The following is a 110480-nucleotide window of genomic DNA, read 5'->3' on the forward strand; positions in this document are numbered from 1 at the left end:
GCCGACGACATCGCCCGCTCGATGAGCGCGGTGTCGGCCCGCGTCGCCGTCGTGCCGGGCCGCAACGCGATCGGCATCGAGCTGCCCAACCACAAGCGCGAGACCGTCTTCCTGCGCGAGCTGCTGGCCTCCGAGGATTTCGAGAAGTCCAAGTTCAAGCTCGCCTTGTGCCTGGGCAAGACGATCGGGGGCGAGCCGGTGATCGCCGAGCTGGCCCGCATGCCGCATCTGCTCGTCGCCGGCACCACCGGCTCGGGCAAGTCGGTGGCCATCAACACCATGATCCTGTCGCTGCTCTACAGGCTCCAGCCCGAGCAGTGCCGCCTGATCATGGTGGATCCCAAGATGCTCGAGCTGTCGGTCTATGACGGCATTCCCCACCTCCTCACCCCCGTGGTGACGGACCCCAAGAAGGCGGTCGTCGCCCTCAAATGGGCCGTCCGGGAGATGGAGGAGCGCTACAAGAAGATGTCGAAGCTCGCGGTGCGCAACATCGACGGCTTCAACGCGCGCGTCTCGGAGGCCAAGCAGAAGGGCGAGATCATCACCCGCACGGTGCAGACCGGCTTCGACCGCGAGACCGGCGAGGCGGTGTACGAAGACGAGATCATGGATCTCGAGCCGCTCCCCTACATCGTGGTGATCGTCGACGAGATGGCCGACCTCATGATGGTGGCCGGCAAGGAGATCGAAGGCACCATCCAGCGCCTCGCCCAGATGGCCCGCGCGGCCGGCATCCATGTGGTGCTCGCCACGCAGCGCCCTTCGGTGGACGTCATCACCGGCACCATCAAGGCCAACTTCCCGACCCGCATCTCCTTCCAGGTCACCTCGAAGATCGACAGCCGCACGATCCTGGGCGAGATGGGCGCCGAACAGCTGCTGGGCCAGGGCGACATGCTGCACATGGCGGGCGGCGGCCGCATCTCGCGCGTGCACGGCCCCTTCGTGTCGGACGACGAGGTCGAGAAGGTCGTCGCCCACCTGAAGTCGCAGGGCAGGCCGCAATATCTCGACGCCGTCACGCAGGACGAGGAGGAGGTCGGGGCGACCGGCGAGGAGGCCGAGGACGGCGCCGTGTTCGACAAGGGCGATTTCGGCGCGCCGACGGGCGACCTCTACGACCAGGCGGTCGCTGTGGTGCTGCGCGACAAGAAGGCCTCCACGTCCTATATCCAGCGCCGGCTCCAGATCGGCTACAATCGCGCGGCCTCCTTGATGGAACGCATGGAAAAGGAAGGCATTGTTGGACCAGCGAATCATGCGGGCAAGCGCGAGATCCTGATCGAGCAGCCCGCCGGCCGGGGCGACGCCCCGTTCGACGACGACTGACCGCGCGGCCGGACCGCGACTCGGGCGTCGCGAAACGGCCACAACGCAAAGGTAGTCGGGACGGATGATGAAGTCGGCATCTTGGCAACTGCTCTGCGCTGGCGCCGCTCTGGCGCTCTCCGTCGCGGCCGCGTCGGGCCAGACGCCTGAGGCCGAGCCCGACGCCGCCCCCGCCCTCGCGGCGCCCCCTGCGGCCGCCAAGCCCGCGCCCAAGCCCGCCGCGACGCGCCGCATCCCGCTGCCCCCGCCCCGCCCCGCCTCGCTGGCGTCGGCCGAGGCGGCGCCCGGCGCCGAGACGAAGGTCGCGGCGGCGGGCCCGATCACGCTGCCCTCCGCCCGGGCGCAGGCCCAGCCGGCAGCCGCCGACACGTCGCCGCGCGCCATCGTCGAGCGGGCCAACGCGTCCCTCAACGCCATGAACTCGCTCAGCGCGGAGTTCGTCCAGGTCGGCCAGAACGGGCGCAGGCTGGAGGGCAACCTGTTCGTCCAGAAGCCCGGAAAGATGCGCTTCGAGTACAAGTCCAACCCGGTCGAGATCGTGGCCGACGGATCATCCGTCGCCATCCGCGACCGCAAGCTGAACACCCAGGACGTCTACTCGATCGGCCAGACGCCCCTGAAGTTCCTGCTGAAGGAGCATGTCGACCTCGCCCGCGACACCAAGCTCGTCAGCGCCGACGCGTCGCCCGATCTGGTCAGCGTCTCGCTGGAGGACAAGTCCACCTTCGGCGGCACCTCGCGCGTGACGCTGTTCTTCGACCCGCGCAGCTACGCCCTGAAGCAGTGGCTCGTGGTCGACCCGCAGGGCTACGAGACCAACGTCTCGCTGCGCAACGTCGATCTCCAGGCCAAGCTCGACCAGCGTCTCTTCAACATCAATTTCACCCGCATCCTGAACTAGGCGGGCGACGCCCTGCGGCGCGCAGCCGCTTGCAGGTCCCTCGGCGAACCGGTACGCCTCCACGCGCCGGCCGCCATCGAGGGAACACGCCTTGGGACTGAAAGTCGCCACCTGGAACATCAACTCCGTCCGCCTGCGCTCGGGGCTCGTGACGCAGTTCCTGCAGGATCACGCCCCTGACGTGCTGTGCCTGCAGGAGACCAAGTGTCCCGACGACCGCTTCCCGCTCGGCGAGTTCCGGAAGCTCGGCTATAACCACATCGCGATCCACGGCCAGAAGGGCTACCACGGGGTGGCCATCGTCTCGCGCCTTCCCTTCGAGGAGCGGGGCTCCAAGGTCTTCTGCGGCAAGAACGACGCGCGCCACATCGCCGTGACCGTCAAGGACGCCAAGGACGCGACCGGCGTCACGATCCACAACTTCTATGTTCCCGCCGGCGGCGACATCCCCGACCCCGAGGTGAACGAGAAATTCGCCCACAAGCTCTCGTTCCTCGACGAGATGCGCGACTGGTGCCGCCAGGACCGTCCCGGCGCCGAGCGCGCCATCGTGGTGGGAGACCTCAACGTCGCCCCGCTGGAGAATGACGTCTGGAGCCACAAGCAGATGCGCGACGTCGTGTCGCACACGGCGGTCGAGTGCGAGAAGCTCCTTGGCGTCCAGGACTGCGGGGACTGGGTGGACGCGATCCGCACGCTCACGCCCGAGCCCGAGCGCGTCTACACCTGGTGGAGCTACCGCGCCAAGGAGTGGGAGCTCTCCAACCGCGGCCGCCGGCTCGACCACATGTGGGTTTCGAAGGGGCTCGCCGGCTCCCTCAAGAGCAGCGCGATCCTGCGCGAGGCCCGCAGCTGGGAGCGGCCGTCGGACCACGTCCCGGTGATGATCGACCTGGAGTTCTGAGTCAGACCAGGCCGCCGTCGATGGCGGCGAGTTGGCGCCGGATCCCCTCCAGCCGGTGGGCCGTCTGCTGCGACCGTTCCACGATCGCATCGTGGAGCCGTGCCGCCGAGCCCGGAAACTCCTCCATGACGCGCCGGAAGACGTTGCGGGTGACGCGCAGCACGCTGGCGCTTTCCCGCACGACGGCGGTGGCGGGGCGCTCCGTCTCCACGATCAGCGCCAGTTCGCCCAGAAGCGTGCCCGGCCCGACCACGACGGCCTCGCGCCCGTCGCCGGCGTCCAGCGCGATCCGGCCGCTCGTCACCACATAGCCGCAGTCGGCGGCCTCTCCGGCCCGGAACAGGAGATCCCCGGGCGCGTAGATGCGCGCCTCCGCCGCGAAGGCGATGAGCCGCAGGGCCTCGTCCTCGAGAAGGCCGAACAGGGGCAGGCCGTGCAGCACGGCGATGTCGCGTTTCAGGGCCAAGGAGCGGTCCGGATCTGGCGGATGAAGGGCGGCGCGGCGATCACGGCAGCAGCTTATAGCCGCCGGCTTCGGTGACCAGAATCTGCGCGTTGGAGGGATCGCGCTCGATCTTCTGCCGCAGCCTGTAGATGTGGGTCTCCAGCGTGTGCGTCGTGACGTTCGAGTTGTAGCCCCAGACCTCGGCCAGCAGCACGTCGCGCGTCACCACCTTGCCGTCGGCCCGGTACAGGAAGCGCAGGATGGCGGTCTCCTTCTCGGTCAGCTTCAGCTTCGAGCCGCTCTGCGAAACGAGAAGCTTGGCGCTGGGCCGGAACGTATAGGGGCCGATGGTGAAGACGGCGTCCTCGCTCGCCTCGTGCTGGCGCAGATGGGCGCGGATGCGCGCCAGCAGGACCGAAAACCGGAAGGGCTTGGCGACATAGTCGTTCGCGCCCGACTCCAGCCCCAGCACGGTGTCGGATTCCGTATCGTGGCCGGTCAGCATGATGATGGGCGACCGGAAGCCGTTCCGCCGCATGAGCTTGACGGCCTCGCGGCCATCCATGTCCGGCAGGCCGACATCCATCAGGGCGAGGTCCACGCGGTCGTCCCTCACCATGGCGAGCGCCTTGGCGGCGGTGTCGACGGTGCGGGGTTCGAATTCCTCGTGAAGGGCGAGCTGCTCGGCGAGCGCCGCGGCGAGTTCGGTGTCGTCGTCGACGACCAGGATGCTGCGGACGTTCGACATGGCGTTCCGCTGGTTGGGCGCCCGTGAGACGCCAGGTTGGCGCCCATCGCGCAAAGATGCTTCAAGTAGCGCAGCCGCGGCATGCGCCGCAACCCGCCGCCGCCGCGCAGCCTGCGCGCCGCCCTGGGGATCGAGAGTGACACGGCCGAGCATGCTGCGCCACATCCGCGTCTTGCGGCGTCCGGGCGATCCCAGGCGAGGGCTGTTGATAACGGACGGACGCGCCGTCCCGTGCGCGCTGGGCCGCGGCGGGGTCACCCGCCGCAAGCGCGAAGGCGACGGCGCCACGCCGGCCGGCGCCCTGCGGCCGGTGCAGGCCTTCTACAGGGCCGATCACGGCCAAAGGCCCCGCTGCATGCTGCCGCTGCGCCCGATCCGAGCCCGGGACGGCTGGTGCGACGACATGCGCGACCGCAACTACAATCGGGCGGTCACGTTGCCTTACCCGGCCGGCTGCGAAACCATGCGCCGCCCCGATGCGCTCTACGACATCGTCGTGGAGCTCGACTGGAACCGGAAGCCGGCCGTTCGCGGGCGGGGAAGCGCCATCTTCCTGCACGTGGCGCGAGACGGTTTCCGGCCCACGGAGGGGTGCGTCGCGATCAGGATCGCCGATCTGCGCAGACTGCTGCCCCGCCTGTCCGGCCAGACCCGCTTCATCATCTCCTGATCCGAGGACGCCTTGACCTCCGCCCAACCCGGTCTTCTTTTCGATCTCGACGGAACCCTGGTCCATACGGACCCGGTCCACATGAAGGCGTTCAACCAGATGCTGGAGCCGTTCGGCCGGCAGGTGGACGAGACGTTCTACAAGGCCCACGTCATGGGCCGGCAGAACGCGGCGATCATGCGCGACATCTTCCCCGACATGCCAGAGGCGGAGCGGACGCGCCTCGCGGACGCCAAGGAAGCGGGATTTCGATCCATGGCCGGCCTGCTCGAGCCCTTGGAGGGCCTGGTGCGGCTGCTCGCGGCCGCCGAGCGGGCGGAGGTTCCCTGCTGCATCGTGACCAACGCCCCGCGGGCCAATGCGCGGCTGATGCTGGACGCCCTCGGCCTCGCACGACGCTTCGACGTCATCGTGATCGGCGACGAGATGGAGCAGGCCAAGCCGCATCCCATGCCCTATCTGACGGGCCTCTCGCGACTGGGGGCGGACCCGGCGCGCTCGGTCGCTTTCGAGGACTCCCGCTCGGGCGTGGCCGCGGCCGCAGCCGCCGGGCTGGCGGTGGTGGGGCTCACGACGTCGCTGGACGAGGGCGAGCTGGTCGCCGCCGGGGCGACGCTGGCGGTCCCGAACTTCGCCGACGCCCGCCTCCTGGACCTGGTGCGCGAGCGGACGGGACTGCGCGTGGACGCCTGAGCGCCCGCGCCGGATCGTTTCAGCCGCGATGGCCGAAGATGGCGCTTCCGACCCGCACATGGGTGGCGCCGACCTGGATGGCCGCCTCGAAGTCGGCGCTCATGCCCATCGAGAGCGTCCGCAGCCCGTTCCGCTCGGCGATCACGCGCAGGAGCGCGAAATGCGGCGAGGGAGGCTGGTCGGCCGGCGGGATGCACATCAGTCCCTCGATGGCGAGGCCCCACCGTTCGCGGCAGGCCGTCAGGAAGGCGTCGGCCTCGCCCGGCGGAACGCCGGCTTTCTGGGGCTCCTCGCCCGTGTTGATCTGCGCCAGCAGCCTCGGAGCGCGACCCTGCCTAGCGATCTCCTTGCCGAGTTCGGCCGCCAGGCTCGCCCGGTCGACGGTCTCGATCACGTCGAAGAGCTGCACCGCCTCCCGCGCCTTGTTCGACTGGAGCGGCCCGATCAGGTGCAGTTCGACCCCGCCGAACTCCTCCCGCAGCCCCGGCCACTTGGCGCGGGCTTCCTGGACGCGGTTCTCGCCGAAAACGCGTTGGCCGGCCTGAAGCGTCGGCCGGATCTCGTCGGCGTCGAAGGTCTTGGACACGGCCACCAGCGTGACGTCGGACGGGCGGCGCCCCGCCTCCTCGGCCGCCCTGTCGATGGCGGCCCTGACGAGCTTCAGCCGATCCACGGCGTTGGGGTGATCCATCTCGTCGTCTCCCGCGGGGTTCTGGGCGCGCCCGCCAAACCGTTGACCGATCGCCGCAATCGTGTCCTAGTCCGCCCGAGGCGCACCGTGCAAGCGGGGCGACGCAATGCTTTTGTCCGCGTCTTCCGACTGGAGCCCGATCTGGTCCGGAGGCGGACGACAACCGGGGCCCAAGACCATCGATGACGTCCGAGCGATATAACGCCCGCGAAGCCGAGCCCAAGTGGCAGCGTATCTGGGAAGAGCGGGAGCTGTTCCGGACCCGTAACGACGATCCGCGGCCTCATTACTACGTCCTCGAGATGTTCCCCTATCCGTCGGGCCGGATCCACATGGGTCACGTGCGCAACTACGCGATGGGGGACGTGGTCGCCCGCTACAAGCGCGCCCGGGGCTTCAACGTCCTGCATCCCATGGGATGGGACGCGTTCGGCATGCCGGCGGAGAACGCCGCGATGGCCAACAAGGTCCATCCGGCGACCTGGACCTACGCCAATATCGCGGCGATGCGCTCGCAGCTGAAGTCCATGGGCCTGTCGCTCGACTGGCACCGCGAGATCGCGACCTGCGACCCCAGCTACTACAAGCACCAGCAGCGCATGTTCCTGGATTTCCTGTCGGCCGGCCTGGTCGACCGGAAAACCGCGAAGGTGAACTGGGACCCGGTCGACCACACCGTCCTGGCCAACGAGCAGGTCATCGACGGCCGCGGCTGGCGTTCGGGCGCTCTCGTCGAGCAGCGCGAGCTGACGCAATGGTTCTTCCGGATCACCCAGTTCGCGCAGGAGCTTCACGACGCCCTGGACGGCCTGGAGCGTTGGCCCGAGAAAGTCCGGCTGATGCAGCGGAACTGGATCGGGCGCTCCGAGGGCCTGATGGTGCGTTTCGCACTCGATTCGAACACCGCGCCCGCAGGGCACGGCGAGGTCGAAGTGTATACGACGCGGCCTGACACGCTGTTTGGCGCGAAATTCCTGGCCGTCGCTCCCGATCACCCGCTGGCGCGCGCCTGCGCCGAGGGTTCGCCCGATCTGGCCGCCTTCATCGAGGACTGCAAGCGCACCGGCACGGCGCAGGAAGCGATCGACAAGGCCGAGAAGAAGGGGTTCGACACCGGCGTGAGGGCGCGCCATCCGTTCGACCCGTCCTGGGAGCTGCCGGTCTACGTCGCCAACTTCATCCTGATGGAATACGGCACGGGCGCGATCTTCGGCTGCCCCGCGCATGACCAGCGCGACCTGGACTTCGTCAACCGCTACGGGCTGGGCGCCACCCCGGTCGTCTGCCCGCCCGACGTCGATCCGGCCTCCTTCGTGATCACCGACGTCGCCTATGACGGCGACGGGCGGATGATCAATTCCCGGTTCCTCGACGGCATGAGCACGGCCGAGGCCCGTGAGGAGGTCGCCCGCCGGCTGGAGCGCGCCACCCTGGGCGGCCGCCCCGTGGCGGCCCGCAAGGTTAACTTTCGGCTGCGCGACTGGGGCGTCTCCCGCCAGCGCTATTGGGGCTGCCCGATCCCGGTCATCCACTGCGACGACTGCGGCGTCGTGCCGGTTCCGATCGCGGACCTGCCGGTCAAGCTGCCGGACGACGTCTCCTTCGACGAGCCGGGCAACCCGCTGGACCGCCACCCGACCTGGAGGCATGTCGACTGCCCGCAATGCGGCAAGCCGGCCAGGCGCGAGACGGACACGATGGACACCTTCGTGGATTCGTCCTGGTACTATTCCCGTTTCACGGATCCCTGGCTCGACCAGGCTCCCACGGATCGCGCCGTCGTCGACCGCTGGCTGCCGGTGGACCAGTATATCGGCGGGATCGAGCACGCGATCCTTCACCTGCTCTATTCGCGGTTCTTCACCCGCGCCATGAAGCAGACCGGCCATGTCGGGCACGACGAGCCCTTCGCCGGCCTGTTCACGCAGGGCATGGTCGTGCACGAGACCTACCGGACGCAGGACGGCGCCTGGGCGAGCCCCGCCGAGATCAGGATCGAGGCCGAGGGAGCCAGCCGCCGCGCGACGCTCCTGTCGAGCGGCGAGCCGGTCGAGATCGGCTCGATCGAGAAGATGTCGAAGTCGAAGCGCAACACGGTCGACCCCGACGACATCATTGGGACCTATGGGGCCGACACGGCGCGCTGGTTCATGCTGTCGGACTCGCCTCCCGAGCGCGACGTGATCTGGACCGAGGAGGGCGTCCAGGGCGCCGCCCGCTTCGTGCAGCGGCTCTGGCGCCTCACGGGCGAGATCGCCCGCATGGCGGCTCCCCTCGACGCTCCCATGCCGTCGGCCTTCTCGGACGAGGCCCTGGCGATCCGCAAGGCGGCTCACCGGGCGCTGATCAGCACCGAGGAGGACGTGGAACGGCTCCGATTCAATCGGTGCGTCGCGCACGCCTATGAACTCGCCAACGCGCTCTCGTCCGCCATCGGCGCGGTCGACAGCGCCGAGCGGCCGGCCGATCTGGCCTGGGCCTTCCGCGAGGCCGGCCAGTTCCTGATCCAGATCGTCGCCCCGATGATGCCGCATCTGGCTGAGGAATGCTGGGCCGCGCTGGGCCATGGACGGATGGTCGCCGACCAGCCCTGGCCGACGGCGGACCGCGACCTGGTCGTGGAGGACGAGATCACCCTTCCGGTCCAGATCAACGGCAAGAAGCGCGCCGACGTCACGGTGGCCCGGACGGCGACGCCGGCGGAAGTCGAAGGCGCGGTGTTGCGTCTCGACGCCGTGCTGCGCGCCCTGGAAGGGCGGCCGGTTCGCAAGGTCGTGGTTGTTCCCCAGAGGATCGTCAATGTCGTCGCCTGATCGCCTCCTGCGCGCCTGCCGCTCGGTCCTCGTCCTGGGCGCGCTGGCGCTGCCGCTCGGCGGCTGCCTGCGGCCGCTCTACGGCGAGGCGAAGATCGGCGGAGGGTCGGTCGACGCGGGCCTGAAATCCATCGTCGTCGATCAGGTTCAGGACCGGCTCGGCCATTACCTCGTGGAGGAGCTCGGGTTCGAGCTGAACGGATCCGGCGAGCAGGTTCCGCACCGCTACCGGCTGACCATGAACGTCCGCGAGAACGTCCAGGCCGCGATCGTCAACACGGCCACGGGCCGGGCCGACTCCGCCACCATCATGGCGACGGTCGATTTCGCGCTGGTCGAGATCAATGGCGGCCGCGAGATCATGCGCGCCAAGGCCTTCGCGTCGGCGTCCTATGATCGGTCGCCGCAGCGATTCGCGGCGGTCCGGGCGGCCCGCGACGCCGAGATTCGCATCGCCAAGACCCTGGCGGACCAGCTCCGCACCCGCATCGCCGCGAAGCTCGCGACCGGGACCTGATATGGCGACGCGCAAGGGCGGGGCCGAAGTCGACGCCTTCGTGCGCCGCCCCGATCCGGCCTATGCGGTCATCCTGGTCTATGGCCCCAATGCGGGCCTGGTTCACGAGCGCGCCCGGGCGCTCGCCAGGGGCTATGTCGAGAACCCGGACGACGCCTTCCAGCTGGTCCGCTTCGACGGGGACGACATCGGCGCCGATCCGTCGCGCATCGCCGACGAGGCCAACACCATCGGCCTGTTCGGCGGCCGCAGGTCCATCTGGGTCAGGGCGGGGTCGCGCAACCTCGCGCCGTCGCTGGCGCCCCTGATCGCCCACCCTCCCACGGACGCGAGGATCGTCGTCGAAGCCGGGGATCTGCAGGGCCGCAATCCTGTCCGGGCCCTTGTCGAGGGCGCCCGCACGGCGATGGCGCTGGCCTGCTACGCCGATGAAGGCAAGGACTTCGCGGGCGTCATCGACATGCTGCTGAACGAGTACGGCCTCCACGCCGATCGCGACGCCAAGGAACTCCTGCGCGAGATGCTCGCGCCCGACCGGCTGCTCATCCGCCGGGAGCTGGAGAAGCTGGCCGCCTATGCGCACGGATCGAAGGTCGTCACCGCAGCCGACGTCGAGGCCGTCCTGGCCGATATCGGCGGTTCGGTCCTGGACAGCGTCGTCGACGCTGTCTTCTCGGGCGAGCCGGACACGATGGACCGGGCCCTCGTTCGGCTGTTCCAGGAGGGCGACGACGCCAGCATGGTCATCGGCGCGGCCTTGCGGCACGCGATGACGCTGCACAAGACCCGCGTGGCGATCGACCTCGGCGCCTCTCCCGAACGGGCCGCCGACGCGGCGCGCATCTTCTTCAAGCGCAAGGACGCCTTTAGCCGTCAGCTCGCCAAATGGCGGGCGGGAGCGCTGGAAAGCGTGATCGCGACGCTGCGGGACGCTCAGGCGCAGGCGCGCCGGAACGGCGGCCTTGGCGAGGTCGTGGCCTCGCGCGCCTTCCTTACGATCGCGACGCGCGCCGCCAGGGCCTGACGTCAGCCCTCAGTGGCGCAGGCGGCGGCAGAGCGCGTCGAGCTGGTCCAGCGTCTTGTATTTGATCCGCACGTCTCCGCCGCGGGCGCCGTGCTGGATCGTGACCACCATTCCCAGAACGTCCTCGAGCGCCTTCTCCAGGGCGCGGGTGTCCGGGTCCTTCTCGGCCCGGGCGCGCCTGCCGGCGGCCTCGTCCGGCGCGGCGTGAGCCTCCTGCGACATCTTCTCGACGTCACGGACATTCAGGCCCTTCTCGACGATGCGCCTCGCGGCCGCCTCGGGGTCCGGCATCGTCAGGAGGGCGCGCGCATGGCCCGCCGTCAGCTCGCCCTTGGAAACCATCGCCTTGACGGGCTCCGGCAGCTTCAGCAGCCGAAGGGTGTTGGCGACATGGCTGCGGCTCTTGCCGATGATGCGGGCGAGATCCTGCTGCGAGTAGTCGAACTCGGCGACGAGCTGGTCGTAGCCGAGCGCCTCTTCGAGCACGTTGAGATCGGCGCGCTGGACGTTCTCGACGATGGCGAGCTCCAGCGCCTCCCGGTCGGTCGCCTCCACCAGCAGGATCGGCACGTCGTGCAGTCCCGCCCTCTGCGAAGCGCGCCAGCGCCGCTCGCCGGCGATGATCTCGTAGACATCGACAAGGCCCGGCAAGGTCCGGACCAGGATCGGCTGGATGACCCCTTTTTCACGGATCGACGCCGCCAGCTCATCGAGGTCGGCCTCGTCGAACTGCTTGCGCGGGTTGCGCGGATTCGGCCGCAGGAACTCGACCGGCACGCGACGCTGTCCGCGGGCGCGGTCCACCGCCGCGACCTCGTCTCCGACGTCGCCGATCAGGGCGGCCAGGCCGCGACCCAGGCGCGAACGCGCTTCCTCAGCCATCAAGAGACTCCTACAAGTTCATGGACGAAACGAGTCAGGCGGCCTGGAGCGCCCGCTCCCGCTGAATGATTTCCGACGCGAGCTTCAAATAGGCCTGCGACCCCGTGCATTTCAGGTCGTAGAGCAGCACGGGCTTGCCGTAGGACGGCGCCTCGGACACCCTGACATTGCGCGGGATCACCGTGTCATAGACCTTGTCGCCCATGAACTGCCTGACGTCCTGGACCACCTGGTTCGACAGATTGTTTCGGGGGTCGAACATCGTGAGCACGACGCCGTGGATCGAGAGGGTGGGATTCAGCGCCGCCCGGACCTGCTCCACGGTCTTGAGCAGCTGGCTCAATCCCTCGAGCGCGAAGAACTCGCATTGGAGCGGGACCAGCACCGCTCCGGCCGCCACCATGGCGTTGATGGTGAGCAGGTTCAACGACGGCGGGCAATCCACCAGCACATAGGTGAAGCCTTCCTCCCCGTCCGCCAGCTGCTGCGCGTGAAGCGCCGCGATGGCGCCGTGGAGGCGGTGCGCCCGGTCCTTCTCGCCGGAGATCTCCAGCTCCACGCCGAGGAGGTCCAGGGTCGACGGCGCCACGCAGAGCCGCGGCACGGCCGTTTCGAGCACGGCCTGACGCAGCGTCGCTTCGCCGACGAGGACATTGTAGGTCGACAGCCGACGGCTCTTGCGGTCGATCCCGAGGCCCGTGGAGGCGTTGCCCTGGGGGTCGAGATCCACGATCAGCACGCGCTCGCCGATCGCCGCCAAGGCGGTCCCGAGATTGATGGCCGTGGTCGTCTTGCCCACGCCGCCTTTTTGGTTGGCGAGGGCCAGGACCCTGGGGCGAGCGCCCGAGCGGCTAAGCCGGATGGTGTCGGTCGTCATGATCCGCCTTATCTTCAGGACGCAGTCAGCGACTTCCGGCGAACCTCCCGAACGAGCACGATCCTGGCCTTCGAATCTGTGCGGCTCGCCACTGTCGACGCGTCGAATGTCCAGTATTTAGCGGCTTCGGTCAATTCGTCCGCTACATCTTGACCCTTGGGGAACACTCCCGTGACCGGCCCTTTCAACAGCTCATTCGTGAGCTCGAGCAAGTCGGTCAGGCTCGCGAGCGCCCTTGCGGTCACGACGTCGACTTTTCCGGCGAGGGTAGGAAGAACGGACGCGATTCGCGCGTTATACACCGACGCCTGGAGGCCGAGCGTCCTGATCATCTCCCGCAGAAAGGCGCATTTCCGGCCATTGCTCTCGACGAGGCTGACATGGGAGCCCGGGACGCCCTTCCTCAAAATGGCGAGAACCAGGCCGGGGAACCCGGCGCCTGAACCCAGATCGACGACCCGGCTCGATGGCGGAACATGGTCGGCAAGCTGCGCCGAATCCAGAATATGGCGCGTCCAGACCTCATCGAGTGTTCGGGGTCCGACCAGATTCTTCGCCGTCTGCCACCTCACGAGGGACGCGACGAGGCTGTCGAGCAGGGCCTCCGTTTCACGTGAAACACGAAGGGCGGCCAGCACCGCCGCACGGTCATGCATGGCGCGTCGTTTCTGACGCGAATCGACTGGCGCGACGGGCATGAGCGGCGACGATCGCGAGGGCGGCCGGCGTCATGCCTTCGAGCCGGCCCGCCTGGCCGAGGCTGGCGGGACGGACGGTCTGGAGCCGCATGGTCAGCTCGGACGACAATCCAGGCAGCCCCTCATAGGTCAGGTCGGCCGGCAAAGCCATCGCCTCCTCCCGCCGGAAGCTTGCGATGTCCTTGTCCTGACGGTCGAGATAGACCGAGTAAGTCGCATCGACGGCGAGCCGCTCCGCCACGGGAGGAGCGATCGTGTGAAGCTCCGGCCAGATCGCGCACAGGCGCTCAAAGCTGATGTCCGGATAGGAGAGCAACTCGTAGGCCGAGCGGGTCGATCCGTCCTGGTTCAGGCGCAGGCCCCATCGGGCGCCCTGGGCCGACGTCAGCGTCAATCCGTCCAGCAACGCCCTGCCGCGCTGCAGTTCGGCTTGCCGCGCCTCGAAGCGCCGGCGACGGTCGGGCCCGACGAGTCCGGCGGCCGCGCCCAGCGCATGCAGCCGATCCTCTGCATTGTCGCACCGGAGCGAAAGGCGGTACTCCGCACGCGACGTGAACATGCGATAGGGCTCGCTCACCCCCTTGGTGACCAGATCGTCGATAAGCACGCCCATATAGGCCTGGGTGCGGTCGATCACGAGGCCATCCTGCCCGCCGGCGCGCCGCGCGGCGTTCAGTCCCGCCACGACGCCCTGCGCGGCCGCCTCCTCGTAGCCGGTCGTCCCATTGATCTGCCCGGCCAGGAACAGCCCCTGCGCAGCCTTCACCTCGAGTGTCGGCCAAAGCGCCGTGGGATCGACATAGTCGTATTCGATCGCGTATCCGGGCCGAAGAATGCGGGCTCTCTCCAGGCCGGGAATCGTGGCGATGAGCGCCGCCTGGACGTCTTCGTGGAGGGACGTCGAGATGCCGTTCGGATAGACGGTGTCGTCGTCCAGTCCCTCCGGCTCCAGGAAGATCTGGTGCATCGTTCTGTCGGCGAATCGAACGACCTTGTCCTCGATCGACGGGCAGTAGCGCGGGCCCCTGCCCTGGATGGCGCCGGTGAAGACGGGGGCACGGTCCAGATTGGCCCGGATCACCGCATGCGTGCGCTCATTGGTGTAGGTGATCCCACACCGGACCTGCTCCCGGGTGATGGCCGATGTCAGGGACGAGAACGGCTCAGGCGGGTCGTCGCCATCCTGATGGTCAAGGCCGGCCCAATCGATCGTGCGGCCGTCCAGCCGGGCGGGGGTGCCGGTCTTGAGCCGGCCCAGCGGCAGGTTCAGCGCCTGCAGCGACCGGCTGAGCTGAATGGACGGTTCCTCCCCCATCCGCCCTGCCGGGCGCGTCGCGCCGCCGATGTGAATGAGGCCGTTGAGGAACGTCCCGGTGGTGAGCACCACCGCTCCGCATGCGATGACGCGGCCATCCGCAAGGGCCAGGCCCTGTACGATCATGTCGTCGAGGAGAAGGCTGCTCGCCTCGCCCCCGATCACGTCGAGACCCGGCGTTCCCCGCACCATCTCCTGCACGGCGTTGCGATAGAGCTTGCGGTCCGCCTGGGCCCGCGGCCCCCGGACGGCCGGGCCCTTTCGCCGGTTCAGAACCCGGAACTGGATGCCGCCCGCATCCGCGGCTCGCGCCATCACGCCGTCGAGCGCGTCGATCTCTCGGACCAGGTGGCCCTTCCCGAGTCCCCCGATCGCCGGATTGCACGACATCTCGCCAACGGTCGCAAAGCGATGCGTCACCAGCGCCGTCCGGGCGCCGGTCCGCGCAGCGGCGGTCGCCGCCTCGACGCCGGCGTGACCGCCGCCGACCACGACTACATCGAAGGAGAGAGCGTTCATGGCCGCCTCATACCGAATTCCGGCTCTCTGCGCCAGCGGGAGCTTGGTTCGGAGTCGAATCGATGTTTCACGTGAAACTATTTGCCAATGCAGAAGGAGGAGAACACCTCGTCGAGGATGGTCTCGGACGTCAACGATCCGGTGAGTTCGGCGAGCGATCCTGACGCAATGCGGAGTTCCTCGGCGACGAGTTCCAGCCCGCCACCGGCCTCCGTCAAGGCGACGGCTCGATCGAGATGAGAAACTGCCGCCGACATGGCGGCGCGGTGGCGCGCACGCGTGACGAGGGATGCATCTCTGCCCGACATGGGTAAGGCGACCTCCAGCAGCGCGCGCCTGAGGTCACCGAGACCTGCCTCAGTCACGACCGAGATGGAGAAGTCCGCCCATGAACGTCGTTCCGGACGTGAATCGATCTTGGTTCGGACTGTCCTTTGCACCACGCCGGGCGATGGCCTGCCGGACGGCGCAGCGTCTAATTCATCCCGATCGCTGAGTCGAAGCACGATGTCCGCTTCGGCTGCGCGACGCAGCGCCTTGTCGATCCCGATGGATTCGACGGGGTCGACCGTCTCGCGGATCCCGGCCGTATCCACGAACCGGAACAGGACGCCATCGAGATCGACGTCCACTTCGATCAGGTCGCGCGTGGTGCCCGGGACGTCGGTCACGATCGCGGCGTCCCGCCCGGCGAACCAGTTCAGAAGCGACGACTTGCCGACATTGGGCGGCCCAGTCACCACCACGGTGACGCCGTCCCGCACCCGCTCGGCGCGGCGGTCGGCGATCTGGTCGAGGAGCGCCGCCCTGACCCAGTCCAAGAGACGGACCAGTTCGGCCAAGGGGACGTCGTCCCCGACGTCGTGCTCGTCCGAAAAGTCCAGGTCGGCTGCGATCATCGCCTGCGCGGCCAGGAGGTGGGCGCGCCATTCCTGGACGGCCGCGCTGAGCCCGCCCCCATATTGGCGGATGGCCTGCGCGCGCTGAAGATCCGTCTCCGAATCGATCAGATCGGCCAGTCCCTCGGCCTGGGCCAGATCCATCTTCCCGTTGTGGAGCGCCCGACGGGTGAACTCGCCCGGTTCCGCGGGGCGGACGCCCACGATGCGCGAGAGCGCGTGGAGCACCGCTGACGTCACGGCCCGTCCGCCATGCAGGTGCAGTTCAACGACGTCCTCGCCCGTGAAGCTGGCCGGGCCCTCAAAGAAAAGGACGAGCGCCTCGTCGAGCGCAACGCCCTCGGCGCTCCGCAAGGTGCGAACGGTCGCCCGCCGCGGCGGGGGCATGGCGCCGGCGAGCCTAGTCAGCACGCGCCCCGAGAGGGGTCCGCTGATGCGGACGACCGCGAGGGCCGAGCGCCCGGGCGCGGTGGCCAGGGCGTAGATGGTGTCGGAAGGGAGGATCTGTCCGCCCATGCGGCGTCATCCTCGGATGGGACCGGATCCGAATCGATCCGGATCTCCGCCCTCAGGTGTTCATCGAATCGAAGAAGTCGCCGTTGGTCTTCGTCTGCCGCAGCTTGTCGAGGAGGAACTCGATCGCGTCGACGGTGCCCATCGGGTTCAGGATGCGGCGCAGCACGTACATCTTCTTGAGGACGTCGGCCGGGACCAGCAGCTCTTCCTTGCGGGTGCCCGAGCGCGTGATGTCGAGCGACGGGAACACGCGCTTGTCCGAGACCTTGCGGTCCAGGATGATCTCCGAGTTGCCGGTGCCCTTGAACTCCTCGAAGATCACCTCGTCCATGCGGCTGCCCGTATCGATCAGCGCGGTCGCGATGATGGTCAGCGATCCGCCCTCCTCGATGTTGCGGGCGGCGCCGAAGAAGCGCTTCGGGCGCTGCAGGGCGTTGGCGTCCACGCCGCCGGTCAGCACCTTGCCGGAGGACGGCACCACGGTGTTGTAGGCGCGGCCGAGCCGGGTGATCGAGTCCAGCAGGATGACCACGTCGCGGCCGTGCTCGACCAGGCGCTTGGCCTTTTCGATCACCATTTCGGCCACCTGCACGTGCCGGGAGGCAGGCTCGTCGAAGGTCGACGACACGACCTCGCCGCGCACGGAGCGCTGCATGTCGGTCACCTCCTCGGGCCGCTCGTCGATGAGCAGCACGATCAGGTAGCACTCGGGATGGTTCGTCGTGATGGACTGCGCCACGTTCTGCAGCAGCACCGTCTTGCCGGTGCGCGGCGGCGCGACGATGAGGCCGCGCTGTCCCTTCCCGATCGGCGACACGATATCGATGACGCGGGCCGAGAAGTCCTTGCGGGTCGGGTCCTCGATCTCGAGCTTCAGGCGCTCGTTCGGGTAGAGCGGCGTCAGATTGTCGAAATTGACCTTGTGGCGCGCCTTGTCGGGGTCCTCGAAATTGATCGTATTGACCTTGAGCAGGGCGAAATAGCGCTCGCCCTCCTTGGGGCTGCGGATCTGGCCCTCGACCGTGTCGCCGGTGCGCAGGCCGAAGCGCCGGATCTGCGACGGCGAGACGTAGATGTCGTCCGGGCCGGCCAGGTAGTTGGAATCCGGCGATCGCAGGAAGCCGAAGCCGTCAGGCAGCACTTCGACGACTCCCTCGCCGATGATCTCCACCTCGTTGGAGGCGAGCTGCTTGAGGATCGCGAACATCAGCTCCTGCTTGCGCATGGTGCCGGCGTTCTCGACCTGCAGTTCCTCCGCAAAGGCGAGCATCTCCGTCGGGGACTTCGCCTTGAGGTCCTGGAGCTTGATTTCCCGCATGGGTATGTCCTGGGAGTCGCGGCCCGTCTAAGCCGGGCGTCTGCGATAGGTGGGTGAGAAAAACGTGGGACCGATCCTGTCGGTTCCTGTCGTGACGCCGGCTGTGGCGACGGCGAAACCGAAGCGACAGCCCGAGCACCGACCACGACTGAGGGAGGCTCGCGACGGATACCCGTTTTTGACGCAGGGCACAAGCCCCGTGGCGCCCGGCGTCAGAACGGCTTCACGATGACCAGGATGACGATCCCGACCATCAGCAGCGTCGGAACCTCGTTCACGACCCTAAAGAACCGTGGGCTCCGAACATTGGCGTCCGCCGCGAAATCCTTCACGGCCTTGCTCAGGAAGCCGTGGGCGCCGGACAGGACCAGCACGAGGGCGAACTTGCCGTGGAACCAACCCGCCTTCCACCATCCGCCCTGCCAGACCAGCCAGAGCCCGGCGAGCCAGCTGACGATCATGGCCGGGTTCATGATGCCCTTGAGCAGCCGCCGCTCCATGAGCTTCAGAGTCTCGGACTTGTCGGAGCCCTTCACGGCGTCGGCGTGGTAGACGAAGAGCCTCGGGAGATAGAGGAGCCCGGCCATCCAGGAGATGATGGCGAGCACATGCAGGGCCTTCACCCAGTCGTAGCTCAACCCTGGTCCCCCCGCACGAGCCTGACCAGCCGCTCGACGTTCTCCACCGGCGTCTCGGGCACGATCCCGTGGCCGAGATTGAAGATGTGCGGCCCGCCCGAGAAGGCGTCCAGCACGGCGCGCACTCCGTTGTCGAGCGCCGCCCCGCCGGCGACCACCGTCAGGGGATCGAGGTTGCCCTGCACGGGCTTCAGCGTCTGGACCTGCTCGGCCGCCCAGCGCCCGTCCACCGCCCAGTCCAGCGCGACCGCGTCCGCTCCGGTGCGCTCGGCCGCCAGGCGGTGTCCGAGCCCGGAGGCGCGCAGGAACACGATGATCCGCGCATGCGGGACCTCGGCCCGGACACCGTCGACGATGCGCCGGATGGGCCCGATCGACCAGCGCTCCAGGCCCTCGCGGGTGAGCGCCCCGGCGAAGCTCTCGAAGATCTGGACGGCGTCCACCCCGGAACGGAACTGCCGGACGAGGTAGCGGATGGAGGCGGCGACCAGCCGGTCGATGAGCGCCTGCAGGAAGTCCGGGTCCCGATAGGCGAGGAGCCTGGAGGGGGCGAGCTCCGGCGTGCCCTTGCCGGCGATCATGTAGCTCGCCACGGTCCAGGGAGCCCCGCAGAAGCCCAGGAGGGCGGTTTCGGGCCCGAGGGCGCCCCGCACCCGCTCGATGGTCTCGAAGACCGCTCCAAGCCGCTCCAGGTCGATCTCGTCGGAGAGCCTCTTCAGACCGCCGTCGAGGGTGATGGGATGCAGCCTCGGGCCCTCGCCTTCCGCGAAGGTGACTTTCTGGCCGAGGGCGTCCGGCACGACGAGAATGTCGGAGAAGATGATGGCCGCGTCGAAGCCGAAGCGCCTGATGGGCTGTAGGGTGGCCTCGGCCGCCTTGGCGGGCGCGTAGCAGAAGTCCATGAAGGAGGGAGCCGTGGCGCGAAGCTCCCGGTACTCGGGGAGATAGCGGCCCGCCTGGCGCATGATCCAGAGAGGCGGTCGGCTCAGCGTCTCGCCGGCCAGCACGCGCAGGAGCGGCTTGCCGCCCGGAGGGTGATCCGATCCCACTTCAAATATCCTTTTTCTTTCTAAGATTCTTTTGTCCTTTCTTTTAGACCGCCCGCCTGCGGAACGCCAAGCGCTCCACAGGACGCCCACAGGTTCTCGGGCGACAGGCTTGGCGGCCTCGCGCCCGACGGCCCGACGGGAGGCTCGGGGGCCGTTAACGATTCATTAAGGGTTTTGCGGGGCTTTGATGCTTAACGCCTCGCCTGCGTCGCGGCGCCTCGCGCGGTTGTCCCCGCCTGTGCGCAAAAGCCGGCCGATTCCGTCCCCGTCGGGATCGTCTGTTGATCGCTGTCCCTGCGCTTGCGACAGTGTTCACGCCCGCCGACCGGTCGGGCCGATTTGTGCCCGCCATCCACAGCGCTCCACAGCCCTGTGAATCGCGCCGAAGGACCCGGACCTCCGGGCTTCGAACCTGGGACCGCTCGCTTTGGGACGGAGCTACTTTCACCTGCATCTCGTGTCCGACGCCACGGGCGAGACCCTGATCGCGGTCAGCCGCGCCGCGGCCGCCCAGTACCAGGGCATCTCGGCCATCGAGCACGTCTATCCGCTCGTGCGCACCTCCACCCAGCTCGACCGCGTCCTGGGCGAGCTGGAGGCCGCGCCCGGGATGGTGCTCTACACCCTCGTGGAGCCGGAGCTCGCGGGCCGCCTCGAGGAAGCCTGCCGCGAATTCAGCTGCCCGTGCCTGTCGGTGCTCGATCCGGTGCTCGGGCTTTTCCAGTCCTATCTGGGAACCGTGTCGACGCACCGCCCGGGCGCCCAGCACGTCCTGAACGTCGACTATTTCAAGCGCATCGACGCGCTCAATTACACCATGATGCATGACGACGGCGCGCTGCCGCCGGACCTGGAGACGGCCGACATCATCCTGGTCGGCATCAGCCGCACGTCGAAGACCCCGACCAGCATCTACCTGGCCAATCGCGGCATCAAGACCGCCAACATCCCGCTCGTGCCCGGCATCCCGCTGCCGCCCGGACTGGAGCACGTCAAGCGGCCCCTCGTGGTCGGGCTGGTGGCGAGCCCCGACCGCATCGTGCAGATCCGCCAGAACCGGCTGCTCACGCTCAACGCCTCCGACGACACGCCCTATGTCGACAAGACGGCCGTGACCGAGGAGGTCGCCCACTCCCGCAAGCTGTGCGCCCGCTACGGGTGGCCCATCATCGACGTGACCCGACGCTCCATCGAGGAGACGGCCGCCGCGATCCTGGACCTCTTGAAGCAGCACCGCATGCGCTTCATCGTGGAGTGAGGATGTCGGCTTCCCCGCTCTGGACCAGCCAGCAGCCGCTCGTCCTCGCGTCGCGCAGCGCCGCCAGGATTCATCTGCTGGCGTCCGCCGGCATCCCGCTGGAGGCCATGCCGGCCGACATCGACGAGCGCGCCGAGGAGGCCGCCGCCCGACGGCGCGGCGCCGACCCGGAAGGGGTCGCGCTGGCTCTCGCCGGCGCCAAGGCGTCGGCGGTCTCGCGCCTGCGGCCCGGCCGCCTCGTGCTCGGCTCCGATCAGACGCTGGCCTGCGGCGCGGAGGCCTTCCACAAGCCGGCCGACGCCGCCGAAGGGGCGGAGCAGCTGCGCCGGCTCTCGGGCAGGCGCCATGCCCTGCACTCGGCGGCCGTGGTCATGCGCGACGGCGAGGCGCTCTTTTCCACCGTGGCGACCGCCAGCCTGACCATGCGGGCGTTGTCGGAGGCCATGATCGCGCGGTATCTGGACGCGGCCGGCGGCGCCGCCTTGGGCAGCGTCGGCGCCTACCAGCTCGAAGGGCTGGGCATTCATCTCTTCGAGGCGATCGAAGGCGATCACTTCACCATCCTGGGGCTCCCGCTGATGCCGCTGCTCGCCTTCTTCCGCCAGATCGGGGCCGCCGCCCAATGAGCGTGGCCGCCCCCGGACCCGCGCCGCGCGCCTGCATCGTCGGCTGGCCGGTCAAGCATTCGCGCTCGCCCCTGATCCATGGGCATTGGCTGGAGACGCTGGGCCTCCCCGGATCCTATGGGCGCGAGGAGGTCTCGCCCGAGGCTTTTCCGTCCTTCCTGAAGACTCTTCAGGCCCGCGGCTATGCGGGGTGCAACGTCACGGTGCCGCACAAGGAAGCGGCCTACCGGACCGTGGAGGTCGCGACCGATCGCGCCCGCGCCCTGGAGGTCGTCAACACGGTCTGGTTCGAGAACGGCGTGCTCTACGGCGACAACACCGACATCGTGGGTTTCGTGTCCTCGCTCGACGCCGACGCGCCGGGCTGGGCGGACGCCGCCGGCCATGCGCTCGTGCTGGGGGCGGGCGGCGCGGCGCGGGCCATCGTGGCGGGCCTGCTCGACCGCAAGGTCGGGCTCGTGACGATCCTGAACCGGACCCCGGACCGCGCCGAGACGCTGGCGCGGTTCTTCGGCGAGCGCGTCCGGGCGGCCCGCTGGGAGGACCTTTCCGAGCTCCTGCCCAGCGTCGACCTTCTGGTCAACGCCACCTCGCTGGGGATGACCGGCCAGCCTGCGCTCGACGTGTCGCTCGAGGGCCTCAGGCCCGGCGCGGTCGTCACCGACGCGGTCTATGTGCCGCTCGAGACGCCTCTCCTCAGGGAGGCGCGCGCCCGCGGCGCCCGCACGGTCGACGGCCTCGGCATGCTGCTGCATCAGGCGGCGTCCGGCTTCGAGCACTGGTTCGGCCGTCTCCCCGAGGTGACGCCGGAATTGCGCGCCCTGGTCGTCGCCGACATCGAGAAGAGCCGTCCCGCATGACCTTCGTCCTGGGCCTCACGGGATCGATCGGCATGGGCAAGTCGGCCACGGCCGGGTTCTTCCGGGAGGCGGGCGTGCCGGTGCACGACGCCGACGCCTCGGTCCATGCGCTCTATCGCGGCCAGGCGGCCCCACTCGTCGAACAGGCCTTTCCGGGCTCCACCCGCGACGGCGCCGTGGACCGGGCCGCGCTGGGCGGGATGGTGCTGGCCGACCCGGAGGCGCTCAAGCGGCTTGAGGCCATCGTCCATCCTCTGGTCCGCGCCGCCGAGATCGAGTTCCTGAGAGCCTGCGTCGCCGCGTCGGCGCCGCTCGCCGTCCTCGACATCCCGCTGCTGTTCGAGACGGGCGGGAACCGGCGCTGCGACGCCGTGCTGGTCGTCACCGCGCCGGCTCCTGTGCAAAAGCAGCGCGTGCTGGAGCGACCGGGCATGACCCTGGAGAAGTTTGAGGCCATCCTGGCGAAGCAGACGCCCGATTCGGCGAAGCGGTCGCAAGCCCACTGGCTCATCGACACCAGCCGGGGCTTCGAGGCCGCCCGGCGGCAGGTTCGCGACGTCATCCGAGCCTGCGCGGGCCGGCAGGGACGGGCGGCGCGCCTGGTTGCGTCGGCGGGCTGATCAAGGGAAGTCGATGTCCATCCGCGAAATCGTGTTCGACACCGAGACCACCGGCCTCAGCCCGCTGGGCGGGGACCGCGTCGTCGAGATCGGCTGCGTGGAGATGTTCAACCACATCCCGACGGGACAGAGCTTCCACGTCTACATCAATCCCGAGAGGGACATGCCGGAAGCCGCCTTCGCGGTGCATGGCCTCTCCAGCGCGTTCCTGGCCGACAAGCCCGTCTTCGCCGCGGTGGCCGACGCCTTCGTGGAGTTCATCGGCGACGCCAAGATGGTGGCGCACAACGCCGCCTTCGACGTCAGCTTCCTCAACGCCGAGCTGGACCGGCTCGGCAAGCCGCCGATCGAGCAGGCCCGGATCGTCGACACCCTGGCGCTGGCCAGGCGCAAGTTTCCCTTCGCGCCCGCCAGCCTCGACGCGCTGTGCAACCGCTTCGGCATCGACAACTCCCGCCGCACCAAGCATGGAGCGCTGCTCGACGCCGAGATCCTGGCGGAGGTCTATGTCGAGCTTCTGGGCGGCCGCCAGGCCGATCTCGGCCTCATGGTGGCGGGGGTGCGCAGCGCCGTGGAGCGCGCCACCGGCCAGAGGCGGACGCTGGTGCGTCCCGAGCCGCTGCCGCCAAGGCTCACCCGCGCCGAGCTGGACGCCCACGACGCCTTCATCCGCACGCTCGGCGGCGAGGTGATCTGGCGCGACTACCTGCCCGAGCCGGAGGCCGCCAAGGCGGCGTCCTGAACGCGTCCAAACGCAAGAAGCCGGCCCAGGGGCCGGCTTCCATGCTTGCGATTCTCTGCGCCGCGATCAAGCGTTCGCGGGCTGGCCCTGAACTTCGGAGATGCGCTGGCGGAACAGCGCCGCGAAGTCGATCGGGTCGATGAAGAGCGGCGGGAAACCGCCATTGCGGACCGCGTCGGCGACGATCTGGCGCGCGAACGGGAACAGCAGGCGCGGGCACTCGATCATCACGACCGGATGGACGTTCTCCTGCGGGATGTTCTGGATCCGGAAGATGCCCGAATAGAGCAGCTCGAAGCTGAACAGCAGCTCGGGCGCCTCGCCGGCCTTGCCCTCCAGCGTCAGCTCGACCTCGAAATCGGTGTCCGACAGCTGCTTGGCGTTGACGTTCACCGAGATCGAGATCTGCGGCGGATTGGCCTGAGGGGTCAGCGAACGCGGCGCGTTCGGGTTCTCGAACGAGAAATCCTTGATGTACTGGGCGAGCGCGTTGAGCGCCGGCGCCATATCCTGCTCGGGTGCGCCGCCGGCGCCGTTTCCGTTGGCCATGGGTCGTCTCCTGCTGGCGGCCCCCTGGCCGACCGTAAGCTGTGTGGGCGTGCGGACCGGCGTTCCGGTCCTTCGCGGGGCGGGCTATCACGGAACCCGGTGGGCCACAAGGACGGCGGCGCGCCATGATTCCTTCCGGACGCGACTTCCAGCGGGACCGCGGGTGGATGTTGACGCCGTGAAGGTCCATATAAGGCGTGCACGAGTTTCGGCGCGGGGCCGATGCAGGACGAGACGACCGAGCGATGCAGGATTCCTTCGACATCACCACGATCATTTTTCTGGCTCTGGCCGTGTTCGTGATTTGGCGTCTCCGGTCGGTTCTCGGGACACGGACCGGCAATGAAAGGCCCCCCATGATGCGCCGGGCGGAGCCGCAGGCGCCCGCCGCCGCCAATGATTCCAACGTGGTCCGCCTCGACCGCGCGCCCGAGAGCCCCGCTCCCGAACTGGGGCAGCGCGACCCCGACCGGTGGAAAGGCGTGGCCGAGCCCGGCACCCCGCTGGCCGCGTCGCTCGACGCCATCGCGGCCGCCGAAAACGGCTTCGACGCCCGCGGCTTCCGCGAAGGGGCCAAGAGCGCCTATGAGATGATCGTCACGGCCTTCGCCGCCGGCGACCGGCGGGCGCTGAAGGAGCTCCTCTCCAAGGACGTGTATGACGGGTTCGTGGCCGCCATCGGCGAGCGCGAGAAGCGCGGCGAGAAGGTGGAGACCACGTTCGTGTCGATCGACAAGGCCGAGCTGGTGGACGCCCAGCTGCGCGGCCGCTCGGCCCAGATCACGGTGCGCTTCCTGTCGAAGCTGATCACCGCCACGCGCGACCGGACCGGCGCCGTGGTCGACGGCGCGCCCGACAAGGTCGTGGACGTCACGGATGTCTGGACCTTCGCCCGCGACGCAGGCTCCCGCGATCCCAACTGGAAGCTCGTGGCGACCGAAGCCGGTCACTGAGGGCGCGATGGCGCGCTGGCGGCCGCTCCGGGCTATCGTCGCCATCGGCGGCTGCGCCTGGGCCATGGCGCTCGCTTTCGCCGCTCCCGCTCCGCTTCCTTCCGCCGAGACCGCCCCGATGTCCTCGCCTTCCCCACAGAGCCGCGAAGGCCCCGGCGGGTCGACGCTTCGCCCCGTCGACTTCGGAGCGCTGGCCGGCTGGGCGCGCGACGATCATGCGGCCGCCTTCGCGACCTTCCTGCGCACCTGCCGGACGTTGACCGACGCGACCCCGGCGCTGCGGCCGGGCCTCGCCCCGGCGCCGGCCTTGCTGGACGTCTGCCAGGCGGCCCTCGCGATGCGCGACGTCGGCCCGGAGCAGGCCAGGCTGTTCTTCGAAACGCGGTTCCAGCCGTTGGAGATCGCGCCCCGCGAAGGCCAGGGCTTCCTGACCGGCTACTACGAGCCTGAGGTGGAAGGCTCGCTCACGCCAAGCCCCGATTTCCCCACGCCGGTTCTGGGCCGGCCGGACGACCTCGTCACGATCCCGTCCGGGGGCGACCGCGGCGGGCTGGATCCCGCGCTGGCGGCCGCCCGCCGGACGCCCGCCGGGCTGGAGCCCTACGCGGACCGCGCCGCCATCCAGGACGGCGCCCTGGCGGGCCGAGGGCTGGAGCTTCTGTATCTGCGGGACGACGTCGAGCTCTTCCTCGCCCAGGTGCAGGGATCGGCCCGCGTGCGCCTTCCGGACGGCTCGGTCCTGCGCATGGTCTATGCCGGCCGCAACGGCCACCCCTACGCCTCCATCGGACGCATCATCGTCTCGGAGGGGCGCATGACCCTGGAGGAGATGTCGCTGGAGCGGCTGAAGGCCTGGCTGCGTCAAAATCCGGCCGAGGCCCGCCGCATCATGCGGATGAACCGCTCCTATGTCTTCTTCGCCATCGGCCAGGGCATGGACCCGGCGGCCGGTCCGATCGGCGCCGCCTCGGTTCCGCTGACCCCGGGCCGCTCCATCGCGGTAGACCGCGGGCTGTGGAGCTACGGCCTGCCGTTCTGGATCGACGCCGACCTGACCTCCGCGGCTGCCTCGGCGTGGTCGCGCCTGATGATCGCGCAGGACACCGGATCGGCGATCCTGGGCCCGGCCCGGGCCGACATCTTCTTCGGCTCGGGCGCCGAGGCCGGAACCCAGGCCGGGCTGGTCCGGCATCCTGGCCGCTTCGTGGTGCTGGAGCCCCGGTCGTGAGCCGTCCGGGATGACCCGCCGCCGCCGCACCCTGACGGGCGACGAGGTCGCGCTGTGGGCGCATGTCACGCGCCATGTCGCCCCCATGCCGGGGCAGGTCCGTCCGGACCCTCCCCCCGCTCCCGCCCCCGCTCCCGAACCGGCGAGCGCGGCCAAGCCGCCTCCGCCCGCGCCGCCCGCGTTCCGAAAGGCCAGGCCGGCGCCGGCGCCCGTCACTCCGCTCGCGCCGCTGGAGCGGCGCCTGCGCCAGCGGCTGTCGCGCGGCTCCCATCCGATCGACGCCTCCATCGACCTGCACGGCATGCGTCAGGCCGAGGCGCATGACGCGCTGCGGGGGTTCCTGCACGGCGCGCAGGCCCAGGGCTTCCTGGTGGTGCTCGTCGTGACCGGCAAGGGCGGCGGCGCGCAGGACCGCGGCGGCCTCTTCGACGAGCGCGGCGTGCTGCGCCGGACGGTCCCGCACTGGCTGCGGCTGCCGGACCTGAGGCCTCTCGTGGTCGGCTTCGAGGAAGCCGCCCAGCACCACGGCGGCGCGGGCGCGCTCTATGTGAGGATCCGGCGGCGGCGAGCCCCGGGCGAAGCATGACGCCCTTCGGCGAGCGGCTGCGCGCGCTGCGCGCCGAGCGGGGACTGGCCCTCAAGGACATGGCCGAGGCCCTCGGCGTGACGCCGACCTATCTGTCGGCGCTCGAACACGGCCGCCGCGGGCGTCCCAATTGGGGCTTCGTCCAGCGCGTGATCCAGTATTTCAACATCATCTGGGACGACGCCGAGGATCTCCTGCGGCTGGCGGACCTGTCCCACCCCCGCATCACGGTGGACACGGCCGGGCTCGCGCCCGCCGCCACCCGTTTGGCCAACCGCCTGGCCCGGTGCGTGGGCGACCTGGACGGCGCGGATCTGGCCGCGATCGACGCCATCCTGGACCGGGCGCAGAAGCGCTCCCGGCCCGACCGCGCTTGACCGCCGCCGGCCCGGGTGTCACCACGGGCCGCCCTTCATCATCGGAAAGACGCCTCATGACTGCTCCGCTCTACGACGTCCTCGGCCTGGGAAACGCCATCGTGGACGTTCTTGCGCGTACGGAGGACGATTTCCTTATCGCCCACAACCTGCACAAGGGGGCGATGCGGCTGATCGACGAGCCCGAGGCGGAGCGCCTGTTCGACGCCATGGGGCCCGCCACGGTGATCTCCGGCGGATCGGTGGCGAACTCCATCGTCGGAGTCGCGTCCTTCGGGGGGCGGGGAGCCTATATCGGCAAGGTGAAGGCCGACGAGGTGGGCCGCCACTTCACCCATGACATCCGTTCGATCGGGGTCCATTTCCCGACCGCGCCCTCCGCCAGCGGCCCGGCCACGGCGCGCAGCTTCATCCTGGTGACGCCGGACGGCGAGCGCACCATGAACACCTATCTGGGCGCGTGCCAGAATCTCGGCCCCGAGGACGTGGATCCCGAGACCGTCGCGGCTTCGCGGATCGTCTATCTCGAGGGTTATCTGTGGGATCGCGAGCAGGCCAAGCAGGCCTTCCGCCGCGCCGCGCAACTCGCCCATGTGGCCGGCCGCAGCGTCGCCCTGACGCTCTCCGACAGCTTCTGCGTGGACCGGTACCGCGACGAGTTCCTCGACCTGATGCGCTCCGGCGCCGTCGACATCCTGTTCGCCAATGAGAGCGAGCTGCGCAGCCTCTACCAGACCGCCGATTTCGCCACCGCGGTCTCGGCGCTGCGGGACGAGGACCTGCTGGGCGTCGTGACCCGCTCCGAGGAGGGCTGCCTCGTGGTCACCCGCGAGGAGACGCAGGCCGTCGACGCCCATCCGATCGAGAAGCTGGTCGACACGACCGGGGCCGGAGACCTGTTCGCGGCCGGCTTCCTGTTCGGCCTGGCGCGGGACTTCGACGCTGTGACCTGCGCCCGGCTGGGCGGACTCGCGGCCGCCGAGGTCATCCAGCATGTGGGCGCCCGGCCGGAGGCGCCGCTGCTCGACCTCGCCCGCGAAGAGGGCCTTCTCTGAGCCGCCTGATTCACGTGAAACAGGCGCCGGCGGCGCAGGGCTTTGCGGCCGTCAGAGCTTGCGGAGCGCCACCTTCTCGATGCGGTGGCTCGCGCCCTTTGTGAGCACGAGGCTCGCCCGGGGCCGCGTCGGCAGCACGTTGTCCCGCAGGTTGGGCAGGTTCGTGCGCCGCCAGATGGCGCGCGCCACCTCCTCGGCCTCCTCGTCGGTCAGTTCGGCGTATTTCTTGAAAAACGACCGGGGATCCCGGAAGGCGGTCTGCCGCAGCGTCATGAAGCGCGACACGTACCACTTTTCGAGCAGGTCCTCGTCGGCGTCCAGATAGACCGAGAAGTCGAAGAAGTCGGACACGAAGGGCACCGTCCGGCCGTCCCGGGCGCGGCTCGGCTGAAGCACGTTGAGGCCCTCGACGATGAGGATGTCGGGACGGTCCACCGTCACGAACTCCTCCGGCATCACGTCGTAGGTCAGGTGGGAGTAGACCGGCGCGCGCACCTTCCGCTCGCCCGCCTTCACCTGCGACAGGAAGCGCGTCAGCGCGAGGCCGTCATAGCTTTCCGGAAAGCCCTTCTTCTCCATCAGCCCTTCGCGCTGGAGGACGGCGTTCGGGTAGAGGAAGCCGTCGGTGGTGACGAGGTCCACCTTGGGGGTGTTGGGCCAGCGCGACAGCAGCGCCCGCAGCACGCGCGCGGTGGTCGACTTGCCGGCCGAGACCGATCCGGCGATGCCGATGACGTAGGGCACCTTCCCGTCCTCGGCGAGCAGGAAGCGCTGCGTCGCCTTGAACAGCCCCTGCGTGGCGGCGACGTAGAGCGACAGAAGGCGCGACAGCGGCAGATAGATCGCCACGACCTCTTCGAGCGAGATCGGATCGTGCAGCGACTGCAGCTTCAGCAGATCCTCGACGCCCAGCGTCAGCGGCGTGTCGGCGCGCAGGGCCGCCCATTCGTCTCGCGTGAACACGCGGTACGGAGAGAGCTCGTCGCTGGCCGGCGTGACGCGCTCGTTCATGCGCGCGCTCCTCTGATGGGCGGGGGACGCATCACCCTTGCGGGCGCGACGCCTTCTCCTGAAGCCCGGATTGCGCCGTGCGGCGGGCGAGTTCGTCAAGAACATCCTGCAACGGCAGCCCTCTCGCGCGAAGCACGACTAAGAGATGATACAGCAGATCCGCGCTTTCCATCTTCAAGGCGCGCAGATCGCCCTCGACCGCCGCGATCACGGTTTCGACCGCTTCCTCGCCGAGCTTCTTGGCGGCGTGGGCCGGACCCTTGCCGATCAGCTTGGCCGTGTAGGATTCGTCCGGGGACGCCTTGGCGCGTTCCGCCAGATAGGCTTCCAGGTCCGCCAGGGTGAACGCCATCAGTCGATCCTCACGGGCAGCCCCGCGGCCGCGAGCTTCTGCTTGGCTTCCAGCACGGTGTGTTCGCCGAAGTGGAAGATCGAGGCGGCCAGGACCGCGCTGGCGTGGCCGTCGCGGACGCCCGCCACCATGTGGTCGAGCGAGCCCACGCCGCCGGATGCGATCACCGGGGCCGGTACGGCGTCCGAGACCGCGCGGGTGAGCGCCACGTCGTAGCCCGACTTGGTGCCGTCCCGGTCCATGGAGGTGAGCAGGATCTCTCCCGCGCCCAGCTCGCACACCTCCTCGGCGAAGGCGATCGCGTCGATGCCGGTGGGCGTGCGGCCGCCATGAGTGAAGATCTCCCAGCGGTCGTCCTCGCCAGGTCCGGAGACCTTCTTGGCGTCGATCGCCACCACGATGCATTGCACGCCGAACTTCTCGGCCGCCCGCCGCACGAACTGGCGGTCCGTCACAGCGGCCGTGTTGATCGAGACCTTGTCGGCCCCGGCCAGCAGCAGGGTGCGGATGTCCTCGACCGTGCGGACGCCCCCGCCGACCGTCAGCGGCATGAAGCAGGCCTCCGCCGTGCGGGTCACGACGTCGATCAGCGTGCCGCGACGCTCGTGGCTGGCCGTGATGTCGAGGAAGCACAGCTCGTCCGCGCCGGCGGCGTCATACGCGATCGCGCTTTCGACCGGATCGCCCGCGTCGCGCAGGCCGACGAACTGGACGCCCTTCACCACGCGCCCGTCCTTCACGTCGAGGCAGGGGATCACCCGGACCTTAAGCATGGGCGGGATCCTGCGCCGCGCTGCGGATCAGCGCCAGCGCCTCGCGGGCGTCGAGGCGGCCGTCATAGAGCGCGCGTCCGCTGATCGCGCCTTCGAGCACGGCGCAGTCCGGCTGCAGCATGCGCCGCACGTCGTCGAGCGACGCGAGCCCGCCCGAGGCGATCACCGGAATGCCGACCGCCGCCGCCAGGCCCAGCGTCGCCTCGATGTTCAACCCCGTGAGCACGCCGTCCCGGGCGATGTCGGTGTAGACCAGCGCCGCGACCCCGGCGTCCTCGAAGGTGCGGCCGAGGTCCTCGGCCGACATCTCGGACATCCGGGCCCAGCCCTCGACGGCGACGCGGCCCTCGCGGGCGTCGATGCCGACCGCGATCTGGCCCGGGAACCGCCGGGCGGCTTCGCGCACGAAGTCGGGATCCCGCACCGCCGCGGTGCCGATGATCACCCGCCGGACGCCGCGGGTCAGCCAGCCTTCGACGGTCTTCATGTCGCGGATGCCGCCGCCGAGCTGCAGCGGCAGCGACACGCGGGCGAGGATGGCTTCCACCGCCGCGGCGTTCATCGGCCGGCCCGCAAAGGCGCCGTCGAGATCGACGAGATGCAGCCACGTGAACCCTTCGGCCTCGAAGGCGGCCGCCTGGGCGGCGGGATCGTCGTTGAAGACGGTGGCCTGGCTCATGTCGCCCTGGACCAGGCGAACGCAGCGGCCTTCCTTCAGGTCGATCGCGGGAAACAGGATCACGGGCGCCACCTCAGGAAATTCGTGATCAGGGCGAGGCCCAGCTTCTGGCTCTTTTCGGGATGGAATTGCGTGCCGGCCATGTTGTCCCGTCCGACGACCGCCGTGACCGGGCCGCCATAGTCCGATTCCGCCACGACCGTCGCAGGGTCCGAGGCGGCGAGGTGATAGGAGTGCACGAAATAAGCGTGCCAGCCGTCCGGCCCCGTCGGGACCCCGGCCAGCACGGGATGCTCGCGCCGCACGTCGAGCGTGTTCCAGCCCATATGCGGGATCTTCAGCGACGGGTCCGACGGCTCCAGCAGGGTGACGTCGCCCGGGATCCAGTCCAGCCCCCGCGAGGTGACGTATTCCAGCCCGCGCGTGGCCATCAGCTGCATGCCGACGCAGATTCCCAGGAAAGGCTTTCCCTTGCGTCGCACGGCCTCCTCCAGCGCGTCCACCATGCCGGGAACGGCGTCGAGGCCCGCCCGGCAATCCGCGAAGGCTCCCACGCCGGGCAGCACGACGCGTTCGGCGTCCAGCACGGCCTGCGGGTCGGAGGTCACCAGCACGGGAACGTCCAGGCCCGCCTCCCGGGCCGCGCGCTCGAAGGCCTTCTGGGCGGAGTGGAGGTTTCCGGACCCGTAATCGATGATGACGACGCTCATCGGGCGCTCCCGGCGTCGGGAAAGAGCCCGAGCACCTGAGGCTGCTGCGGCCGGGCCGCTTGCGACGGCGCGGGGCCGGGGCTCCCGCCCAGCCGAGTCGGTACTTCCGTCGCGCGCGACAGCCAGCGGTCGAAGAAGCGGCGTTCCGCCTCGTCGCGCGACGCTCCCGTCACGACGTCGCGCAGGGCGTAGCCCCGCCGCGCCAGGCCCCAGGTCTTCAGGTCGGAGGCTGAGATCGCCACGAAGAGGCCCAGCATGACGTCCAGAACGCCGATCGCCCCGTCCCCGAGCCCGGCCGCGCGGCCGACGAAGACGAGCGCCACCGTGAGGGCCAGCAGGGCCAGGAAGGCGATCCAGAGCCGGTTCGCCAGCAGCCAGATCAGCGGGAAGAACAGCGCCAGCCAGTGGAAGCCCTCTTTCACCAGCACGGCGCGTTCCAGTCCGGCCGGCGATCCGGGCGCGGCCTCGGCCGGCAGGTGAACCGAATAGGTCGTCATGTCGCGCCTCTCTCGAGCAGTCGTGCGGGGCGGCTCACGGGAGCCTCGCCCCGCCGTGGCTCACAACGCCCCTTTGGTGGAGGGGACCCGCTCGCCTTCCCGCGGGTCCACCGCGCAAGCCTCCCGCAAGGCTCGCGCCAGACCCTTGAACAGGCTTTCGGCGATATGATGGTTGTTGTCGCCGTAGAGCGTCTCCGCATGGAGCGTGATGCCCGCATTCGTTGCAAATGCCTGAAACCACTCGCGTACGAGTTCGGTGTCGAAGGCGCCGATCGCATCGCGCGTGAAGGCCGCCCGGAACACCAGGAAAGGCCGCCCGGAGATATCGATCGACACCCGGCTCAGCGTCTCGTCCATGGGCAGGTGCATGCTGGCGTAGCGGCGGATGCCGCGCTTTTCGCCCAGAGCCTGGGCGAAGGCCTGGCCGAGCGCGATCCCGACGTCCTCGACGGTGTGGTGCTGGTCGACATGCAGGTCGCCCTTGGCCTCGACCGTGACGTCGAACAGGGCGTGGCGCGTCAGGAGCTCGAGCATGTGGTCGAAGAACCCGACGCCCGTCTGGATGCGGGCCTCGCCGCTTCCGTCGATGCTCAGGCTCACCGAGATCTCCGTCTCGGCCGTCTTGCGCGACACGCTCGCCGAACGCATGGCGTGGTCTCCAGCGGGCGCGCATGATCGGAAAGGGTGGCCCGCCGGCCGCTTCTAGCAACTCGCGTGCCTGAACGCCACCTCGGCGCCGAATCCCTGGGCAGCCCGACCCCGGGTTGGTCTCCGGGCGCCGAACGCCTACATGAGGGACTGCGCCGGCCGGAACGCCGTGCGCGTCCTTCATCCCGACGCGTCGACCGGATGCGTCCCTGCTGGAACGACGAGATGGCCGAACATGACGACGGGCGCTGGCGCGCCACAACGATCCTGATGGTCCGCAAGGGCGGCAAGGTCGTCATCGGCGGCGACGGGCAGGTCAGCCTCGGCCAGACCATCATGAAGTCGAACGCCCGCAAGGTGCGCCGGCTCGGCAAGGGCGACGTCATCGTCGGGTTCGCCGGCGCCACGGCGGACGCCTTCACGCTGTTCGAGCGGCTCGAGGCGAAGCTGGAGCAGTATCCCGGCCAGCTCATGCGCGCCTGCGTCGAACTCGCCAAGGACTGGCGGACCGACCGCTATCTGCGCCGGCTCGAGGCCATGATGCTCGTCGCCGACCGGCAGGTCGGGCTCGTCCTGTCCGGCACCGGCGACGTGCTCGAGCCGCAGGACGGCGTCATGGCGATCGGCTCCGGCGGCAACTACGCGCTGGCGGCCGCCCGGGCGCTCTCCGACATGGACCTCGATGCCGAGGCCATCGTGCGCAAGAGCCTGCGCATCGCCGCCGAGATCTGCGTCTACACCAATGGCGAGCTCACCATCGAGAGCCTCGACGCCGCCTGAGGCGCCCCGGCGGGCCCCATCCCTCCACTCCCTTGCTCCCACCCATATTGTCCCGCAACGCGCCAGGTAGGGCGATGACCACATTCTCTCCCCGCGAGATCGTCTCCGAACTCGACCGCTTCATCGTCGGCCAGCGCGACGCCAAGCGCGCGGTCGCCATCGCGCTGCGCAACCGCTGGCGCAGGCAGCAGCTGCAGGGCCCCATGCGCGAGGAGGTCCTGCCCAAGAACATCCTGATGATCGGCCCGACGGGCTGCGGCAAGACCGAGATTTCGCGCCGCCTCGCGCGGCTCGCCAACGCGCCCTTCCTCAAGGTCGAGGCGACGAAGTTCACCGAGGTCGGCTATGTCGGCCGCGACGTCGAGCAGATCGTCCGCGACCTCGTCGAGATCGGCATCTCGCTCGTGCGCGACGCCCGCCGCAAGGACGTCCGCGCGCGCGCCCACAAGGCGGCCGAGGAGCGCGTGCTGGACGCGCTCGTGGGTCCGGGATCGAGCGCGACCACCCGCGACGCCTTCCGCAGGAAGCTGCGGGCCGGCGAGCTCGACGACAAGGAGATCGAGATCGAGGTGGCGCAGGGCCAGGCCGGCATGCCGATGTTCGAGCTGCCCAACATGCCCGGCGCGTCCGTGGGCGCCATCTCGCTGGGCGACATCTTCGGCAAGGCGATGGGCGGGCGCACCAAGACGCGCCGCACCACCGTGAAGGACGCCTACGAGCCTGTCGTCGCCGAGGAGAGCGACAAGCTCCTCGACCAGGAGCAGATCGTCGCCGAGGCGATCCGCCAGGTGGAGGACAACGGCATCGTGTTCCTCGACGAGATCGACAAGATCTGCGGCCGCGAGAACCGGGGCGGCGCGGACGTCTCCCGCGAGGGCGTCCAGCGCGACCTGCTGCCCCTGATCGAGGGCACCACCGTGGCGACCAAGCACGGCCCGGTGAAGACCGACCACGTGCTCTTCATCGCGTCCGGCGCGTTCCATGTCTCCAAGCCGTCCGACCTCCTGCCGGAGCTGCAGGGCCGCCTGCCGATCCGGGTGGAGCTGAGCTCGCTGAACGAGGAGGATTTCCGCCGCATCCTCACCGACACCGAGGCGAGCCTGGTCAAGCAATATGTGGCCCTCATGGCGACCGAGGGGGTGACGCTCGACTTCGCCGACAGCGCCATCGACGCGATCGCCCGGGTGGCCGTCGAGGTGAACGGCTCGGTGGAGAATATCGGCGCACGCCGGCTCCAGACCGTGATGGAGCGGATCCTCGACGAGATCTCCTTCACCGCGCCCGACCGCTCCGGCGAGACGATCACGATCGACGCCGCCTATGTGGAGAAGGCGGTGGGCGACCTCGCCCGCAACGCCGACCTCAGCCGCTTCATATTATGATTACCGACCCATAAATCACCGGATTTAGGCAAATGGGCTGGAAATTCAAGCGGTTCGACGAGTGTATATATTGTAGGTCTAAGGGCGCCTCACTTTCACGCGAGCACGTTATACCGCGTGGACTAGGCGGCTTCCTAAATATGTCGGGTGAAAGCGAAGCTTTAGTGCTGGGAAAAGCAAGCTGCGAGACATGCCGGCTGCGAACGCACAAGATAGAGGAAACGGCTCTAAAAGGGTTATCCATTCTGCGCGCGAAGCTTCGGCTGCGGCGCAAAGATAGGACTCCACCATTTGTAGATTTGGACACAACTGATGAGGACGGGCTGAAACGGAAAACTCGAGTTGATCTGAATAGCCTGCCGTTAATTCCAGTGATATTACCTGAGTATAAGCCAGCAACATGCTTTACTCTGAGCGGCCCTGAGATGCCCGTTCTCCACTGTACGAACGGATCGACCGATTTTTATCATTTGTTAGGAGGAGCAGGCAAATCATATACATCAGGAATTTTTCATTTACCCTCATTTTCTGAGATGCTCATGAAGATATCACATGGCATCATCGTCTCTCGAATAGGGCTGGCAGATTTCAAGCCATTTATTTCTGACGTCGATTTTGACGACCTCACGTCATGTCTTAAATATGTTGGCGGTATAGATGCTCGTGACCTGCCGTCGAAATTTTTGCACGAGTTCAGCCTTAGCAAACAGAAAAGCCCAGGAGGCGGCTACTACTACGTCGTTCACATTCGCCTCTTTGCCATGCTTGGTACACCGACCAACTATGCTGTCGTGGGCTGGACCATGGACCCGACCCCTTGTAGCGAGTATCTTTCCATTTCTCTGGGAAGCTAATGACGGCCAGTATGAAGCAGAGCCTCGTGTGAGCAGCATCGCGAGGACAAGCGTTACGATTGCCGCCGCCACCATCCTGTCCCGGCTGCTCGGCTTCGCCCGCGACGTGCTGATCGCGGCGTCGCTCGGAGCCGGCCCGGCGGCCGACGCGCTCCTGGTGGCGCTGCGCATCCCCAACCTGGTCCGCCGCGTCCTCGGCGAGGGCGCCGTCAACGGCGCCTTCGTGCCCCTGCATGGCAGGCTCGCGGCGCGCGACGGTCCGGACGCCGCCAGGCGCTTCGCCGGCGAGGCGCTCGCCGGGCTCGCGCTCCTGCTTCTCGCGGTGGTCGGCCTCGCCGAGGCCGCCGCTTCGCTGCTGGTGCTGGGGCTCGCCTCCGGTTTCGCGGACGACCCGGACCGCCTCGCCCTCGCCACGGCCTACTCCCGCTGGACCACGCCCCTGATCGCGGCGAGCTCGCTCTCGGCGCTGGCCTCCGCCATCCTGGCCGCGCAGGGACGCCTGCGGATCGCGGCGCTCGCGCCCGTCCTGGTCAACGCCGTGCTGGTGCTCGTCCTGCTGGGCCTCGCCCGCTCGCCCGCGCCGCCCGAGAGCGTCGGCCTGACGGTCGCCATGGCGGTGTCGGCGGCGGGCCTGGCGCAGCTGCTCGCGACCGGCGCGGCCCTGTTCGGCGGGCAGTCGCGGCCGGCCTGGGTCAGGCCGCGCCTGTCGGGGGAGCTTCGGCGCTTCCTGGCGCTGGCGGGACCGGGCGTGGTCACGGCCGCGTCGGCGCAGCTGTCGATCCTGGCCGCCCTGCAGCTCGCGTCGCGCGAGCCGTCCTCCTTCGCGCAGTTGCACTACGCCGACCGCCTGTTCCAGCTTCCGCTGGGCTTCGTGGCGGCCGGCGCCGGGATCGTGCTGCTGAACGAGATCGTCCGCCTCACGCGCGCCGGCGACCATCGGGCGGTCGGGCCTCTGCTGGACCGGGCTCTCCTGGCCGCCCTGTCGCTCGCGATCCCGGGAGCCGCCGGCCTCGCCGTCCTGGCCGGCCCGATCACCAGCATCCTGTTCGAGCGGGGCGCCTTCTCGCCCGCCGACGCGGCGGCGACCGCCGGCGCCCTGGCGGCGCTGAGCGTCGGCCTTCCGGCCGCGGCCGCCGCGCGCGTGTTCGCCCAGGCCTTCCTGGCCCGCGAGGCCGTCCGGCCGCCCATGATCGCCGCGGCCGCAGCGCTCGCGGTCACGATCCTGGCCGGACTGGCGCTCCAGCCGGCGGCCGGCGTGGCGGGGGTGGCGGGCGCCGTCTCCCTGGGCGCCCTCGTCGACGCGCTGGCGCTCGCCGCCTTCCTGGCCCGCCTCCAGGGCTGGACGCCGGGACGGGAGGCGCTGCGCCGCTGCGCCGTCTGCACGACGGCGGCGCTCGGCATGGCGGCGGCCGTCGTCGCGGGACGGCATGCTCTGGCCGGCTGGCTCGACGCCGGCCAGCCGGCCCTGGTCCGCGCCGCCGCGCTCACCGGGCTCTGCGCCGGCGGCGCCGCCCTCTATGCCGGGCTGGCCCTCGCCATGGGGGCGGCGCGCTGGCGCAAGCGCGCGCCCTGACGGGCGCAAGTCCTGCTTCCCCTTGCGCCTTCCCGTCGAACTCGCCATAAGCGCGCCGACTTGGGAGACTTCAGAATGGCCGCCTTCAAACCGCTCGTGTTTTCCGGCGTGCAGCCGACCGGCAACCTGCACCTGGGAAACTATCTCGGGGCCATCACGAAATTCGTGGCGCTCCAGGACAGCCATGACTGCATCTATTGCGTCGTGGACCTGCACGCCATCACGGTCCCGCAGGACCCGGCCGCCCTGACGTCCCAGATCCGCGAGGTCACGGCCGCCTTCATCGCCGCCGGCATCGACCCCCGGAAGCACATCGTCTTCAACCAGAGCCAAGTGCACGAGCACGCCGAACTCGCCTGGGTGTTCAACTGCGTGGCCCGCATCGGCTGGCTCAACCGCATGACCCAGTTCAAGGAGAAGGCCGGCAAGGACCGCGAGAACGCCTCGGTGGGGCTCTACGCCTACCCGACCCTGATGGCCGCCGACATCCTGGTCTACCGCGCCACCCATGTTCCGGTGGGCGAGGACCAGAAGCAGCATCTCGAGCTGGCGCGCGACGTCGCCCAGAAGTTCAACAACGACTTCTCGGCCTCGATCGAGGCCCAGGGGCACGGCGAGGGCTTCTTCCCGCTGCCCGAGCCGCTGATCCAGGGCCCGGCCACCCGCGTCATGAGCCTGCGCGACGGCTCCAAGAAGATGTCGAAATCCGACCCTTCGGACTATTCGCGCATCAACCTCTCCGACGACGCCGACGCGGTCGCCCAGAAGGTGCGCAAGGCCAAGACCGATCCGGAGCCGCTGCCCTCCGAGGAGGCCGGCCTCTCCAAGCGGCCCGAGGCCGAGAACCTCGTCGGCATCTTCGCCGCGCTCTCCAAGCGCACCAAGGCCGAGATCCTGGCCGAGTATGGCGGGGCGCAGTTCTCCACCTTCAAGGGCGCGCTGGTCGACCTGGCGGTCGCCAAGCTCGGGCCGATCGGCTCCGAGATGAAGCGGCTCCAGGCCGATCCCGCCTATATCGACTCCGTGCTGGCCGACGGGGCGCAGCGCGCCAGCGCCATCGCGGCCCCCACCATGGCCGCCGTGAAGGACATCCTGGGCCTGGTGCGTCGCCGCTGAACCGAGACCTCGGCCCTTGTGGGCCGCGGCGGCGCCTGTCAGCATGGCCCGACTCGGCCCTACCCAGGATGGCCAGCCGGTATGACCCTGAAGCCGAGACGGTCCTACGAGGCGGGACACCGCCCCAAATTCCTCGTCGTCGTCGATGACAGCGAGGAGTGTGACCGGGCGCTCTACTTCGCCGCGAGGCGGGCCGGCCGCGTCGGAGCCTCGCTGGCGCTGCTGGCCGTGATCTCGCCCGCCGACTTCCAGCACTGGCTCGGCGTGGGCTCGCTGATGGAGGCCGAGGCCGCCGAAGAGGCCGGCCAGCGGCTCGAGGCCGCCGCCGCCCGCGCCCGCGCCATCGCCGGGATCGAGCCCGAGCAGATCATCCGCACCGGCCCGAAGGCGGACGAGATCCTGGCCCTCATCGAGGAGGACGAGGACATCTCCCTCCTGGTGGTCGCGGCGGGATCCGGCAGCGAGGGTCCGGGGCCGCTCGTGACCCATCTGGCCGGCAAGACGGCGGCGTCCTTCCCGATCCCGATCGCCATCGTCCCGGGCGCGCTTCGCGACGCCGACATCGACGCTCTGGCCTAGTGCGCGCCTTTCCGGATTGATTCGGACGGCCCGGCGCGCCACATCATGTGATAGAATTCGTTCGCAGCGACGCAGTCACCGCCGGCCTTGAACCGGTCGCGTGAGGAGAGACCGATGTTCATTCAGACCGAAGCCACCCCCAATCCCGCCACGCTGAAATTCCTGCCCGGCCGCGCCGTGATGCCGGAAGGCACGCTCGACATCCGCGACGCGCGCGCGGCCGAGCGCTCGCCGCTGGCGCGCCGCCTCTTCGCCGTGCCGGGCGTCGCGGGCGTGTTCTATGGCTCGGACTTCGTCACCGTCACCAAGGGCGACGGCGAATGGCAGCACCTCAAGCCCGCGATCCTGGGCGCCATCATGGAGCACTTCATGTCCGGCGAGGCCCTGTTCGAGGGCCAGGCCGACGGCATGGACGCGCAGGACGCCCCGGACACGGAGTTCTTCGACGAGAAGGACGCCGCGACCGTCGAGACCATCAAGGAGCTGCTCGAGACCCGCGTCCGCCCCGCGGTGGCCGGCGACGGCGGCGACATCACCTTCAAGGGCTTCCGCGAGGGCGTCGTCTACCTGACCATGAAGGGCTCCTGCTCGGGCTGCCCGTCCTCGACCGCGACCCTGAAGCACGGCATCCAGAACCTGCTGCGCCACTTCCTGCCGGACGTGCGCGAGGTCCAGGCGGTCTGATCCGCCGAGGCTCTTGCTTGCGGCGCGGCAAAGTTTGCGTTGCGCCGATGGGGGCTGCCCTGCCCGGGGCGGCCCCTATCTGATTCAGGGCGCCGCGCTCACGCCTGCGCGCCTTGAAGTCCAGGATCCCGCCCATGACCGTTCTCGACGCCCCGGCCCTCGCCAAGGGCCCGCTCAGCGACGCCGCCCTGCGCCAGCTCTTCGTCGACGCCCGCACCTACAACGACTTCCAGCCGACGCCGGTGCCGGACGCGCTCTTGCGCCGTCTCGCCGAACTCGTGCGCCTGGGTCCGACCGCGGCCAATAGCGGCCCGGCCCGCTTCGTCTTCGTGAAGTCGGCGGAGGCGAAGGCCAGGCTCGCGCCGCATCTGTCCGAAGGCAATCGGGCCAAGACCCTCGCCGCGCCCGTGACCGCCATCGTGGGCTACGACCTCGAATTCTACGAGAACCTGCCCAAACTCTTTCCACACAACCAGACCGCACGGTCGTGGTTCGCCGGCAAGCCGGCCGCCATCGAGGAGACCGGCTTCCGCAATTCTTCGTTGCAGGGCGCCTACATGATCCTGGCCGCCCGCGCCCTTGGGCTCGATTGCGGGCCCATGTCGGGCTTCGACAGAGCGGGCCTGGACGCGGCCTTTTTCCCGGATGGAAAGATCAAGTCGAATTTCATCTGCAATCTGGGCTATGGTTCGGCCGCGGGGCTGTTCCCGCGCTCACCGCGTCTCGAGTTTGAGGAGTTCTGCTCCATCGCGTGACTGCGGTCGCCCCTGGAGACGCCGGTGCGCATCCTCGCCATCGATACCGCGCTCGAAGCCTGCTCGGCCTGCGTGCTCGACAGCGGGTCCGACCTGCCGCTCTCGATCGAGAGCGAGCCCATGCAGCGGGGCCACGCCGAAGCGCTGATGCCGATGCTGGAGCGCGTCATGGACGCGGTCGAGGGCGGCTTCGCCTCCATCGACCGCGTGGCCGTGACGGTCGGCCCGGGCAGCTTCACCGGGTTGCGGGTCGGGATCTCGGCGGCGCGCGCCATCGCGCTGGCCACGGGCGTCCCGGCGGTGGGCGTCACCACCCTCTCGGCCTACGCCGCGCCGCTGATCGGCGCGGCCGGAGGCGCCCTGGTCGGAGTCGCCATCGACGCCCGGCATGGGCAGATCTATTGCCAGGTGGTCGCCCGCGGCGGCCGCTCCATCATCGCGCCGCAGATCATGGGCCTGCGCGACGCCGTGCGGCAGATCGGGAACGGCCCGGTGCTGCTCATCGGTTCCGGCGCGAACGCGCTGTGCGCCGAGGCCCGGGCCGCCGGGCTGGACGCCGCCGTGGTCGACACGGCCGCCGCGCCGGAGGTGCTCTGGGTGGCGCGGCTGGGGCTCGCCGCGGTCCCGGAGCGCGCGCTCGCCAAGCCGTTCTACTTGCGCTCGCCCGACGCCAAGCCCCAGGATCACGTCAGGATCCCGCGCCGCTGATCCGCGACCGACCGGAGACCGCGCGGAGATGCGCCTTCCGTTCCTGACACCGCCGGCGCCCAGCGTCCGGGGCCTGCGCATGGCGGATGCGGCCGCGATGGCGGAGCTGCACGCCGAGGGATTCCACGCGTCCTGGTCCGCCCAGGACTGCGAATCGATGCTGCTGGACAAGGCGGTGGTCGGGCAGGGGATCGGCCGCGGCGCCGGCCTCGATGGGTTCGTCCTGTCGCGGACGGCCGCCGACGAGGCCGAGATCCTCACCATCGCGGTGGCGCGGCGCCGGCGGGGCGCCGGCCTCGGCAGGAGGCTGCTGCAGGCGCATCTGGGCCGCCTCGCCGGCCTAGGGATCCGCCGGCTGTTCCTCGAGGTCGACGAGGGAAACGCGCCGGCGCGGGCCCTCTATGGGCGGCTCGGCTTCGAGGAGGTGGGCCAGCGCAAGGGCTACTACCGCAAGCCGGACGGCTCGACCGCGACCGCGCTGGTGCTCAAGCGCGAGCTCGACTGAGCGGCCCCGGTGGACGCGGCGGCCCGCCTTTCCTATAAGGGCGAGCCAGTTGCAAATCAGCGGAGCCGATGTGAGCCCCACCCGGCAGGCCAGGAACAACCCCATCGAGCAGCGCTGCATCGCGGCGGGGCTGCGGATGACCGGGCAGCGTCGGGTGATCACCCGCGTCCTGGCCGAGGCCGAGGACCACCCGGACGTCGAGGAGCTGCACCGCCGGTCGCACGCCATCGACCGGGGCATCTCGATCTCCACCGTCTACCGCACCGTGAAGCTGCTCGAGGACAGCGGCATCATCGCCCGGCTGGACCTCAAGGACGGCCGCGCCCGCTACGAGCGCACGCCGGACGAGCACCACGACCATCTGGTCAATCTGCGCACCGGCCAGGTGGTGGAGTTCCGCTCGGAGGAGATCGAGCGGCTGCAGGCCGAGGTGGCGCGCCGGCTCGGCTACCGCCTCGTGGATCACCGGCTCGAACTCTACGCCGTCCCGCTCGACGACGACCGCAAGGGCTGACCGGCCCGCCATGCGCCGCCTTCGCATCGCGATCGTGCTGGCCGCCCTCGTTCCCGTCACCCTCGCCATGATGGGGCTGCAGCATCTGGCGATCCGCTTCGGCTGGCGCATGGCGCACGCTCTGCCGCGGGCGTTCCACCGCTATGTCTGCCTCCTGTTCGGCGTCCGGGTCGCGCAGGAGGGCGCGCCGAGCGCGGCCCGTCCGCTCCTGATCGTCTCCAACCACACGAGCTGGCTCGACATCAGCGTGATCTCGGCGCTGGAGCCGCTGTCCTTCATCGCCAAGCGCGAGGTCGGCACCTGGCCGGTGTTCGGCGCCTTCGCGCGCCTCCAGCGCTCGATCTTCATCGACCGCACGCGCCGCAAGGGCGCGGCCGAGGCCAATCGCGAGATCGCCGAGCGGCTCTCGGCCGGCGACGCCATCGTGCTCTTCGCCGAGGGCACCACCAGCGACGGCAACCGCGTCCTGCCGTTCCGGTCGTCGCTGATCGGAGCCGCCCGCGACGCGATCGCGGACGCCGGGCACGAGGCGCGCGTGATGGTCCAGCCCGTGACGGTGGCCTATCCGCGCCGCGGCGGGATCCCGGTCGGGCGCGAGGGCCGCGCCGCGATCGCCTGGTATGGCGACATGGACCTGATCCCGCACCTCGCCCCGATCATGGCGGGGCGGCCCATCGACGCCGTGGTGGCGTGGGGCGAGCCGATCCCGTTCGGGCCCGGTTCTGACCGCAAGGAGGTCGCACGGCTGGCCGAAGCGGCCGTCCGGCGGGCCTATGCGCGGCTGGTGACGGGGCGCGAGCCCGTCTGAGTCCGCTCACTCGGCCGCCAGCGGCGCCGCCGTGGGGTTGTTGGGATGCGTGGTCCAGTTGGAGTAGCCGGGCTGGACCGTGCGGCCCGTGCGGGGATCCACCGAGCCCGGCGGCATCGCCTCCATGGTGATGCAGTCCTGCACCGGGCAGACCTCGACGCACAGATTGCAGCCGACGCATTCCTCGTCCTTGACGACGAACATCCGCCGGCCGTCCACCCTATTGGCGATGGCCTGGTGCGAGGTGTCCTCGCAGGCGATGTGGCACCGGCCGCACTTGATGCAGAGATCCTGGTCGATCCTCGCCTTGGTCACGTAGTTGAGGTTGAGGTACTGCCAGTCGGTGACGTTCGGCGTGGCCATCCCGCGGAAGTCGTCGAGGCTGCGATAGCCCTTCTGGTCCATCCAGGTGGAAAGGCCGGCGGTCATCTCCTCGACGATCTTGAACCCGTACGTCATCGCGGCGGTGCAGACCTGCACGGTCCCGGCGCCGAGCGCGATGAACTCCGCGGCGTCGCGCCAGGTCGTGATGCCGCCGATCGCCGAGATGGGCAGGCCATGGGTCTCCGGATCGCGGGCGATCTCGGCCGTCATGTTGAGGGCGATGGGCTTCACGGCGGGGCCGCAATAGCCGCCATGCGAGCCCTTGCCGTCGATGGTCGGCGTCGGGGCCATCCGGTCGAGGTCGATCGACATGATCGACGACACGGTGTTGATGAGCGACACCGCGTCGGCTCCGCCGCGCTTGGCCGCGCGCGCCGGGAACCGGATGTCGGTGATGTTGGGCGTCAGCTTCACGATCACCGGCATGCGGGTGTGCTGCTTGCACCAGCGGGCGACCATCTCGATGTATTCGGGCACCTGTCCGACGGCCGAGCCCATGCCGCGCTCCGACATGCCGTGCGGGCATCCGAAATTCAGCTCCACGCCGTCGCACTCGGTCTCCTCGACGGCCGCCAGGATCGCCTTCCAGCTTTCCTCGTCGCAGGGCACCATGAGGGAGACCACCATGGCCCGGTCGGGCCAGGCCTTCTTCACGGCCTTGATCTCCTGCAGGTTGACCTGCAGCGGCCGGTCCGTGATCAGCTCGATATTGTTGAAGCCCAGCAGGCGCCGGTCCGCCCCGTGGATCGCCCCGTAGCGCGGCCCGTTGACGTTGACGATGGGCGGCCCCTCCGAGCCGAGCGTCTTCCACACCACCCCGCCCCATCCCGCCCGGAACGCGCGGGTGACGTTCACCTCGCGGTCGGTCGGCGGCGCGGAGGCGAGCCAGAACGGGTTGGGGGACTTGATTCCGAGGAAGTCGGTGCGCAGATCCGCCATGGTGTCCCCCTCACTCGGCCGCGTGGGCCAGGGCGCCCGTCAGGTGACGGTCGATCGAGATCGCCGCCTGCTTGCCGTCCTCCACCGCCGTCACGGTGAGGTCCTGCCCGCCGGCGACGCAGTCGCCGCCCGCCCAGACGCCGGGCGCGCTGGTGCGGCGCTGCGCGTCCACGACGATCCGTCCGCCCGAAAGCGCCAGCACGTCCGCGCCGCCGAGATTGGACGGCGTCAGCGCCTGGCCGACGGCGCACAACACCATGTCGGCGGCCAGCGTGAACCGCTCGCCGGTCCCGGCCAGGCGCCCGTCCGCCTCGGCCATGCGCTCGAACGTCACGCCCGTCACCCGGCCGCCGTCGCCGGTCAGCGCCACGGGAGCCGCCCATGTGCGGATCGTGACCCCGCTGGTCTGGGCGAGCTGCTGCTCATAGGTCGAGGCCTTCATGGCGTCCTGCCCGCGCCGATACGCGATGGTGACCTCCTCGGCGCCCAGGCGCCTGGCCTGCACGGCGGCGTCCACGGCCGTCATGCCGCCTCCGATCACCACGACCTTGCGGCCGACGGGCAGCGTCGAGCGGTCCGGCGTCTGCCGCAGCTCGGCGATCCAGTCCACCGCGTCCCTGACGCCGGCGAGCGCGCCTTCGCCCGCCAGCCCGAGCCTGTTCACGCCCGAGAGGCCGATGGCCAGGAAGACGGCGTCGTAATCCCGGCGAAGCTCGGCCAGGTCGAGGCCCTCGCCCAGCCGCTTCCCGGTCTCGACCGCGATTCCGCCCAGCGACAGGATGAAGGAGACCTCGCGCTGGGCGAAGTCGTCCGGCGCCTTGTAGGACGCGATGCCGTATTCGTTGAGGCCGCCCAGCTTGGGGCGATGCTCGAACACCACCGCCTCGTGCCCCGCCTGGGCCAGCCGATGCGCGCAGGACAGCCCGGCCGGTCCGCCGCCCACGATGGCGACCCGCTTGCCCGTGGAGGGCGCGCGGGTGAAGGGCTGATGGCCCTGGGCCAGCAGGATGTCGGTGGCGTAGCGCTGCAGGAGGCCGATCCTCACCGGCTTGCCTTCCGCGTCGTTGCGGACGCAGGCCTCCTCGCACAGCGTCTCGGTGGGGCAGACCCGGGCGCACATGCCGCCGAAGACGTTGGCGGACAGGATCGTCTCGGCCGAGCCGATCGGATTGTCGGTCTGGATCTGGCGGATGAAGAGCGGAATGTCGATGGAGGTCGGACAGGCGTTCTGGCAGGGCGCGTCATAGCAGAAATAGCAGCGGTCCGCCTCGACATGCGCCTCGTGCCGGTCCAGCGGCGGATGGAGGTCGCCGAAATTCGCCGCGTATTCGGCCGTGGACAGCCGCCCGGCTGCGACGCCCGGGGTGCTTCGGTGGGCGCTCATGGTTCCCCTCCCATTCGCCGGACGCGCGCGGCCGCGGGTCCAATCCTGACCGTTTGGTCAGGCTGAGGCCGCGCCTGCGAACTGTCAAGCGCCGCCCCGAAGCCGGCCTGCCGCGAGTTTACGCAGTTTCCGGGCGGCGGCTGTCGGAATGTGACAAGTGACGGTCGCAATGCCGGGCCGCGCCCCGCAGGGCCGACCCTACGCTTCAGGCTTCGGCTGAGCCCTTGCGCGTCCGCAGGGGGCCGCCATGATCGGGGCGTGACGAGGGGACGGGGGAGCGCCGCATGGCGGCCGGGCGGAGGGCGAGTTTGCCGCTTCCGCTTTGCGTCATGGCTCCGTAAAGTGTCGTCAATAAACAACAAATGCGTCCGGTTCGGACGCTGGGCCGAGGCGAAGCCGACGCCGTCATCCGGAGGGTCGAACATGACGAAAACTGACAACGAAGCCGGGCTGATTTCCCGCCGCGGGCTGATCAAGACGGGCGCGGCCGCGGCCGCCCTCGCGGTGGCGTCGCCGGCCATCATCCGCGGTTCGCTCGCCTCCTCCGGCGTGCTCAACTTCATCGGCTGGGCCGGCTACGACGAGTTCCCGAAGGTCTTCGCCCAGTTCGAGAAGAAGACCGGCATCAAGGTGAACTTCACCGGCTATGGCAGCCAGGACGAGATGGTCGCTCAGGCCAAGACCGGCGCCGCCACCAACGGCGCCTTCGACATCTCCGAGCCGACCTCCGATCGCCTGCTGAGCTGGACCGACAACGACTTCGTCCAGCCCTGGGACGAGAAGCGCATGGGCATCGAGGGCGTCGATCCGGCCTTCCTGCAGGGCGGCGCGGCGAACGCCATGATCGTCAACGGCAAGCGCTACGGGGCGAGTTCCGTGTGGGGCAGCGAATCGCTGACCTTCCACACCAAGGAGGCGCCGATGACGTTCGGCAAGGCCAGCCTCATGGACCTGTTCGACGACAAATACGCCGGCAAGCTGACGCTGCGCGGCCATTCGGGCCTCGTGGCGATCGGCCGCGGCCTCTCGGCCCAGGGCAAGTTGCCCTTCAAGTTCGAGGACAGCTTCTCCGACGAAGCCAAGATGACCGCGAACTACGACGAGATCCTCAAATTCGCGCTCTCCAAGCGCAAGAACGTCGCCCAGTTCTGGTCCAACGAGAACGAGGCGCAGGGCGCGTTCCGCACCAATGGCTGCACGGTCGGCATGTGCTGGGACACCTCCGCCTCCGCGCTGATGAAGGAAGGCTTCCCGATCGGCTACATCGCGCCGGTCGAGGGCACCGTCTGCTGGCTGCAGAACTTCGTGCTGCTGAAGGGCGCCAAGAACCTCGAGCAGGTCTACGCCTGGATGCAGTGGATGAACTCTCCGGAGGGCGGCGCGGCCTGGGCGGCCGCCTATGGGGCGAACTCCACGTCCAAGGGCGCCGTCGATCTCGCCGACGCCAACTCCAAGAAGTTCTTCCAGAGCGCCTATCCGGGCGACGCGCTGAAGAACCTCTGGTGGTGGCCGGCGCAGCCGTCCTGGTTCATCACCAAGCGCACCGAATACGCCAAGAAGTTCATGTCGGCCTGAGGCCTCCGGCTTCAGCCCCCATCGAACCCGAATGACCCGGGGGTCCGCCGCGCTGCCGGCGGGCCTCCGGGCGGCGAAGCCGCATGGCGGCGCAGGCCGCCTTCCCCTCGCGCCGGTGAGTCATGAGCCAGGACGTCGAACTCGACAACGTGACGATGCGCTTCGGCGACTTCACGGCGGTGCGCGACATCAACCTCACCGTGAGGGCGGGCGAGTTCTTCAGCTTCCTGGGACCGTCCGGCTGCGGCAAGACCACCATCCTGCGGATCCTGTCGGGCTTCACCCAGCCCACGGAGGGGCATGTCCGCATCGGCGGCCGCGACATGGCCGGGATCGGCCCCAATGACCGGCCTACCGCCCTCATCTTCCAGAACCTCGCCCTCTTCCCGCTCATGAGCGTGTGGGAGAACATCGCCTTCGGCCTGGAAGTCCGCGGCGTCGCCCGGGAGAAGCGGCGCAAGCGCGCCATGGAGCTCCTGGAGCTCATCGCCATGCCGGACGCGGCGGACAAGCGCATCAGCGAGCTTTCGGGCGGCATGAAGCAGCGCGTCGCCATCGCGCGCGCCCTCGCGGTCGAGCCGAAGGTGATGCTGCTGGACGAGCCGCTCTCGGCGCTCGACCTGAAGCTGCGCCAGCACATGCGGGCCGAGCTGAGGGCGATCCAGCGCCGGACCGGCGTCACCTTCATCTACATCACGCATGACCAGGGCGAGGCCCTGACCATGTCGGACCGCGTCGCCGTGATGTCGCGCGGCTCCATCGAGCAGGTCGGGACGTCGTCGGAGATCTACGACGCGCCCAGGACGCCCTTCGTGGCCACCTTCGTGGGCGAGAGCAACCGGTTCACGGGCCGGGTCGACGCCGTCGAGGGCGGGCTGGCGCGGGTCGACACGCCCGCCGGTCCGCTGGTCGGCCGTGCGGGACCCGCCCTGCAGGCGGGCGCTTCCGGCACCGTCTTCGTCCGGCCCGAGCGGCTGCGCATGGGCGGGGACGGCGCGAACCGGCTCACGGCGCGCATCGACCACGTCGACTTCGAGGGCAGCTTCGCCAATCTGTTCCTGCGCGGCGCGGCCGATGGGGAGATCATCGTCCAGGTCGCCAATGACGGCGCGCTGCCGGCGCTGACGCCCGGGGTCGAGCTCTCGCTGGTGTTCTCGCCCGAGAGCGCGGTGGTGCTCCCGGCCGCCCGGGAGGGCTGAGATGAGCGAGCTCTTCCGCCGCTACGGGACCGGTCTCACGCTGGCGATGCTGACGGCGGTCGCCGTCTGGGTGCTGGCGATGGTGGTCCTGCCCTATTTTGTGATGGTCGAGAACTCGTTCCATCCCAACCTGCCGGTCACCCAGATGGGCGGGCCGAACGACCACTACACGCTGGAGAACTACGCCGCGCTGTTCCGCGGCGTCGACCTCGCGGCCTGGGAGTTTCCGGACGACTTCCGGGTGTTCCTGCGCACCATCTGGGGCGCGAGCCTGGTCACCTTCATCTGCCTGGTGGTGTGCTACCCGGTGGCGTTCTACCTCGCCAAGGTGGCCCCGCCGGAGCGGACGGCCTTCCTGCTGCTGATCCTGGTGATCCCTTTCTGGATCAACGAGATCCTGCGCACCTTCTCCTGGTACATCGTGCTGGCCTATAGCGGCCCGCTGAACGTGGCGCTGAAGAGCCTCGGCCTCATCGACGCGCCGGTGCGCTGGCTGTCGGGGAGCGCCGGCGTGCTGATCGGCATGACCTACGCCTTCCTGCTCTTCATGATGTTCCCGCTCTACAACGCGCTGGAGAGCCTCGACCGCAACCAGATCGAGGCGGCCCGGGACCTCGGCGCGCCGACCTGGCGGATCCATTGGCGCATCGTCCTGCCGCACGCCAAGCCGGGCGTCGCGGTGGGGTGCATCATGGTGTTCGTGCTGGCCGCCTCCTCCTATGTGGTGCCGGCGCTGCTGGGCTCGCCCGGCACCCGCTGGTTCACCGAGACCATCTACCAGTGGTTCTTCGAGGCCCAGAACTGGCCGCGCGGCTCGGCCTACGCCTTCATCCTGCTCGGCCTGTGCGTGGCCTTCATCCTGCTGATGATGCGCCTCTTCCGGGTGGGGCTGACCGAAATCGCCAAGTAGCGCAACCCAAGGGAGCCGCCGGATGCGGTCGGAACGCGCCTCGGATCGCATCCTGCAGGTCTATCTGGGCCTGTTCCTGCTCTACCTGTTCGTGCCGCTCGTCGTGATGGCGGTGGCGACCTTCAACACCAGCCGCTTTCCCACGGTGACGCCCTGGACCGGCTTCACCACGCGCTGGTTCGAAGCGCTCTACAACGACGCCGGCATGTGGAACGCGCTGAAGAACAGCTTCATCATCGGCGTCGCCGTGATCGTGGTGTCCGTGCCCATGGGGGTCGCGGCCGCGGTGGTGCTCAACGGGCTGCACGCCCGCGCCCGCAGCTTCCTCTACGCCCTGATGGTGTCGCCCCTGCTGACGCCGGGCGTCATCATCGGCATCTCGACGCTGGTCTTCTGGGACAGGCTGGGCGTCAAGGGCGGTCTGCACCTCGCCACCATCGGGCAGTCCAGCTTCATCATCGCCTATGTGATGCTGATGGTGCTGGCGCGCCTGCAGCGCTTCGACTCCAGCCTCGAGGAGGCCGCGCTCGATCTCGGCGCCAGCCACACCCAGGTGTTCCGCCGCATCCTGGCGCCGCATCTCAGGCCCGCCATCCTGTCGGGCGCCGTGCTGGCCTTCTTCCAGTCCTTCGAGAACTACAACACGACGCTGTTCACCCGCGGCACCGACACGACCTTGACCATCTACATCGCCTCGAAGGTCCGCACGGGGCTCACCCCGGCCGTCAATGCGCTCGGCCTGATCCTGATCCTCGTCACCGTGCTGGGCGCGGTCGGCTACGAGATCATGCGCAGGCGCGAGCAGGCCCGGGAGCGGGAGGCGCTGCGCCGGTCCGAGCAGGCCGGCATGCAGGAGCTTCAACTCGCCTGAGAGTTGCGTCCAGCTGCATGCCTTTCGGGCCAGAGCTTAACAGGCTGTTCACTGTCCGACTCAGCTTTGCCTGAAATCGCACAGTCGCGCCCTTTTGCAGCGCGCGATACAACCTGTGATTGCTTTCCAAGTGCTGTTCTATCGATCACTTTAAAATCAAGATCGATGCCGAGCGCCACCGACGAGCCGTCAATCGCCCGCAAGAGGCGCTTTCGTCTCGGAGAGTCATCATCGAGTAAAGGATGCGACATGTCCGACGACCGTTTCACCTCCATCGATACGATTACCATCGCGGCCGTCATGCGCGCGCTGCAAACCGTGCTGGACGCCTATCAAACCGAGCAGCCCGATCCGCGCGCGTTCCGAGATCTCGAGACGCGGGTGATGGCGGAGATCAAGGCCCTGGACACCGGGGACTTCGAGTATGAGGAGCAGGCCGAAGGCCTCGCCGAGGGGCTGCTCCTGACCCGCTCGGTGTTCCGCTACGCCCAGCAGGCGCGCCTGCTCCAGCCGACGCCCAAGCCGGACGCCGTTCCCGCGCCCGCATCGGAAAAGAGCCTGCTGCAGGGCACCCGGAGCTGACCGTCCGCGCGATCCCCCGGCGACGGCGATTCGGCTGCTAAACGCGCGAGGCTGGCGATGACATTGACCGTAAGGCGCTCGCGCGACGCGTCGTCCCGCTGAGCTTCATCGATCCTGATGATCGCGGCCCCGCAGGGCGGCCCAGGATCCGGTTGGTGGAGCCAGGCGGGATCGAACCGCCGACCTCTTGAATGCCATTCAAGCGCTCTCCCAGCTGAGCTATGGCCCCACTCACCGATGGCCGGGGGCTTGGGATGCCCCGGCGCGCCGTCCGCGTTGCGTCGGCGAGGGGGTCTATAGCCGCCCTCGCCGCCGGTATCAAGCCTCTTCGTCGTCTTCTATTTCGCCGTCGATCAGATCGGCCACATCGTCGTCGCCGGCCTCTTCCTCTTCCAGGAAGGTGTCGTCGTCCTCGGCGATGTCGTCCTCGATCTCGACGTCGTCGCCCGGGATGTCCTTGCCGGACTCCTCGGCTTCCACCTCATCCAGCGACACGAGCTCGGGGCCGGCGGCCGCCTCGTCCGTGTCCTCGTCCTCCTCGCGATTCGCCACCTCTGCGGCGCGCCCGCGCGTCGGCGCGGCCATGGCGGCGGCCACATAGGTCGTCCCGCATTTCGGGCAGATGATCGGGTCTTTGCTCAGGTCGTAGAACTTCGCGCCGCAGCTCTGGCATTGGCGCTTGGTTCCGAGTTCCGGTTTCGCCACTGGGACCAGCCTTGTCAGGAAAACAAAAGGAGAGAGGGCTTCGGTTAGTCGCGCAATCCCCGGCTGTCAACGTGTCCTGAGCCTTGCGCCGCCTTGGCGGCGCGCCGAATCTTGCGCGAGGGCGCGCGGCGGCTCCCCGCGCGTGACGCGCCGCCACGCGTGTGCTACCTGCGGCCCCGCCCGGACGGGCTCGCATTCGGGAGGGAACCCTTGTCCAGCTCATCCCCCACCAGCGCCCATGACGGCGCTCCCCAGCCGCTCACGGCCCACCGCACCGGAGCGCTCCAGGGGCGGGTCCGGGCCCCGGGCGACAAGTCGATCTCGCATCGCGCCATGATCTTCGGCCTGCTCACGGTCGGCGAGACCACCGTCGAGGGCCTGCTGGAAGGCGAGGACGTGCTGCGCACCGCCGAGGCCTGCCGGGCGCTGGGCGCGACCGTGACGCGGACGGGACCGGGCGCCTGGCGCATCCAGGGCGTCGGCGTCGGCGGCCTGCGCGAGCCCGCGGGCGCGCTCGACTTCGGCAACGCCGGCACCGGCGCGCGCCTGATGATGGGCGTGGTCGGCGGACACGGGATCACGGCGACCTTCGACGGCGACGCGTCGCTGCGCAAGCGGCCGATGCGGCGCATCCTGGATCCGCTCACCCTCATGGGCGCGCAGGTGCTCGCCGAAGCCGAGGGCGGCCGCTGCCCGATCACGCTCCGGGGCGCGGTCGATCCCGTCCCGATCGAATACCGCACTCCGGTCGCGTCGGCGCAGATCAAGTCCGCCGTGCTGCTGGCCGGGCTCAACGCCCCGGGCCGCACCGTCGTGATCGAGGCGGAAGCCTCCCGCGACCACACCGAGAAGATGCTGGCCTATTTCGGCGCGACCGTCACGGTGACCCCCGAAGGCGAGCACGGCCGCCGCATCGTCCTGGAAGGACGCCCCGAGCTGCGCCCCGCCCCGGTGGCGGTGCCGGCCGATCCGTCCTCGGCCGCCTTCCCGATCGTGGCGGCCCTGATCACGCCCGGCTCCGACATCGTGGTCGAGGGCGTGATGATGAACCCGCTGCGCATCGGCCTCCTCACCACCCTGAAGGAGATGGGCGCCGACATCGTCGAGCAGAACCGCCGCCAGGAGGGCGGCGAGGAGGTGGCGGACCTGCGGGTGCGCCACTCGGCGCTCACCGGAGTGGACGTGCCGGCCGGCCGCGCGCCCTCGATGATCGACGAATATCCTGTTCTGGCCGTGGCGGCGGCCTTCGCGACCGGAGAGACCCGCATGCGCGGCCTGCAGGAGCTGCGCGTCAAGGAGAGCGACCGGCTGCAGGCCGTCGCCGACGGGCTCGCCCTGAACGGCGTCGACCACGCGGTGGTGGGGGACGACCTCCTGGTGCGCGGGGCGGCGGGCGCCGCGCGCGGCGGCGGCACGGTCGCCACCCATCTGGACCACCGCATCGCGATGAGCTTCCTGGTCATGGGGATCGCCTCCGAGCGGCCCGTGACGGTCGACGACCGCCGCATGATCGCCACGAGCTTTCCCGCCTTCGAGAGCCTGATGCAGGGCCTCGGGGCGTCCTTCACAGCCTGAGGCGAAGCGCGATGATCATCGCCATCGACGGTCCCGCCGCATCCGGGAAGGGCACGCTCGCCAAGCGGCTCGCCGCCCATTACGGCTTGCCGCATCTGGACACCGGGCTGCTCTATCGGGCCGTCGCCCGCACCCTGACCGACCATGGCGACGCGCTGGACGACGGCGCGGCCGCGGTCAGGGCCGCCCAGTCGCTCGATCTCGCCCATCTGGACGAGACGCGGCTGCGCGGGCGCGCCATGGGCGAGGCGGCCTCCGTCGTGGCCGCCATCCCGGCGGTCCGGGCCGCCCTCGTCGCCTGGCAGCGCGGCTTCGCCAACAGGCCCGAGGGCGCGGTGCTGGACGGACGCGACATCGGCACCGTGATCTGCCCCGACGCGTCGGTGAAGATCTTCGTCACCGCCTCGGCCGAGGAGCGGGCGCGCCGCCGCCACCGCGAGCTGCTCTCGCGCGGCGAGACGGTGGCCTATGAGGACGTGCTCGCCGACATCCGGCGCCGCGACGCGCGCGATTCGGGCCGCGCGACCGCGCCCCTGGCCGCCGCGGCCGATGCGCGCTTGCTCGATACGACCGATTTGGATATAGAACAGGCCTTCCAGGCGGCCGTCGCTCACGTCGACGCTGCGAGGCGGGAGACCGCCTGAGGCGGACCCTCCGCAAGGAGCCCCTCAGACCCTCGTCCCGGACGAAAGGGCGCCCCCGGTGCGCCCTCTTTGTCGTGTTCCTCTGGCGCCGTCTTTCGGAGCCTGGATCGCACACGGAACCACGCTCCTGATCGTCGGTTCGCGCCGGCCCGCCTCTGGCGGTGGCTTTCGCTCTCGCGGAAGCGTCGGCGAGACGGAGCGCATCGTAACGCAAACCGCCGGCGCCGGGCCCCTTGGCCCCAGGAGAACACATGTCCGCAGCCTTGAAATCTCCTTCGCGCGAAGACTTCGCCGCGATGCTCGATGAATCCTTCTCCGCCGCCGACGCCCTCGAGGGTTCGGTCGTCAAGGGCAAGGTCGTCGCCATCGAGAAGGACATGGCCGTCATCGACGTCGGCCTGAAGACCGAGGGCCGCGTCGCCCTCCGCGAGTTCACCGGACCCGGGCGCGAAGGCGTCCTCGAGGTCGGCGACGAGGTCGAGGTCTATCTCGACCGCATCGAGAACGCGCTCGGCGAAGCCGTCATCTCGCGCGACAAGGCTCGCCGCGAGGAGAGCTGGGTCAAGCTCGAAGTCTCGTACGAGAAGAACGAGAAGGTCACGGGCGTGATCTTCAACCAGGTCAAGGGCGGCTACACGGTCGACCTCGACGGCGCCGTGGCGTTCCTGCCGCGCTCGCAGGTCGACATCCGCCCGATCCGCGACGTCACCCCGCTGATGGGCGTGCCGCAGCCGTTCCAGATCCTGAAGATGGACCGCCGCCGCGGCAACATCGTCGTGTCGCGCCGCACCGTCCTCGAAGAGACCCGCGCCGAGGCTCGTTCCGAGCTGGTCGCGAACCTCGAGGAAGGCCAGACCGTCGACGGCGTCGTCAAGAATATCACCGAGTACGGCGCCTTCGTCGACCTCGGCGGCATCGACGGCCTGCTGCATGTCACCGACATGGCGTGGCGCCGCGTGAACCATCCCTCCGAGGTGGTCACCATCGGCCAGCAGCTCAAGGTCAAGATCATCAAGATCAACCATGAGACGCACCGCATCTCGCTCGGCATCAAGCAGCTGCTCGCCGATCCGTGGGAGGGCATCGAGGCCAAGTACCCGGTCAACGCGCGCTTCTCCGGCCGCGTCACCAACATCACCGACTACGGCGCCTTCGTGGAGCTGGAGCCGGGGATCGAGGGCCTCATCCACGTCTCCGAGATGTCGTGGACCAAGAAGAACGTCCATCCCGGCAAGATCGTCTCCACCTCGCAGGAAGTGGAAGTGCAGATCCTCGAGGTGGATCCCGTCAAGCGCCGCATCTCGCTGGGCCTCAAGCAGACCCTGCAGAATCCCTGGGAGGCCTTCTCCGAGAAGTTCCCGGCCGGCTCCGTGGTCGAAGGCGAGGTCAAGAACAAGACCGAGTTCGGTCTGTTCATCGGCCTCGAGGGCGACGTGGACGGCATGGTGCACCTCTCCGACCTCGACTGGAACCGTCCGGGCGAGCAGGTCATCGAGGAGTTCAAGAAGGGCGACATCGTCAAGGCGCAGGTCCTGGACGTCGACGTCGAGAAGGAGCGCATCTCGCTCGGCATCAAGCAGCTCGGCGGCGATCCCTTCGCGGACGCGGCTGCGGCTGGCGACGTCAAGAAGGGCGCAGTCGTGACCTGCGAAGTCACCGAGGTCAAGGAATCCGGCCTCGAAGTGAAGATCGTCGGCACCGACCTCTCGACCTTCATCAAGCGCAACGAGATCGCCCGCGAGCGCTCCGATCAGCGTCCGGAGCGTTTCGCTCCCGGCGAGAAGATCGACGCCCGCGTCACCATGTTCGACCGCAAGTCGCGCAAGGTGCAGGTCTCCATCAAGGCGCTCGAGATGGCCGAGGAGAAGGAAGCCATCGCCCAGTACGGCTCGGCTGACGCCGGCGCCTCGCTCGGCGACATCCTCGGCGCCGCCCTCAAGCGCGCCAACAAGCCCGAGAAGGGCGAGTAAGACACATCTTCTGATCCGGCCGGGCGCAGGCTCGGCCGGACCCCGCACGAAAAAGCCCGCCAGGAGCGATCCTGGCGGGCTTTCGTTTGTCCTGCCCTCTCAGGCCCTGGCCTCCAGCCCGCCTCTCACGAGGCGCGTCAGCACGGTCCCCAGCCGCTCCACGCCGGCTTCGTCGAGCGTGACGCTCACCGGGGGATGGCGCATCTGCTCGGCGTTGCGCACGAAGATGAAGGGCTGGTTCACCAGCCAGACGGCGGTCAGCGCCGCCTCTTCGGCCGACAGCCCCGGCTGGAACAGGCCGACGATCCGCCGGGCCGCCTCGAACACCGGGATCCTGCGCGTCGCCACCACCTGCGTGAACACGGGGGTGCGGTTGACGATCTCCCAGTTCACCACGCCCAGTGGGCCGCGCAGGTCCGACGCGCTCAGGATGGCGGACAGGTTCTGGCGTAGGAACGCCTCCAGCGCCTGCGGCGGCGTCAGACGCGCCAGGGCCTCGCCGTCGAGCGCGTTGAAGCGCTCGAAGGTGGCGAAGGCCTCGATCAGGACCTCGCGGTAGAGGCCGTCCTTGTTGCCGAAATGATATTTGATCGCGGCCTGGTTGGCCTGAGCGTCCTCGGCGATGGCGCGCACCGACGCGCCATCGAAGCCGTGGCGCGCGAAACGCGCCAGCCCGGCCTCGATCAGGCGCCGGCGGGTGAAGTCCGCCGCCCGGCTGACGCGTTCCGTCACTGGAACGTCGCGAGCCGCGTCAGCGAACTCGCGGCGGCGCTGACGCCGCCCATCACGTCGTCCATGCTGGGCAGGAGGCGCGGCGTCCTGAAGCCGAACAGGCGCGGCTCGCTCGGCTGCGGCGAAGGGGCGGCGGTCCCGGCGTCGTTCGGCGCGGGGGGGCTGGCGCTCGCGATGGTGATCGGCGCCGGGACCTGCCGGGCCGGGCGCGCCGCGGGGAGGGGCGCGCTGGCCAACTGGACCTTGGAGGGATGCTTGGGCTTGGCTCCCGCGACCGTCGCGGGCTCGGCGGCCGCGCTTGTCCAGTCGGCGGAGGCCAGCGCCACGAAGGGTCGCGACAGCGAGGCCTGGAAGGCGGGGTCGCCGTCCATCGGGAACGCGTGACGGCTTCCGTCCCACGTTCCCTGGAACGCGCCCGTGATGGTGAAGGCCGGGGCCTGGGCGGCCGGGGCGCGCTCTCCGGCGCTCCACTCGGACGCCGCCATGGCCGGCGCGGCGCTCAGGACGACGATGGCGGGCGGGGCCGGCGGCGCATCCGTCCGCATGAAGGCGTGGGTGGCCGCCGCCACGCAGAGCGCCGCCGCCGCCGAGGAGGCGACCTGGCCGGCGGTCTTGCGGACGAACCCGAAGCTGGCGGACAGGACGGCGTTCAGGTCGATCATCGGCTGGCCTCTTTCAAACGACTGTTTGAAATTTAGTCGTCTGTTTGAGGCGCAAACGTGGCGGTGGGAAAGGCCGGAAACGAAAATCAGTTCAGGCAGGCGCTTTCCAGCAGCAGGAACGCCCGCGCCCGATGCGACAGCCCCAGGCCGTGCGGCGGCAGGCCGTGCTTCTCCTCGGCCGACATCTCGCCGAAAGTCCGGGCGTGGCCGTCGGGCAGGAACATCGGGTCGTAGCCGAATCCGGCGTCGCCGCGGGGCGGCCAGACCAGCGCGCCGTCGACCCGGCCCTCGAAGTCCTCCGTGTGGCCGTCCGGCCAGGCGACGCACAGGGCGGAGATGAACCAGGCGTGCCGCTGGTCGGGCTCGAAGGCGTCGCGTTCGCGCAGACCGGCCTCCACCTTCTGCATGGCCTGCCCGAAATCCTTCTCCGGCCCGCCCCAGCGGGCCGAGTAGATGCCGGGCGCGCCGTCGAGCGCCGCGACGCAGATCCCCGAATCATCCGCCATCGCGGGCAGGTCGGCCGCCCGCGCGGCGGCCAGCGCCTTGATGCGGGCGTTCTCGGCGAAGGTCGCGCCGGTCTCGTCGGGCTCCGGCAGGCCGAGCTCGCCCGCCGAGACGGCGGTCAGCCCGTGCGGGGCCAGCAGCTCCTGCATCTCCCGGAGCTTGCCGGGATTGTGGGTGGCGATCACGACCTTGCCGGTCAGCTTGCGCGCCATGGCGTCCTCCGGTCCGATCTCGAGGGCGGCTCACATCACCGCGAGCTTCTGGAGCTCCACGAGCCGGGCGATGCCGCCCTTGGCCAGGCGCATGAGGGCCAGGAACTCCTCCTCGGAGAAGGGCTTGCCCTCCGCGGTCCCCTGCACCTCCACGAGCCCGCCCGTGCCGGTCATGACGAAATTGGCGTCCGTCTCGGCCCCGTTGTCCTCGGCGTAGTCGAGGTCGAGGACCGGCGCGCCGCCCGCGATGCCGCATGACACGGCGGCGACATGGTCCTTCAGCGGGTTGCCGGTGAGCATCGAGCGTCCCCGCATCCACTGGATGCAGTCGTGCAGCGCCACCCAGCCGCCCGTGATGGCGGCCGTCCTCGTGCCGCCGTCGGCCTGCAGCACGTCGCAGTCGATGACGATCTGCTTCTCGCCGATCGAGGTCAGGTCCACCACGGAGCGCAGCGAACGGCCGATCAGGCGCTGGATCTCCTGGGTCCGGCCCGAGGGCTTCCCGGACGTCACCTCGCGGCGCGTGCGCTCATGCGTGGCGCGCGGCAGCATGGCGTATTCGGCCGTCACCCAGCCCTTGCCGCTGTTGCGCAGCCAGGGCGGGGCGCGTTCTTCCAGGGATGCGGTGCAGAGCACATGCGTCTCGCCGAATTTCACCAGGCAGGAGCCTTCCGCGTAGCGGGCGACTCCCCGTTCCAGGCTCACTTTGCGCAGCTCGTCGGGCGCGCGGCGGGAGGGTCGCATGGGGTCATCCTGTGTTGCGGTCAGCGTGGGGCGGTTCTAGGCTTCGCCGCACACGACCGCAAGCCGACCGGTTGGCCTGCCCGCCGGCGTCGGGCGCGCGTCGGCCTCGCGGGCGCTTGATCGCGACCGGTCCGGCGCCCATGCTAGGGTCTGGCGACAGGGGCCGCGGGCGGGCCCGGCCCTCCCGGCCGGCCGCACGGCCCAGGACCGATGGCGATCATGCGAGGCGAGTTACCGCACCAGCCGCACCTCAAGGGCTCAGGGCCCGGACTCGTGGACATCAACGAGCGCTCCCGCGAGATCTTCCGCCGCATCGTGGAGAGCTACCTGGCGACCGGGGAGCCGGTGGGCTCGCGCAACCTGTCGCGAATCCTGCCCATGTCGCTGTCGCCCGCATCCATCCGCAACGTCATGTCGGACCTGGAGATGGCGGGGCTGCTGTTCTCGCCCCACACCAGCGCCGGCCGGCTGCCCACCGAGGCGGGCCTGCGCTTCTTCGTGGATGCGCTGCTGCAGGTCGGCGACGTCACCACCGAGGACCGCTCGCGCATCGAGGCGGAGGTGAAGGCCTCCGGCCAGCAGAAGACCACCGACGCCATCCTGTCGGAGGCCTCGGCGCTGCTGTCCGGCCTGTCGCGCGGCGCCGGCGTGGTGGCCACCAGCAAGGCCACGGTGCGGCTGAAGCATATCGAGTTCGTGCGCCTCGACGCCGCCCGCGCGCTCGTCATCCTGGTGTCGGAGGACGGCTCGGTCGAGAACCGCATCCTCGACCTCCCGCCCGGCCTGCCGGCCTCGGCGCTGGTGGAGGCCTCCAACTATCTCTCGGCCCGCATCCGCGACAAGACGCTCTCCGAACTGGTCGCCGAGGTGGAGAACGAGCGCAGCCGCGCCGAGACGGAGCTCGATTCGCTCACCGCGCGGCTCGTCGACAGCGGGCTCGCCAGCTGGGCCGGCCAGTCCGAGAGCCGGCAGCTCATCGTGCGCGGGCAGGCCAACCTGCTGGAGGACCTGCGCGCCATGGAGGACCTCGAGCGCATCCGCCTGCTGTTCGAGGACCTGGAGACCAAGAAGGACGTCATCGACCTCCTGGCCCGGGCCGAGCAGGGCGAGGGCGTGCGCATCTTCATCGGCTCGGAGAACAAGCTCTTCTCGCTCTCCGGCTCCTCCCTGATCGCCGCCCCGTTCCGCGACGCCACCCAGAAGATCGTCGGCGTCGTCGGCGTGATCGGCCCGACGAGGCTCAACTACGCCCGCATCGTCCCCATGGTGGACTACACGGCGCGGGTCGTGAGCAAGCTGCTGGAGGGGCGGTAGAGTCGGCCTCACCCCAGCCTGATCGCCGCCACGCCGCCGAGCGCCACGAGGGCGGCGGTCCAGCGCATCCAGCCGACGGGCTCGCGCAGCCAGACGGCCGCGATCACCACGCCAAAGAAGATGGAGAGTTCGCGCAGGGCCGACACCGCGCCGATCGGGCCATGCGTGAAGCCGTACAGCACCAGCAGGTAGGAGCCGTTCGACATCACGCTCGCCACGGCGCTGAAGGCCAGGTTGCCCTTGTAGGCGCGCCGCAGGCCCGGGCCCTCGAGGGTCAGCAGGGCCGCCATCGTGATCCCGTTCACGACCGACACCGCGAACCCGTAGACCAGCGGGTCGCCCGTGGCCCGCACGCCCTGCGCGTCGGTGACGACGAAGAGCGCATTGGCGAAGCCCGCCAGGATGGCGAGGCCCACCCCGACCCTGTCGACGCGCTCGCCGCGCCGGGCCGAGGCGGCCAGCAGCAGCACGCCGGTGGAGATCGCCACGATGCCGGCGAAGGCCGGCGCCGAGACCCGGTCGCCGAAGGCCGCCCAGCCGATCAGGGTGACCCCGAGCGGCGCGACGCCGCGCACCAGCGGATAGCCGAGCGCGAAGGGCGTGCGCCGGAACGTGGCCATCATGGCCCGCATGGTCACGAGGTTGAAGGCCGCGCCCAGGCCCAGCCAGACCAGCGCCTTGCCGGGCGGAAGCCCCAGCCAGAGGAGCCCCGGCGCCGTGAGGCACCCGGCGGTGATCACCACGCAGGCGAGCGCCAGGCCCGGCTCGGGCCGGCTGCGCGCCGCGGCGTTCCACAGCGCATGCAGCAGCGCGCTCAGGAGCGCGGCGGCGAAGACGAGAGGCGTCACGGGAGAGAGGGCACGGCGGGGATCCGCTGAAAGGGAAGGCGGAACGCGCCGGACCGCCAGAATGCCTGCGCGAGCGCGGGCCCGCCAGAGCCGGGCGCGCCGGTCAGTCCAGCATCTTCTGCATGAACACGAGGTCGAGCCAGCGGTCGAACTTCCAGCCCACCTCCTTCAGCCGCCCGGTCTCGACGAAGCCGAACTGCCGGTGGAAGCGCAGCGAGGCCGTGTTGCCGGCCTCCACCCCGGCCAGCATCACATGCTTGCCGCAGGCCTTGGCGGCCGTGATCAGCGGCGGCATCAGGCTCTTGCCGACGCCCTTCCCGTGATGGTGCTTGTGCACGTAGACCGAGTGTTCGACCGTGTGGGCGTAGCCGTCCCAGGGGCGGAAATCGCCGAAGCTGGCGAAGCCCAGCACTTCGCCGTCCATGGCTGCGACCAGGAACGGGTACCCCTTCGCCCGGCGGTCGGCCAGGAGCGCGCGGCGGTTCTCCAGGTCCACCGTGTGATGGCTCCAGATGGCCGTCGTGTTCAGGACCGCGTCGTTATGGATGTCCAGGATCGCCGGCAGGTCGGCCTCCGTGGCGTCCCGGATCGCGATCAGGGCCGAGTAGGGCATGGGCGAGCTCCCTGCAGCGTCAGCGCGAGCATGCACCCCTCGGTCATGCGGCGGCAAGCGTGGCGAATCGCCTAAAATCCTACGCGAGCCTTGGAAAAGCGCCGGTGCGCTGATATTGCCGGGCGCATGAGCGAGCACCCGATTTCCAACATCCGCAATTTCTCCATCGTGGCCCATATCGACCACGGCAAGTCGACGCTGGCGGACAGGCTGATCCAGTCCACCGGGGGCTTGCAGGAGCGCGAGATGGTCGAGCAGGTGCTCGACAGCATGGACATCGAGCGCGAGCGCGGCATCACCATCAAGGCCCAGACGGTGCGGCTCGACTACAAGGCCAAGGATGGCAAGACCTACATCCTGAACCTGATGGACACGCCCGGCCACGTCGACTTCGCCTATGAGGTCAGCCGCTCGCTGGCCGCCTGCGAGGGCTCGCTGCTGGTGGTGGACGCCTCCCAGGGCGTGGAGGCGCAGACGCTCGCCAACGTCTACCACGCGCTCGACGCCAACCACGAGATCGTGCCGGTCCTCAACAAGATCGACCTGCCGGCCGCCGAGCCCGAGCGCATCAAGGCGCAGATCGAGGAGGTGATCGGTCTCGACGCCTCCGCCGCCGTGCCGATCTCGGCCAAGACGGGGCTCGGCATCGACCTCGTGCTCGAGGCCATCGTGACGCGCCTGCCGCCGCCGAAGGGCGACGAGAAGGCCCCCCTCAAGGCCCTGCTGGTGGACAGCTGGTACGACGCTTATCTCGGCGTCGTCGTGCTGGTGCGCGTCATCGACGGCGTGCTCAAGAAGGGCTCCGACATCACCATGATGGGCGCGGCCGCGCGCTACACCGTGGACCGCATCGGCGTGTTCAAGCCCAAGATGACCGACCAGGCCGAGCTCGGCCCGGGCGAGATCGGCTTCATCACGGCGCAGATCAAGCAGGTGGCCGACACCCGCGTGGGCGACACCATCACGGAAACGCGCCGCCAGACGGCCGCCGCCCTGCCGGGCTTCAAGCCGGCCCAGCCGGTGGTGTTCTGCGGCCTGTTCCCGGTGGACGCCGCCGACTTCGAGGACCTGCGCGCCGCCATGGGCAAGCTGCGCCTCAACGACGCCAGCTTCTCCTACGAAATGGAGAGCTCGGCCGCGCTCGGCTTCGGCTTCCGCTGCGGCTTCCTCGGCCTCCTCCATCTGGAGATCATCCAGGAGCGGCTGGAGCGCGAGTTCAACCTCGATCTCATCGCCACGGCGCCGTCGGTGGTCTACAAGCTCGCCCTGCGCGACGGCGAGCACATCGAGCTGCACAACCCGGCCGACATGCCGGACATCATGAAGATCGAGGAGATCCAGGAGCCCTGGATCCGCGCCACCATCCTGACGCCGGACGAGTATCTCGGCGGCATCCTCAAGCTCTGCCAGGACCGGCGCGGCTCGCAGGTGGACCTCAACTATGTCGGCAAGCGCGCCATGGTGGTCTACGACCTGCCGCTCAACGAGGTGGTGTTCGACTTCTACGACCGCCTGAAGTCGATCTCCAAGGGCTACGCCTCCTTCGACTACCACATCACCGACTACAAGCCCGGCGACCTCGTGAAGATGTCGATCCTGGTCAACGCCGAGCCGGTGGACGCCCTGTCGATGCTGGTGCACCGCACCCGCGCCGAAATGCGCGGCCGGGCCATGTGCGAGAAGCTCAAGGAGCTGATCCCGCAGCACCTGTTCCAGATCCCGATCCAGGCCGCGATCGGCGGCAAGATCATCGCCCGCGAGACCATCTCGGCCCTGCGCAAGGACGTGACCGCCAAGTGCTACGGCGGCGACGTCAGCCGCAAGCGCAAGCTCCTCGACAAGCAGAAGGAGGGCAAGAAGCGCATGCGCCAGTTCGGCCGCGTCGAGATCCCGCAGGAAGCCTTCATCGCCGCCCTGAAGATGGACAGCTGAGGCGGCTCAGGCGCCTGCCAGGAACGCGGCCAGCCGCTCCCTGAGCGCCGCTTCGTCCTTCGTCTCGCATTCCCACACGACGAGGCTGCGCCAGCCGCGGGCGGCGAGCGCGGCGAGACTTTCGGCGTCGCGGGCGCGGTTGCGGGCGATCTTGGCCTCCCAATAGTCCCGGTTGACCTTGGGGGTGCGCGCGCCGCGGGCGCAGTCGTGGCCGTGCCAGAAGCAGCCATGCACGAAGATGGCGGCCTTGCGGCCCACATAGGCGACGTCGGGGCGGCCGGGAACGTCCCGGCGGTGCAGCCGGTAGCCCGGCGCGATCCCGCGCAGCAGGCGCCGCACGAGCAATTCGGGCGTCGTGTCCTTCCCCCGCACCGCCCGCATGATGGCGGAGCGCTCCGCCGAGGGACGCTGCTGCGCCTTGGCGGTCATTCGGCCGCGATGGCCGGCTGCATCGGCCGGCCGAGGCCGAGCAGGGGCTCCAGCAGATGCTCGCGCAGATGCGCCACCACCGGCACGGCCAGCCCGTCTCCGGCGAGATGGTAGGCGTCGGTGTAGCCCGCCGGCAGCTGATAGCTGTCCGGCAGGCCCATGAGGCGCGCCGCCTCGCGCGCCGACAGCAGCCGGGTGCGGATGCGCTCGCCCTCGACCAGGAGGATCGTCTGGCGGCTGGACCCGCCCGAAGAGGTCCGCAGGCACCCCGCCACGCCGTCGAAGCGGACTTCGGCGCGTTGCGCCCTGGCCCCCGAGCCGTCGGGACGCGTGCGCCGATAGAGCGTTCCCACCACGCGCCGCCCGGCGGCCTGCGCGGCCGCCACCTTGGCCCGGTGCGCCGGCGTCATCAGGTCGAGCAGGCGCGATGTCTGCTCCGGCGCATGCCATGCGGCGTCGTTGGGCGAGTCCTGCACGATGTCGGCGAGGCTCCGGGACCGCCGCCCGGGCTCCGGGAGCCGCCACCAGCGCCAATGCCGCGCCAGCGAGGCCGGAAGCCGCGCCTGCGCGCGCCGGAGCCCGTCGCTGACCGTCCAGGCCTGCGGCCCGGGACCGTGCAGTCCGGCGGCCGCCTCCTCGCGCGCCGCCACGAAGAACACGCGCGGCCGCGACTGCGGCAGGAAATGGACGGCGTCGAGGGTCAGCGCCCCGAACGCATAGCCGAGCCGCGCCAGCGCGCCGCAGAGCGCCTCGAAGTCGGCGCCGCCGCGCGCCGTCAGGGCGCCGCCGACATTCTCCAGCACCAGGAGCCGGGGTGCGCGGCCGGCGTCCCGCAGTCCCGCCATGAGCGACCAGAAGCCCCAGAACGCCCCGGACCTCGAGCCGCCCAGCCCGGCCCCGCCGCCCGCGAGCGAGAGGTCCTGGCACGGGAAGGACGCCCAGGCGAGATCGCACGCGGCGCCTGCCGGTCCCGCCGCCGGCAGGTCGCCGGCCGTGAGGTCATGGATGTCGCCGACGCGCATCTCGGCGCCGCCCCAATTGGCCCGGTAGGCGGCGGCCTTGCGGGGATCGAAATCATTGGCGAACAGGCAGCGCCAGCCGGGCCCGAGTCCCGCTCGCGCCATGCCGCCTCCGGCGAAGAATTCATAGAAACTCGGCCCCATCGCGCCCGAGACTAGGTTTCGGGCGTGAGTCTGTCGAGGTGGCCGAAGTCTCGAACCTGGAATGGAATCGCGCGGGTCCGCTCGCCTGACGCTGTTCTGCTTCGGCTCGCGGCAAGGATGCGGAAACAGCAAAAACGCACCCGCCCCACGCGGTTCGAAAAACACGGGGCGGCGGACTTTGTTCCCCTAATATCCGCGACCCCGCGCCGCAGGGCGGGCTGGCGGCGTCCCGACCACGCAAGACAATCGTGGGTGCGCAGAAGACAAAACCGCAATCCTGGGGGTGTTCAGCCGGGTGCTGTGAACCTTTTCACGCCGGGCGTTCAAAACATTGCTATATAGAATGGTTAAAGATCTACCCAGCTTACTTTAACTTCTTTTGACGAGAGACCTGATGTCAAACGCCGATGTCGTGCGCTCGCTCTACCGCGCCATTCAGTTCCGCGATCCGCCCGCGGGCGAGCTTGCCGACTACGCCGCCAGGCTCGATTCCGGGCAGCTCACCGCCACGGCGGCCCAGCTGGCGATCCTGCGCGCGCCCTACACGGTCAGTTTCGTCGCCCCCGTGGTGCGCGAATACCAGGCCGCCTTCGGCCGGGTTCCGGATCTCGGCGGCCTCGACTTCTGGGCCGACTCCACCGGCGCGGGTTATGTGGACGTTCTGGAGCTGGCCAAGCTCTTCGTCTCGTCGGCGGAGTTCCAGACGCGCTACGGCGCCGGCACGGACGTCAACAAGGCCTTCCTGGTCTCGCTCTACACCAACGTCCTGGGCCGCGGCCCTGACGAGGGCGGCCTCGCCTATTGGCTCGGCTCCGGCCAGAGCCAGGCGCAGGTGCTGAACTACTTCGCCCAGTCGGCCGAGTTCACCGCCCAGGCCAGCTCCCACATCGAGGCCTATCTCGCCCTGAGCGCTGCCGGGAAGCCGCCCCTCTCCGGGTCGCTCCTGGCTCTCGAGCCCGCGCCGACTCCCGGCCTGACATTCGCCCTCACGACGGGGCTGGACTCGCTCGTCGGCACGGCGGGCGTGGACACCTTCACGGCGACAGGCGGGCCGGGGGCGACCTTCACGTCCTTCGACTCCGTGGACGGAGCCGACGGGTCGTCCGACGTCTTGTTCGTCATGTCCCCGGCTGCGCTGGCTCTGCCCGGTCAAGTCACCGTAAAGAACGTCGAAATCGCCAAGCTCGCCGCCGCCGGGGCGATCAAAGCCGACCTGTCGACCTGGGTCGGGCTCCGCGACGTGGCGATCGACCAGTCCGCCAGCGACACCGTGGCCATGACGACGGGCGCCAACGCGACGTCGGTCAGCCTCAAGGGAGGCAAGGGCGTCACGATCGCCGACGCGGGAACGTCCGCCACGGACGCGCTGGCGCGCGTGTCGCTCGAAGGGGTCAGCGGAAGCGTGACGCTGTCGTCGGACCGGCTGACCGCGATTTCGCTCGTGAACTCGCCGGCGGTCGTCACGCTCAACAACGCAACCGCGGGGCATGCGCTCCAGATCGACTTGAGCGGGTCGAATTTGACCGTGACCGACAGTGCGGCCGAAACAGTCAACTTCGTGACGAGTGCGGGGAGCAATGCGGCCTCACAACTCTACGTGAAGCTGGTCGACCCCGCCGTGAAAACGATCAAGGTCACGGGAGATGTCGGGATCAAGTTGGACTTCAGTGCTTCAGAATTAAAAGTATTCGACGCTTCTGGTTTAACAAAAGGGACAAATAGAGTTGAATTTTCCGGCGTAAATGCAGCGACCATCTTGGGTGGAGCCGGACAGGACTTTCTTTCAGGATTTGGAGCTGGAAATAACGTCGATGGTGGGGCAGGGAACGACGTGCTGGAGTCTGGATATTTAATCGACACTCTCGTTGGGGGCGACGGCAACGATGATATCTTGATCAACAGAGGCCTTCACACCGTTTCAGGCGGCCCCGGCGCGGACCGTTTCTACGTAATGGAGCCTGCATACTTCAAGCAATTCTCCACGATTACGGACGCTTCGTCGGGTGACCGCTTGATTTTCGGTCAAAACCCAAGCTTCCAGAGTGGTGAGATCGTTTCTAAGTATGAGCTTATTCTGTCGATCACTTTGAACATCGCCACGGAGGGAAACGCCACCAACAAGCTAAGCTGGTTCCGTTTTCAAGGGTCGACCTATGTCGTGCAGGACCGTTCGGCCGCGAATGGATTCGATAGCGCTTTGGACAAGGTGATCGTTCTCACGGGTTCGATCGACCTGTCGAAAGCCGATTTCTTCAACGGTGAAATCATTCTCGCTTGATGACGCGCCTCAACGCCGCGTCAGCGTCCGCGAGACGGCGTCCTTCCAGCCCGCCACCATCGTGGCGCGCAGGTCGCCGTCGAAATGGGGGCTGAAGCGGCGGTCGAGGCGCCACAGGTCGGAGAAGCGCGACGGGTCCGGATAGACGCCCGCCTCCAGCCCGGCCAGGTAGGCGGCGCCGAGCGCCGTCGTCTCGCGCACCACCGGGCGGTCCACCGGCGCGCCGAGGATGTCGGCGAGGCGCTGCATGGTCCAGTCAGACGCCACCATGCCGCCGTCGACGCGCAGCACCGTCTCGGCCCCGGCGGCGCCCGGCCAGTCGGCCCGCATGGCGTCCAGCAGGTCGAGCGTCTGGTAGCAGACGCTCTCCAGCGCCGCCCGGGCGATCTCGTTCGGGCCCGTGGCGCGGGTCAGCCCGTAGAGCGCGCCGCGGCACTCGGCGTCCCAATAGGGCGCGCCGAGGCCGACGAAGGCCGGCACCAGATAGACGGCCTGCGCCGGGTCGGCCCGCTCCGCCATCGGACCCGTGTCGGCTGCGGCCTTGACGACGCCGAGCCCATCCCTGAGCCACTGCACGGCCGCGCCGGCGACGAAGATCGAGCCCTCCAGCGCATAGGTGGGCTTGCCGCCGAGCTGGTACGCGATGGTGGTGAGCAGCTTGTTGTGCGACGCCACGGCCTGAGCGCCGGTGTTGAGCAGCGCGAAGCAGCCCGTCCCGTAGGTCGACTTCATCATGCCCGGCGTGAAGCACGCCTGCCCCACGGTGGCGGCCTGCTGGTCGCCGGCCACGCCGCAGACCGGGATGGCCCCGCCCAGCAGCTCCGGCAGGGTCTCGCCGAAGCGGGCCGAGGAATCGCGCACCTCCGGCAGCATGGACCGCGGCACCCGCAGGATCGACAGCAGCTCGTCGTCCCACGCGCCGCGATGGATGTCGTAGAGCAGCGTGCGCGAGGCGTTGGTGGCGTCCGTGGCGTGCACGGCGCCGCCCGTCAGCCGCCAGAGCAGGAACGAGTCCACAGTCCCGAAGGCGAGTTCGCCCCGTTCCGCCCGCGCCCGCGCGCCCGGCACGTTGTCGAGGATCCAGGCGATCTTCGTGCCGGAGAAATAGGGGTCCAGGATCAGGCCCGTCTTGGCCGTGAAGGCGGGCTCGTGGCCGGCCGCCTTCAGGGCCGCGCAGGCGTCGGCGGTGCGCCGGTCCTGCCACACGATGGCCCGGTGGATCGCCTGGCCGCTCTTGCGGTCCCACACCAGCGTGGTCTCGCGCTGGTTGGTGATGCCGATCGCGGCCACGTCCCGGGCGGTCGCCCCGGCCCTGTCGAGCGCTTCGCGGCACACCGCGACCGTCGACGACCAGAGGTCCTCCGGCTCGTGCTCGACCCAGCCCGACGCCGGGAAATGCTGCGGGAATTCCTGCTGGGCCACCGCCGCCACGGTGGTGTCGGCGCGAAACAGGATCGCGCGCGACGAGGTGGTGCCCTGGTCGATGGCGAGAACGAACGTCATGTCTCCTCCCGGCGGCTCGCGCCGGGGCGTCGGTCCCGCGCGGCTTCGTTGCGCCGATCATGGGCGCCGCCGGGCCGGCCCGCAAGGCCAGGGCGGCGCCTCCGGGGGGAGCGCCCTACTTCAGGCCGGCGCGGAGGAACTCGATCACGCCGGAGAAGTCCTTCGCGCCGTAGCCGGCCGCCTCGAAGGCTTCGTAGATCTTCGCCGCATGGGCGCCCAGCGGCGTCTCGGCCCCGGCCGAGCCGGCCGCGTCCTGCGACAGCCGCAGGTCCTTCAGCATCAGCGCCGCCGCGAAGCCGGGCGCATAGCCGCTGTTGGCGGGGCTGGTCGGAACCGGCCCGGGAACCGGGCAATAGGTGGTCAGCGACCAGCACTGTCCCGAGGAGGTCGACGCCACGTCGAACAGCGCCTGGTGCGACAGGCCGAGCTTCTCGGCCAGCACGAAGGCCTCGCTGACGCCGACCATCGAGATCCCGAGGATCATGTTGTTGCAGATCTTGGCGGCCTGGCCGGCGCCCGCCTCGCCGCAATGCACCACCTTCTTGCCCATGACCTCCAGGAGGGGCCTCGCCTTGGCGAAGGCCTCGGGCGATCCGCCGCACATGAAGGTGAGGGTTCCGGCCGTGGCGCCGCCGACGCCGCCCGACACGGGCGCGTCGAGGCTGGGCATGCCGGCCTCCCGGGCCAGCGCGTGGGCCTGGCGCGCGCTCTCCACGTCGATGGTGGAGGAATCGATCATCAGCGTCCCGGGCCGCGCGTGCTTCAGCACGTCGCCCCAGACGGACAGCACCGGCTTGCCGGCCGGCAGCATGGTGACGACCGCATCGGCCTCCCGCACGGCGTCCGCCGCCGTGGCCGCCGTCGCGACGCCCTGGCCGGCCGCGGCGTCGAGATGGGCGCGCGACAGGTCGAAGCCGATCACCCTGTGGCCCGCCTTGACCAGATTGGCGCTCATGGGCGCGCCCATGTTGCCCAGGCCGATGAACCCGATGACGCTCACGATGTCCTCCCGATTGTTCCGGACGGGCCGGTCACATCCCGCTTCCCTGCCCGCGCCCGATCAGGCTGCGGGCGATGATGACGCGCATGATCTCGTTGGAGCCCTCGAGGATCTGGTGCACGCGCAGGTCGCGCACGATCTTCTCGACGCCGTAGTCGGCGAGATAGCCGTAGCCGCCATGCAGCTGCAGCGCCTGGTTGGCGACGTCGAAGCCGACGTCGGTGCCGAAGCGCTTGGCCATGGCGCAGAGCCGCGTGGCGTCCGGGGCCTTGGCGTCCAGCGCCGAAGCGGCGCGCCACAGGAAGGTGCGGGCCGCCTCCAGTTCGGTCGCCATGTCGGCGAGCCGGAACTGCAGCGCCTGGAACTCCTGCAGCTTCCTGCCGAAGGCCTTGCGCTCGCCCAGATAGGCCAGCGACTTGTCGAGCGCGGCCTGCGCGCCGCCCAGCGAGCAGGCCGCGATGTTGAGCCGGCCGCCGTCGAGGCCCGCCATCGCGATCTTGAAGCCGATGCCCTCGGGGCCGAGTCGGTTGTCGACCGGGACGCGGCAGCCGTCGAAGATCACCTGGCGGGTCGGCTGGGCGTTCCAGCCCATCTTCTTCTCGTTGGCCCCGAAGCTCAGGCCGGGCGCGTCCTTGGGGATCACGAGCGTCGAGATCCCGCCCGCTCCCTCCTCGCCGGTGCGCGCCATGACGACGTAGAGATCGGAGGCGCCGGCGCCGGAGATGAACTGCTTCACCCCGTCCACCACATAGACGTCGCCCTCGCGCCGCGCCCTCGTCCTCAGCGCCGCCGCGTCGGAGCCGGCGCCGGGCTCGGTCAGGCAGTAGCTGGCGATGTGCTCCATGGTGGCGAGCTTCGGCAGGAACCGCCGGCGCTGCTCGTCCGACCCGTAGGCGTCGATCATCCAGGACGCCATGTTGTGGATGGAGATGAAGGCCGCCACGGTCGGGCAGCCGGTCGCCAGCGCCTCGAAGATCAGGGTCGCGTCGAGACGGGTCAGCCCCGAGCCGCCCACGTCGTCGCGCACATAGACGCCGCCCATCCCGAGCGCCGCCGCCTCGCGCATCTCCTCGACCGGGAAGTGCTTGCGCTCGTCCCACTCCACCGCCTTGGGAGCGAGCCTCTCGGCCGCGAAGTCGCGCGCCATGTCGCGGATGGCGAGGTGGTCTTCCGAAAGGGCGAAGAGGGACATCGGGCGGCGTCCTTCAGGGCGCGACGTGGAGAGCGGGCCGGTGGGCCGGCCCGCTCAGCTCAGCTCACTTCATCGTCGGGATCGAGAACTCCGCCCCGTCCTTGATGCCGGACGGCCAGCGCGAGGTGACGGTCTTCGTCTTGGTGTAGAACCGGAAGGCGTCCGGGCCGTGCTGGTTCAGGTCGCCGAAGCCCGAGCGCTTCCAGCCGCCGAAGGTGTAGTAGGCCAGCGGCACCGGGATCGGCACGTTGATGCCCACCATGCCGACCTGCACCTTGGCGGCGAAGTCGCGCGCCGCGTCGCCGTCGCGCGTGAAGATGGCGGTGCCGTTGCCATATTCATGGTCGTTGGCGAGCGCGAGGCCCTCGGCGTAGTCCTTGGCGCGGACGACGGACAGCACCGGGCCGAAGATCTCTTCCTTGTAGATCCGCATGTCCTTGGTGACGTTGTCGAACAGGCAGCCGCCCATGTAGTAGCCGTTCTCGTAGCCCTGCATCTTGAAGCCGCGGCCGTCGACGCGCAGCGTGGCCCCCTCCTGGATGCCGAGGTCGACATAGGACTTCACCTTGTCGAGATGGGCCTTGGTGACGAGCGGGCCGAAATCGGCCGACGGGTCGGTCGAGGGGCCGACCTTCAGGCCCTCGACGCGCGGGATCAGCTTGTTCATGAGGCGGTCGGCGGCCTCCTGGCCGACCGGCACCGCCACCGAGATCGCCATGCAGCGCTCGCCGGCCGAGCCGTAGCCGGCCCCGATGAGGGCGTCGACGGCCTGGTCCATGTCGGCGTCCGGCATGACGATCATGTGGTTCTTGGCGCCGCCGAAGCACTGCACGCGCTTCCCCGCCGCGCAGCCGCGCGTGTAGACGTATTCGGCGACCGGGGTCGAGCCCACGAAGCCCACCGCCTTGACGTCCGGATCGTCCAGCAGGGCGTCCACCGCCTCCTTGTCGCCGTTGACGACGTTGAGCACGCCGGCCGGCAGGCCGGCCTGCAGGAACAGCTCGGCGATGCGCAGCGGCACGCCGGGATCGCGCTCGGAGGGCTTCAGGATGAAGGCGTTGCCCGCCGCCAGCGCCGGGCCGCACTTCCACAGCGGGATCATGGCCGGGAAGTTGAACGGGGTGATGCCCGCCACCACGCCGAGCGGCTGGCGCATCGAATAGATGTCGATGCCGGGGCCGGCGCCCTCGGTGTACTCGCCCTTCATCATCTGCGGCGCGCCGATGCAGAACTCGATGACCTCGAGGCCGCGCTGGATGTCGCCCTTGGCGTCCGGCACGGTCTTGCCGTGCTCGCGGGCGAGCAGCTCGGCGAGGCTGTCATACTCGGCGTGGACCAGCTCGAGGAACTTCATCAGCACGCGGGCGCGGCGCTGCGGGTTGGTGGCCGCCCAGGCCGGCTGGGCCGCCTTGGCGTTCTCGACGGCCGCCCGCACTTCGGCGGCGGACGCCAGGGGCACCCGCGACGCGAGCTCGCCGGTCATCGGCCAGAAGGCGTCCGTGAAGCGGCCCGAGGCGCCCTTCACATGCTTGCCGCCGATGAAATGCGTGAGTTCCGCGACCATGATGTCCTCCCCGAGATGACGGCGCCGCCCGTCAGCGGGCGGCCAAGCTTTGCGACACGAGTATCATTGCGATCCACGCACGGCTATGCGACTTTTCAACCCTGATCCGTGCGCAAACGCCCATATGGGCGCGCCTGGGACACGGAGCCGAAAGACGCGCGCATGGGCGGTTTCGATTGGGATGACTTGCGCTTTTTTCTCGCCGTGGCAAGGGCCGGCCGCCTGACCATCGCGGCGCGCCGCCTCGGGGCGGACCACGCCACCGTCAGTCGCCGCGTCACCTCGCTCGAGGCGGCCCTGAAGGCGACCCTGTTCGAGCGCCGGCCGCAGGGCTACGCCCTCACCGCCCAGGGCGAGCGCCTCGTGGTCGCCGCCGAGGCGATCGAGAGCGCCGCGCTGGCCGCCGCCAGCGAGATCGGCGGCTCGGACCTCGCTCTGTCGGGAGCGGTCCGCATCGGCGCGCCGGACGGGTTCGGGACGCTGTTCCTGGCCCCGCGCGCCGTGGCCTTGGCGGAGCGCTATCCCGAGCTGGAGATCCAGCTCGTCGCGATGCCGCGCCTGCTCTCCCTGTCGAAGCGCGAGGCCGACGTGGCGATCGCGCTGTCGCCGCCCAAGGAGGGCAAGGTCGTCGCCCGAAAGCTCACCGACTACCGCCTGGCCCTCTATGCGGCGCCGTCCTATCTGGCGGCGGCCGCCCCGATCCGGTCCGCCGAGGACCTCTCCGATCACCCGCTCATCGGCTATATCGACGATCTCATCATCACGCCGGAGCTGGACTATCTGGATGAGATCGCCAAGGGCCTGCGCCCGCGCCTGCAATCCTCCACGCTGGTCGCCCAGATGCAGTGCGCCATGACCGGGGCGGGCGTCTGCGTCCTGCCGCATTTCATGGCGGCGGGCCGGCCCGAGCTCGCGCCGGTCCTGCCGGAGATCCAGCTCACCCGCACCTTCTGGCTGATCGTTCACGCCGAGCTGAAGGACGTCGCCCGCATCCGCGCCACGGTCGATTTCCTCGTGCGCGAGACGCGGGCCGCGCGGGCGCTCTTCCTGCCGGAGTGAGGCGCACCGCCGCCGTTTGCGCGCCGGCCCCGGCATGGCTACGACTGGACGCGGGACAGAAGCGGGACCGCCCATGCCGACTGCCGTCGAACTCTCCTATGTGGACATGCACACCGCCGGCGAGCCGGTCCGGATCGTCACCGGCGGCTATCCGGAGCTGCGCGGCCGCACGGTCCTGGAGCAGCGGCGGGACGCCCGCGAGCGCTTCGACCATTGGCGCCGCGCCATGATGCTGGAGCCGCGGGGCCATGCGGGGATGTATGGCGTGATCCCGGTGCGCCCGTCGCATCCCGGCGCCGTGCTGGGCGTGCTGTTCACGCACAATGAGGGCTACTCGACCATGTGCGGCCACGCCACCATCGCGCTCGGCCGCTGGGTGGTGGACCAGGGCCTCGTCCCGATGGTCGAGCCGGAGACCCGCTTCGTGATCGAGGCCCCGTGCGGGCCCCTGGCCCTCGCCTGCACGGTGCGGGACGGCGCGGTCACGGCGGTGCGCTTCGAGAGCGTTCCGGCCTACGCGCATGCGCTGGACGTGAGCGTCGAGGTCCCGGGCCATGGGCGCATCGTCGCCGACATCGCCTATGGGGGCGCGTTCTACGCGATCCTGCCGGCCGCGCGCTTCGGGCTCGACTTCTTCGCCACGCCGCTGGACGACCTGGTCGCGGCGGGGGGCGCGCTCACGGACGTGGTCCGGCGGGAGATGCGCATCGCGCACCCGACCGAGCCGGACCTCGGCTTCCTCTACGGAACGATCCTGACCGACGACGCCGGGCCCGCCGACGAAAGCTGGAACCTCTGCGTCTTCGCCGAGCGCCAGGTGGACCGCAGCCCCACGGGATCGGGCGTCACGGCCCGCATGGCGCTGGACCACGCCAAGGGCCTCGTGCGGCCCGGCCAGACCCGCCTGTTCCGGGGGATATCGGGCGGGCCCTTCACCGGCGCCGTGACGCGCCCGGCTCCCGAGATCGAGGGCGCGGTGCGGGTGGAGGTCGGCGGCCAGGGCTTCTACGCCGGCAAGGGCGCCTTCCTGATCGAAGCCGACGACCCGCTCGGCTGCGGCTTCACGCTGGCGCGCAGCTTCGGCGAGGCCAGAACGGTCGTCCGCTCACCGGCATGACCCACCGTCATCCCCGTCCCGGCGCTTCGCGCCGCCGGGGATGACGGCGCAGAGATGGCCGCGCGCGGATCACCCCCGCAGGGCGGCGCCGCTCTTTTTCTGAACCTCGGCGACGATCTTCGCCGCGACGGCGTCGATTTCGGCGTCGGTCAGCGTCTTCTCGGTGGGCTGCAGGGTCACCGCGAGGGCGACGGATTTCTTGCCGTCCGGCACGCCCGGTCCCTCATAGACGTCGAAGACGTCCACGGCCGCGATCAGCTGCCGCTCGGCCGTCTGGGCCGCCTTGACGAGGTCGCCGGCCGCCACCGCGCGGTCGACCACGAAGGCGAAGTCGCGCGACACGGGCTGGAAGTCCGAGAGCGTCAGCTTCGGCTTGATCTTGGTCGGCTTGGCCTTGGGCGGCGGCAGCCGGTCGAGGATCAGCTCGAAGCCCACGGCCGGGCCCTTCGCGTCCAGCGCCTCCAGGGCGCGCGGGTGAAGCTCGCCGAACCAGCCGACCACCAACTTGGGGCCGAACTGCAGCGTGCCGGAGCGGCCCGGATGGAACCAGGCGGGTCCGCCCGGGACGACCTGCAGGCCGCCGGTCGGGACGCCCAGCGCCTCCAGCGCCGCCATGGCGTCGGCCTTGGCGTCGAAGACGTCGGCGGGCGTCGCCGGGGCGGACCAGCGGCGGCCGGCGCCGTCCGGCTTCGCCAGGCCCCGGCGCACGCCAGCGGCGGCGATGTCCTGCTCCTCTGGCTTGTCGCCGCGAAACACCTGCCCCACCTCGAACAGCGCCAGGTCCTGCGCGCCGCGGTCGTGGTTGCGCTGCGCCGCCTTGAGCAGGCCCGGCAGCAGGCTCGGCCGCATGTCGGACAGCTCCGCCGCGATCGGGTTGGCGAGCGCCAGCTCGGGACGGCCGCCGCCGAAGGTCTCGGCCTCCTGCTTGCCGATGAACGACCATGTCACGGCCTCCACCATGCCGCGCGCCGCCAGCGCGCGCTTGGCCGTGCGGGTGCGCTTCTGGATGAGCGTCAGCACCGGCTTGGCGACCGTCGCCTCCTCGCGGGCGAAGGGCGTCGACGCGATGCGGTCGAGGCCCGCGATGCGCACGATCTCCTCGACGATGTCCGCCTTGCCCTCCACGTCCGGCCGCCAGGACGGCACGGCCACCTTGACGTAGGACTCCGTGCCCGAGACCCAGAAACCGAGCTCGCGCAGGATCACCTTCATCTCCGGGACCGGCAGGGTCAGGCCGGTGAGCCGCTCCACCTCGGCGTAGGGGAACTCGATGATCTTGTCCGGCGACGGGATCTCGCCCGCCAGCGTGACCGTGGACGCCTCGCCGCCGCACAGGTCCATGACCATGCGGGTGGCCATCTCGAGCCCCGGCAGGCAGAAGGCCGGATCGACGCCGCGCTCGAAGCGGTAGCGCGCGTCGGTGTTGACGCCGAGCTTGCGGCCCGTGAGCGCGATGTTGAGCGGATCCCACAGCGCCGACTCGATCAGCACGTCCGTGGTCGTCTCGTCGCAGCCCGAATGCTCGCCGCCCATGACGCCCGCGATGCTCTCCACGCCGGCGTCGTCGGCGATCACCACCATGCCGTCGTCGAGCGCATAAGTGCGCCCGTCCAGCGCCAGCACCTGCTCGCCGGTCCGGGCGCGGCGGACCACGAGGTCGCCGCTGACCTTCTTCAGGTCGAAGACGTGCAACGGCCGATTGCGGTCGAATGTCATGTAGTTGGTGATGTCGACCAGCGCGTTGATGGGGCGCAGCCCTATCGCCTTCAGGCGCCGCTGCATCCACTCCGGGCTCGGCCCGTTCTTCACGCCGCGCACCAGCCGCAGCGCGAAGGCCGGGCAGAGCTTTTCGTCGCCCGGCGCGAGATCGAGCCTGACCGCCACCGGGCAGGGGAACTCGCCCCGGACGCCCTGGACCGGCTTGTCGATGAGCTTGCCCAGCCCGGCCGCCGCCAGATCGCGGGCCACGCCGTGCACGCCGAGCGCGTCCGGCCGGTTCGGCGTCACGGCGAAGTCGATCACGGCGTCGTCGAGGCCGGCCCAGTCGGCGTATTTCACCCCCACCGGCGCGTCGGCCGGCAGGTCGATGATGCCGTCATGGTCCTCGCCCAGGCCCAGCTCCATGGCCGAGCACAGCATGCCGGCGCTCTCCACGCCGCGGATCATCCCGACCCCGAGGGTGATGTTCTTGCCCGGGATGTAGGTCCCGGGCGGCGAGAACACCGACTTCATGCCCGTGCGGGCGTTCGGCGCGCCGCACACCACCTGCACGGGCGTCCCCGAGCCGGTGTCGACGATGCACACCCGCAGCCGGTCGGCGTTGGGGTGCTGCTCGGCCGAGATCACATAGGCGATCGTGTAGGCCTCCAGCAGCTTGGCCGGATCCTCCACGCTCTCGACCTCGAGCCCCACGCGCGTCAGCGTCTCGTCCACGGTCCGCAGCGAGGCCGTGGTGTCGAGGTGCTCCTTGAGCCAGGAGAGTGTGAGCTTCATCTGGCTGACCTCAGAACCTGTATGTGTTCTTGATGATGTCGAAGAGCTGCCGAGCGGCTTCTTCGCCCATTTGAAATGTTTGGCTCTGCTTGTCGCGCATCACGCGATCGTCAGATCCATAGGTATCGATCTGGAGCACTGTCCGACCATCCTGCACGTCGAAGGCTTTCACCTGAGCGACAACCTGAGTTGGCTGTTTTCTGCCCACGCCAGGCTTCGGCATGAATGCTGTGATCCAGGGCATGACTGCCTCCTCAGGCGCTCAGGCCGGCCGTCAGGGACGGGATGTCCAGCGGGCGGAAGCCGTAATGGCTCAGCCAGCGGACGTCGGCGTCGAAGAAAGCGCGCAGGTCCGGCATGCCGTATTTCAGCATCGCGATGCGGTCGATCCCCATGCCCCAGGCGAAGCCCTGGTATTCGTCGGGGTCGAGGCCGCAATGGCGGATGACGTTGGGGTGCACCATCCCGCAGCCCAGGATCTCCAGCCAGTCGTCGCCCTCGCCGAAGCGGATCTCGCCGCCCTTGCGCGAGCACTGGATGTCGACCTCGGCGGAGGGCTCCGTGAACGGGAAGAATGACGGCCGGAAGCGCATCTTCACGTGCTCGACCTCGAAGAACGCCTTGCAGAACTCCTCCAGGATCCATTTCAGGTGGCCCATATGGGAGCCGCGGTCGATCACTAGGCCCTCGACCTGGTGGAACATCGGCGTATGCGTCTGGTCGCTGTCGCACCGGTAGGTCCGGCCCGGGATGATCACCCGGATCGGCGGCTTCTGGCTCATCATCGTTCGGATCTGAACCGGGCTCGTATGGGTGCGCAGCAGCTTGCGCTCGCCGTCCGGGCCGGGGTTGAAGAAGAACGTGTCGTGCATCTCCCTGGCCGGATGCCCGACCGGGAAGTTCAGCGCCGTGAAGTTGTAGAAATCCGTCTCGATGTCCGGGCCTTCCGCCACCGCGAAGCCCATGTCGCCGAAGATCGTCGTCAGCTCGTCGATCACCTGGCTGATCGGATGCACCCGGCCGCGGCCGAGCGCGCTCTCGGGCGTGGGCAGGGTGACGTCGACGGTCTCGGCCTTGAGGCGCGCGTCCAACGCGGCGTTCTTGAGGGCCGTGCGGCGCTCGGCGATCAGGGCCGTCACGCGGTCGCGCAGGCCGTTGATCAGCGGGCCGTTCTGCTTGCGCTCGTCGGGCGTCATGGAGCCGAGCGTCTTCAGGAGCTCGGACACGGAGCCCTTCTTGCCGAGCGCGCCGACGCGCACGGCCTCGAGCGCGGCCTCGTCGGCGGCGGCCCCTGCGGCGGCCGCGATCTCGGATTCCAGGGCGGAGAAATCGGACATGAGCTCAAACACCTCAAGCGCCGGGGAGAGCCCCGGCGCGGACGGCGGGTGTTTGCCACGGGAGGGCGCGGGTTGTCGAGAGAGGGCTCTGGGCCGCCCTTGAAAGAGAAACCCCGCCGGGCTTGTGATCGCCATGGCGGGGTCCGCCCCTCGTCAGGCGACCGCGAGCAATCGTCACCGTTGTGGGTGGGGCGCGATTAAAGACAAGTGACCGAGACCGAAAAGGCGCCGCTCCCGTCTCACCCTTGAACCCTTCCCCGCCAGCCCACATATTCCGGATGCGGCCTCGGCCGCCCGGGTGCTGCATGAGCGGGCCCGGAACCGGAGCGCCTTCACACAGGGCTTCATGTCGCGCGTACCGTCCTTGTCTTCTCCGTTCCTGCTCGGCTTCGACGAGGTGGAACGGGCTCTCAGCCGGGTGGCCAAGGCCGCCTCGGAGGGATATCCGCCCTACAACATCGAGCGCCTCCAGCGCGACGGCGACGAGCCGGAGCGGTTGAGGATCACGCTCGCGGTGGCGGGATTCACCCGGGACGATCTGGAGATCACCCTGGAGGAGAACCAGCTGGTCATCCGTGGCCGGCAGGCCGACGAGAAGGACAGGCAGTTCCTGCATCGCGGCATCGCCGCGCGGCAGTTCCAGCGGGCTTTCCTGCTGGCGGACGGCCTGGAGGTCCGCGGCGCGGACCTCGCGAACGGTCTTCTGTCGATCGACCTCGTCCGGCCGGAAGCCGAGCGGATCGTTCGCCGGATCGACATCATCGGCCGGGACTGACCGCCCGGCCCGACGCCCCCGAATACGCTCTTTTCACTTTCGCTCCGCTCAAAGGAGGGTGCGATGAACGACGCTATCAAGACCCCCGCGACCCAGACCCCCTACGCCGGCTCTTCCGAGCAGGTCACCCCGCAGGTGCTCGCCGCCATCGGGGGAGGCGAGATCGCCTATGTGCGGGCGATCAAGTCCGACGACCTGAACCGCCTGTTCCCGCAGGCGCCCGAGATCCAGCCCGGCCTCGACCTCTTCGCCCTGCTGGGCGCCGACGGCACGCCCATCATGGTGACCGACAGCCGCAACACGGCCATCGCCAACGCCTGGGAGCACAACCTCGTGCCGGTCAGCGTCCACTAGCGACGCAACGCGCCGGGCCCCTCGTTCCGAGGCGCGGGCCAGCCCGCGCCTCGGCGAGGCTTTTCGCGGCTGCGCCCTCGAAAGGTCAGCCGATCTCCTCGATCGCCGCCACCAGCCGCGCCAGGTCCTCCGGGCGCGACAGGCGGTGGTCGCCGTCCTTGATCAAGGTCGTCACCACGTCGTCGCCCGGCAGGTGCTCCACGAGCCGCATGGCGTGCCGCCACGGCACGTCCGGGTCCTGCATGCCCTGCAGGATGTGCACCGGGCAGCCCGTCACGATCGGCGGGCCGTCCAGCATCAGGCGCCGGCGGCCGTCCTCGATCAGCGCGCGGGTGATCGGGTAGGGCTCGGGCGAATAGTCCGACCGCCGAAGCCACGCGCCGGTCTCGACGATCTGGCGCTTCACCTCGTCGGGGAAGCGGTCCCACATCAGCGCCTCGGTGAAGTCCACCGCCGGCGCGATGAGGACGAGGCCCGACAGGCCGAGCCCCTCCTCGCGCAGGCGCTGGGACGCCAGCAGCGCCAGCCAGCCGCCCATCGAGGAGCCTGTCAGCACGGGCGCCGGGCCGGCGAGCGCGCGGATGACGGCGACGCTCTCCTCCAGCCAGCGCGAGATCGTGGCGTCCTCGAACCGTCCGTCGGACAGGCCGTGTCCCGAATAGTCGAACCGCAGGAACGATCGGCCGGCCCCGGCCGCCCACCGGTCCAGCGTCTCCGCCTTTGTGGAGGCCATGTCGGAGCGGAATCCGCCGAGCCACACGACGGTGGGTCCGACGCCGTCGCGGCGCCGATAGGCGATACGGCGGGCGTCGGAACCTGTGCCTACCGTCAGAAACTGCGCATCCGCAAATTGCGGATCGTCCCCGCTCACCTTACACCTCGTGTCATGGATCCTGCCCTGGGTGATTTGCTCGAACCAGCATCGCGGCCGCCGTCGACGCCGACCGCCAGGCGGTCGTCCGCCCCCAGGGGCGTTCTACACCGGGCGGCGCCATGAAGCGACAGGGCCCGTCCACCGCCTTCGCCGGGCAGAACCTGTCGCCGCTGGCCGGCTGCACGATCCTGCAGGTGGTGCCGGAGCTGGAGGCCGGCGGCGTCGAGCGCACCACCGTCGACATCGCCGAGGGCCTCGCGGCGGCCGGCGCGCGCGCCCTGGTGGCGACCTCGGGCGGGCGCCTGGTGGCCGAGCTGCAGGCCAAGGGCGGGATCTGGATCCCGTTCCCGGCCCGCACCAAGAACCCCGTCGCCATGCTGGCCAACGCCCGGCGGCTGCGCGCCATCTGCCTCGATGAGGGCGTCGACATCCTGCACGCCCGCTCGCGAGCCCCGGCCTGGAGCTCGCTGATGGCCTCCCGTGCGCTGGGGCTGCCCTTCGTCACCACCTATGCGGGCAGCTATTCGGGCCGCTCGGCCGTCAAGGCGCTGTACAATTCGGTCATGGCGCGCGGCGACGCCGTCATCGCCAACTCCAGCTACACGGCCGACCTCATCGGCCGGCAGCATCCCTTCGCGCGAGAGCGCGTGCGGGTCATCCACCGCGGCACGGACCTGCGGGCCTTCTCGCCGCATGCGGTCGAGCCCGAGCGCGTGGAGAGGATCCGGCGCGACTGGGGCGTCCAGCCGCACCAGCGCGTCGTGCTGCTGGCCGCGCGGCTGACCGCCTGGAAGGGCCAGAAGGTGCTGATCGAGGCCGCCAAGCGGCTGGTCGACCGCGGCGTCCAGGACATCGCCATCGTGCTGGCCGGCGACCCGCAGGGCCGCGACGGCTATGTGCGCGAACTCGACGCGCTGACCGAGAAGCTCGGCCTCAAGGGGATCGTGCATCGCGCCGGGCATTGTGTCGACATGCCGGCCGCGTTCCTGGCGGCCTCGGTGGTGACGGTGCCGTCCATCGAGCCCGAGGCCTTCGGCCGCTCGGCCGTGGAGGCGCAGGCCATGGGCGCGCCGGTGGTCGTCTCCGATCTCGGCGCGGTGCCGGAGACCGTTCTGGCTCCGCCCCAGGCGCCGGCGGCGGCCCGCACCGGCTGGCGCGTGCCGCCGGGCGACGCCGAAGCGCTGGCCGACGCCGTCCAGACGGCGCTGGGCATGGGCGCCAGCGCCCGCGACGCCCTCGCGGCCCGCGGCCGCGCCCATGTGGAGGCGCATTTCTCGCTGGGCCGCATGGTCGGCGAGACCCTGGACCTCTATGCGGCCCTGCTCGGGCAGGACCGCGCGTGAGCCTGTCCGATCGCTGAAAGTCCAGGATCGGTAACGAAAGACAAAGAGCCGAGTTGACTTCGCGGATCTTTCTGCGAATTTCCAAATTTGCCGTCAACATCGCCCGCCGCCGTCCCGAACGGCGCTTCGAGCTGCCCCGGAGGGGCGGGCCCAGAGGAGACTAAAGCCATTCGCAGACCAATGAGAGCCGCTCCGGTCCCGCAGAAGGACGGACCCCGCGCCAACCGCGACATCCGCGGCGTGCGCGAAGTCCAGCTGATCGACGAAACCGGAGCCAACCAGGGCGTCGTGCCGTTCTTCGACGCCTTGAAGGCCGCCGAGGACGCAGGCCTGGACCTCGTGGAGATCGCTCCGAACTCGACGCCGCCCGTCTGCAAGATCCTCGACCACGGCAAGTTCAAGTTCAACGAGCAGAAGAAGGCCGCCGAGGCCCGCAAGAAGCAGAAGACGGTCGAGGTGAAGGAGATCAAGCTCCGCCCCGGCATCGACGACCACGACTACGGGGTCAAGATGAAGGCCGTCCGCCGCTTCTTCGAAGAGGGCGACAAGGTGAAGGTCACGCTCCGCTTCCGCGGACGCGAGATGGCCCACCAGGATCTCGGCATCAAGCTGCTCGAACGCGTCAAGGCCGAGATGGGCGACGTCTCCAAGGTGGAGTCCGAACCCATGCTGGAGGGACGCCAGATGGTCATGATCATGGCGCCGCGCTGAGCGCCGTTCGACCGTGACGTTTCAAAAGCCGCTGCGGACCACCGCGGCGGCTTTTTCTCGCGCCCGGAATGATGCCTGGCGGACACGCCGGGCGGGATCATGCGAATCCAGTTCTCTTGCGGGGCCATACCGTCTAAACACCGTCGTCAGAACTGCGGCATGCTCAGACGGCCGCGAGAGTGATTCGCGACGGCGCGAGCGCGCAGCGGCTTCGGCGGAACCATGGCTCAGGACGGAACGAGGAAGGTCTACGTCAAATCCTACGGCTGCCAGATGAACGTTTACGACGCCCAGCGCATGGCGGACGTTCTGGCCCCGGAAGGCTACGCCGAGACGGCCGATATGGCCGACGCCGACGTCGTGGTTCTCAACACCTGCCACATCCGTGAGAAAGCCGCCGAGAAGGTTTACTCGGAGCTGGGACGCGTGCGCGAGGTGCGCCGCGACCGCGCCCTGGACGGCCGCGAGACCCAGATCGTCGTCGCCGGCTGCGTCGCCCAGGCCGAGGGCGGCGAGATCCTGCGTCGCGCCAAGGGCGTCGACCTCGTCGTCGGCCCGCAGAGCTACCATCGCCTTCCCGGCCTGCTGGAGCAGGCCCGCCGCAGCCCGGGCGTCGTCGACACCGAGTTCCCGGCCGCCGCCAAGTTCGACCATCTCCCCGGCGCCAGCCGCGAGAAGACCCGCGCCCGCGGCGTCTCGGCCTTCCTCACCGTGCAGGAAGGCTGCGACAAGTTCTGCACCTTCTGCGTCGTGCCCTATACGCGCGGCGCGGAGGCGTCCCGCCCGGTGGACGCCATCCTGCGGGAGGCCGAGCGCCTCGCCGCCGCCGGGGTGCGCGAGGTCACGCTGCTGGGCCAGAACGTCAACGCCTATCACGGCCAGGGGCCGGACGGCGCGGCCTGGACGCTGGGCGCGCTCATGCGCCGGCTGGCCGAGGTCCCCGGCCTGGAGCGGCTGCGCTACACCACCAGCCATCCCCGCGACATGGACGCCGAGCTGATCGCCGCCCACCGCGACCTGCCGGCCGTGATGCCCTATCTGCACCTGCCCGTGCAGTCCGGCTCGGACGCCATCCTGGCCGCCATGAACCGCCGTCACACCCGCGACGACTATCTGCGCCTGGTCGACCAGGTCAGGGCCGCCCGGCCCGACATCGCGCTGTCGTCGGACTTCATCGTCGGCTTCCCGGGCGAGACCGACGCCGATTTCCGCGACACCATGGACCTGATCGAGCGGGTCGGCTTCGCGGCCGCCTATTCGTTCAAATACAGCCCCCGCCCCGGCACCCCGGCCGCCGACATGGCCGCGCAGGTGGCGGAGCCGGCGATGACCGAGCGCCTGCACGCGCTGCAGGCGCTGCTCGACCGCCAGCTGCGGGCCTTCAACGCCGCCACGATCGGCCGCACCGTCGACGTCCTGGTGGAGCGGCCCGGCCGCCATCCGGGGCAGCTCGTCGGCAAGTCGCCCTATCTGCAGGCCGTGGCCTTCGAGGGCCGCGGCGCGGCGGCCGGCGACATCATCCCCGTGACCGTCGTCGGCACGGGCTCCTACAGCCTGCTCGGCGAGCGGGCCGACATCGAACCGGAGCGGGCGACCGCTTAAGGGAGGGGCTTCGTTGAGATCAGCCGAGGGCGTCAACCGTTTCACCCGCCAGCCGCCGCGCGGCGGCATCGCCGAGGCCGCCGAGATCAAGCTGACATTCGAGGACAATCGCCTCGCGAGCCTCGTCTTCGGCCAGTACGACCAGAACCTCGCGCATCTGGAGCGCCGCCTCGGCGTCGTGGCCAACGCCAACGGCAACAACGTCGTCCTCAAGGGCGCGCCCGAGAACACCGAGCAGGCGCGCCGGGTGCTGGAGCGCCTTTACGAGCGCGTGCGGTCGGGCGACGCGCTGACGCCGGGCGACGTCGACGGCGTGATCCAGGAGACCGCCATGCAGGGCATGCTGTTCCCGGTCGCCGAGACGGGGGCGGCGGCCTCCTTCGAGGAGATCGGCACCCGCAAGCGCCGGGTCCGCGCCCGCAACGCCGCGCAGCATTCCTATCTGCGCCTCCTCAAGAACCACGAGCTGGTCTTCGCCGAAGGCCCCGCCGGCACCGGCAAGACCTGGCTGGCCGTCGGCCACGCCGTGCAGCTGCTCGAGCAGGGCGTCGTCGAGCGGCTGGTGCTGTCGCGCCCGGCGGTCGAGGCCGGCGAGCGGCTCGGCTTCCTGCCGGGCGACATGAAGGAGAAGGTCGACCCCTATCTGCGCCCCATCTACGACGCGCTGTACGACTTCATGGAGTCGCGCCACGTCGAGCGCGGCATGCAGACCGGCATGATCGAGATCGCCCCGCTGGCCTTCATGCGCGGCCGCACGCTGACCAACGCCATCGTGCTGCTCGACGAGGCGCAGAACACCACCACGATGCAGATGAAGATGTTCCTCACCCGCCTGGGCGAGGGCTCGCGCATGATCGTCACCGGCGATCCGACCCAGATCGACCTGCCGCCCGGCCAGAAGTCGGGCCTGGTGGAGGCGGTCCGCATCCTCGACGGCGTCGAGGGCATCGGCCGCGTCACCTTCAAGGAGGGCGACGTCGTGCGTCACGACCTCGTGCGCCGCATCGTCGGGGCCTACGAATCCGACGCGCGCGGCCCCGCCGACAGCGCCAGGCCGTGAGCGCGCCGGCGCAGGATCCGGTCGCGCTCGACGTCGCCGAGGAGAGCCCTCTGTGGCGCGCGCTGCCCGACGCCGAGGCCCTGGCGGGGCGCGCCGTCGCGGCCGCGGCCCGGCTCGGCGGCGTCCGGCTCGTCCCCGGCGCGGAGGTCAGCCTGCTGCTGACCGACGACGCCCATATGCGCGAGATCAACCGGGAGTGGCGCGAGAAGGACAAGCCGACCAACGTCCTGTCCTTCCCGGCCGTGCAGCCCGACAAGGTGAGCGCGTCGCCCTTCCTGGGCGACATCGCGGTGGCGTACGAGACCCTTGCCCGCGAGGCGCTGGACGACCATACGACGGTGGCCGACCACTTCCTGCATCTCGTCGTCCACGGCTTCCTGCACCTGCTCGGTTACGACCACATCGAAACGGACGACGCGGAGCGGATGGAGCGGCTCGAGGTGGAGATCCTCGCGACGCTCGGCGTTCAGGATCCCTACGCGGACCGCCCCCTTGACGAGGAGACGCCATCCGGCAGGATGGCATGATCGCCATGACCTCCGACGATTCCCATTCCGGCGCCGCGGGCGGATCGCCCAGGCCGTCCGGCTCTTCCGAATCCCGCGAAGCGCCGGGCGAAAGTTTCATAGACCGCTTCCTGGCGCGGCTGGGGATCCGTCACGCCCAGTCTGTCCGCGACGACCTGGAGGAGGCGCTGGCCGAATCCGGGGCCGAGTTCTCGCCCCAGGAACGGGCGATGCTCAAGAACGTGCTCGGCCTGCGCACCCATCGGGTCGACGACGTCATGGTGCCGCGCGCCGACATCGTCGCGGTGGCGATCGAGACCACGCTGGGCGACCTCCTGCGGGTCTTCCGCACCGCTGGCCACTCGCGCCTGCCGGTCTACGCCGAGACCCTCGACGACCCGCGCGGCATGGTCCACATCCGCGACTTCATCGACTACATGGCGATGCGCGCCGAGACCGCGCGTCCGCCCGGCCGCCGGCGGTCGCTGCCGGCCGGCGCGCCCGACCTCGGCAAGGTCGACCTCGCCATCCCGCTCTCGGCCGCCAAGATCCTGCGCCCGGTGCTGTTCGTGCCGCCGTCCATGCCGGCCATGGACCTTCTGGTGAAGATGCAGGCGTCGCGCACCCACATGGCGCTGGTCATCGACGAGTATGGCGGCACCGACGGGCTGGTCTCCATCGAGGACCTCGTCGAGATCATCGTCGGCGACATCGAGGACGAGCACGACCTCGAGGACGCCCCGATGATCACCCGCGCGCCGGACGGGGCCTATCTGGCGGACGCCCGCACCAGCCTCGAGGAGGCCTCGGCCGAGCTCGGGGCCGATCTGGTCCATGGCGAACTGGCCGAGGACGTCGACACGCTGGGCGGCCTCATCGCCGCCCTGGTGGGGCGCGTTCCGGTGCGCGGCGAGGTGATCCAGCACCCGTCCGGGGTCGAGTTCGAGATTCTCGACGCCGATCCGCGGCGGATCAAGCGCCTGCGCATCCACGCCAATCCGCTCGAACCCCGCCTGAACGGGCCGCAGCCGCCCCTCGCCTTGCCGGCGCCGCCCCCGACCGAGGCGGCCGGCGACGACGCCAAGGCGGCTCCGGCGGCCTCGGCCGCCCAGGCGGCCCCGGCGGCCCCGGCCGCCCAGAACCCACCCAAGCCTTTCGAAGCCAAGTCAGGCTGATCGGACGCGATGAAGAACCTCGCCCATCGGATCATCCTCGTCTGGGGATGGCGCAGGCTGCTGCTGGCCTTCCTGGCCGGCGCGGTCGGCGCGCTCGCGATGCCGCCCTTCGGCGCGCTGCCCGCGCTGGCGGTCTCGTTCACGATCGCCACCTGGGTACTGGACGGCTCGGCCGCGGATGTCGGCCGGCTCTCCCGCGCCACGCTGGGCCACGCGGCCTTGGCGGGCTGGTTCTTCGGCTTCGGCTATTTCGTGGCGGGCCTCTGGTGGCTCGGATCCGCCTTCCTGGTCGAGGCGGACCAGTTCGCCTGGCTGATGCCGCTGGGCGTCGTCGGCCTGCCGGCGGTGCTCGCTCTCTACACGGCCCTCGCCTTCGCCATCGCGCGCGTGCTGTGGACGCCCGGGCCGATGCGCATCGTGGCGCTCGCGGTGGCGGTGACGGCGGCCGAATGGCTGCGCGCCATCCTGTTCACGGGCTTTCCCTGGAACGAGTTCGGCATGGCGCTGGGCTCCCACCTCGTGCTGGCGCAGTTCGCCTCGGTGGCGGGCCTGCACGGGCTGACCTTCCTGACGGTGCTGATCTGCGCCTCGCCGGCGATGTTCGGCTCGGCCATGCGCCCGGCCGAGCGCTGGACCGCGCCCATGCTGGCGGCCGCCGCGCTCGCGCTGCTGGCGGCCTTCGGCCTCGTTCGGCTGCAGACGGGACGCCCCGGCATGCAGGAGGGCGTGCGGCTGCGCATCGTCCAGCCGAACATCCCGCAGGACGACAAGTTCAGGCCCGAAAACCGCGACGCCATCATGGCGCGCTACCTGTCGATGAGCGACCGGGCCACCTCGCCCGAGAACAGCGGCGTCGGCGGCGTGACCCATCTGTTCTGGCCCGAATCGTCCTTTCCCTTCGTGCTCGCGCGCGACCCGACGGCGCTGGCCCAGATCGCGCAGCTCCTGCCCAAGGGCGCGGTGCTCATCACCGGGGCGGTGCGGTCGGCCGAGCCGCTGCCCGGCGAACGCGGCCGTCGCTACTTCAACGCCGTCCAGGTCGTGGGCGACGACGGCGCCATCCTCGACAGCTCGGACAAAGCCCATCTGGTGCCGTTCGGCGAGTATCTGCCCTTCAACGACGCGCTCACCGCGCTCGGGCTGCGACAATTCGTCGTAGCTCCGGGCGGGTTCGAGGCCGGCGCGCGGCGCAAGATGCTGAAGGCGCCCGGCCTGCCGCCGGCGGCCCCTCTGATCTGCTACGAGGCCATCTTTCCCGGCCAGGCCCGTCCCGAGCAGGGCGAGCCCGGCCTGATGATCAACCTCACCAACGACGCCTGGTTCGGCCTCACGCCCGGCCCGCACCAGCATTTCGCGCAGGCGAGGCTCCGCTCCATCGAGGAAGGCCTGCCCATGGTGCGGGCGGCGAATGACGGGATCTCGGCCGTCATCGATCCCTATGGTCGCGTGCTCGGCTCGCTGCCGCTCGGCGTCGACGGCGTGCTCGACTCCCGGTTGCCGAAGCCGATCGAGGCCACCGTCTTCAGTCGCGCCGGGGACTGGCCGACCGCCCTGATGCTCGGCCTGGGATTTCTGATAATCGGATTGACCATAAGGCAGAACGCAGTTTGACAATTATCAGCAAGTTGCACTACGGTCGACTCAACCGTGGGTCGCTTTGCCGGGTTGCACTTCATTCCTGATGTTGCGTCCCAAGCAGTCCGGAGACGAACGCGGTGCGGCGACTGGGGGCAGCGCCGCGGGACAGTGATCCGGAGGACTCGATGCTCAAGAAGGCTCCTAACCCGATCGACAAGCATGTCGGCAGCCGTGTGCGCATGCGGCGCGTCCTTGTGGGCATGAGCCAGGAGCGCCTGGGCGAGGCGCTCGGTCTGACCTTTCAGCAGGTGCAGAAATACGAAAAGGGCACCAATCGGATCGGCGCGAGCCGCCTGCAGCAGATCTCGAAGATCCTCGGCATGCCCGTCGAGTTCTTCTTCGAGGGATCGCCGCAGCCGGACAACGAGCCCTCCGGCTTCCGCGACGTCGCGGACACGACCTATGTGGCCGACTTCCTCGCCACGAACGAGGGCGTCCAGCTGAACCGCGCCTTCCTGCGGATCAAGGATCCGAAGATCCGCCGCCGCATCGTCGACCTCGTGTCGTCGCTCGCCGGCGTCGAGGAAGAGCGCATCCTCGCCGAGCCGGACGCCGTGCTGGCCGAGGCGGCCGAACCGGTGGTTCCGGCTCTCGTCGCCGAGTGAGCCGGAGCGCCGCGCCCCATGGCGCGGCGGTCCTGCCGTCCCGGGCGCCCCGAAGGCCCCAGGCGCTCGAGAACGCGCCCCTCCGCCGTCATCCCCGGCCGGAGCGGCGCAGCCGCGGAGGGGAAGGGGATCCAGAGAGGGCTCCGAAGCAGGCGCCGCCCCGCCCGGCCTCTCTGGATCCCCTTCCCGCGCCCTCCGGCGCGCCGGGGATGACGGGGCGGGGGCTTCGATGAGCTTCAGCGTCAAGCCGCGGCGGCGATCCTCATGGCGTTCGGAGTAACGAACGCATCCGGCATTTCAGCTTGACCGGAAGAACGCTCCCTGTCAGGAAATTCGCCATCAGGGTGGCGATGTCTGGCCACCGCCGGACATGCGAGGATCCAGTGGCGCGTTCGAGCTATCTGTTCACCAGCGAATCCGTGTCGGAAGGCCACCCGGACAAGGTGTGCGACCGCATCTCCGACGAGATCGTGGACGCCTTCTACCGCGTCGGGCCGGAGCAGGGCTGGGATCCGAAGGACATCCGGGTCGCGTGCGAGACGCTCGCCACCACCAACCGCCTCGTGATCGCGGGCGAGACCCGCGGCCCCGCGACCCTGACGCGCGACTATCTCAGCCACGTCGCCCGGCTGGCCGTGCGCGACATCGGCTATGAGCAGGCCGGCTTCCATTGGGAGACGGCCCAGATCGAGGTGCTCCTCCACGCCCAGTCGGCCGACATCGCCCAGGGCGTCGACAGCTCCGGCAACAAGGACGAGGGCGCCGGCGACCAGGGCATCATGTTCGGCTACGCCTGCCGCGAGACGCCCGAGCTGATGCCGGCGCCGATCTACTATGCCCACAAGATCCTCGCCCGCATGTCGCAGGCCCGCCGCTCCGGCGAGAGCTCCGTGCTCGGCCCGGACGCCAAGAGCCAGGTCACGGTGCGCTACGACGGCGGCAAGCCCGTCGGCGTGGCCGAGATCGTCATCTCCACTCAGCATCTCGACGAGAGCCTGTCGTCGCACGACGTGCGCGCCATCGTGGAGCCCTACGCCCGCGAGGCCCTGCCGGACGGCTGGATCGGCAAGGACACGGTCTGGCACGTCAACCCCACCGGCAAGTTCGTCATCGGCGGCCCGGACGGCGACTGCGGCCTCACCGGCCGCAAGATCATCGTCGACACCTATGGCGGCGCGGCCCCGCATGGCGGCGGCGCGTTCTCCGGCAAGGACCCGACCAAGGTGGACCGCTCCGCCGCCTATGCGGCCCGCTATCTGGCCAAGAACGTGGTGGCCGCCGGCCTGGCGGACCGCTGCACCCTGCAGCTCTCCTACGCGATCGGGGTGGCGCGGCCTCTCTCGATCTATGTCGACCTGCATGGAACCGGCCACATCGACGAGGGCCGCCTCGAGGCGGAGCTGATGGACATGGTCGACCTGACGCCGCGCGGCATCCGCGAGCATCTCGCGCTCAACCGGCCCATCTACGCCCGCACCTCCTCCTACGGCCATTTCGGCCGCGCCCCTGACGGAGACGGCGGCTTCAGCTGGGAGCGGACGGACCTCTCCGACCGCCTGCGCAGCCTGGCCTGAGGCGGAACCGATGACCGGCGCCGCAGGCGAGGGCGGCGCGTTTTTCGGCCGCCGCAAGGGTAAGAAGCTGCGGGCCGGACAGGCCGGCCTGTTCGAAACCCTGCTGCCCGCCCTGCGGGTGGACCCCGCCCGGGACCTGGCGGAGCCGCCCGGCCTGTTCGGCCGCCCGGTCCGGGAGGTCTGGCTCGAGATCGGCTTCGGGGGCGGCGAGCACCTGCTCGCCCGCGCCCGCCAGAACCCCGATGTGGGCTTCATCGGCTGCGAGCCCTTCGTCAACGGCATGGCCAAGCTTCTCGCCGCCATCGACGCCGAGAAGCTCGACAATGTCCGCCTCTACGACGCCGACGCGTCGGACGTCGTCGAAGCCCTGCCGGCGGGCTCGGTCACGCGCGTGATCCTGCTCTACCCCGATCCCTGGCCCAAGCGGCGCCATCACAAGCGGCGCTTCGTCTCGGACGCCATGCTGGCGAAGCTCGCCCGCATCCTGCGGCCGGGCGGGAGCTTCTGGTTCGCCAGCGACATCGACCATTATGTCGGGTGGACGCTGGCGCGCGTCCTGCGCTCGCCGGACTTCGTCTGGGAGGCGGCCGGCGCGGCCGACTGGCGCGAGCCGTTCCCGGGCTGGCCCGGCACCCGCTACGAGGCCAAGGCGCTGCGCGAGGGCCGGCCCCCCTCCTATCTGCGCATCCGGCGCCGCTGACCGGCTACTGGATGGTGCGGCCCGCCGTCATCGGCTCGCGGGCGTGCAGGAAGCGGATCACCCGCTTGGCCGTCTCGGGATTGAGACGGTCGAAGCTGTCCTGCAGCCGCTCCGCGTCATAGGGCCGGTGCGCCGAAGCGAGCCGGAACCGCTGCAGCGCGTGGGCGGTGTCCCACGAGAAGCCGATCGCCTTGCAGACGATGAGCAGCAGGTCCTCGTCGGGATCCACGAAGACCCGGTCGGCGATGCTGCGGGGCAGGCGCGCCAGCAGCGCCAGGGCGGCCAGCGCCTGCGCCCGGCGGCCCTCGCGGGCGTAGCTGGCGACGTCCTGCTCGGCGAGGTCGCCGCGCTGGAAGCGCAGCGTCACCTCCTCGATGTCGCGCGCCTCGATGCGCCGCGCCTGCGCGCCCTGGTCGACGAGGCGCGTCGCGCCGCGTTCGACGGCCGCCTCCACCAGCCGGGCCATGCGGGCGTCGGCCAGCGACGCCAGCCGCACCCGCACCACGTCCCCGGCCATCCGGATCAACGCCTGCAGATGTCCCGGCGGGAGATCCTCGCGCTCGCCCAGGGCGAGCTGCAGGTCGCCGTCGCGCTGCGCCAGCTCCATCATGCGGCCGAAGCCGGTGGTCGAGATCCTGGCCGTGGCGTTGCGCGACACGACCTGCGCCACGCCGGCGTCGCCGCGTTCGACGAGCACGTCCGTCACGCTCTCGGGGAGATCGCGGCGCTCGCCGATGGCCATCAGGTGGTCGCGGCCGAGCGTAAGCGCGATCGAGATCAGGTCCGCGTCCGAGAGCCGCGGCGAGCGCTCCAGGATGGGGCGCGCCACCTCGATCTCGTCCTGGGCCAGGAGGCGGACGGTGTCCGGAGGGGCGTTGGGCAGGTCGGCGAGGCGCTCGGCCAGTTCGGCCCGGGCGTAGGTCTCGATCCGCTGGGCCAGCTGGCCGATCACCTGGTCGAAGATTTCGACCTGCTCGTCATGCAGCATGCCGGCCTGTTTCAGGAACAGGTCGGTCACGCTGCGCAGCGTCTGCAGGCGCCGTTCGGGGCCGCCGCTGGTCAGCGTCGCGGCGATGTCGCTGGGGAGTTGTGTCGCCATCGTCGTGCTCCTTGTCAGAGCAACTTAGGCGAGAACCGTATGGCGAACCTCAACCGGTTCGCTCAAATGCGATCGGTCGTCGGTCGGGTCAGTCCGGCGCCACGCGCTGGCGCGCCGCCACGAAGCGCATCACGCGCTGCGCCGTGGGCACCGAGAGGCTCTCATAGCTGGCGAAGGCGCTCTTCAGCAGGGCCTGCGGGGCGTCCCGGCCGGCCTTCACGAGCAGCAGCGCCTTGAAGGTGGGCCAGCTGAAGCGCACGCCGCGCACGATGAAGAGCAGCGGGTCGAAATGCGGCGCGCCGAACGCGTTCGCCACCATCTCGGCCGGCATCTTGGCCGCATGGGCGAGGCCCACGAGCGCGGCCGCGAGCTTGTCGGTCTTCACGTAGCGGACGATCGCCTCCTCGGTCAGGCCGCCGCGGAGCTCCAGGGCGGTCACCTCCGGCTCGGCGGCCATCAGGTCGGCCAGCAGCACGACGGGCCCGGTTCCGGCCATGACGGCGTCAGCGCCGGCGTCGAGGGCCGCGTTGACGAGGTCGGCCCGGCCCGCCATCGAGCCCATGATCTCGGCGCGGGCGCGCTCCTTGGCGGCCGCGATCAGGGCCGAGGCGTGGTGCGCCGGCACGTCCCCGCGCCCATGCAGGATGTCCTGCAGCTCGGCGTCCTCGGCGGCGCGCTCGACCAGCCGGGTGAAGCCGGTCTCGGAGAAGCGGGCGGTCTCGTTGGTGGCCACTTTGCGGACCACCTGCTCGTCGCCGCGGGTCACGATCACGTCGGTTACGGCCGTGGGCAGGTCGCGGCGGCCCGAGATGGCCAGAAGGTGCTGCTGCCCGCGCTGCTCGGCGATGCTGACCAGGTCGGCTTCGTCGATCCGCGTCGAGCGCTCCAGCACCGGCCCGGCCACGGCCACGTTCTCGTCGAAGGCGAGGTCGCGCACCGTCTTGAGCGGCGCGTTGGAGACGTCCGCGAGGCGTTCCGCCAGGTCGACGCGGGCCCGGAATTCGATCTCATGCGCCAGCCGGACGATGACCTCGTCGAAAACGGCCACATGCTCGTCGTTCAGCTGGGGCGATTGCTCGATGAACAGCGTCGTGATGCGCCGCAGGGTGTCCACCCGGCGGGCGTCTTCCCCGCTGGCGATGGCGTCCTCGACCTCGGACACGACGGATTTCAATGGCTGCATCACAGGATCCTGCACGAATGACGCGAGGATGCCGGATGAACCTCACCAAAACGTAAGCGCGGCCCGGTTTCGGCTTGAAAAATGCTAAAATGGAAGTTGGGGTCCGCGTCCGGACGACCCCCTTCGCCAAGTTCCGGCGCGCGAGGTCCTTGCATCTTAGGGCCGGATGCGTATAGTGCGCGGCATCCAGAACATCTCATCTCGGTCGTTGTGATCGAAATGTGAGAGTGGGTCCCGCCGGACCCGCTCTTTTTGGCTTAGGACTGCGCGACGTGAGGTCGCCGGACCGGTTGCGAGGACCTCTTTGGCTGAGATCGACGAACCCAGGATGATCACCGAGCACGGCGTCGCCGCCCGCGTGGGCGCGATCGTCGAGCCCGTGCTGCGCGATCTCGGCTTCCGGCTGGTCCGGGTCCGCATCTCGGGCCAGAACGGCTGCACGGTCCAGATCATGGCCGAGCGGCCGGACGGCTCCTTCACGGTCGACGACTGCGAGGCCGTGAGCCGCGCCGTGTCGCCGGCCCTCGACGTGGACGATCCGGTGGACCGCGCCTATCACCTCGAGATCTCGTCGCCCGGCATCGACCGGCCGCTGGTGCGCGCCACCGACTTCGATCGGTGGGCCGGGCATCTGGTCAAGGTCGAGATGGCGGTCCCGATCGCCGGCCGCAAGCGTTTCAAGGGCGTCGTGGTCGGCTCGGACGAGGGCTTCGCCCTGGTCGACCGGGACGATTCCAAGCCCGACGAGGAGCGCCGCGTGCGCCTGCCCCTGGCCGACATCGGCGAGGCCAACCTCGTCCTCACCGACGAGCTCGTGCGCGAGTCCCTGCGCCGCGGCAAGGCCGCCCTGCGCGGCGAGGCCGTGGACGAGGAGGGCGACGAGCCCGAGGACGAGGACGCGGCCGAGGCGGCCCCGGCCCGGCCGGCCGCTCCGGCCCATCGGGCCAAGGGCCCGGCCAAGACCATGTCGTCCAAGGCCATCGCCAAGGCCAAGGCCGCAAACAAGAAGGGCGCCGGCCGCAAGCCGCGTCCGGAGAGCCCGCCCGGCGCCGGCGAGCCGTCCCGCACCCCCATGACAAAGACAGCGACCGCGTCCCGCCAGGGCCGGACGGAGAAGGAGTGACATCATGGCCGTCAGCGCCAACAGGCTCGAGCTTCTGCAGATCGCCGACGCGGTGGCCCGCGAGAAGGTCATCGACCGCCAGATCGTCCTCGCCGCCATGGAGGACGCCATCGCCAAGGCGGCCCGCTCGCGCTACGGCACCGAGACCGAGGTCCACGCCGACATCAACGCCAAGACGGGCGAGCTGCGCCTGTCGCGCTACCTGCACGTGGTGGACCAGGTCGACAACCCGGCCGTCGAGATCGCCCTGCAGGACGCCCAGCGCTTCAACCCGGCCGCCCAGGTCGGCGACACCATCGCCGACACGCTGCCGCCCTTCGACTTCGGCCGCATCGCCGCCCAGTCGGCCAAGCAGGTCATCGTCCAGAAGGTGCGCGAGGCCGAGCGCGACCGCCAGTACGAAGAGTTCAAGGACCGCATCGGCGAGATCGTCAACGGCGTCGTGAAGCGCGCCGAATACGGCAACGTCATCGTCGACCTCGGCCGCGGCGAGGGCATCGTGCGCCGCGACGAGCTGGTGCCCCGCGAGGTGTTCCGCCCCGGCGACCGCATCCGCGCCTATGTGTACGACGTGCGCCGCGAGCAGCGCGGCCCGCAGATCTTCCTGTCGCGCACGCATCCGCAGTTCATGGCCAAGCTCTTCGCCCAGGAGGTGCCGGAGATCTATGACGGCATCATCGAGGTGAAGGCGGTGGCCCGCGACCCGGGCTCGCGCGCCAAGATCGCCGTGATCTCGCGCGACAGCTCCATTGATCCCGTCGGCGCCTGCGTGGGCATGCGCGGCTCGCGCGTGCAGGCCGTCGTCGGCGAGCTGCAGGGCGAGAAGATCGACATCATCCCGTGGTCGCCGGACGTGGCGACCTTCATCGTCAACGCGCTCCAGCCGGCCGAAGTCGCGAAAGTCGTGCTCGACGAGGACGCCGAGCGTATTGAAGTCGTGGTCCCGGATGACCAATTATCCCTTGCGATCGGACGGCGGGGACAGAATGTGCGCCTCGCCTCGCAGCTGACCGGCTGGGACATCGACATCCTGACCGAGGCCGAGGAGTCCGAGCGCCGCCAGAAGGAATTCCAGAGCCGCACCACCATCTTCATGGATGCGCTGGACGTGGACGAGGTGGTGGGCCAGCTGCTCGCCTCCGAGGGATTCCGGTCGGTTGAGGAGCTCGCCTATGTGGACCCGGCCGAGCTGGCCTCCATCGAGGGCTTCGACGACGACACGGCCGAGGAGATCCAGAACCGCGCCCGCGAATATCTGGGCCGCATCGAGGCCGAGCTGGACGCGCGCCGCCTGGAGCTGGGCGTCGCCGACGAGCTCAAGGAGGTCGAGGGCGTCACTACGGCGATGCTCGTCAAGCTCGGCGAGAACGACGTGAAGACGGTCGAGGATCTGGCGGGCTGCGCCACGGACGACCTGGTGGGCTGGACCGAGCGCAAGGGCGGCGAGACCACCCGGCACGCCGGCTTCCTGGACGGCATGGAGATCTCCCGCGAGGAGGCCGAGGCCATCATCATGGCCGCGCGCGTCAAGGCGGGCTGGATCGAGGCTCCCGCCCCGGCGGAGGCCGAGACCGGCGAGCACGAAGAGGCGGCGGAGGCCTGAGCCTCGCCGCAGGACAGGGGTTGATCGGCGTGGCGAACAGGCGGTCCCAGGCCGATGACGACGGTCCCGAGCGGACCTGCGTGGCGACCCGCACGGTGAGACCGGCCGACGAGCTCATTCGCTTCGTGGTCGGCCCCGGGGACGAACTGGTGCCCGACCTGAAGCGCAAGCTTCCGGGCCGGGGCGTATGGGTGACGGCCGCGCGCGGCGCGGTCGAGGATGCGGTGCGCAAGAAGGCTTTCGCCCGCAGCCTGAAGGCTTCGGTCAAGGTCGCGCCCGGCCTCGCCGACGACATCGAACGGCTTCTGGCGCGGGACGCGCGCGACAGTCTGAGCATCGCCAACAAGGCGGGACAGGTGGTCGCGGGCTTCGCCAAGGTCGAGGCGGCCATCGGACGCGGCGTCGCAGGCCTCCTGCACGCATCGGACGCGGCCGCGGACGGGGTGCGCAAGATCTCGCAGGCGTTGCGGAGACGCTACGCCGACAAGGCCGACTCGATCGTGGTCGCGACGGCCCTGGATTCATCCGAATTGGGTTTGGCATTGGGACGGTCACATGTGATACATGCAGCGCTTCTGGAAGGGCCCGCAGCCCGCGCATGCCTTGCGCGCTGCCGGGCCTTGGAGCGCTACCGCGCCGGTTGGCCCGAAAAGGCGGCCCGCGCGGATGTCGCGCATGTAAATTTGGCGGCGGCCGACACGACGACCCGAGAACCGCAGGAACAAGAGCGGAATGACTGATACGAAGAACAGCGGCGACAAGACGCTCCACGTCCCCGGCAAGACGTTGAGCCTGAAGCGCCCGGTCGAGCAGGGTGTCGTGAGGCAGAGCTTCTCGCACGGCCGGTCGAAGGCCGTCGTCGTCGAGAAGGTGAAGCGTCGTGTGATCGGACCCGGCGAGCCCCCGAAGACGGAGGCCGCGCCGGCGGCCGCCGCTCCGACGCTCGCCCCGCGGCCCGCCGCGCCCAAGCCCGCGCCCGTCGCGGCGGCTCCGGCCGCAGCGCCGCCCGCCCCGTCTCCCGCGCCGGTTTCGGCTCCGGCCCCTGTGGCCGCGGCTCCCGCGCCGGCGGCGCAGGCCGCCCCGGCCGCCAAGCCGACGGTGTCGGCCGCCCCGGCTCCGGCCGCCCGGCCCGCCGCTCCCGCCGCGCCCTCCCCGGCGCCGACGGGCCGCGGGCCTGCGCCCCAGCAGGGCCGTCCGCCGCAGCGCCCCATGTCCCGTCCGGCCGGCGGCGTGGTGCTGCGCACCCTCACCGAGGACGAACGCGACGCCCGCGCGACCGCGCTGGTCGAGGCGCGCCGCCGCGAGGAGGAAGAGCGCAAGCAGGCCATCATCGACGCGCAGCTGCGCGTCGAGCGCGAAGCCCGCGAGAAGATCGAGCGCGAGGCCGCCGAGGCCCGCAAGCGCGAAGAGGAAGCGCGCCACCGCCGCGAGGAGGAGGTCCGCCGCAAGACCGAGGACGAGGCCAAGCGCCGCCTGGGCGAAGAGCCCCGGCCGGCCGCCGCGCGTCCCGCCGAAGGCGGCGCCCAGGCCGGCGCGCCCGTGCGCCGTCCCGGCTCCCCCGCCGCCCCGACCCCGAGCTCGCCGGGCGCCGCCCGCCGCGTTCAGGCCGAGGAGGAGGAGACCAAGCGCATCATCCGTCGGCCGGGCATGCCGATGAAGATCATCACGCCGCCGAAGCCCGAGCGGGCCAAGACCGGCGACGAGAAGCGGCGCGGCCGCCTCACCGTCACGGCGGCGACCGGCGGCGAAGAGGAGCGCATGCGCTCCGTCGCGGCCTTCCGCCGCCGCGTGCAGCGCCTGAAGGGCAACGCCGCCGCCGAGCCGAAGGAGAAGATCGCCCGCGAGGTGACCATCCCCGAGACGATCACCATCCAGGAACTCGCGAACCGCATGACGGAACGCGGCGTGGACGTGATCCGCTACCTGATGAAGCAGGGCCAGCTGCACAAGATCACGGACGTGATCGACGCGGACACCGCCCAGCTCATCGCCGAGGAGTTCGGCCACACCGTCAAGCGCGTGGCGGATTCGGACGTCGAGGAAGGCCTCTTCGACGCCCCGGACGCCGACGAGACCCTGGAGGGGCGGCCCCCGGTCGTCACCATCATGGGCCATGTCGACCACGGCAAGACGTCGCTGCTGGACGCCATCCGGCACGCCAACGTGGCCAGCGGCGAAGCCGGCGGCATCACGCAGCACATCGGCGCCTATCAGGTCGTGTCGCCTCTCGGCAGCAAGATCACCTTCATCGACACGCCCGGCCACGCCGCCTTCACGGCGATGCGCGCCCGCGGCGCCAAGGTGACGGACATCGTCGTGCTGGTGGTGGCGGCCGATGACGGCGTCATGCCGCAGACGATCGAGGCCATCAACCACGCCAAGGCCGCCAAGGTCCCGATGATCGTGGCGATCAACAAGATCGACAAGCCGGACGCCAAGCCCGAGCGCGTCAGGAGCGAGCTGCTCCAGTACGAGGTCCAGGTCGAGTCCATGGGCGGCGACACGCTCGAGGTCGAGGTGTCGGCGACCAAGAAGATCAATCTCGACAAGCTGCTCGAGGCGATCGCCCTGCAGTCGGAGGTGCTCGACATCCGCGCCAACCCGGCCCGTCCGGCCGAAGGCTCGGTCATCGAGGCCAAGCTCGACCGCGGCCGCGGTCCGGTGGCGACCGTGCTGGTTCAGCGCGGCACGCTGAAGACCGGCGACATCGTGGTGGCGGGTTCGGAATGGGGCCGCGTACGCGCCCTCGTGTCGGACCAGGGCGTCCAGGTGAGCCAGGCCGGCCCGTCCGTCCCGGTCGAGATCCTGGGCTTCAACGGCGCTCCCGAGGCCGGCGATCGCGTGGCGGTCGTCGACAACGAGGCCCGCGCCCGCGAAGTCACCGAGTATCGCCAGCATCAGCGTCGCGAACGCGCCGCCGCCCGCGCCGGCAACGCCCGCGGCTCGCTCGCCGACATGATGAGCAACCTGAAGAGCGCCGCCGGCCGCAAGGAATTCCCGCTCGTCGTCAAGGGCGACGTGCAGGGCTCCGTCGAGGCCATCGCGGGCTCGCTCGAGAAGGTCGGCAACGACGAGGTCGCGGCGCGCATCATCCATGCGGGCGCCGGCGGCATCAACGAGAGCGACATCACCCTCGCGGAAGCCTCGGGGGCGGTCGTGCTCGGCTTCAACGTCCGCGCCAACAAGGAGGCCCGCGAGGCCGCCGAGCGTTCGGGCGTCGAGATCCGCTACTACAACATCATCTACGACCTCGTGGACGACATCAAACAGGCCATGTCCGGCCTGCTTCCCCCGACGCTTCGCGAGGAGCGTCTCGGAGAAGCGCGCATCCTGCAGGTCTTCGCGGTGTCGAAGATCGGCAAGGTGGCGGGCTGCCTCGTGCAGGACGGCCGCGTGGAGCGCGGCGCCAGCGTGCGCCTCATCCGCGACAACGTCGTCATCCACGAGGGCAAGCTCTCCACGCTCAAGCGCTTCAAGGACGAGGTCAAGGAAGTGCCCTCGGGCCAGGAATGCGGCATGGCCTTCGAGAACTACCAGGACATGCGCGTCGGCGACGTCATCGAGTGCTACCGCGTCGAAGAAGTGCGGCGCTCGCTCTAAGGGCGAGCCGCTCCTTCCCTTCTCCCCGGCACGGGGGGAAGGCGGCGCGAAGCGCCGGATGAGGGGACGCCCGTCGGGCGATCGCGCGACGATCGACATTCCTCACCCCAGCCCTCTCCCCGTTCCGGGGAGAGGGAGCTTTCAACCCTCGCGCCGGTCCGAACCCGGGCGGGAGACCCATGATGAAACGCGATTCCGATTCCAGACCGGCAGGTCCGTCCCAGCGCCAGCTGCGCGTGGGCGAGCTCATCCGGCACGCCGTCACCGAGATCCTGTCGCGCGGCGAACTGCCAGAGGACGTGTTCGCGAAGGCCTTCGTGACCATCCCGGAAGTCCGCATGAGCCCGGACCTCAAGCTCGCCACCGTCTATGTGACGCTGCATGACGAGAAGCTCAGCAAGCCCGTGCTGAAGGCCTTCGAGCAGAACCGCAAGGCCATCCGCACGGACGTCGCCCGCAAGGTGAACCTCAAATTCGCCCCCGACGTCCGCTTCCGGCTCGACGACCGGCTCGAGGAGGTCGACCGCATCGAGGCGCTGCTGCGCTCCCCGAAGGTGCGCCGCGATCTCGACACCCCCGCCCGCGACCTGCTGGCCGGCGAAGCCGGGCCCGACGACGACGAGGCCGACGCCGCGGAGCCCCGCCGCTCATGAGCGCTCCTCGCAGGCATCGCGTCGACGTCCATGGCTGGATCGTGCTCGACAAGCCGGTCGGCATGACCTCGACGCACGCGGTCGCGGCGCTGCGGCGCCTCCTCAACGCCAAGAAGGCCGGCCACGCCGGCACGCTGGATCCGCTAGCCTCCGGCATCCTGCCGCTCGCCTTCGGCGAAGCCACCAAGACCGTGCCCTATGTGGTGGACGGCGAGAAGGCCTATGCCTTCACGGTCGCGTGGGGGACCGAGACCGACACCGACGACACGGAAGGCCGCGCCGTCGCGACCAGCGCCGAGCGCCCCACGACGGCCGCCATCGAGGCCGCGCTGCCGGCCTTCATCGGGGCCGTGTCCCAGGTGCCGCCGCGCTATTCGGCCATCAAGATCGACGGCGAGCGCGCCTACGACCTCGCCCGCGACGGCGAGGAGGTGGAGATGGTCGCCCGGACGGTCGAGATCCACGCCTTGCGGCTGCTCGCCCACGACCGCGATTCGGCGACCTTCGAGGCCGAGTGCGGCAAGGGGACCTATGTGCGCGCCATTGCGCGCGACCTCGGCCGCATGCTGGGATGCCTTGGCCATGTCACGGCGCTGCGGCGGACCCGCGTGGGACCCTTCACGCTGGACGACGCGACGCCGTGGTCGGCGGTGGCGGACGATCCGGAAGCCGCAGCGCGAGCCTTGCTTCCCGTCGAAGGAGGACTTACGGAATTGCCGTGCGTGATCCTGTCGCGAGACGGGGCGATGCGCCTGCGGCGGGGCCAGTCGGTCATCCTGAGGGGGCGCGACGCTCCGGCCGAGGGCGGGCCCGTCTACGGGTCCTGCAGCGGCGTGGTGATCGCCGTCGGCATGGTGGAGAGAGGAGAACTGGTTCCCAGCAGGGTGTTCAACCTGCCGTTTTGACGGCTTCGCGGGTGCGGAGCCGAGGAGGCTAATAAAGGAGCGCCCGCAGGCATTTTAAGCGGGCGCCGTGCGTCGAGCCGGCGATTTCCGGCACAAGCGATTGCTGGACGGTGATTGATGAAGACGATTGTGATGATCGACGGCGGGCATCTGCGCGTTCTCTCCCGGCAGGCCGGCCTGGTCTATGACGCCGACCTGATCGAAGCGGTGGGTCGCAGCTGCGTGGACCGTTCCGAGACTCTCATCCGCATCCACTATTATGACTGCGTGCCCTTCAACGGGCTGGTGCGCCTGCCGGTCAGCGGGCAGGAACGCGACTTCGCCGGCTCGGACCGCTGGCTCTACGAGCTCTCCGAGCGCGACTACCTGCTGGTGCGGCTCGGCACCCTGAAATTCCGCGGCTTCAAGCCCCGCTCCCTGCCCATCCTGCCCAGCGTCAGCGACGACGATTTCCGACCTGATTTCGAGCAGCGCGGGCTCGACCTGCGCATCGGCCTCGACATCGGCGACATCCTGCAGCAGCGCCAGGCCGAGCGCCTGATCTGGGTGACGGGCGATCCCGGCCTGGCCCCGGCCTTCGAGCAGGCCCGCCGCGCCGGGCTGCAGGTCGTGGTGGCGTCCTTCCCGGCCCAGCGCCTGCCCTCCGAGCTGCTGTGGAACTCCGACATGAACCGCCAGATGGACTGGCCGGCGCTCTAGAGCCTGCTGCGAAAAGCTGGAGGCCGGCTTTTCGCGCCAAAGCATGCGACCGCCAGGAAGCGCAGCATGCTCTCGCGACGTCGGGGGCCTCGCCATAAGGGGCGAGGCGCATTAGGTCTGGCGTGATCCATCCGTCCCGCCGGAGCCGTCATGCACCCCTTCTCCCTCCTGGTCGCGCCCGTCACGCCGTTTCAGCAGAACTGCTCCGTGCTGGTCTGCGCGCGAACCCGCAAGGCCGCCGTGGTCGATCCCGGCGGCGATCTCGACCGCGTCCGCGCCGCCATCGCCCAGTCGGGCGGCGAGGTGGAGAAGATCCTGCTCACCCATGGCCATATCGACCACGCCGGCGGCGCCGCAGAACTCGCCGAGGCGCTGGGCGTCCCGGTCGAGGGTCCGCACCGCGACGAGGCCGCCATCCTGGCCAACCTGCCGCAGAGCGGCGCGCGCTTCGGCATCCTCGACGCCCGGCCGGTCACGCCCGACCGCTGGCTGGCCGAGGGCGACGAGGTCCGGGTCGGCGACCTCGTCTTCGACGTGCTGCATTGCCCGGGCCATTCGCCCGGCAGCGTCGTGCTGGTCTGGCGCCGCCCGGCGCCGGCGCCCGGCCAGGATGCGTCGGCCCGCCCGCAGGGCTTCGCCCTGATGGGCGACGTGCTGTTCAAGGGCTCCGTCGGCCGCACCGACCTGCCGGGCGGCAGCCACGCCCAGCTGATCGCCTCCATCCGCGACAAGGTGCTGCCGCTGGGCGACGACGTCGCCTTCCTGCCCGGCCACGGCCCGATGAGCACGATCGGCGACGAGCGCCTGACCAACCCCTACCTGACCTGACGTCGACGCGGCGGCCCGGGCGCGAATGATCGCTGGATTTTCCCGCCGGATCGTGTCATGAGACCGCCATCGCGCCGGCCATCGTCGGCGCGCGCCGCTTTGGCGCGACCCTGCTGGACGACATCCCGGCACGGCCGACTTGCGGAGCGATGCGACCCTTGAGGGTTCGCTCGCCGCCCTCCGGGGCGAAAGCCCCTCATCAGAAAGGATATCCGATGTCGATCACTGCGGAGCGCAAGCAGGCGCTCATCACCGATTACGCCACGAAGTCCGGCGACACCGGCTCGCCCGAGGTCCAGGTCGCGATCCTGACGGAGCGCATCACCAACCTCACCGAGCACTTCAAGACCCACGGCAAGGACAACCATTCCCGCCGCGGCCTGCTGAAGCTGGTGTCGCAGCGCCGTTCGCTGCTCGACTATCTGAAGAGCCGCGACGACGCCCGGTACCGCACCCTGATCGAGCGCCTCGGCATCCGCCGCTGAGCGCCTCCCGCCGGGGATCCGGCGGGACGACCTTCGTCGCGGCGGAGCCTTTCGCCGCGACGCACTCCGGAGCCGAGGCTCCAGGCCCGGGCGCAGGCCCGGCCGACCCTGAGGGGGCGCAGCGCCGTCCCGTGTCCGTGTAGGCGTCGCGATCCGTGTCGTGGCGCATCAGGCAGGCGAAGGCGTGGTGCCGTCGCCGCCGAAACCCGGCCAGACCTGACGTTCATGGCAGGATCGCCGGATGCTTTTCCGCCCGGAACAGGCCGCATCGGCCGTGGTCCGGGGGGCGACGGGGAAGCTTCTCGCCGTCTTGCTCATGGCGTCGGTCTCGCCGATTGGCTGATAGAGACCGACCGATGTTCGATGTCCAGAAAGTGGAACTGACCTGGGCGGGGCGCAAGCTCACGCTCGAGACCGGCAAGATCGCCCGCCAGGCCGATGGCGCCGTGCTGGCGACCTATGGGGAGACCACCGTGCTCGCCACCGTGGTGTCCGCCCGCGAGCCCAAGGCGGGGATCGACTTCTTCCCCCTCACCGTCAACTACCAGGAAAAGGCCTTCGCGGCCGGCCGCATCCCGGGCGGCTACTTCAAGCGCGAGGGCCGGCCGACCGAGAAGGAGACGCTCGTCTCCCGCCTCATCGACCGCCCCATCCGTCCCCTCTTCGTCGAGGGTTACCGCAACGAGACGCAGGTCATCGTGACGGTTCTGTCGCATGACCTGGAGAACGATCCCGACATCGTCGCCATGGTGGCGGCCTCCGCCGCGCTGACGCTCTCCGGCGTGCCCTTCATGGGCCCGGTCGGCGCCGCCCGCGTCGGCTATGTCAACGGCCAGTACAAGCTCAACCCCACCGTCGCCGAGCTCAAGGACAGCGTCCTCGACCTCGTGGTGGCGGGCACCGCCGACGCCGTCCTGATGGTGGAGTCGGAGGCCAAGGAGCTTCCCGAGGACGTCATGCTCGGCGCCGTCATGCACGGCCACAAGGGCTTCCAGCCGGTGATCGACGCGATCATCAAGCTGGCCGAGCGCGCCGCCAAGGAGCCGCGCGACTTCCAGACCCCGGACAACTCCGCCATCGAGAAGCGCATCCTCGACCTCGTCGAGGCCGACCTGCGCGACGCCTTCACCACCCCGGTGAAGCAGATCCGCCAGGAGAAGGTCGCGGCCGCCAAGGCCAAGGCCGCCGCCGCCCTGATGGGCGAGGGCGTCGAGAACCCGCTCGACAAGCAGCTCTTCGGCACGGTGTTCAAGGACGCCGAGGCCAAGATCGTGCGCTGGAACATCCTCGACACCGGCGTGCGCATCGACGGGCGCGACAACAAGACCGTCCGTCCGATCGTGGCCGAAGCCGGCATCCTGCCGCGCGCCCACGGCTCGGCGCTGTTCACGCGCGGCGAGACGCAGGCCATGGTGGTCGCCACCCTCGGCACCAGCGACGACGAGCAGTACATCGACTCGCTCGAGGGCACCTACAAGGAGACGTTCCTCCTTCACTACAACTTCCCGCCCTACAGCGTCGGCGAGACCGGCCGCATGGGCTCGCCCGGCCGCCGCGAGATCGGCCACGGCAAGCTCGCCTGGCGCGCCATGCGCCCGATGCTGCCCGCCCATCACGAGTTCCCCTACACCATCCGCCTCGTCTCGGAGATCACCGAGTCGAACGGGTCGTCCTCGATGGCGACGGTGTGCGGCTCCTCGCTGGCCCTCATGGACGCCGGCGTGCCGCTGCGCGCCCCGGTGGCCGGCATCGCCATGGGCCTCATCCTGGAGGGCGAGCGCTACGCGGTGCTCAGCGACATCCTGGGCGACGAGGACCATCTCGGCGACATGGACTTCAAGGTGGCCGGCACCGAGAACGGCGTGACGTCCCTGCAGATGGACATCAAGATCGCCGGCATCACCGAGGAGATCATGCGGGTCGCCCTCGACCAGGCCAAGGGTGGGCGCCTGCACATCCTCGGCGAGATGTCGAAGGGCCTCTCCGGCGCCCGTCAGGAGCTCGGCCAGTACGCGCCGCGCATCGAGACGATCAAGATCCCGACCGACAAGATCCGCGAAGTGATCGGCACCGGCGGCAAGGTGATCCGCGAGATCGTCGAGAAGACCGGCGCCAAGATCAACGTCGAGGACGACGGCACCGTCAAGGTCGCCTCCTCGGACGCCGCCTCCATCACGGCCGCGCTGAACTGGATCAAGTCCATCGCCAGCGAGCCCGAGATCGGCGTGATCTATGACGGCACGGTGGTGAAGACGACCGACTTCGGCGCCTTCGTGAACTTCTTCGGCGCCAAGGACGGCCTGGTCCACATCAGCCAGCTCGCCGCCAACCGCGTCAACAAGGTCACGGACGTGGTCAAGGAAGGCGACAAGGTCAAGGTCAAGCTGCTCGGCTTCGACGAGCGCGGCAAGGTCCGCCTGTCGATGAAGATCGTCGACCAGGCCACCGGCGAAGACCTGGAGAAGAAGCAGGGCGGCGAGGCGGCTGCGGGGGAGTGATCTCCCCCTGTATCGCCAGCCGGTTGGTGTGAGTTTGACCCCCGCGTTCGCAAGAACGCGGGGGTTTTTCGTTCGAGCTGCGCGTCGAAACCGTTCTCCGTCATCCCCGGCGCGCCGAAGGCGCGGGAAGGGGATCCAGAAAAGCCGGGCGAAGGGCCGCGCGGCGGAGAGGCCTGGATCCCTTCCCCTCCGCCGCTGCGCGGCTCCGGCCGGGGATGACGGCTGAGATCACAACCGCACGATCGTGGCGGGTTGCGGGGCCGCTGGGCGAAGCTGCTCTCATGCCCTTCGCGGTCTACATCCTCGCCAGCAAACGCAACGGAACGCTCTATGTCGGCGTGACGCGCGACCTTGGACGGCGCGTCGACCAGCACCGGGCAGGCGCGGGATCCGCCTTCACACGCCGCTATGGCGTCACTCGCCTGGTCTACGCCGAAGCTTTCGACCAGGCCGAAGACGCGATCGCGAGGGAGAAGCAGCTCAAGGGCTGGAATCGCGCCTGGAAACTGAAGCTCATCGAGACAACGAACCCCAACTGGCTCGAACTCTCCGCCGATCTGTGAAGCTCCCTCTCCCCGTCATCCCCGGCGCGCCGCAGGCGCGGGAAGGGGATCCAGAGAAGCGGGGCGAAGGGCGCGGCGGAGAGGCGGGGCTGGATCCCCTTCCCCTCCGCCGCTGCGCGGCTCCGGCCGGGGATGACGGCGAGAGGCAAGACAGCGATCGAGGGGGGCCGGCCTTGGCATCCCTTCGCGAACCTGCCAGCCTGCGCGCCTCATCGCCATGCACGGAGTCCCCATGCCCAAAACCTCCAAAGACCTCCTCGCCGAGGCCAACGCCACGGTCCCGAAGCTCGCGCCGGCCGAGGCCGCGGCGCGGATTGGGCAGGGGGGCGTGCTGGTGCTCGATATCCGCGACAGCGCCGAGCTGCAGGCCGCGGGCAGAATCGCGGGGGCGCTGCATGTGCCGCGCGGGAGCCTGGAGTTCAAGGCCGATCCCGACAACCCGATGTATGACCAAGCCTTCCAGAAGGACCGGCCCATCCTGGTCCACTGCGCCTCCGGCGGCCGCGCCGCGCTGGCGGGCAAGACCCTGCAGGAGATGGGCTACACGAACATCGTCAACATCGGCGGCTTCAAGGACCTGGCCGAGGCGGGCGTTCCGGTGGAGAAGCCCTGACGGCCCACGGCCCTCAAGCGCACCGTCATCCCCGGCGCGCCGCAGGCGCTGGGAGGGGATCCAGGCGGCCGGGCGAGGGCCGCCTTCTTCGGGACCCTTTCTGGATCCCCTCCCCCTCCGCGGCTGCGCCGCTCCGGCCGGGGATGGCGGCGGAGGGGTTGGCGCTTTCGGTGAGGATCGGACGCCTCGCCTGAGGCAAGGCAAGCGTACACCATTCTCCGTCATCCCCGGCGCGCCGCAGGCGCGGGAAGGGGATCCAGGCGGCCGGGCGAGGGGCGCCTTCTTCGGAACCCTCTCTGGATTCACCTCCCGCGCCTGCGCCGCTCCGGCCGGGGATGACGGGTTGACAAGCGGATAAAATTCCTATAACTCTGTCCTTGCTCCGGTCCGCGGAGGGACATCTGCAGTGTCACGGATGGGGACCGGGGGTGGCGGCCTGGGCGAGGCGGGGTGACAGCCGTTTCGCAGAGGCGATCCGTCGGAGAGCCCGACGAGCGGAAGCGCCAAGGGGCTGACAGCGCCCCGAGGCGCTCCGGCGGATCTTCAAACGCCATGCGCGGAACGGCGAGAGCCTGGCGGCCTCGCGGTTCTCCCCACACCTCCCCACATCCGCCGTGGGGCTGATCAGCGTCGCCGTTCCGCGCCGCCCTCCACCCTTCACCTCCGGGCCGAAAGGCCGCGGAGCTGAAGGCGCGTCCGCCGTCCCGTAGCCCCATCGACGCCAAAAAAAACCCCCGCCGGGCGAACCGGCGAGGGCTTTCGAACGACGAAGGAGGCGCGCCCCGGAGGGCGGCGCCGGTCAGGCGGCCTTGTCGACCGCCGGCAGGGCCGACTTGGCCTTCTCGACGATGGCCTTGAACGCCTCCGGCTCGCGGATGGCGATGTCGGAGAGCACCTTGCGGTCCACCTCGACGCCCGCCTTGGCGAGGCCGTCGATGAAGCGCGAATAGGTCAGGCCGAACTCGCGGACTGCGGCGTTGATGCGCTGGATCCAGAGCGCCCGGATGGTGCGCTTTTTGGCCTTGCGGTCGCGCGTGGCGTACTGCATGGCGCGATCGACCGCCGCCTTGGCGGTCCGGATGGTGTTCTTGCGGCGGCCGTAGAAACCTTTGGCGGCCTTCAGGGTCTTCTTGTGCTTCGCGTGGGAAGTCACGCCGCGCTTGACGCGAGCCATGGCTGATCTCCTGGCGTTTGAGAAAGGGTGAGCCGGGCTATCAGCCGTTCGGCAGGAAGTACTTCTTCACGTTGGCCGCGTCGCCCTCGAAGAGGACGGCCGTGCCGCGGTTGTTGCGGATCTGCTTGACGGTCCGCTTGATCATCCCGTGCCGCTTGCCGGCATGGGCGTACAGCACCTTGCCGGTGCCGGTGATCTTGAAGCGCTTCTTGGCGCTCGACTTGGTCTTCATCTTGGGCATTTTGCTCTCCTTGGACGGCCAGGCCGTCCCCGGTTTTTATGGTCGGCCGCAAGCGGCCGTTCGTCTCGTCATGAGCGAAAAAGAACCGCCACGGCAGCCCTAACGGCCGGGCGGTTCTGAAGGCGCGGTCTATAGCAGAACCGGGCGGGGAATCAAGGCCGACCGGCCTTCCTCGCGCTCCGCCGTTCCCCTCACTCGGCCGCCTGGCGGGCCGGCAGCACGCCCCAGGAGGCCAGCACGTCCGACAGCGTCTTGCGGTCGGCGGCGTCCAGCGCCGGCAGGCCGGGCAGGCGCACCGGGCCGACCGGGTAGCCGATCAGCTCCATGGCCTCCTTGACGACCGTGACGTTGGCGCCGTTGCCGAACTTCGTCCGCATGGTCTCGAAGGCCGCGATGGTGGCCACGAGCTCGCGCACCTTGGCGAAGTCGCCGCCCTCGAGCGCCGCGTGGATGGCCAGCGAGCGGGCCGGGTCGACATTGACCAGGCCCGACGTGAAGCCCCGCGCCCCGGCGGCGTAGAAGGGCGCGGCCCAGCCCTCGGCGAGGCCGCAGACCCAGACGGCGGTGTCGGGTCCGCTCGCCCGGATGCACTCGGAGAGCAGCATCAGGTTGGGGGTGGCGAACTTCACCGCCGCCACGTTCGGGTGGTTGGCGATGCCCATGAGCTCGTCGAGCTTCATGGCGTCGGAGCGCACATAGGCCACCAGCGGCAGGTCGACCTCTTCGGCGATGCTGCGGAAATAGGCCGCCTGCGACTGCGGGGCCGCGAAGGGGTCCATCGGCTGGTGGGCCATGATGGCGTCCGCCCCGCCGGCCTTGGCCCGGCGCCCGAGCTCGACGGCCTCCTTGAGCGAGCGGCCCACCGCCGCCGTCAGCAGCGAGCGCGAGGCGTTGCCGGCGATCGCGCCGTCATGCACCGCCCGCACCTCGTCGGGCGTCAGGGCGTAGTATTCGCCGGTGTTGCCGGCCGACACGATGTTGTGGATCCCGCCCGCCGCGATGCGGTCGATGACGCGCCGCAGCTGCGCCTGGTCGACGTTCCCGGACGCGTCATACGGGGTCACGTGGACGCCCGAGATGCCCCGCAGGGCGGCGAGCAGGCGAGGGGAATGGGTCGTCGTCATGGCGTGGGCTCCAGGGGTGCGAGGGGGGTGGTCCGGGTCTCGAAGGCGGTCTTCACATGGTGGCGGGCCGAGCGCATGACGTGGTCGCGCATGGCGCGCTCGGCCTCGTCGGCGTCGCGCCGCGCCAGCGCCTCGAAGATGGCGGCGTGCTCGGCCAGCGCCCGCTCGCGCTCGGCGGCGTCGCCCAGGATGATCGCCCGGGCGGCGTGGACATAGATGCGCTGCCCCACCAGGAGGCGCTGCAGGTAGCGGCAGCCTGACACGTCGTGGATTCCGTCGTGGAACTCGCCGTTGAGCTCGATGATCTGGGCGACGTCGCCCGCCGCCGTGGCGGCCCGCATCCGGGCGATGACGTCGGCCAGCGCCTCGACGCCGGCGGCCTCGATGCGCTGGGCCGCCATGCGGGCGATCATGCCCTCCAGGGCGGCGCGGGCCAGCGCCATCTCCTCCGCCTGCCGGGCGTCGAAGGTCACCCGCACGCCGCGGCGCGGCTCGGTCGCCACCAGC

111 protein-coding genes and 1 tRNA gene (2 of these 112 running past the window's edge) are annotated in these 110480 nt (G+C 69.8%); 67 read left to right on the forward strand and 45 right to left on the reverse strand.

What is annotated here, in order from left to right; genetic code table 11:
• The 3 genes from ACYVO7_RS10865 to xth all read left to right on the forward strand — a co-directional run.
• Window positions 1–1332, forward strand: the final stretch of a protein-coding gene (locus ACYVO7_RS10865) for a DNA translocase FtsK (protein ID WP_460449844.1). Its footprint begins 1341 nt before the window's first position; only the last 1332 of its 2673 coding nucleotides appear in the window; its start codon lies off the left edge, out of view; the stop codon is at window positions 1330–1332.
• Window positions 1333–1399: 67 nt separating this feature from the next.
• Window positions 1400–2233, forward strand: coding sequence for a LolA family protein (locus tag ACYVO7_RS10870; RefSeq protein ID WP_460449845.1), 834 nt, complete (start codon window positions 1400–1402; stop codon window positions 2231–2233).
• 91 nt (window positions 2234–2324) lie between these two features.
• Window positions 2325–3137 carry an exodeoxyribonuclease III gene (gene xth / locus ACYVO7_RS10875; protein WP_460449846.1) on the forward strand — a complete coding sequence of 271 codons (813 nt, stop codon included), beginning with the start codon at window positions 2325–2327 and terminating at the stop codon, window positions 3135–3137.
• Window position 3138: 1 nt separating this feature from the next.
• On the opposite strand, the gene ACYVO7_RS10880 is transcribed toward xth, so the two are convergent.
• Window positions 3139–3603, reverse strand: a complete 465-nt coding sequence (locus tag ACYVO7_RS10880) for a cyclic nucleotide-binding domain-containing protein (RefSeq protein ID WP_460449847.1) — start codon at window positions 3601–3603, stop codon at window positions 3139–3141.
• A gap of 40 nt (window positions 3604–3643) precedes the next feature.
• Window positions 3644–4330 (reverse strand): response regulator transcription factor, encoded by a 687-nt coding sequence (locus ACYVO7_RS10885; protein WP_460449848.1) that lies wholly within the window; start codon window positions 4328–4330, stop codon window positions 3644–3646.
• A 151-nt stretch (window positions 4331–4481) separates the two neighbouring features.
• On the opposite strand from ACYVO7_RS10885, the gene ACYVO7_RS10890 reads away from it, so the two are divergent.
• Window positions 4482–5000: a L,D-transpeptidase family protein gene (locus tag ACYVO7_RS10890; RefSeq protein WP_460449973.1), complete on the forward strand. Its 519-nt coding sequence runs from the start codon at window positions 4482–4484 to the stop codon at window positions 4998–5000.
• 12 nt (window positions 5001–5012) lie between these two features.
• Window positions 5013–5693 carry an HAD family hydrolase gene (locus tag ACYVO7_RS10895; protein WP_460449849.1) on the forward strand — a complete coding sequence of 227 codons (681 nt, stop codon included), beginning with the start codon at window positions 5013–5015 and terminating at the stop codon, window positions 5691–5693.
• Window positions 5694–5712: 19 nt separating this feature from the next.
• Here the strand turns inward: ACYVO7_RS10895 and ACYVO7_RS10900 are convergent, their stop codons facing one another.
• Window positions 5713–6384 carry a YggS family pyridoxal phosphate-dependent enzyme gene (locus ACYVO7_RS10900; protein WP_460449850.1) on the reverse strand — a complete coding sequence of 224 codons (672 nt, stop codon included), beginning with the start codon at window positions 6382–6384 and terminating at the stop codon, window positions 5713–5715.
• A gap of 182 nt (window positions 6385–6566) precedes the next feature.
• Here ACYVO7_RS10900 and leuS point away from each other — a divergent pair, with 182 nt between their 5' ends.
• From leuS to holA, 3 genes are read left to right on the forward strand one after another with little or no spacing between them, the layout of a single operon-like run.
• Window positions 6567–9197 carry a leucine--tRNA ligase gene (gene leuS / locus ACYVO7_RS10905; RefSeq protein ID WP_460449851.1) on the forward strand — a complete coding sequence of 877 codons (2631 nt, stop codon included), beginning with the start codon at window positions 6567–6569 and terminating at the stop codon, window positions 9195–9197.
• On the forward strand, window positions 9184–9714 hold the full coding sequence (lptE, locus tag ACYVO7_RS10910; RefSeq protein WP_460449852.1) for an LPS assembly lipoprotein LptE: 531 nt from the start codon (window positions 9184–9186) through the stop codon (window positions 9712–9714). The genes leuS and lptE overlap by 14 nt, the downstream gene beginning before the upstream one ends.
• Window position 9715: 1 nt before the next feature.
• The gene (gene holA, locus ACYVO7_RS10915; protein ID WP_460449853.1) at window positions 9716–10738 is read left to right on the forward strand and encodes a DNA polymerase III subunit delta; all 1023 of its coding nucleotides are present in this window, start codon (window positions 9716–9718) and stop codon (window positions 10736–10738) included.
• 9 nt (window positions 10739–10747) lie between these two features.
• Here the strand turns inward: holA and ACYVO7_RS10920 are convergent, their stop codons facing one another.
• From ACYVO7_RS10920 to hemE, 8 genes are all read right to left on the reverse strand, one after another.
• Window positions 10748–11620 (reverse strand): ParB/RepB/Spo0J family partition protein, encoded by an 873-nt coding sequence (locus ACYVO7_RS10920; RefSeq protein ID WP_460449854.1) that lies wholly within the window; start codon window positions 11618–11620, stop codon window positions 10748–10750.
• A gap of 34 nt (window positions 11621–11654) precedes the next feature.
• Window positions 11655–12497: a ParA family protein gene (locus ACYVO7_RS10925; RefSeq protein WP_460449855.1), complete on the reverse strand. Its 843-nt coding sequence runs from the start codon at window positions 12495–12497 to the stop codon at window positions 11655–11657.
• A 14-nt stretch (window positions 12498–12511) separates the two neighbouring features.
• Window positions 12512–13153: a 16S rRNA (guanine(527)-N(7))-methyltransferase RsmG gene (gene rsmG / locus ACYVO7_RS10930; protein WP_460449856.1), complete on the reverse strand. Its 642-nt coding sequence runs from the start codon at window positions 13151–13153 to the stop codon at window positions 12512–12514.
• On the reverse strand, window positions 13146–15029 hold the full coding sequence (gene mnmG / locus ACYVO7_RS10935; protein ID WP_460449857.1) for a tRNA uridine-5-carboxymethylaminomethyl(34) synthesis enzyme MnmG: 1884 nt from the start codon (window positions 15027–15029) through the stop codon (window positions 13146–13148). The genes rsmG and mnmG overlap by 8 nt, the downstream gene beginning before the upstream one ends.
• A 77-nt stretch (window positions 15030–15106) precedes the next feature.
• On the reverse strand, window positions 15107–16444 hold the full coding sequence (mnmE, locus tag ACYVO7_RS10940; RefSeq protein ID WP_460449858.1) for a tRNA uridine-5-carboxymethylaminomethyl(34) synthesis GTPase MnmE: 1338 nt from the start codon (window positions 16442–16444) through the stop codon (window positions 15107–15109).
• 52 nt (window positions 16445–16496) lie between these two features.
• A complete protein-coding gene (rho, locus tag ACYVO7_RS10945; protein WP_406855588.1) occupies window positions 16497–17762 on the reverse strand; it encodes a transcription termination factor Rho in 1266 nt (421 codons plus the stop codon).
• 212 nt (window positions 17763–17974) lie between these two features.
• Entirely contained in the window at window positions 17975–18400 is a 426-nt protein-coding gene (gene hemJ, locus ACYVO7_RS10950) for a protoporphyrinogen oxidase HemJ (protein WP_460449859.1), read from the reverse strand.
• Entirely contained in the window at window positions 18397–19365 is a 969-nt protein-coding gene (hemE, locus tag ACYVO7_RS10955) for a uroporphyrinogen decarboxylase (RefSeq protein WP_460449974.1), read from the reverse strand. Before hemE ends, hemJ begins: the two co-directional genes overlap by 4 nt.
• A gap of 511 nt (window positions 19366–19876) precedes the next feature.
• Between hemE and ACYVO7_RS10960 the strand changes: the two genes are divergently transcribed.
• Genes ACYVO7_RS10960 through dnaQ form a run of 5 tightly spaced genes read left to right on the forward strand, consistent with a single transcriptional unit; the run spans window position 19877 to window position 23555 of the window.
• Window positions 19877–20707 (forward strand): pyruvate, water dikinase regulatory protein, encoded by an 831-nt coding sequence (locus tag ACYVO7_RS10960; RefSeq protein WP_460449860.1) that lies wholly within the window; start codon window positions 19877–19879, stop codon window positions 20705–20707.
• 2 nt (window positions 20708–20709) lie between these two features.
• Entirely contained in the window at window positions 20710–21333 is a 624-nt protein-coding gene (locus tag ACYVO7_RS10965) for a Maf family protein (RefSeq protein WP_460449861.1), read from the forward strand.
• Window positions 21330–22193, forward strand: a complete 864-nt coding sequence (locus tag ACYVO7_RS10970) for a shikimate dehydrogenase (RefSeq protein ID WP_460449862.1) — start codon at window positions 21330–21332, stop codon at window positions 22191–22193. Before ACYVO7_RS10965 ends, ACYVO7_RS10970 begins: the two co-directional genes overlap by 4 nt.
• Complete coding sequence (coaE, locus tag ACYVO7_RS10975; RefSeq protein ID WP_460449863.1) at window positions 22190–22813, forward strand: dephospho-CoA kinase; 624 nt, start codon at window positions 22190–22192, stop codon at window positions 22811–22813. Before ACYVO7_RS10970 ends, coaE begins: the two co-directional genes overlap by 4 nt.
• Before the next feature lie 19 nt (window positions 22814–22832).
• Window positions 22833–23555, forward strand: coding sequence for a DNA polymerase III subunit epsilon (gene dnaQ, locus ACYVO7_RS10980; RefSeq protein ID WP_460449975.1), 723 nt, complete (start codon window positions 22833–22835; stop codon window positions 23553–23555).
• Between the two features lie 66 nt (window positions 23556–23621).
• Here dnaQ and secB read toward each other — a convergent pair whose 3' ends face one another.
• Window positions 23622–24104 (reverse strand): protein-export chaperone SecB, encoded by a 483-nt coding sequence (gene secB, locus ACYVO7_RS10985; protein WP_406855594.1) that lies wholly within the window; start codon window positions 24102–24104, stop codon window positions 23622–23624.
• A 245-nt stretch (window positions 24105–24349) separates the two neighbouring features.
• On the opposite strand from secB, the gene ACYVO7_RS10990 reads away from it, so the two are divergent.
• The 5 genes from ACYVO7_RS10990 to ACYVO7_RS11010 are packed head-to-tail and all read left to right on the forward strand — an operon-like array spanning window position 24350 to window position 28303.
• Window positions 24350–25057, forward strand: coding sequence for a Tim44/TimA family putative adaptor protein (locus ACYVO7_RS10990; protein WP_460449864.1), 708 nt, complete (start codon window positions 24350–24352; stop codon window positions 25055–25057).
• A gap of 7 nt (window positions 25058–25064) precedes the next feature.
• Entirely contained in the window at window positions 25065–26285 is a 1221-nt protein-coding gene (mltA, locus tag ACYVO7_RS10995) for a murein transglycosylase A (protein ID WP_460449865.1), read from the forward strand.
• Between the two features lie 10 nt (window positions 26286–26295).
• The gene (locus ACYVO7_RS11000; protein WP_460449866.1) at window positions 26296–26871 is read left to right on the forward strand and encodes a Smr/MutS family protein; all 576 of its coding nucleotides are present in this window, start codon (window positions 26296–26298) and stop codon (window positions 26869–26871) included.
• On the forward strand, window positions 26868–27248 hold the full coding sequence (locus ACYVO7_RS11005) for a helix-turn-helix domain-containing protein (RefSeq protein WP_460449867.1): 381 nt from the start codon (window positions 26868–26870) through the stop codon (window positions 27246–27248). The genes ACYVO7_RS11000 and ACYVO7_RS11005 overlap by 4 nt, the downstream gene beginning before the upstream one ends.
• Window positions 27249–27304: 56 nt before the next feature.
• Window positions 27305–28303 (forward strand): adenosine kinase, encoded by a 999-nt coding sequence (locus ACYVO7_RS11010; protein ID WP_460449868.1) that lies wholly within the window; start codon window positions 27305–27307, stop codon window positions 28301–28303.
• Window positions 28304–28354: 51 nt separating this feature from the next.
• Here the strand turns inward: ACYVO7_RS11010 and coaA are convergent, their stop codons facing one another.
• From coaA to hisB, 7 genes are read right to left on the reverse strand one after another with little or no spacing between them, the layout of a single operon-like run.
• Window positions 28355–29314: a type I pantothenate kinase gene (gene coaA / locus ACYVO7_RS11015; RefSeq protein ID WP_460449869.1), complete on the reverse strand. Its 960-nt coding sequence runs from the start codon at window positions 29312–29314 to the stop codon at window positions 28355–28357.
• A gap of 31 nt (window positions 29315–29345) precedes the next feature.
• Window positions 29346–29666 (reverse strand): phosphoribosyl-ATP diphosphatase, encoded by a 321-nt coding sequence (locus ACYVO7_RS11020; RefSeq protein WP_406855601.1) that lies wholly within the window; start codon window positions 29664–29666, stop codon window positions 29346–29348.
• Window positions 29666–30439, reverse strand: a complete 774-nt coding sequence (hisF, locus tag ACYVO7_RS11025) for an imidazole glycerol phosphate synthase subunit HisF (protein WP_460449870.1) — start codon at window positions 30437–30439, stop codon at window positions 29666–29668. Before hisF ends, ACYVO7_RS11020 begins: the two co-directional genes overlap by 1 nt.
• Window positions 30432–31190 carry a 1-(5-phosphoribosyl)-5-[(5-phosphoribosylamino)methylideneamino]imidazole-4-carboxamide isomerase gene (gene hisA, locus ACYVO7_RS11030; RefSeq protein ID WP_460449871.1) on the reverse strand — a complete coding sequence of 253 codons (759 nt, stop codon included), beginning with the start codon at window positions 31188–31190 and terminating at the stop codon, window positions 30432–30434. The genes hisF and hisA overlap by 8 nt, the downstream gene beginning before the upstream one ends.
• Window positions 31178–31828 carry an imidazole glycerol phosphate synthase subunit HisH gene (gene hisH / locus ACYVO7_RS11035; protein ID WP_460449872.1) on the reverse strand — a complete coding sequence of 217 codons (651 nt, stop codon included), beginning with the start codon at window positions 31826–31828 and terminating at the stop codon, window positions 31178–31180. The genes hisA and hisH overlap by 13 nt, the downstream gene beginning before the upstream one ends.
• Window positions 31825–32325 (reverse strand): DUF2628 domain-containing protein, encoded by a 501-nt coding sequence (locus ACYVO7_RS11040; RefSeq protein WP_460449873.1) that lies wholly within the window; start codon window positions 32323–32325, stop codon window positions 31825–31827. Before ACYVO7_RS11040 ends, hisH begins: the two co-directional genes overlap by 4 nt.
• A 60-nt stretch (window positions 32326–32385) precedes the next feature.
• On the reverse strand, window positions 32386–32973 hold the full coding sequence (gene hisB / locus ACYVO7_RS11045) for an imidazoleglycerol-phosphate dehydratase HisB (protein ID WP_460449874.1): 588 nt from the start codon (window positions 32971–32973) through the stop codon (window positions 32386–32388).
• Between the two features lie 225 nt (window positions 32974–33198).
• Here hisB and hslV point away from each other — a divergent pair, with 225 nt between their 5' ends.
• The 12 genes from hslV (at window position 33199) to olsA (ending at window position 43231) form a co-directional block, all read left to right on the forward strand.
• Entirely contained in the window at window positions 33199–33753 is a 555-nt protein-coding gene (gene hslV / locus ACYVO7_RS11050; RefSeq protein WP_460449875.1) for an ATP-dependent protease subunit HslV, read from the forward strand.
• 74 nt (window positions 33754–33827) lie between these two features.
• Window positions 33828–35135 (forward strand): ATP-dependent protease ATPase subunit HslU, encoded by a 1308-nt coding sequence (gene hslU / locus ACYVO7_RS11055; protein ID WP_460449876.1) that lies wholly within the window; start codon window positions 33828–33830, stop codon window positions 35133–35135.
• Between the two features lie 140 nt (window positions 35136–35275).
• Window positions 35276–35989, forward strand: coding sequence for a hypothetical protein (locus ACYVO7_RS11060; protein ID WP_460449877.1), 714 nt, complete (start codon window positions 35276–35278; stop codon window positions 35987–35989).
• Between the two features lie 28 nt (window positions 35990–36017).
• Entirely contained in the window at window positions 36018–37562 is a 1545-nt protein-coding gene (gene murJ, locus ACYVO7_RS11065) for a murein biosynthesis integral membrane protein MurJ (RefSeq protein WP_460449878.1), read from the forward strand.
• A 75-nt stretch (window positions 37563–37637) separates the two neighbouring features.
• On the forward strand, window positions 37638–38678 hold the full coding sequence (gene trpS / locus ACYVO7_RS11070; protein WP_460449879.1) for a tryptophan--tRNA ligase: 1041 nt from the start codon (window positions 37638–37640) through the stop codon (window positions 38676–38678).
• Between the two features lie 81 nt (window positions 38679–38759).
• Entirely contained in the window at window positions 38760–39257 is a 498-nt protein-coding gene (locus tag ACYVO7_RS11075) for a universal stress protein (protein ID WP_406855611.1), read from the forward strand.
• Window positions 39258–39371: 114 nt separating this feature from the next.
• Window positions 39372–39941, forward strand: a complete 570-nt coding sequence (locus ACYVO7_RS11080) for a NifU family protein (RefSeq protein WP_406855612.1) — start codon at window positions 39372–39374, stop codon at window positions 39939–39941.
• A 134-nt stretch (window positions 39942–40075) separates the two neighbouring features.
• Complete coding sequence (locus ACYVO7_RS11085; protein WP_460449880.1) at window positions 40076–40696, forward strand: malonic semialdehyde reductase; 621 nt, start codon at window positions 40076–40078, stop codon at window positions 40694–40696.
• A gap of 24 nt (window positions 40697–40720) precedes the next feature.
• The gene (tsaB, locus tag ACYVO7_RS11090; protein WP_460449881.1) at window positions 40721–41404 is read left to right on the forward strand and encodes a tRNA (adenosine(37)-N6)-threonylcarbamoyltransferase complex dimerization subunit type 1 TsaB; all 684 of its coding nucleotides are present in this window, start codon (window positions 40721–40723) and stop codon (window positions 41402–41404) included.
• 28 nt (window positions 41405–41432) lie between these two features.
• Window positions 41433–41909 (forward strand): GNAT family N-acetyltransferase, encoded by a 477-nt coding sequence (locus ACYVO7_RS11095; RefSeq protein ID WP_460449882.1) that lies wholly within the window; start codon window positions 41433–41435, stop codon window positions 41907–41909.
• Between the two features lie 136 nt (window positions 41910–42045).
• Complete coding sequence (locus tag ACYVO7_RS11100; RefSeq protein WP_406858702.1) at window positions 42046–42423, forward strand: Fur family transcriptional regulator; 378 nt, start codon at window positions 42046–42048, stop codon at window positions 42421–42423.
• A gap of 10 nt (window positions 42424–42433) precedes the next feature.
• A complete protein-coding gene (olsA, locus tag ACYVO7_RS11105; protein ID WP_460449883.1) occupies window positions 42434–43231 on the forward strand; it encodes a lyso-ornithine lipid O-acyltransferase in 798 nt (265 codons plus the stop codon).
• Between the two features lie 6 nt (window positions 43232–43237).
• Here olsA and preA read toward each other — a convergent pair whose 3' ends face one another.
• Together preA and ACYVO7_RS11115 are read right to left on the reverse strand one after the other, a co-directional pair.
• On the reverse strand, window positions 43238–44554 hold the full coding sequence (gene preA / locus ACYVO7_RS11110; protein WP_460449884.1) for an NAD-dependent dihydropyrimidine dehydrogenase subunit PreA: 1317 nt from the start codon (window positions 44552–44554) through the stop codon (window positions 43238–43240).
• 10 nt (window positions 44555–44564) lie between these two features.
• The gene (locus ACYVO7_RS11115) at window positions 44565–45938 is read right to left on the reverse strand and encodes an NAD(P)-dependent oxidoreductase (RefSeq protein WP_460449885.1); all 1374 of its coding nucleotides are present in this window, start codon (window positions 45936–45938) and stop codon (window positions 44565–44567) included.
• Window positions 45939–46361: 423 nt separating this feature from the next.
• Between ACYVO7_RS11115 and ACYVO7_RS11120 the strand changes: the two genes are divergently transcribed.
• From ACYVO7_RS11120 to ACYVO7_RS11140, 5 genes are all read left to right on the forward strand, one after another.
• Window positions 46362–47513: an extracellular solute-binding protein gene (locus ACYVO7_RS11120; RefSeq protein WP_460449886.1), complete on the forward strand. Its 1152-nt coding sequence runs from the start codon at window positions 46362–46364 to the stop codon at window positions 47511–47513.
• A gap of 122 nt (window positions 47514–47635) precedes the next feature.
• Window positions 47636–48712: an ABC transporter ATP-binding protein gene (locus ACYVO7_RS11125; protein WP_460449887.1), complete on the forward strand. Its 1077-nt coding sequence runs from the start codon at window positions 47636–47638 to the stop codon at window positions 48710–48712.
• Window position 48713: 1 nt separating this feature from the next.
• Window positions 48714–49622: an ABC transporter permease gene (locus ACYVO7_RS11130; protein WP_460449888.1), complete on the forward strand. Its 909-nt coding sequence runs from the start codon at window positions 48714–48716 to the stop codon at window positions 49620–49622.
• Between the two features lie 22 nt (window positions 49623–49644).
• Window positions 49645–50493, forward strand: a complete 849-nt coding sequence (locus ACYVO7_RS11135; protein ID WP_460449889.1) for an ABC transporter permease — start codon at window positions 49645–49647, stop codon at window positions 50491–50493.
• A 249-nt stretch (window positions 50494–50742) separates the two neighbouring features.
• Window positions 50743–51075, forward strand: coding sequence for a hypothetical protein (locus ACYVO7_RS11140; protein ID WP_460449890.1), 333 nt, complete (start codon window positions 50743–50745; stop codon window positions 51073–51075).
• A gap of 153 nt (window positions 51076–51228) precedes the next feature.
• On the opposite strand, the gene ACYVO7_RS11145 is transcribed toward ACYVO7_RS11140, so the two are convergent.
• Both ACYVO7_RS11145 and ACYVO7_RS11150 read right to left on the reverse strand, forming a co-directional pair.
• Window positions 51229–51304, reverse strand: a tRNA-Ala gene (locus ACYVO7_RS11145).
• An 89-nt stretch (window positions 51305–51393) separates the two neighbouring features.
• Window positions 51394–51780, reverse strand: coding sequence for a TIGR02300 family protein (locus ACYVO7_RS11150; protein ID WP_406855624.1), 387 nt, complete (start codon window positions 51778–51780; stop codon window positions 51394–51396).
• Window positions 51781–51990: 210 nt separating this feature from the next.
• On the opposite strand from ACYVO7_RS11150, the gene aroA reads away from it, so the two are divergent.
• The 3 genes from aroA (at window position 51991) to rpsA (ending at window position 55969) form a co-directional block, all read left to right on the forward strand.
• The gene (gene aroA / locus ACYVO7_RS11155; protein WP_460449891.1) at window positions 51991–53355 is read left to right on the forward strand and encodes a 3-phosphoshikimate 1-carboxyvinyltransferase; all 1365 of its coding nucleotides are present in this window, start codon (window positions 51991–51993) and stop codon (window positions 53353–53355) included.
• A gap of 11 nt (window positions 53356–53366) precedes the next feature.
• Entirely contained in the window at window positions 53367–53999 is a 633-nt protein-coding gene (cmk, locus tag ACYVO7_RS11160) for a (d)CMP kinase (protein ID WP_460449892.1), read from the forward strand.
• Window positions 54000–54250: 251 nt separating this feature from the next.
• On the forward strand, window positions 54251–55969 hold the full coding sequence (rpsA, locus tag ACYVO7_RS11165) for a 30S ribosomal protein S1 (protein WP_406855627.1): 1719 nt from the start codon (window positions 54251–54253) through the stop codon (window positions 55967–55969).
• A 99-nt stretch (window positions 55970–56068) separates the two neighbouring features.
• On the opposite strand, the gene ACYVO7_RS11170 is transcribed toward rpsA, so the two are convergent.
• The 4 genes from ACYVO7_RS11170 to rph all read right to left on the reverse strand — a co-directional run bounded on the left by ACYVO7_RS11170 (window position 56069) and on the right by rph (window position 58823).
• Window positions 56069–56701 carry a TetR/AcrR family transcriptional regulator gene (locus ACYVO7_RS11170; RefSeq protein ID WP_460449893.1) on the reverse strand — a complete coding sequence of 211 codons (633 nt, stop codon included), beginning with the start codon at window positions 56699–56701 and terminating at the stop codon, window positions 56069–56071.
• A complete protein-coding gene (locus ACYVO7_RS11175; RefSeq protein ID WP_460449894.1) occupies window positions 56698–57363 on the reverse strand; it encodes a hypothetical protein in 666 nt (221 codons plus the stop codon). The genes ACYVO7_RS11170 and ACYVO7_RS11175 overlap by 4 nt, the downstream gene beginning before the upstream one ends.
• Window positions 57364–57449: 86 nt before the next feature.
• Complete coding sequence (gene rdgB, locus ACYVO7_RS11180; RefSeq protein WP_460449895.1) at window positions 57450–58079, reverse strand: RdgB/HAM1 family non-canonical purine NTP pyrophosphatase; 630 nt, start codon at window positions 58077–58079, stop codon at window positions 57450–57452.
• Between the two features lie 30 nt (window positions 58080–58109).
• Window positions 58110–58823, reverse strand: coding sequence for a ribonuclease PH (gene rph, locus ACYVO7_RS11185; RefSeq protein WP_460449896.1), 714 nt, complete (start codon window positions 58821–58823; stop codon window positions 58110–58112).
• Window positions 58824–59042: 219 nt separating this feature from the next.
• Here rph and hrcA point away from each other — a divergent pair, with 219 nt between their 5' ends.
• Complete coding sequence (gene hrcA / locus ACYVO7_RS11190; RefSeq protein ID WP_460449897.1) at window positions 59043–60137, forward strand: heat-inducible transcriptional repressor HrcA; 1095 nt, start codon at window positions 59043–59045, stop codon at window positions 60135–60137.
• An 8-nt stretch (window positions 60138–60145) separates the two neighbouring features.
• Here hrcA and ACYVO7_RS11195 read toward each other — a convergent pair whose 3' ends face one another.
• Window positions 60146–60985, reverse strand: coding sequence for an EamA family transporter (locus ACYVO7_RS11195; protein ID WP_460449898.1), 840 nt, complete (start codon window positions 60983–60985; stop codon window positions 60146–60148).
• A gap of 103 nt (window positions 60986–61088) precedes the next feature.
• Complete coding sequence (locus ACYVO7_RS11200) at window positions 61089–61598, reverse strand: GNAT family N-acetyltransferase (RefSeq protein ID WP_460449899.1); 510 nt, start codon at window positions 61596–61598, stop codon at window positions 61089–61091.
• Window positions 61599–61724: 126 nt separating this feature from the next.
• Here ACYVO7_RS11200 and lepA point away from each other — a divergent pair, with 126 nt between their 5' ends.
• Complete coding sequence (gene lepA / locus ACYVO7_RS11205; protein ID WP_460449900.1) at window positions 61725–63530, forward strand: translation elongation factor 4; 1806 nt, start codon at window positions 61725–61727, stop codon at window positions 63528–63530.
• Between the two features lie 6 nt (window positions 63531–63536).
• Here the strand turns inward: lepA and ACYVO7_RS11210 are convergent, their stop codons facing one another.
• On the reverse strand, window positions 63537–63959 hold the full coding sequence (locus ACYVO7_RS11210) for a very short patch repair endonuclease (protein WP_460449901.1): 423 nt from the start codon (window positions 63957–63959) through the stop codon (window positions 63537–63539).
• The gene (locus ACYVO7_RS11215) at window positions 63956–65122 is read right to left on the reverse strand and encodes a DNA cytosine methyltransferase (protein WP_460449902.1); all 1167 of its coding nucleotides are present in this window, start codon (window positions 65120–65122) and stop codon (window positions 63956–63958) included. The genes ACYVO7_RS11210 and ACYVO7_RS11215 overlap by 4 nt, the downstream gene beginning before the upstream one ends.
• 394 nt (window positions 65123–65516) lie before the next feature.
• Between ACYVO7_RS11215 and ACYVO7_RS11220 the strand changes: the two genes are divergently transcribed.
• A complete protein-coding gene (locus tag ACYVO7_RS11220) occupies window positions 65517–67400 on the forward strand; it encodes a DUF4214 domain-containing protein (protein WP_460449903.1) in 1884 nt (627 codons plus the stop codon).
• Between the two features lie 9 nt (window positions 67401–67409).
• Here ACYVO7_RS11220 and glpK read toward each other — a convergent pair whose 3' ends face one another.
• The 4 genes from glpK to ACYVO7_RS11240 form a co-directional block, all read right to left on the reverse strand.
• A complete protein-coding gene (glpK, locus tag ACYVO7_RS11225) occupies window positions 67410–68903 on the reverse strand; it encodes a glycerol kinase GlpK (RefSeq protein ID WP_460449904.1) in 1494 nt (497 codons plus the stop codon).
• 115 nt (window positions 68904–69018) lie between these two features.
• Window positions 69019–69903, reverse strand: a complete 885-nt coding sequence (mmsB, locus tag ACYVO7_RS11230) for a 3-hydroxyisobutyrate dehydrogenase (RefSeq protein WP_460449905.1) — start codon at window positions 69901–69903, stop codon at window positions 69019–69021.
• Window positions 69904–69934: 31 nt separating this feature from the next.
• A complete protein-coding gene (locus tag ACYVO7_RS11235) occupies window positions 69935–71095 on the reverse strand; it encodes an isobutyryl-CoA dehydrogenase (protein WP_460449906.1) in 1161 nt (386 codons plus the stop codon).
• A gap of 64 nt (window positions 71096–71159) precedes the next feature.
• Window positions 71160–72659: a CoA-acylating methylmalonate-semialdehyde dehydrogenase gene (locus ACYVO7_RS11240; RefSeq protein WP_460449907.1), complete on the reverse strand. Its 1500-nt coding sequence runs from the start codon at window positions 72657–72659 to the stop codon at window positions 71160–71162.
• A gap of 162 nt (window positions 72660–72821) precedes the next feature.
• Between ACYVO7_RS11240 and ACYVO7_RS11245 the strand changes: the two genes are divergently transcribed.
• On the forward strand, window positions 72822–73718 hold the full coding sequence (locus ACYVO7_RS11245) for a LysR family transcriptional regulator (RefSeq protein WP_460449908.1): 897 nt from the start codon (window positions 72822–72824) through the stop codon (window positions 73716–73718).
• Window positions 73719–73791: 73 nt separating this feature from the next.
• Window positions 73792–74835 (forward strand): proline racemase family protein, encoded by a 1044-nt coding sequence (locus ACYVO7_RS11250; RefSeq protein WP_460449909.1) that lies wholly within the window; start codon window positions 73792–73794, stop codon window positions 74833–74835.
• A gap of 69 nt (window positions 74836–74904) precedes the next feature.
• Here ACYVO7_RS11250 and pheT read toward each other — a convergent pair whose 3' ends face one another.
• From pheT to pheS, 3 genes are read right to left on the reverse strand one after another with little or no spacing between them, the layout of a single operon-like run.
• The gene (pheT, locus tag ACYVO7_RS11255; protein ID WP_460449910.1) at window positions 74905–77328 is read right to left on the reverse strand and encodes a phenylalanine--tRNA ligase subunit beta; all 2424 of its coding nucleotides are present in this window, start codon (window positions 77326–77328) and stop codon (window positions 74905–74907) included.
• Between the two features lie 10 nt (window positions 77329–77338).
• Window positions 77339–77572 (reverse strand): hypothetical protein, encoded by a 234-nt coding sequence (locus ACYVO7_RS11260; RefSeq protein WP_460449911.1) that lies wholly within the window; start codon window positions 77570–77572, stop codon window positions 77339–77341.
• A gap of 10 nt (window positions 77573–77582) precedes the next feature.
• A complete protein-coding gene (pheS, locus tag ACYVO7_RS11265; protein WP_460449912.1) occupies window positions 77583–78665 on the reverse strand; it encodes a phenylalanine--tRNA ligase subunit alpha in 1083 nt (360 codons plus the stop codon).
• 346 nt (window positions 78666–79011) lie between these two features.
• Between pheS and ACYVO7_RS11270 the strand changes: the two genes are divergently transcribed.
• Together ACYVO7_RS11270 and ACYVO7_RS11275 are read left to right on the forward strand one after the other, a co-directional pair.
• The gene (locus tag ACYVO7_RS11270; protein WP_460449913.1) at window positions 79012–79440 is read left to right on the forward strand and encodes an Hsp20 family protein; all 429 of its coding nucleotides are present in this window, start codon (window positions 79012–79014) and stop codon (window positions 79438–79440) included.
• Window positions 79441–79503: 63 nt separating this feature from the next.
• Window positions 79504–79794 (forward strand): BQ00720 family protein, encoded by a 291-nt coding sequence (locus ACYVO7_RS11275; RefSeq protein WP_460449914.1) that lies wholly within the window; start codon window positions 79504–79506, stop codon window positions 79792–79794.
• An 85-nt stretch (window positions 79795–79879) separates the two neighbouring features.
• Here ACYVO7_RS11275 and ACYVO7_RS11280 read toward each other — a convergent pair whose 3' ends face one another.
• Window positions 79880–80527 carry an alpha/beta hydrolase gene (locus ACYVO7_RS11280; protein ID WP_460449915.1) on the reverse strand — a complete coding sequence of 216 codons (648 nt, stop codon included), beginning with the start codon at window positions 80525–80527 and terminating at the stop codon, window positions 79880–79882.
• A 260-nt stretch (window positions 80528–80787) separates the two neighbouring features.
• Between ACYVO7_RS11280 and ACYVO7_RS11285 the strand changes: the two genes are divergently transcribed.
• The 10 genes from ACYVO7_RS11285 to trmB all read left to right on the forward strand — a co-directional run bounded on the left by ACYVO7_RS11285 (window position 80788) and on the right by trmB (window position 91582).
• Entirely contained in the window at window positions 80788–82011 is a 1224-nt protein-coding gene (locus ACYVO7_RS11285) for a glycosyltransferase family 4 protein (RefSeq protein ID WP_460449916.1), read from the forward strand.
• A 180-nt stretch (window positions 82012–82191) separates the two neighbouring features.
• On the forward strand, window positions 82192–82722 hold the full coding sequence (gene infC / locus ACYVO7_RS11290) for a translation initiation factor IF-3 (RefSeq protein ID WP_406855653.1): 531 nt from the start codon (window positions 82192–82194) through the stop codon (window positions 82720–82722).
• Window positions 82723–82944: 222 nt separating this feature from the next.
• Complete coding sequence (gene miaB, locus ACYVO7_RS11295) at window positions 82945–84324, forward strand: tRNA (N6-isopentenyl adenosine(37)-C2)-methylthiotransferase MiaB (RefSeq protein ID WP_460449917.1); 1380 nt, start codon at window positions 82945–82947, stop codon at window positions 84322–84324.
• Window positions 84325–84337: 13 nt separating this feature from the next.
• A complete protein-coding gene (locus tag ACYVO7_RS11300; RefSeq protein ID WP_406855656.1) occupies window positions 84338–85384 on the forward strand; it encodes a PhoH family protein in 1047 nt (348 codons plus the stop codon).
• Window positions 85381–85911 (forward strand): rRNA maturation RNase YbeY, encoded by a 531-nt coding sequence (ybeY, locus tag ACYVO7_RS11305; protein ID WP_460449918.1) that lies wholly within the window; start codon window positions 85381–85383, stop codon window positions 85909–85911. The genes ACYVO7_RS11300 and ybeY overlap by 4 nt, the downstream gene beginning before the upstream one ends.
• Window positions 85912–85916: 5 nt before the next feature.
• The gene (locus tag ACYVO7_RS11310; RefSeq protein ID WP_460449919.1) at window positions 85917–87065 is read left to right on the forward strand and encodes a hemolysin family protein; all 1149 of its coding nucleotides are present in this window, start codon (window positions 85917–85919) and stop codon (window positions 87063–87065) included.
• 9 nt (window positions 87066–87074) lie between these two features.
• Window positions 87075–88676 (forward strand): apolipoprotein N-acyltransferase, encoded by a 1602-nt coding sequence (lnt, locus tag ACYVO7_RS11315; protein WP_460449920.1) that lies wholly within the window; start codon window positions 87075–87077, stop codon window positions 88674–88676.
• Window positions 88677–88828: 152 nt separating this feature from the next.
• Window positions 88829–89308: a helix-turn-helix domain-containing protein gene (locus ACYVO7_RS11320; protein WP_460449921.1), complete on the forward strand. Its 480-nt coding sequence runs from the start codon at window positions 88829–88831 to the stop codon at window positions 89306–89308.
• Window positions 89309–89691: 383 nt separating this feature from the next.
• Window positions 89692–90882 (forward strand): methionine adenosyltransferase, encoded by a 1191-nt coding sequence (gene metK, locus ACYVO7_RS11325; protein WP_460449922.1) that lies wholly within the window; start codon window positions 89692–89694, stop codon window positions 90880–90882.
• A gap of 10 nt (window positions 90883–90892) precedes the next feature.
• The gene (gene trmB / locus ACYVO7_RS11330) at window positions 90893–91582 is read left to right on the forward strand and encodes a tRNA (guanine(46)-N(7))-methyltransferase TrmB (RefSeq protein WP_460449923.1); all 690 of its coding nucleotides are present in this window, start codon (window positions 90893–90895) and stop codon (window positions 91580–91582) included.
• A 4-nt stretch (window positions 91583–91586) separates the two neighbouring features.
• Here trmB and ACYVO7_RS11335 read toward each other — a convergent pair whose 3' ends face one another.
• Both ACYVO7_RS11335 and ACYVO7_RS11340 read right to left on the reverse strand, forming a co-directional pair.
• Window positions 91587–92681 (reverse strand): DUF2336 domain-containing protein, encoded by a 1095-nt coding sequence (locus tag ACYVO7_RS11335; protein ID WP_460449924.1) that lies wholly within the window; start codon window positions 92679–92681, stop codon window positions 91587–91589.
• A gap of 88 nt (window positions 92682–92769) precedes the next feature.
• Window positions 92770–93864, reverse strand: a complete 1095-nt coding sequence (locus ACYVO7_RS11340; protein ID WP_460449925.1) for a DUF2336 domain-containing protein — start codon at window positions 93862–93864, stop codon at window positions 92770–92772.
• A 328-nt stretch (window positions 93865–94192) separates the two neighbouring features.
• On the opposite strand from ACYVO7_RS11340, the gene rimP reads away from it, so the two are divergent.
• From rimP to ACYVO7_RS11400, 12 genes are all read left to right on the forward strand, one after another.
• Window positions 94193–94987, forward strand: coding sequence for a ribosome maturation factor RimP (gene rimP / locus ACYVO7_RS11345; protein WP_460449976.1), 795 nt, complete (start codon window positions 94193–94195; stop codon window positions 94985–94987).
• Window positions 94988–94991: 4 nt separating this feature from the next.
• A complete protein-coding gene (nusA, locus tag ACYVO7_RS11350; protein ID WP_460449926.1) occupies window positions 94992–96590 on the forward strand; it encodes a transcription termination factor NusA in 1599 nt (532 codons plus the stop codon).
• A gap of 29 nt (window positions 96591–96619) precedes the next feature.
• Complete coding sequence (locus tag ACYVO7_RS11355; protein ID WP_406858703.1) at window positions 96620–97330, forward strand: RNA-binding protein; 711 nt, start codon at window positions 96620–96622, stop codon at window positions 97328–97330.
• Complete coding sequence (gene infB, locus ACYVO7_RS11360) at window positions 97323–100190, forward strand: translation initiation factor IF-2 (RefSeq protein ID WP_460449927.1); 2868 nt, start codon at window positions 97323–97325, stop codon at window positions 100188–100190. Before ACYVO7_RS11355 ends, infB begins: the two co-directional genes overlap by 8 nt.
• A gap of 182 nt (window positions 100191–100372) precedes the next feature.
• Entirely contained in the window at window positions 100373–100843 is a 471-nt protein-coding gene (gene rbfA / locus ACYVO7_RS11365) for a 30S ribosome-binding factor RbfA (RefSeq protein ID WP_460449928.1), read from the forward strand.
• On the forward strand, window positions 100840–101748 hold the full coding sequence (truB, locus tag ACYVO7_RS11370) for a tRNA pseudouridine(55) synthase TruB (RefSeq protein ID WP_460449929.1): 909 nt from the start codon (window positions 100840–100842) through the stop codon (window positions 101746–101748). Before rbfA ends, truB begins: the two co-directional genes overlap by 4 nt.
• A 117-nt stretch (window positions 101749–101865) precedes the next feature.
• Window positions 101866–102447 (forward strand): PIN domain-containing protein, encoded by a 582-nt coding sequence (locus ACYVO7_RS11375; protein WP_460449930.1) that lies wholly within the window; start codon window positions 101866–101868, stop codon window positions 102445–102447.
• Between the two features lie 150 nt (window positions 102448–102597).
• Window positions 102598–103275 (forward strand): MBL fold metallo-hydrolase, encoded by a 678-nt coding sequence (locus tag ACYVO7_RS11380; protein ID WP_460449931.1) that lies wholly within the window; start codon window positions 102598–102600, stop codon window positions 103273–103275.
• A 215-nt stretch (window positions 103276–103490) separates the two neighbouring features.
• Entirely contained in the window at window positions 103491–103760 is a 270-nt protein-coding gene (gene rpsO / locus ACYVO7_RS11385; protein WP_406855672.1) for a 30S ribosomal protein S15, read from the forward strand.
• Window positions 103761–104116: 356 nt separating this feature from the next.
• Window positions 104117–106258 carry a polyribonucleotide nucleotidyltransferase gene (pnp, locus tag ACYVO7_RS11390; RefSeq protein ID WP_460449932.1) on the forward strand — a complete coding sequence of 714 codons (2142 nt, stop codon included), beginning with the start codon at window positions 104117–104119 and terminating at the stop codon, window positions 106256–106258.
• A gap of 281 nt (window positions 106259–106539) precedes the next feature.
• The gene (locus tag ACYVO7_RS11395) at window positions 106540–106821 is read left to right on the forward strand and encodes a GIY-YIG nuclease family protein (protein ID WP_460449933.1); all 282 of its coding nucleotides are present in this window, start codon (window positions 106540–106542) and stop codon (window positions 106819–106821) included.
• Window positions 106822–107053: 232 nt separating this feature from the next.
• Window positions 107054–107434, forward strand: coding sequence for a rhodanese-like domain-containing protein (locus ACYVO7_RS11400; protein WP_460449934.1), 381 nt, complete (start codon window positions 107054–107056; stop codon window positions 107432–107434).
• Between the two features lie 799 nt (window positions 107435–108233).
• Here the strand turns inward: ACYVO7_RS11400 and rplT are convergent.
• The 4 genes from rplT to ACYVO7_RS11420 all read right to left on the reverse strand — a co-directional run.
• Window positions 108234–108608: a 50S ribosomal protein L20 gene (gene rplT / locus ACYVO7_RS11405; RefSeq protein ID WP_406855677.1), complete on the reverse strand. Its 375-nt coding sequence runs from the start codon at window positions 108606–108608 to the stop codon at window positions 108234–108236.
• Window positions 108609–108648: 40 nt separating this feature from the next.
• Window positions 108649–108849, reverse strand: a complete 201-nt coding sequence (gene rpmI, locus ACYVO7_RS11410; protein ID WP_406855678.1) for a 50S ribosomal protein L35 — start codon at window positions 108847–108849, stop codon at window positions 108649–108651.
• A 191-nt stretch (window positions 108850–109040) separates the two neighbouring features.
• Entirely contained in the window at window positions 109041–109973 is a 933-nt protein-coding gene (locus ACYVO7_RS11415; protein WP_460449935.1) for a dihydrodipicolinate synthase family protein, read from the reverse strand.
• A protein-coding gene (locus ACYVO7_RS11420) for a GntR family transcriptional regulator (protein ID WP_460449936.1) crosses the window boundary here: on the reverse strand, window positions 109970–110480 show its 3' portion. The gene runs 242 nt beyond the window's last position; 511 of the gene's 753 nt are visible here — the last part of the coding sequence; the start codon falls outside the window, past its right edge; it ends in the stop codon at window positions 109970–109972. Before ACYVO7_RS11420 ends, ACYVO7_RS11415 begins: the two co-directional genes overlap by 4 nt.

It is taken from the genome of Alsobacter sp. SYSU BS001988 (assembly GCF_054796215.1).

Excerpts from the sequence above, each read along its gene's own strand:
- ACYVO7_RS10870 (WP_460449845.1), top strand. The coding sequence starts at position 1,400 with ATGAAGTCGGCATCTTGGCAACTGCTCTGCGCTGGCGCCGCTCTGGCG.
- ACYVO7_RS10885 (WP_460449848.1), bottom strand. The coding sequence starts at position 4,330 with ATGTCGAACGTCCGCAGCATCCTGGTCGTCGACGACGACACCGAACTC.
- ACYVO7_RS10890 (WP_460449973.1), top strand. The coding sequence starts at position 4,482 with ATGCTGCGCCACATCCGCGTCTTGCGGCGTCCGGGCGATCCCAGGCGA.
- ACYVO7_RS10900 (WP_460449850.1), bottom strand. The coding sequence starts at position 6,384 with ATGGATCACCCCAACGCCGTGGATCGGCTGAAGCTCGTCAGGGCCGCC.
- leuS (WP_460449851.1), top strand. The coding sequence starts at position 6,567 with ATGACGTCCGAGCGATATAACGCCCGCGAAGCCGAGCCCAAGTGGCAG.
- lptE (WP_460449852.1), top strand. The coding sequence starts at position 9,184 with ATGTCGTCGCCTGATCGCCTCCTGCGCGCCTGCCGCTCGGTCCTCGTC.
- holA (WP_460449853.1), top strand. The coding sequence starts at position 9,716 with ATGGCGACGCGCAAGGGCGGGGCCGAAGTCGACGCCTTCGTGCGCCGC.
- ACYVO7_RS10920 (WP_460449854.1), bottom strand. The coding sequence starts at position 11,620 with ATGGCTGAGGAAGCGCGTTCGCGCCTGGGTCGCGGCCTGGCCGCCCTG.
- ACYVO7_RS10925 (WP_460449855.1), bottom strand. The coding sequence starts at position 12,497 with ATGACGACCGACACCATCCGGCTTAGCCGCTCGGGCGCTCGCCCCAGG.
- rsmG (WP_460449856.1), bottom strand. The coding sequence starts at position 13,153 with ATGCATGACCGTGCGGCGGTGCTGGCCGCCCTTCGTGTTTCACGTGAA.
- mnmG (WP_460449857.1), bottom strand. The coding sequence starts at position 15,029 with ATGAACGCTCTCTCCTTCGATGTAGTCGTGGTCGGCGGCGGTCACGCC.
- mnmE (WP_460449858.1), bottom strand. The coding sequence starts at position 16,444 with ATGGGCGGACAGATCCTCCCTTCCGACACCATCTACGCCCTGGCCACC.
- rho (WP_406855588.1), bottom strand. The coding sequence starts at position 17,762 with ATGCGGGAAATCAAGCTCCAGGACCTCAAGGCGAAGTCCCCGACGGAG.
- hemE (WP_460449974.1), bottom strand. The coding sequence starts at position 19,365 with ATGCGCCAGGCGGGCCGCTATCTCCCCGAGTACCGGGAGCTTCGCGCC.
- ACYVO7_RS10965 (WP_460449861.1), top strand. The coding sequence starts at position 20,710 with ATGTCGGCTTCCCCGCTCTGGACCAGCCAGCAGCCGCTCGTCCTCGCG.
- ACYVO7_RS10970 (WP_460449862.1), top strand. The coding sequence starts at position 21,330 with ATGAGCGTGGCCGCCCCCGGACCCGCGCCGCGCGCCTGCATCGTCGGC.
- coaE (WP_460449863.1), top strand. The coding sequence starts at position 22,190 with ATGACCTTCGTCCTGGGCCTCACGGGATCGATCGGCATGGGCAAGTCG.
- secB (WP_406855594.1), bottom strand. The coding sequence starts at position 24,104 with ATGGCCAACGGAAACGGCGCCGGCGGCGCACCCGAGCAGGATATGGCG.
- ACYVO7_RS10990 (WP_460449864.1), top strand. The coding sequence starts at position 24,350 with ATGCAGGATTCCTTCGACATCACCACGATCATTTTTCTGGCTCTGGCC.
- mltA (WP_460449865.1), top strand. The coding sequence starts at position 25,065 with ATGGCGCGCTGGCGGCCGCTCCGGGCTATCGTCGCCATCGGCGGCTGC.
- ACYVO7_RS11000 (WP_460449866.1), top strand. The coding sequence starts at position 26,296 with ATGACCCGCCGCCGCCGCACCCTGACGGGCGACGAGGTCGCGCTGTGG.
- ACYVO7_RS11005 (WP_460449867.1), top strand. The coding sequence starts at position 26,868 with ATGACGCCCTTCGGCGAGCGGCTGCGCGCGCTGCGCGCCGAGCGGGGA.
- ACYVO7_RS11010 (WP_460449868.1), top strand. The coding sequence starts at position 27,305 with ATGACTGCTCCGCTCTACGACGTCCTCGGCCTGGGAAACGCCATCGTG.
- coaA (WP_460449869.1), bottom strand. The coding sequence starts at position 29,314 with ATGAACGAGCGCGTCACGCCGGCCAGCGACGAGCTCTCTCCGTACCGC.
- ACYVO7_RS11020 (WP_406855601.1), bottom strand. The coding sequence starts at position 29,666 with ATGGCGTTCACCCTGGCGGACCTGGAAGCCTATCTGGCGGAACGCGCC.
- hisF (WP_460449870.1), bottom strand. The coding sequence starts at position 30,439 with ATGCTTAAGGTCCGGGTGATCCCCTGCCTCGACGTGAAGGACGGGCGC.
- hisH (WP_460449872.1), bottom strand. The coding sequence starts at position 31,828 with ATGAGCGTCGTCATCATCGATTACGGGTCCGGAAACCTCCACTCCGCC.
- ACYVO7_RS11040 (WP_460449873.1), bottom strand. The coding sequence starts at position 32,325 with ATGACGACCTATTCGGTTCACCTGCCGGCCGAGGCCGCGCCCGGATCG.
- hisB (WP_460449874.1), bottom strand. The coding sequence starts at position 32,973 with ATGCGTTCGGCGAGCGTGTCGCGCAAGACGGCCGAGACGGAGATCTCG.
- hslV (WP_460449875.1), top strand. The coding sequence starts at position 33,199 with ATGGCCGAACATGACGACGGGCGCTGGCGCGCCACAACGATCCTGATG.
- hslU (WP_460449876.1), top strand. The coding sequence starts at position 33,828 with ATGACCACATTCTCTCCCCGCGAGATCGTCTCCGAACTCGACCGCTTC.
- ACYVO7_RS11060 (WP_460449877.1), top strand. The coding sequence starts at position 35,276 with ATGTCGGGTGAAAGCGAAGCTTTAGTGCTGGGAAAAGCAAGCTGCGAG.
- trpS (WP_460449879.1), top strand. The coding sequence starts at position 37,638 with ATGGCCGCCTTCAAACCGCTCGTGTTTTCCGGCGTGCAGCCGACCGGC.
- ACYVO7_RS11075 (WP_406855611.1), top strand. The coding sequence starts at position 38,760 with ATGACCCTGAAGCCGAGACGGTCCTACGAGGCGGGACACCGCCCCAAA.
- ACYVO7_RS11080 (WP_406855612.1), top strand. The coding sequence starts at position 39,372 with ATGTTCATTCAGACCGAAGCCACCCCCAATCCCGCCACGCTGAAATTC.
- ACYVO7_RS11085 (WP_460449880.1), top strand. The coding sequence starts at position 40,076 with ATGACCGTTCTCGACGCCCCGGCCCTCGCCAAGGGCCCGCTCAGCGAC.
- ACYVO7_RS11095 (WP_460449882.1), top strand. The coding sequence starts at position 41,433 with ATGCGCCTTCCGTTCCTGACACCGCCGGCGCCCAGCGTCCGGGGCCTG.
- ACYVO7_RS11100 (WP_406858702.1), top strand. The coding sequence starts at position 42,046 with ATGACCGGGCAGCGTCGGGTGATCACCCGCGTCCTGGCCGAGGCCGAG.
- olsA (WP_460449883.1), top strand. The coding sequence starts at position 42,434 with ATGCGCCGCCTTCGCATCGCGATCGTGCTGGCCGCCCTCGTTCCCGTC.
- preA (WP_460449884.1), bottom strand. The coding sequence starts at position 44,554 with ATGGCGGATCTGCGCACCGACTTCCTCGGAATCAAGTCCCCCAACCCG.
- ACYVO7_RS11115 (WP_460449885.1), bottom strand. The coding sequence starts at position 45,938 with ATGAGCGCCCACCGAAGCACCCCGGGCGTCGCAGCCGGGCGGCTGTCC.
- ACYVO7_RS11120 (WP_460449886.1), top strand. The coding sequence starts at position 46,362 with ATGACGAAAACTGACAACGAAGCCGGGCTGATTTCCCGCCGCGGGCTG.
- ACYVO7_RS11125 (WP_460449887.1), top strand. The coding sequence starts at position 47,636 with ATGAGCCAGGACGTCGAACTCGACAACGTGACGATGCGCTTCGGCGAC.
- ACYVO7_RS11130 (WP_460449888.1), top strand. The coding sequence starts at position 48,714 with ATGAGCGAGCTCTTCCGCCGCTACGGGACCGGTCTCACGCTGGCGATG.
- ACYVO7_RS11135 (WP_460449889.1), top strand. The coding sequence starts at position 49,645 with ATGCGGTCGGAACGCGCCTCGGATCGCATCCTGCAGGTCTATCTGGGC.
- ACYVO7_RS11140 (WP_460449890.1), top strand. The coding sequence starts at position 50,743 with ATGTCCGACGACCGTTTCACCTCCATCGATACGATTACCATCGCGGCC.
- cmk (WP_460449892.1), top strand. The coding sequence starts at position 53,367 with ATGATCATCGCCATCGACGGTCCCGCCGCATCCGGGAAGGGCACGCTC.
- rpsA (WP_406855627.1), top strand. The coding sequence starts at position 54,251 with ATGTCCGCAGCCTTGAAATCTCCTTCGCGCGAAGACTTCGCCGCGATG.
- ACYVO7_RS11175 (WP_460449894.1), bottom strand. The coding sequence starts at position 57,363 with ATGATCGACCTGAACGCCGTCCTGTCCGCCAGCTTCGGGTTCGTCCGC.
- rdgB (WP_460449895.1), bottom strand. The coding sequence starts at position 58,079 with ATGGCGCGCAAGCTGACCGGCAAGGTCGTGATCGCCACCCACAATCCC.
- rph (WP_460449896.1), bottom strand. The coding sequence starts at position 58,823 with ATGCGACCCTCCCGCCGCGCGCCCGACGAGCTGCGCAAAGTGAGCCTG.
- hrcA (WP_460449897.1), top strand. The coding sequence starts at position 59,043 with ATGCGAGGCGAGTTACCGCACCAGCCGCACCTCAAGGGCTCAGGGCCC.
- ACYVO7_RS11200 (WP_460449899.1), bottom strand. The coding sequence starts at position 61,598 with ATGCCCTACTCGGCCCTGATCGCGATCCGGGACGCCACGGAGGCCGAC.
- lepA (WP_460449900.1), top strand. The coding sequence starts at position 61,725 with ATGAGCGAGCACCCGATTTCCAACATCCGCAATTTCTCCATCGTGGCC.
- ACYVO7_RS11210 (WP_460449901.1), bottom strand. The coding sequence starts at position 63,959 with ATGACCGCCAAGGCGCAGCAGCGTCCCTCGGCGGAGCGCTCCGCCATC.
- ACYVO7_RS11215 (WP_460449902.1), bottom strand. The coding sequence starts at position 65,122 with ATGGGGCCGAGTTTCTATGAATTCTTCGCCGGAGGCGGCATGGCGCGA.
- ACYVO7_RS11220 (WP_460449903.1), top strand. The coding sequence starts at position 65,517 with ATGTCAAACGCCGATGTCGTGCGCTCGCTCTACCGCGCCATTCAGTTC.
- glpK (WP_460449904.1), bottom strand. The coding sequence starts at position 68,903 with ATGACGTTCGTTCTCGCCATCGACCAGGGCACCACCTCGTCGCGCGCG.
- ACYVO7_RS11235 (WP_460449906.1), bottom strand. The coding sequence starts at position 71,095 with ATGTCCCTCTTCGCCCTTTCGGAAGACCACCTCGCCATCCGCGACATG.
- ACYVO7_RS11240 (WP_460449907.1), bottom strand. The coding sequence starts at position 72,659 with ATGGTCGCGGAACTCACGCATTTCATCGGCGGCAAGCATGTGAAGGGC.
- ACYVO7_RS11245 (WP_460449908.1), top strand. The coding sequence starts at position 72,822 with ATGGGCGGTTTCGATTGGGATGACTTGCGCTTTTTTCTCGCCGTGGCA.
- ACYVO7_RS11250 (WP_460449909.1), top strand. The coding sequence starts at position 73,792 with ATGCCGACTGCCGTCGAACTCTCCTATGTGGACATGCACACCGCCGGC.
- pheT (WP_460449910.1), bottom strand. The coding sequence starts at position 77,328 with ATGAAGCTCACACTCTCCTGGCTCAAGGAGCACCTCGACACCACGGCC.
- ACYVO7_RS11260 (WP_460449911.1), bottom strand. The coding sequence starts at position 77,572 with ATGCCCTGGATCACAGCATTCATGCCGAAGCCTGGCGTGGGCAGAAAA.
- pheS (WP_460449912.1), bottom strand. The coding sequence starts at position 78,665 with ATGTCCGATTTCTCCGCCCTGGAATCCGAGATCGCGGCCGCCGCAGGG.
- ACYVO7_RS11270 (WP_460449913.1), top strand. The coding sequence starts at position 79,012 with ATGTCGCGCGTACCGTCCTTGTCTTCTCCGTTCCTGCTCGGCTTCGAC.
- ACYVO7_RS11275 (WP_460449914.1), top strand. The coding sequence starts at position 79,504 with ATGAACGACGCTATCAAGACCCCCGCGACCCAGACCCCCTACGCCGGC.
- ACYVO7_RS11280 (WP_460449915.1), bottom strand. The coding sequence starts at position 80,527 with ATGGCCTCCACAAAGGCGGAGACGCTGGACCGGTGGGCGGCCGGGGCC.
- ACYVO7_RS11285 (WP_460449916.1), top strand. The coding sequence starts at position 80,788 with ATGAAGCGACAGGGCCCGTCCACCGCCTTCGCCGGGCAGAACCTGTCG.
- infC (WP_406855653.1), top strand. The coding sequence starts at position 82,192 with ATGAGAGCCGCTCCGGTCCCGCAGAAGGACGGACCCCGCGCCAACCGC.
- miaB (WP_460449917.1), top strand. The coding sequence starts at position 82,945 with ATGGCTCAGGACGGAACGAGGAAGGTCTACGTCAAATCCTACGGCTGC.
- ACYVO7_RS11310 (WP_460449919.1), top strand. The coding sequence starts at position 85,917 with ATGACCTCCGACGATTCCCATTCCGGCGCCGCGGGCGGATCGCCCAGG.
- lnt (WP_460449920.1), top strand. The coding sequence starts at position 87,075 with ATGAAGAACCTCGCCCATCGGATCATCCTCGTCTGGGGATGGCGCAGG.
- ACYVO7_RS11320 (WP_460449921.1), top strand. The coding sequence starts at position 88,829 with ATGCTCAAGAAGGCTCCTAACCCGATCGACAAGCATGTCGGCAGCCGT.
- trmB (WP_460449923.1), top strand. The coding sequence starts at position 90,893 with ATGACCGGCGCCGCAGGCGAGGGCGGCGCGTTTTTCGGCCGCCGCAAG.
- ACYVO7_RS11335 (WP_460449924.1), bottom strand. The coding sequence starts at position 92,681 with ATGGCGACACAACTCCCCAGCGACATCGCCGCGACGCTGACCAGCGGC.
- ACYVO7_RS11340 (WP_460449925.1), bottom strand. The coding sequence starts at position 93,864 with ATGCAGCCATTGAAATCCGTCGTGTCCGAGGTCGAGGACGCCATCGCC.
- rimP (WP_460449976.1), top strand. The coding sequence starts at position 94,193 with ATGATCACCGAGCACGGCGTCGCCGCCCGCGTGGGCGCGATCGTCGAG.
- nusA (WP_460449926.1), top strand. The coding sequence starts at position 94,992 with ATGGCCGTCAGCGCCAACAGGCTCGAGCTTCTGCAGATCGCCGACGCG.
- infB (WP_460449927.1), top strand. The coding sequence starts at position 97,323 with ATGACTGATACGAAGAACAGCGGCGACAAGACGCTCCACGTCCCCGGC.
- rbfA (WP_460449928.1), top strand. The coding sequence starts at position 100,373 with ATGAAACGCGATTCCGATTCCAGACCGGCAGGTCCGTCCCAGCGCCAG.
- truB (WP_460449929.1), top strand. The coding sequence starts at position 100,840 with ATGAGCGCTCCTCGCAGGCATCGCGTCGACGTCCATGGCTGGATCGTG.
- ACYVO7_RS11375 (WP_460449930.1), top strand. The coding sequence starts at position 101,866 with ATGAAGACGATTGTGATGATCGACGGCGGGCATCTGCGCGTTCTCTCC.
- ACYVO7_RS11380 (WP_460449931.1), top strand. The coding sequence starts at position 102,598 with ATGCACCCCTTCTCCCTCCTGGTCGCGCCCGTCACGCCGTTTCAGCAG.
- rpsO (WP_406855672.1), top strand. The coding sequence starts at position 103,491 with ATGTCGATCACTGCGGAGCGCAAGCAGGCGCTCATCACCGATTACGCC.
- pnp (WP_460449932.1), top strand. The coding sequence starts at position 104,117 with ATGTTCGATGTCCAGAAAGTGGAACTGACCTGGGCGGGGCGCAAGCTC.
- ACYVO7_RS11395 (WP_460449933.1), top strand. The coding sequence starts at position 106,540 with ATGCCCTTCGCGGTCTACATCCTCGCCAGCAAACGCAACGGAACGCTC.
- ACYVO7_RS11400 (WP_460449934.1), top strand. The coding sequence starts at position 107,054 with ATGCCCAAAACCTCCAAAGACCTCCTCGCCGAGGCCAACGCCACGGTC.
- rplT (WP_406855677.1), bottom strand. The coding sequence starts at position 108,608 with ATGGCTCGCGTCAAGCGCGGCGTGACTTCCCACGCGAAGCACAAGAAG.
- rpmI (WP_406855678.1), bottom strand. The coding sequence starts at position 108,849 with ATGCCCAAGATGAAGACCAAGTCGAGCGCCAAGAAGCGCTTCAAGATC.
- ACYVO7_RS11415 (WP_460449935.1), bottom strand. The coding sequence starts at position 109,973 with ATGACGACGACCCATTCCCCTCGCCTGCTCGCCGCCCTGCGGGGCATC.